Source organism: Nocardia sp. NPDC003726, assembly GCF_053586955.1.
Map to the genome: position 1 here is coordinate 1 of NZ_JBSFNF010000024.1, position 105,810 is coordinate 105,810.

The following is a 105,810-nucleotide window of genomic DNA, read 5'->3' on the forward strand; positions in this document are numbered from 1 at the left end:
AGGACGTGGCGGTCCACGCAGTTGTAGGCGACGTTGAGCTTGCCGCCGACGAACCACTTCGCCACCGGCGCTTCGCTCCAATCCAGCACCTGGGTGAACGGTTCGTCCCAGTGCAGCCGCCGGGCCTGCTCGGCCCAGAACGCGTCGCGATCGGCCGCCGCCCGCTCGTAGAGCGCCGCGCTCGCGTTCGCCTGGGCGGCGAACTCCGCGGTCGGCGGGTACGAGTCCCGGTGGTCGGCGCTGGTTTCAGTCATCTCGTCTCTTCTTTCCACGTAGCCTGAGCGCACGATTCGACGCAGCCAAGTTCGACAGTAATAAACTGTGACCCATACCGCGTGGGGTGTGCCGACCGGGTTCCGCCGCCGCGCGTCGGTTCGAGAAGGTCGCCTCGACGAAGGCGATATTCCGGCCGCGGGGACGTTTCCGCACCGAACTCGAGGTGTTTCGGCAGTGTTGCCGGATCGGTAACAAGTGCGACGAACTCGGATCAATCAGGTGACAGTGCCCGCGCCGGTGGCTACTCTGCCAACCACACAGGGGGATCGTGTCGGCGTGCGCTGACGGGCCTCCCGCGGGTGCCGATCGGCTCCCCCCTTCTCGCACCGGGAGGACGCGTTGAGATTCCACAGAGCGATGGCGCTGACGGCGGCAGTCGTGCTGGCCACGACCCTCGGGCTGTCCGCATGTTCCTCGGGCGACGGGGCCGACGCCGACATCGTCACCGTCAACGGCGGTGAGCCGCAGAATCCGTTGGTGCCCACCAACACCAACGAGAACATGGGCGGGCGCGTGGTCGACCGGCTGTTCGCGGGCTTGAAGTACTACGACGCCGACGGTAAAGCACACGACGAGATGGCGGAGTCGATCCAGACCACGGATCGGAAGAACTACCGGGTGACCATCAAACCCGGCTGGAAGTTCACCGACGGCACGCCCGTGACGGCGAAGTCGTTCGTCGATGCCTGGAACTACGGCGCACTCGGCGGCAACGCGCAGTTGCAGAGCTACGTGTTCGGTCCCATCGTCGGTTTCGACGAGGTGTCCGCGGAAAAGCCGACGGCACAGACGATGTCGGGTCTGAAGGTGATCGACGACCGGACCTTCACCATCGAACTGAAGGCGCCATCGATCGATTTCGAAACCGAACTCGGGTACGCGCCGTTCTATCCGCTGCCGGAGGCGGCGTTCAAGGACATGAAAGCGTTCGGGGAGAACCCGATCGGCAACGGGCCCTACAAATTCGCCAGGCCCGGGGCGTGGGAGCACAACGTCAAGATCGACCTGGTGCCCAACCCGGACTATCCCGGCGGTCGTCCGGCGAAGAACAAAGGGCTGCGATTCGTGATGTATCAGTCCTTCGACACCGCCTACGCGGATCTGCAGGCGGGCAACCTGGACGCGCTCGACACCGTGCCCGACAGCGCGCTCACCTCCTACGAACAGGATCTCGGCGACCGCGCGATCACCAAGCCCACCGCCCAGAACCAGCACATCGGCATCCAATCCAACGTCGCGCACTTCGCAGGCCAGGAAGGGCTGCTGCGGCGCAGGGCGATCTCGATGGCGATCAACCGGGAACAGATCGCGCAGAACATCTTCCACGGCACCCGGATCCCCGCGCGCGATTTCACCGCGAGCACGCTGCCCGGCTTCGACCCGAACCTGCCCGGCTCCGAGGTGCTGAAGTACAACCCCGACGAGGCCGAGAAGGTCTGGGCGCAGGCCGACGCGATCGCGCCGTGGTCGGGCCGCTACGAGATCGCCTACAACTCCGACGGCGGCCACCAGGCCTGGGTGGAGGCGGTGGCCAACAGCGTCAAGAACACCCTCGGCATCGACGCTATCGGCGTGCCGTACCCGACGTTCAAGAACATCCGCGACGAGGTCAACGCGCACACCATCAACAAAGCCTTCCGCTACGGCTGGCAGGGTGATTACCCGACCATGCTGCAGTTCCTCACCTCGCAGTACTACAGCTACTCCGACACCAACAACGTCGACTACAAGAGCCAGGAATTCGACCGCCTGCTCGACGCCGCCCTGGCCGCGCCGAGCCAGGACGAGTCCTACAAGATCATCGCGCAGGCCCAGGCCCTGCTGATCAAGGATCTGGCCGACATCCCGGTGTTCGACTACGTGGCCGCCGCGGGTCGCTCCGACCGGGTGCGCAAAGCCGAACTCGCCTGGAACGGTCTGTTCGACTTCGAGAACATCGAGAAGTAGCCGCCGGCCGCCTGGCGTCCGCCGGACGCTCGGCGGTCCTGTTCAGGAGGCGAAATGGCCTGGTATGTCGGGCGGCGTCTGCTTCAGATGATCCCCGTGTTCCTCGGTGCGACCCTGCTCGTCTACGCCTTGGTGTTCCTCGTGCCGGGCGACCCGATTCACGCGCTGGCCGGGGACAAGCCCATGACGCCCGCGGTGGAGGCGCAACTGCGGGCTCGCTACCACCTCGACCAGCCCTTCCTCGTGCAGTACCTGCTGTATCTGAAGGGCATCGTGACGCTGGACTTCGGCACGGCGTTCTCCGGCCGGCCGGTGCGCGACGAACTCGCGCGCGCGTTCCCGATCACGCTGAAACTGGCGTTCATGGCGGTGCTGATCGAGTCCGTGTTCGGCGTGCTGTTCGGGCTGGTCGCCGGGCTGCGCAAAGGCAAGCTGTTCGACTCGGCGATGCTCGTGGTCAGCCTGGTCGTGATCGCCGTTCCGGTCTTCGTGGTCGGCTTCCTCGCGCAGTTCCTGCTGGGTGTGAAGTGGGGGATCGCGCCCGTGACCGTCTCCGGGAAGGCGACCGTCGGCGAACTGCTGGTGCCCGCGTTCGTGCTCGGCTCGCTGTCGTTCGCCTACGTCCTGCGCTTGACCCGGAATTCCGTGGCGGAGAACATGTCCGCCGACTACGTGCGCACCGCGACCGCCAAAGGTCTGGGCAGGCCACGGGTGGTGATCGTGCACATCCTGCGTAACTCGATGATTCCGGTGGTCACGTTCGTCGGCGCCGATCTGGGCGCACTGATGGGCGGCGCGATCGTCACCGAGGGCATCTTCAACATCCCCGGCGTGGGCGGCACGCTCTACCAGGCCATCACCAGGGGCGAGCCCCCGACCGTCGTCTCCTTCGTCACGGTGCTGATCGTCATCTTCCTGCTCACCAACCTGATCGTCGACCTGCTCTACGCCGCACTCGATCCGAGGATCCGCTATGCCTGACCCCACCGAGGGCCCGCGCCGCGGCCAGGAGCACTTCGTCGCGCCGCCCGACGAGGTCGAGGTGCTGGCCACCGACGCCGTCCTGGATGCCGGAGCGCCGTCGGGGCTCTGGCGCGACGCGTGGCGACAGCTGCGGCGCAACCCCATCTTCGTCGTCGCGGCCGTACTGATCGTGTTCGTGCTGATCGTGGTGATCTGGCCGGGACTGTTCACCGATCAGGACCCCCGGTACTGCAACGGCGACTTCAGCATGGACCCGCGCAGCGCGGGCCACCCGTTCGGATTCGACAAGCAAGGATGCGACATCTACGCCCGCACCCTCTACGGAGCCAGGGCTTCCGTGCTCGCCGGAGTCGGCGCGACCTTGCTGTTCGTGCTGATCGGGGGAACGCTCGGGGCGCTGGCGGGCTTCTACGGCGGGCCGCTGGACTCGGTCGTCTCCCGGATCGCGGAGATCTTCTACGCGATTCCGTTGATGCTGGCCGCGATCGTGATCATGCAGCTGCTGGACGCCCGCACGGTTTGGACCGTGATCGTCATCCTCGCCTTGTTCACTTGGCCGCAGGCGGCGCGGATCGCCCGCGGCGCTGTGATCCAAGCGAAGAACAGCGACTACGTCACGGCGGCGAAAGCATTGGGCGTCTCCAGAATCCAGACGCTCTTGCGCCACGTGCTGCCCAACGCGGCGGGGCCGCTGATCGTGGTGACCACACTGTGGCTGGGCGTTTTCATCGTCACCGAGGCCACGCTGTCGTATCTCGGCGTCGGTCTGCCGCGCACCGTGGTGTCCTGGGGCGCGGACATCGCCACCGGGCAGAAGGAGATCCGCACCTCGCCCATCCTGTTCTATCCGGCGACGGCGCTGGCGCTGACCGTGCTGAGCTTCATCATGCTGGGTGACGCCGTGCGCGACGCCCTCGATCCGAAAGCGAGGAAGCGATGAGCGAGGGCGACCGGCCGCTGCTGGAGATCACCGATCTGAACGTGAGCTTCACCGCCGACGGCAAGCCCGCGCCCGCGGTCCGGGGTGTGAGCCTGTCGGTCTATCCGGGGCAGACCGTGGCCATCGTCGGTGAGTCGGGTTCGGGGAAGTCGACCACCGCCCACGCGATCATCGATCTGCTGCCCGGCACGGGCCGGATCACCTCCGGCTCGATCAGGTTCGACGGCAAGGAACTCACGGCGGCCTCGAAACGAGAGATTGTCGCGGTCCGTGGCAGCGGCATCGGCCTGGTCCCGCAGGACCCGATGTCGAACCTGAATCCGGTGTGGAAGATCGGCTTCCAGATTCGCGAGACGCTGGAGGCCAACGGCATCGCGAAGGGGAAAGCCGCCGAGCGGCGAGCGGTGGAGCTGCTCGCGGAAGCGGGCATGCCCGACGCCGAACGACGCGTGCACCAATATCCGCACGAGTTCTCCGGCGGCATGCGCCAGCGCGCGCTGATCGCCATCGGCCTGTCCTGCCGGCCCAAACTGCTCATCGCCGACGAGCCGACCTCGGCGCTCGACGTGACCGTGCAGCGGCAGATCCTCGACCATCTCGAACGGCTCACCGCCGAACTCGGCACCGCGGTGCTGCTGATCACCCACGACCTGGGCTTGGCGGCGGAGCGGGCCGAGCACCTGGTGGTGATGTATCGCGGCCGCGTCGTGGAGTCCGGGCCCGCCTTGCGGATTCTGCGTGATCCCCAGCATCTGTACACCAAGCGGTTGGTGAGTTCGGCGCCGTCGCTGGCCGCGCGACGGCGGTCGGCGGTGCGGCGCCGGGCCGAGATCCACGCGCAGGCCGTGCAGGTCGCCGCGGAAACGGACGACGTGCTGGTAGCCGAGCGCCTGAGGAAAACGTTCCGCGTTCGCGATCGCGCGCCGTGGAAGTCGACCGAGTTCGTCGCGGTGGACGATGTGTCGTTCCGGCTGCGGCGCGGATCGACCACGGCGATCGTCGGCGAATCCGGTTCGGGCAAGACGACGGTGGCGCAGATGGTGCTCGGACTGCTCGCACCCACCTCCGGCACGGTCACGTTCGACGGCAAAGACGTGGCCACCCTGGACCGGCAGAGCGCCTTTGCGTTCCGGCGGCGAGTGCAGCCGATCTTCCAGGACCCCTACGGCTCTCTCGACCCGATGTACACGATCTACCGGACCATCGAGGAGCCGTTGCGCACCCATCGGATCGGAACCGCCGAGGAACGCGAGGCGACCGTGCGGGAACTGCTCGACAAGGTCGCGCTGCCCGCCGGGGTGCTGCGGCGCTACCCCAGCGAGTTGTCCGGAGGGCAGCGTCAGCGCGTCGCGGTCGCGCGGGCGCTCGCCCTGCGGCCCGAGGTGGTGGTGTGCGACGAGGCGGTGTCCGCGCTCGACGTGCTGGTGCAGGCCCAGATCCTGGGGCTGCTCAACGAGCTGCAGGCCGAGCTCGGGCTGGCGTACCTGTTCATCACGCACGATCTGGCCGTGGTGCGGCAGATCGCCGACGACGTGCTCGTCATGCGGCGCGGCGAGGTGGTCGAGGCGGCGACGACCGACGAAGTGTTCGACCGTCCCCAGCAGGAATACACCCGCAAGCTGCTCGACGCGATTCCGGGACGCGATCTGCTGGCCGGATAGCGGGCCGGGCGCGCGGATCGGTCCGCGCGTGCGCAAGTAGCCTCGTATGCCGTGACCGATCCGCTACAGCCTCTCGTCGATCTCCCCGGTGTCCGGGACGCGGCCGACCGTGCCCGCGACGCGCTCGCCGAGGTGCACCGGCACAAAGCGAACCGGCGTGGGTGGCCGACCACGGCGGCCGAGGCCGCGGTGCGCGCGGCCAGATCCTCGGCGGCCATCGACGGCGGCAGCACGGACATTCCCGCCGACGGCCGCGTGGCCGATCCGATCCTGGCCGGCTCGCTGCGCGTCGGGCAGGCGTTGGACGCAGACGCGCTGCGGAATCTGGTGAGCACCTGGGAACGGGCTCCGTTGCAGGCGCTGGCGCGGCTGCATCTGCTGGCCGCGGCCGATCTGGTGCGGCAGGAGGAGTCGCTCGGCAGGCCGCGCGGCGACGCGGGTGTGGCGCAGCGGCTGGATCTGCTGGCGCAGACGGTGGTCGGTTCGCGAGCGCCCGCGCCGGTGCTCGCCGCCGTGGTACACGGCGAGCTACTGGCGTTGCGACCGTTCGGAACGGCCGACGGCGTGGTGGCGCGGGCGGCGTCCCGGCTGGTCGCGGTGTCGAGTGGGCTGGACCCGCACAGCCTCGGCGTGCCGGAGGTGTTCTGGTTGCGCAGGCGGCAGGCGTACCTCGACGCGGCCGCGGGGTTCGGGACCGGGGACCCGGAGGCCGTCGGCGGCTGGGTGATCTTCTGCTGCGGGGCGTTCGAGGACGGCGCCCGCGAGGCCACATCGATCGCCGACTCGGCGGCGGGATAACCCCCCGAACACATCAAAGCGGGCGGCGTTGTCTGTGACCTCACCGCCCGCTAGCACGGACTACCCGGTTACCAAGCGTGCTAGGTGGGTTGTGTTCTGCGGCCTCGGCGACAATCCGAACATCGGCCGGTTCATCCCCGCAACCTGTGCGAGGCCTTCGCCGTCGACTATCCGAATTTCGCAGGCCCACAACGCTTCTGCCCTTGTCGCGGCGCGCTCCGCGTGGGTGCCTGGTGCCCGTGCTGGGAAGAACAGTCGGGAGACAGTACCTTCTCTTCCGGTGCTGCCTTGGCCTTCCGCCCTTCCGTAGTTACCTTTCTACACTGTGACTGCACTCACATCAAGTGGTCGCAAAACATTGAATAATCGGCGTGTTTGTCGGCGTTTCGTGGTTAAATGCCTGGTCCGCCGCACCGCCTGTTCAGGCGGCGAAGCCCCCGCAATCGTCCAGCGACCGCGTCTCGGGCGGGACGCTCCCGCGTCCGGATCTCAGCGCTTGCGGCGCAACATCCGGTAGCTGATCGCTCCGGCGAGCACGGCGCTCACGCCGACCGCTGCCGTGGCCGCGAGCGTCGTCGAGGACGGCGCCTGGAAGCGCGACCACAGTGACACCGGGTTGGAGAAGGTCAGGACCGGCCAGCCGCGCACGGTCGCCTCGCGGCGCAGATTGCGATCCGGGTTGACCGCGGTGGGATGCCCCACCGCGCCGAGCAGCGGCAGGTCGGTGATCGAGTCGGAGTAGGCGTAGCAGCGGGACAGGTCGTACCCCTCGCTGGCGGCGAGTTTCTCGATCGCGGTGACCTTGCCTTCGCCGTAGCAGTAGAACTCCACCTCGCCGGTGTACTTTCCGTCCGCCACGACCATCCGGGTGGCGGCGGTATGGGAAGCGCCGAGCGCTTCGGCGATCGGACCGACGATCTCCTCGCCGGAGGCCGAGACGATCACCACGTCGTGCCCCCGGATCTTGTGGTCGGCGATCAAGTCGGCCGCCTCGGCGTAGATCAGCGGATCGACCAGCTCGTGCAGCGTCTCGGCCACAATGGATTTCACCTGTTCGACGTCCCAGCCCGCGCACATGCTGGTCAGGTGGGCGCGCATCCGTTCCATCTGGTCGTGGTCGGCGCCGGAGAGCAGGAACAGGAAGTGGGCGTAACTGCTCTCCAGGACGGCGCGGCGATTCAGCAGCCCCTGTGCGTAGAACGGCTTGCTGAACACGAACGTGCTGGATTTCGCGATCACGGTCTTGTCGAGATCGAAGAAGGCCGCGACGCGTCCGCCGGTAGTGGCTGGCTTGTCCACTCGATCAGGATAGGCGGCGGTATGGCATCCGCTCGGCCGGGCGTCGGCCGTGGTGCGGCTTCGGGAGCGGTCGCGCCCGGTGGTGGACCGGCCGCACGCGGGAGAGGAATGGCAGCCACAACGTTCGGCGCGCGTGCTTCCCCTGTGGCGCCAGGCGTGGCCCGGTGAACGGGCGGATCCGCCCCGCCGCGCCTCTTCTGTGGCCGCGCTGCCCTTCGATCGGCGACGGATAGGCGGCGGCCGGACCGCGACGCCGCCGGTCGGCACGAGTGGCGCGTGCGGTGGCGCGGCTGCGGACGGCGCGGCGCCGAGGTTTGCCCCGCAGACGCCGAAGCCACGACGGCCACAAAGATGTCCGTCGGCAGACTTGCGTTGTGGCCGGGGCTTGGGTGTAGTATTGCTGGCACCTGGACATGGTCCAGGCGCGTTCAGCCCGACCCCCCGGGGCTGAACCCGACGGCCCCAGCCTCCTCCCCCCCCGGCTGGGGCCGTCCTCTATTTCAGGGACAGTGTGGCAGGGCGCCGAGTCGGCTTGGTTGTCCACAACCCCGGAGTTGTCCACATTCGGCACATCGCCCCTTCTGTCCCTCTCCGCGTTCAGCGACGCTGACCTGCATGAACCTCGACGCATCGGAGCCGGGCGGCCCTGCGCCCGCCCTCGTGCTCATCGATGACGACCGCCTGCGCGACGAAGTCCGGCGTATCGCGGCGGCCGCCGAACGGCCGCTCGACGAGCGGTCCCGGCCCGTCGGCCGACATGCCTGGACAGGCGCCCCGCTGGTGATCCTGGACACCGACGCGGCGCGCGAAGCGGCGGCCGCGGGCTACCTGCGCCGTGCCGGCGTCGTAGTGGTAACCGACGGTGAACCAGGGTTGCTCGACTGGCAGGCCGCTGCCGCGGTCGGCGCGGAGCGGGCTATCGCACTGCCCGGCGCGGCGGTGGGGCTTATCGAGATGTTTGCTGAGTATGGCGAGCTGCGTGCGGGTGACGGCGTGGTGGTCGCCGTGGTCGGCGCGGGCGGCGGGGCGGGAGCGTCCATCCTCGCCGCCGCGGTCGCGTTGCGCGCCGCCGCGGAGGGGTTCCGGCGCGAGACCTTGCTGGTCGATGGCGCACCCTTCGCCGGCGGCCTCGACCTGCTGCTCGGTATCGAGAACGCGGCTGGCCTGCGCTGGCCCGACCTGGTGGTGGAGGACGGCCGCGTGTCCGCGACCGCGCTGCACGGCGCCCTGCCCGTCGTGGCGCAGGGACTCGCGGTGCTGTCCTGCGGGCGCTGCGGTGCGGGACGATTGCCACGGGAGCTCGGCGCGCCCGCGGTTCGCGCTGTCATCGAAGCAGGCCGTGCCGCAGGCGATTTCGTAGTTTGCGATGTTTCCGGTGAGCGCGGACCGCATGCCGACCAGATGCTCGACTCGGCGGACCTCGTGGTTCTGGTCGTCCCGGCGCGGCTGCGGGCGGTCGCCGCCGCCGAAGCGGTGTCCGCCCATATCGCGCGGCGAAACCCGAACCAGGGCCTGATCGTTCGCGGCCCTGCGCCCGGCGGCCTGCGCGCAGCCGAGGTCGCCGAAGTGCTCGATCTCCCGCTGCTCGCCGCCGTCCGCGCCCAGACCGGTCTCGCGCACCGGCTGGAGCGCGGCGGGATGTCGGTGAGCCGCCGTGGGCCGCTGCGCGACGCCGCCGACGCCGTGCTCGGCGTACTGAGCGCACCACCGGGGCAGAGGCGCTGAGGAGGGGGAGATGAGCGCGATACTGACCAGCGAACTGCTGGACCGGGTACGGGAGCGCCTGGCGGGCGAGACGGGCGACCCGGATCCGGCGCAGGTGGCCGCGGCGATCCGGGCCGAAGCGGGCGGGGTGCTCGGCGACACCGACCTGCTGCGTGCCCTGCGGCTGTTGCAGACCGAACTCACCGGCGCGGGCGTACTCGAGCCGCTGCTGCACGATCCCCATGTCGCCGACGTCCTGGTGACGGGTCCGGACGCGGTGTGGATCGATCGCGGGCATGGACTGGAGAAGACCTCGATCACCTTCTCCGACGAGGCCGCGGTCCGGCGGCTGGCCCAGCGCCTGGCCCTGTCGGCGGGACGACGACTCGACGACGCGCAACCGTGGGTGGACGGCAGGCTGACCGGAACCGGTGCGGTATCGGGTGATTCGTTCGGCGTCCGCCTGCATGCCGTCCTCGCGCCCGTCTCGCATGGCGGCACCTGCCTGTCGTTGCGCGTACTCCGTCCGGCCACCCAGGGGCTCGATGCGCTCGCCGCGGCTGGTTCGGTGCCCGCCGACGCGAAACGACTGCTGGAACGGATAGTCCGGGCGAGGCTGGCGTTTCTCGTCGTCGGCGGCACCGGCGCGGGGAAGACGACGCTGCTGTCCGGCCTGCTCGCCACGGTGGACCCGGCCGAGCGGATCGTCTGCGTCGAGGACGCGGCGGAACTCGCGCCACCGCATCCGCACGTGGTCCGGCTGGTGGCCAGGACCGCGAACGTCGAAGGCGTCGGCGAGGTCAGCGTGCGTGACTTGGTCCGGCAAGCGCTGCGCATGCGGCCGGACCGGATCGTGGTCGGCGAGGTCAGGGGCGCCGAGGTGGTCGACTTGCTGACCGCGTTGAACACCGGACACGACGGCGGGGCGGGCACCGTGCACGCCAACTCGCCACAGGAAGTCCCCGCCCGGCTCGAGGCTCTCGCCGCTCTCGGCGGCATGGATCGAGCGGCTCTGCACAGTCAACTCGCCGCGGCGGTGCAGGTCGTCCTGCACGTGCACCGCCGATCCGACGGCTCGCGCGGGCTGCGCGAGGTCGGGCTCGTGCACCGCACCGGCGATGGGAGCGTGCGGATCACGCCCGCCTGGCATGCCACCGGTGCGGCCCCCGCCGCAGCGGACCTGTCCACGCTGCTCGCGGAACGGCTGGACCGGTGAGCGGCGCGGTGTTGTGTCTGGCGCTGGCGTTGGTCATGGTCCCCGCGCCCCGGTCGCACCGGCGGTTCGGGCAGTTGTTCACCGGGCGGGCCGAGTATCGAATGCCGGGCAAAGCCATGATTTTTCGCGTTTGTGCCGGCGCGGGCGTCGTGAGTGTGCTCATCCTCTTCGGCGCAGGCCCTTTCCTCGCGGCCGGCCTGGTCGCCGGAACGGCCGAGTTCCGAACGCGCCGGGCGGCAGGCGAGCGGCGCAGGAAGGCCGAGCAAGGCCACCTGCTCGATGCCTTGGAGGCGGTGATCGCGGAGTTGCGGGTGGGGGCGCATCCGAGCGCCGCCGCCGAGACCGCCGCACGCGAGGGATGGGGCGAGTCGGCCCGCGCGTTCACCGTCGGCGCCGCCCGCAGCCGACTCGGTGGCTCGGCGGCGGAGGGTCTGCGCAGGCCGGGTTCGCCGATCGCCGTGGAACTTTCCCGAGTCGCCGGGGCGTGGCAGGTGGCCGAGCGGCACGGCTTGGCCCTGGCCGAGTTGCTGTCGGCGGCGCGGACCGATCTCGCGGGGCGTCTTCGATTCCATGGCCGCACCACCGCGGCGCTGGCCGGCGCACGGGCCACCGCGGCGGTCTTGGCGGGCTTGCCGCTGCTCGGCATCGCCCTCGGCCACCTGATGGGCGCCGCGCCGCTGCACGTTCTGTTCGCCTCGTCCGCAGGGGCGGTGCTGTTGCCGCTCGGCGCAGGCATGGCTTGCGCCGGCTTGCTGTGGACCGACGCCATCACTCGAAAGGTGTTGCTATGAGGTTATTTCCGATGGCGGTCCGAGGACGGTCGGAACAGTTTCCGCACACGAGGCCGGTTTCGGTCGGCGAGGAAGGGCGGTTTGCGGGCACGCCGGTTCCAAGGGTTGTGTCTGCCGTATCCGCGCGTGGTGCGGCGCGGCGAAGTCGTCGTCCGGGGGAGGCTCTTGGACTGCGGCGAATGCTGGTCCGCAGCGTCGGTCGGCTCTTCGGCGGTCGCCTGCGTGCCGCCGCCCTCGCGCTGGGAAGCCCGGCACGTGCAGGCGCAGGCGTGCCGGAGGCGTGCGGTGTGCCGTCACGCGGCCCGACGGCGGGGCGCGTACGAGGTCGTCGCACAACAGGATCGCTGAGGAAGGCTGACGATGGCGTTCACACCTGGGGCGGCACTGTCATTGCTGCTGGTGGCAGCCGCGCTCGCGACGGTGCCAGGACGGGTTGCCGTGAGCAGGCGATTGCGAGCTCTCGGCCGGACACACAAGGCGCCGGCCGATGCGCCGCGCCGTGCGAATCAGGCGCCCGATCCGCTGGCTGTCGCCTCGGTTCTCGACCTGCTTGCCGCCTGTCTGCGTGCCGGGCTGCCGATGGCGGGCGCGGCGCGCGCAGTGGCGCCCGAAGCACCGGAACCGCTCGGCGAAGCACTGCGGCGGGCCGCGGACCTGCTCGCGTTGGGCGCCGATGCGGCCGTGGCCTGGCAACAGGTGGCGCGGGATGCGGATGGACGTCCCGGGGCCAAGGAGATCGAGTCGCTGGCCCGGATGGCGCGCCGTTCGGCGCGGTCCGGGTCGTCGCTGGCGGCAGCGGTGACCGAGCTGGCCGAGCAGCGCAGAGCCGCGGTCGAGGACTTCGCCGCCGCGAAGGCGGAGCGTGCGGGCGTCCTCATCGGCGGCCCGCTGGGACTGTGCTTCCTCCCGGCCTTCGTCTGCCTCGGCATAGTGCCGGTGGTGATCGGCTTGGCGGGCCAGGTGCTCGATGGTGGCCTGCTGTAACCGCGCCCCAGGCTCTGACCGTGCCGCCCATGGTGTGGAGGCGTTCGCGCGGGCCCATCGCGCAGATTCGAGGGCCGGCGGTCGGACGACCCTCGCGCGGGGCCATCCCTCGGATCGCATCGGGAGAAGGGCGCACGGGCGGGCCCACGTTCGTCAGGACAGCGGGCCACGCCCCGGCGCTGCCGCTGCTCGGCGCGCGCTTGCGGTCCGTTGCGGACCGAAGCGATCGAGACCGTGTTCGGGCGGCCGCGCGCACTGCATCGGAGAAGGCGTGCTCGTGCGGATCGGCCGCACGGGCCGGAAAGGAGGAATCGGGTGCGTATCCAGGGGGTCGCGAAGTCCGTGGGCCGCAAGATGCGGGCTGTATATATGAGCCTGCGCGCGCGAACGCTACGGGCGATGGTCGCGGAGGACGGCATGAGCACGGCGGAGTACGCGATCGGCACGATCGCGGCGGCGGCGTTCGGCGCCGTGCTGTACGGGGTGGTGACGGGCGACAGCATCGTCAACGCGCTGACGAAGATCATCGACCGGGCGCTGAACACAGCGGTGTAGCCGTTGCCGCACCGAGGCTCGGGGACGATCGGGGAGGGGTGACGATCGAGGCGGCGCTCGCCCTGATCTCGGTCGTCGCCACCGTAGTGCTCTGCCTCGGGGCTCTGCTGGCGGCGTCGGCGCAGGTCCGCTGTGTCGACGCCGCCCGCGAGGCCGCCCGCCTGAGCGCACGGGGCGATCACGCAAACGCCCGTCCAGCGGCCGAGCGCATCGCCCCGCCATCGGCCGGCATCACCGTCCGCATCGAGGGCGCTCGCGCGATTGCCGTGGTTTCCGCACGCACCCCGCTTCTGCCGCTGCTCACCCTGCGCGCGGAGGCGGTCGCGACCCTCGAGCCCGGAGCCACCGAATGAGGGGGTGTGCGTTCTCCGCGCTGCGGCGCGACGAGCAGGGGTTGGCCACCGTGTTCGCATGCTCGGCGCTGGTGGCCCTGATCGGGGTGACGCTGTTGATCGCGCAGGTGGGAGCCGTGGTCGTGGCGCGGCATCGGGCGCAGGCGGCCGCCGATCTGGCGGCGCTGACCGCGGCGGGCGCCTTGGTCGATGGCGTCGAAGCCGCATGTGATGAGGCGGACCGGGTGGCGCGGCGGATGGGCACGCGAATCCGTGTTTGCGAGGCGGCGCAGTGGGACGCCACCGTGGCGGTGGAAAGGAATGTACCAATAGGTCTGTATGGCGATCGGATCGTTCGGGCGAGCGCGCGGGCCGGACCGGTTGAAGAGTGAAGGAGTTCGATACACGGTAGGCTCCGCGTCGCTTCCAGTAGCGGAAATCGGAAATTTACCGGCCGGTTTATCAGCGGGCTCGCGGAATTACCCGCGCGAGCCGGATATGGAAAACGAAGGAATGCGCATGTCCGCAATCGGGGTGGTGGCAATAGTCTAGTTAACATGAATCTATTCCTTTTTATTCGTCAGGGGTGAAGCGGTGTCATTCCACTGGGAGGTATCCCAGCCTTCCCAGCGTGCGCGCTGGCAAGGTCGACAATTGGTCACATGTCCGGCTCTGCGTCGTCACGAATCGAGCGGGACGTCCGCACCGGCGGACAGTTCGGCGAGCACGGCGGTGAGCAGGCGTTCCGCTGCCGCCTTGTCCAGCGGGTGGTTCCCGTTGCCGCACTTGGGTGACTGGACGCAAGACGGGCAGCCCGCCGCGCAGCCGCACGACTCGATGGCCGACAGGGTGGCCGTGAGCCACTGCCGCAGTCGGGCGAAGCCGCGCTCGGCGAATCCCGCTCCACCGGCTTGGCCGTCGTAGACGAAGACGGTGGGCAGGCCGGTATCCGGATGTTCGGCGGTGGATACACCGCCGATGTCCCACCGGTCACAGGTGGCCACCAGGGGCAACAGGCCGATGGCCGCGTGCTCGGCCGCGTGCAGCGCTCCGGGGACATCCTGGGGTTCGATCCCCGCAAGCGCCAGCAGTTCGGGTGTCACCGTGTACATGACCGCCCTGGTAGGCAGGGTCTGCGGCGGCAGGTCGAGTTCGACCAGGTCGAGTACTTCGCCGGTGATCAGCGTGCGCAGATAGCCGATCACCTGGCTGGTGACCCGTACCCGCGCCAAGCCGGCCGTCACGTGACCGTGGGCGCGTCGCTCGGTGACCGCGTCGATGACGATCGAGGTCACCTGGCGCGCACTGGTGGTCCACCCGGGCTCCGCGGCGTGCACGAAGGCGACGCCGTCGTCGAGATCCAGCTCGTCGACCACGTACGTCTCGCCCTGGTGCAGGTGCACGGCGCCCGGGTGCAGCGTCGCCCCCGCCCGGCGCGCATCGGCGGTGCCGAGCAGCCTGCCGGTCTCGCCGTCCACGATGGCCACCGGGGCGCCGATCCCACCTCGGACGTCCACCGCGTCGTGCGGCTGCGTCTCCGCGGTCACGTACCAGCGTGCGCTTTCTCCCGCTCCACGCCGCCTGATCAGCCCTTTCGCGGTCAATTGCGCCAGCACTTCGCGCGCGCCGAGCTCGTCCACCTCCGCGTCGGTCAGCGGCAGCTCCAGTGCGGCGCACAGCAGTTGCGGACCCAGCACGTAGGGATTGCGCGGATCGGTGATGGTGGCCTCGACGGGCTTGCCGAGCAGCGCTTCCGGGTGGTGAACCAGGTAGGTGTCCAACGGATCGTCCCGCGCCACCAGCAGCACCAGCGACCCCTGCGTGCGTCGTCCGGCCCGCCCGGCCTGCTGCCAGAACGACGCGACCGTTCCGGGAAAACCCGAGATGACCACGGCATCCAGTCCCGCGATGTCGACGCCGAGTTCCAGCGCGCTGGTGGTCGCGGCGCCCAGCAGCGATCCCTCCGACAGGGCCGCTTCCAGCTCACGCCGATCCTCCGCGAGATAACCCGCCCGGTAGGACGCCACACGCACGGCCAGATCCGGATCGACCTCGTCCAGAAGTCGCTTGGCCTCCATCGCGGTCAGCTCGGCGGCCCGGCGGGAGCGCACGAAAGTCAAGGTCCGCGCGCCTTCGGCCACCAGGTCCGCCATGATCCGCGCCGCCTCCGCGGTGGCGGGTCTGCGCACCGGGGCGCCGTTCTCGCCGGTCATGGTGGTGAGCAACGGTGGCTCCCAGAGGGCGATCGTCCGCGGCCCCCGCGGTGATCCGTCCCGGGTGACCGCGGTGCAGGGCGCGCCGATCAGGCGCGACGCGGCCGCCGCCGGTTCGGCGGAGGTCGCCGAGCAGAGCACGAACACCGGGTCGGCGCCGTACCGTGCGGCGATCCGCCGCAGCCTGCGCAGCACCAGCGCGACGTGCGAGCCGAACACACCGCGATAGGCGTGGCATTCGTCCACCACCACATAACGCAGCCTGCGCAGCACCCGCGCCCAACGCTGGTGCGACCGAAGTATGCCCAGGTGGAGCATGTCCGGATTGGTGAAAACCCAGCGCGCGTTGGCGCGTACCCACTGCCGGATCTCGGCGGGCGTATCGCCGTCGTAGGTGGCCGGATGGACATCGCGCAACGGGCCTTCGTGGGTCAGCGCGCCGACCGCGCGCAGCTGATCAGCCCCGAGCGCCTTCGTCGGCGACAGATACAACGCGGTGGCCTTCGGGTCCGCTTGCAGCGTGGTGAGCACCGGAAGCTGGTAACCGAGCGATTTGCCGGAGGCGGTCCCCGTGCTCACGACGACGTGCCGCCCGTGGAACGCTTCCACGGCGGTCTCCACCTGATGGCGCCACGGCGCGGCGACGCCCGTCTCGCGCAATGCCGCGATCACTTCCGGCGAGGCCCACGTGGGCCACGCGGAGTGCTCGGCGGCGCGCGCGGGCAACTCGGCCACGTGGGTCAGCCGTGGGTCGCCGTCGGGCCCCCCGGCTAGGACACGATTCAGCAACGATGCCCCGTAGCCGAGCTCGGTTCCCGGCCGCCCGCGCAGCGCGGAGTCTCGTGGATTCACGCCGCGAACCCCGCAACACGCTCGGCGAGTGTGAAACGTGTGCGTCCGGGACCCGCCACCTGCCATTTCGATACCCAATAGCGACCTGGGTCACAGCTTCTTTGCCGAACGTCCACTCGGTTATCACCAGGCAAACGAACCCCAAGTCTGGATTCCGCCATTGTGTCCCTCACCTGCGCATTCGCAAGATCAACTTTTTTGCAAATTGTCGGTAACTCGACTGTTGAATTGCCCGAAGACATGGTTCACTGGTTCCTGGTCGCAAGCTTCTGTGTTCGAGGGACGGATCCAAAGTCCAAACCGTCAGCAGGATCGATGTTGCGAACGGTGTGCTTGGTGCTTTCCTGCAGGGGGAACCAACAGTACAGCGGTCACAACGGACCCGGTGGACGAACCCAGTTGTCCGCCGTTCCGGTAAGAAAAGAGAAGGAACAGAATGGCACAGGGAACTGTGAAGTGGTTCAACGCGGAGAAGGGGTTCGGCTTCATCGCGCCGGAGGACGGCTCCGCTGACGTCTTCGTCCACTACTCCGAGATCCAGGGTTCGGGTTTCCGCACCCTCGAGGAGAACCAGAAGGTCGAGTTCGAGGTCGGCCAGGGCACCAAGGGCCCGCAGGCCACCGGAGTGCGTGCGCTCAGCTGAGCGGCGCAAGGATCCACAGCTCGTCCCTCACCACCGGCAACGGGGTGAGGGACGAGCTATATCTGGGGTAGTCACGGCCCGTGTGCGCCGGCGGAACGGTCCGCCGAGCATGCCGCGGCGCAGGTGTGGCGAAACGGCAAGGCATACTGATTCGAACTCACGGGCGTACGCTCGGTGGTTCGAGTCGCAAGCACTCGACCACACGCGGCGTCACGGTATAAACGTGTCTGGTGCGACGTTCAGCCGTCGCAGCCGCTCGCCCCAGCCGCGCGCAGCGGGAAACTACGCAGCGCGGGTCGATCAGGAAAGGTGTATTCGCCGGTGGCAACACGAGACCTCGGTGCAGCCGACCAGGGTCGTCCCCTGCGTCGTCTCGTGATCGTCGAGTCCCCGACCAAGGCCCGCAAGATCGCGCCATACCTCGGTCGTAACTACACGGTCGAGGCGTCGGTCGGCCATATCCGGGATCTGCCGCGCGGCGCGGCCGATGTCCCGGCCAAGTACAAAGGCCAGTCCTGGGCGCGCCTCGGCGTCGACGTGGACAACGACTTCGAACCCATCTACGTCGTGAGCCCGGACAAGAAGGCCAAGGTCACCGAGCTGAAGAGTCTGTTGAAGGACGCCGACGAGCTCTACCTGGCCACCGACCCCGACCGGGAGGGCGAGGCGATCGCCTGGCACCTGCTGGAAACGCTCAAACCCAAGGTCCCGGTCCGGCGGATGGTGTTCCACGAGATCACCGAGCCCGCCATCCGGGCGGCCGCCGCGGACACCCGCGACCTCGACAACGATCTGGTCGACGCACAGGAGACCCGCCGCATCCTGGACCGGCTCTACGGCTACGAGGTCAGTCCCGTGCTGTGGAAGAAGGTCATGCCGCGGCTGTCGGCAGGCCGCGTGCAGTCGGTGGCCACCCGGGTGATCGTGCAGCGCGAACGTGAGCGGATGTCGTTCCGCTCGGCCGAGTACTGGGACATCGCCGCCAAGCTGGACGCGGGCAACGGCGAGGGGAGCGACGCCACCAACCCGAGAACCTTCGGCGCGCGACTGGTCACCGTCGACGGCGCGCGGGTCGCCACCGGACGCGATTTCGGTTCGGACGGCAGGCTGAAGTCCACCAACGGCGTCGTCGTACTGGACGAAGGCTACGCGCGGCGCCTGGCCGAGGCGCTGGACGGCGTCGATCTGGTGGTCTCATCGGCGGAGGCCAAGCCGTACACCCGCAAGCCCTATCCGCCGTTCATGACCTCCACGTTGCAGCAGGAGGCCGGACGCAAACTCCGTTTCACCTCCGAGCGGACCATGCGGGTCGCGCAGCGACTGTACGAGAACGGCTACATCACCTATATGCGTACCGACTCGACGACGCTGTCGGAGTCGGCCATCGCCGCGGCGCGCGCGCAGGCGACTCAGCTCTACGGCTCGGAGTACGTGCACCCGACCGCGCGGCAATACAACCGCAAGGTGAAGAACGCCCAGGAGGCACACGAGGCGATCCGCCCGGCGGGCGACACCTTCGCCACCCCAGGCGAACTGCACGCGCGGTTGGACAACGACGAGTTCCGCCTCTACGAACTCATCTGGCAGCGCACGGTCGCCTCCCAGATGGCCGACGCCAGGGGCACCACGCTCACGCTGCGCATCACCGGCGTCGCGGGCACCGGCGAGGAGTGCGTGTTCTCCGCCTCCGGCCGCACCATCACCTTCCCCGGCTTCCTGAAGGCCTATGTGGAGAGCGTCGACGAGGAGGCGGGCGGGCAGTCCGACGACGCGGAGTCCAGGCTTCCCGCGCTGGAGGAAGGCCAGGCCGTCACCGCGGTCGAGCTGAATCCCGATGGGCACAGCACGAATCCGCCCGCGCGCTACACCGAGGCTTCGCTGATCAAGACGCTCGAAGAACTCGGCATCGGCCGTCCGTCGACGTATTCGTCGATCATCAAGACGATCCTCGACCGCGGCTACGTCTACAAGCGCGGCAGCGCGCTGGTGCCGTCATGGGTGGCGTTCGCCGTGATCGGCCTGCTGGAAGAGCATTTCGGCCGGCTGGTCGATTTCGACTTCACCGCCGCCATGGAGGACGACCTCGACGCCATCGCCGGTGGGCGCGAGCAGCGCGGAAACTGGTTGTCCAGCTTCTACTTCGGCGGCGAGCACGGCGTCGAGGGTTCGGTCGCGCGGTCCGGCGGTCTGAAGAAGATGGTGGGGGACCGGCTCGACGACATCGACGCCCGCGAGATCAACTCCATCAAGCTGTTCACCGACGCCGCCGGGCGCGACGTGGTCGTCCGGGTCGGCAAGTACGGGCCCTACCTGGAGCGGATGGTCACCGATCCCGATGACCCCGAAGGCAATGCGGTGTCGCAGCGGGCCAACCTCCCGGACGATCTTCCGCCGGACGAGCTGACGCCCGAGGTCGCCGAGAAACTGTTCGCGACGCCGCAAGAAGGTCGCTCGCTCGGCGTCGATCCGGAGTCGGGGCACGAAATCGTCGCCAAGGAGGGGCGTTTCGGTCCCTACGTCACCGAGGTGCTGCCCGAACCCCAGGCCCAGGAGGGCCAGGAGCCCGCCAAGAAGACCGCGAAGAAGGCCGCGGCGCCCAAGCCGCGCACCGGTTCGCTGTTCAAGTCCATGGATCTGGCCACCGTCACGCTCGACGACGCGCTCAAGCTGCTGTCGCTGCCGCGCGTGGTGGGTACCGACCCGGCCAGTGGCGAGGAGATCACGGCGCAGAACGGACGTTACGGGCCTTACCTGAAGAAGGGCACCGACTCGCGTTCGCTGAACACCGAGGATCAGATCTTCACCGTCACGCTGGAAGAGGCGCTGAAGATCTACTCCGAGCCGAAGCGCCGTGGACGGCAGGCATCGAGCGCCGCTCCGCTGCGGGAACTCGGCAACGACTCGGCCACCGGCAAGCCGATGGTGATCAAGGACGGCCGCTTCGGTCCGTACGTCACCGACGGCGAGACCAACGCGACGCTGCGCAAGGGCGACGAGATCGAATCGATCACCCCGGAGCGGGCCATGGAGCTGCTCGCCGACCGGCGGGCGCGCGGGCCGGTGAAGAAGACCGCGAAGAAAGCCGCGGCGAAGAAGGCGCCCGCCAAGAAGACCGCCGCGAAGAAGACCGCCGCCAAGAAGGCGACCGCCACCAAGACGGTCGCGAAGAAGACCACCGCGCAGAAGGCGGCGGCGAAGAAGGCCGGCGTCGGAAAGTCGTGAGTTCGCGGCTCGTGGCCGTAGCCTGAGCGCCATGAGTACCGAACAGGAGCGCGAGGATCTGATCGCGATGCTCGCCGACCAGCGCGAGCTCTTCCGGATCACGCTGCGCGGCATCGATGACGAGCAGGCGCGGCGGCGGACCACGGTGAGCGAGCTGACCCTGGGCGGATTGCTGCACCACCTGGTCAGCTGCGAACGGCACTGGACGTCGGTGATCGTGCGGCGCGACGAGAACGCGGAGCTGGATGTCTCGCAATTCGCCGCCGAATACGTCATGGCGGATGACGAGACCGTGGCCGGACTGCTGGCCACGTGGGACGAGGTCGCCGCGGCGACGGCGGAGCTGATCCGTTCGGTGGACAGTCTCGACACCTCGATCCCCACCCCGACAACGCCGTGGACTCCGGAGCGGATCTGGCAGTCGGTGCGCTACACGGTGCTGCACATCCTGCGGGAGATCGCGCATCACTCCGGGCACGCCGACATCATCCGTGAGGAATTGGACGGGGCGAACAGCACGCGGCAGCGGGCTTCCTAGTCCCGCGTCTACGCCGAGTACTGCCGCGGCATCCTCGGGCTGACAGGCAGCCCGGGCTGCCGTGCGCCGCGCCGAGACCGGGCGTCTGCGGGGAGTGGTCGCCAGCGCGGGCGAGTAAGTCCGGCTACAGCCGCTCGCGTCGTTCCGTCATCGATTCCCCGATTCGAACCGAGCCTGTCGGTGCATCGGCGCGAACCGCCGCATATGTGGCCGAGCGTGTGCTCGGCTCGGGCGGGCATGGACCTGCTGGGTCACCTTGGTCGTCGCCGCGGCGTGCGGCGGCGCGCTGACCCTCACGCTGGTGCCGCGGCTGCTGCGCGAGTCGGCAACCGGCGCGGAAACCGCGGAGTCCCCTGACGTCGCGTCCGTCCACAGCGGCGGCCTCGACGCCACGCCACCGGAACACAGCGGGAAACGCGCTTCGTCCCGGCACGACAGCGTGCCGATCGGGGCCGGCGCGGAGTCCACCGCGCGGCCGCAGGGCCGCGACCAGGTTTCCCGCGCCCATGCCCCGACCCACCTCGAAGGCAGGCCGAGCCGTCGAGGACGGGCATGCGGATGTCCATCAGCACCACGTCGGGACGCAGGCAGCGGGTCATCCGCACGGCCTGCTCGCCGTTGTCCGCCTCTGGCCCGCCGATCTCGATGATCAGTGGCGGGCCGCGCACCATCACTGCCGAGCTGCGCGTGCTGGCGACCCGGCGGGCGCACAAGCGGGCCCTGGAGATGTCGGCCGGGGCGGCTAGGGTGTACGCCGTGGCGGGAGTCTTCGATCGGTTGGTCGGCCAGGAGGCGGTCGAGTCCGAGCTGACGGCTGCCGCCGTCGCGGCCCGCGCCGGTGTGGTCGAGGGCGCGATGACGCATTCGTGGTTGTTCACCGGCCCGCCCGGGTCGGGCAGATCCGTCGCCGCGCTGTGTTTCGCGGCGGCGCTGCAGTGCACCGACCCGGCCACGCCGGGGTGCGGCAGGTGTCACGCCTGCACCACGACCATGGCCGGCACGCACGGCGACGTCCGCCGGGTGGTGCCCGAGGGGCTGAGCATCAGTACCAAGGAGATGCGCGAGATCGTGCAGGTCGCCTCGCGCAGGCCGAGCACCGGGCGCTGGCAGGTGGTGGTCATCGAGGATGCCGACCGCTTGACCGAGGCGGCGGGCAATGTGCTGCTCAAGGTGGTCGAGGAGCCGCCGGACCGGACGGTCTTCCTGCTCTGCGCGCCCTCGGTCGACCCCGAGGACATCTCGATCACGCTGCGCTCCCGCTGCAGGCATGTGCACCTGGTGACGCCGTCGGTGGCCGCCATCGCGCGGGTGCTGCGGGAGCGTGACAACCTCGACGAGAAGACCGCGGCATGGGCCGCGTCCATCAGCGGCGGGCATGTCGGCCGTGCCCGCAGGCTCGCCACCGACGAGGAGGCGCGAGCCCGCAGGCAGCGTGCCCTGGCCTTGGTCACGGCCGTCGGAAAGCCCGGTGCGGCCTACGCCGCCGCCGACGAGCTGGTGCGCGCGGCCGACGACGAGGCCAAGCAGATGAGCGCGGTCCGCGACGAACGTGAGCGCGAGGAACTCGCCACCGCGCTCGGCGCGGGCGGCACCGGCAAGGGCGCGGCCAGCGCCACCCGCGGCTCCGCGGGCGTGCTCAAGGACCTCGAGCGGCGGCAGAAATCCCGCGCCACCCGCACCGGCCGCGACGCCCTCGATCGCGCCCTGATCGACGTCGCGGGCGTCTATCGCGACGCGCTCGCGGTGCGGTTCGGGGCCACCCGGCTCGGCTCCGGCGTAGCGCTCACCCACCCCGACCTGACCGACGAGATCCACGATCTGGCCGACCGCATGCGCCCGGAGGGCCTGCTGAAGTCCATCGAGGCCGTTCTCGCCTGTCGCACCGCGCTCGACCAGAACGTCAAACCCCGTTTCGCCCTCGCCGCCATGGCCGCCGCCCTCATCGCAGCCCGCGCACAATGACCGTGACCACCCGTTTTCGCGATCGGGCGGAAGAGACGATAGACTGCCCTGGCCGAAAGGCACGCCGCCTTAGCTCAGTCGGTAGAGCGCTTCACTCGTAATGAAAAGGTCGGGGGTTCGATTCCCCCAGGCGGCTCAATCAAACAGCCAGGTCACGGTGGTTCCGGCCGCCTGGTACGGACCTGGTGTCTGCACCGTGGTCATCAACCGCGACGTACCTTCCGACGAGCCGGAAAGTGCACAGGGCCGCTGCACCTGCTTGCCGCGTCGTCTACAGGCTGCTTTTACTCCCGCGATCCCGACGGTAAGCGCCGTCAGTCCTCGGAGACGTTCAACGCGTAGGCCGGTGGCCCAAGGGTGGGCCGAGTTCGTCGGCAAGGTCGACGTCGCGGAGGCGCTGAAGATGCGTCAAGCCAGACGCGCCACCGGTTTCGATGATTGCTTCGTACCCGTGGTGACCTCGCCTATGCCTACGGTGGGGCAGTTCGGCGGGACCATCGGGCTCGCGCGCGGATATACACGCCGGACCCCGCGCCGGTCCACCGGGACCCGGTTCGCGGGGTGCCGTCGTCTTCCTTACGCGGTGACGCCCAGCCCCAGCGCGATCGCGACCGGAATCAAGTACAGCATCGGAAACGCCACGGTCTTGTACGAGCGGGCCCGCAGCACAGTGATCACCGCGCCTGCGAAGTAAAGGATCAGGCCGATGGCCGCGGCGACTCCGACCGCGGGAACGAAGAGGCCGACGAGCAACCCGAGCGCTCCGGCGGCCTTGGCCAATCCCAATGGGGTCCACCACGATTGCGGCACACCGTATTCCACCAGCGGGTCCACGACGAACGCTGCCCGCCGCAGCAGCGAGAATGCCGAGAAGCCGACCCAGGCGGCAGCGGCGATGGTGACGACGACATATGCGGTGCTCATGGCGATTTCCCGGTTTCTCGGTGGTTCGGATGGGTTCACCTCGATGACGACACAGCGCGTCGGGGTGTGACATCGAGCGGTCGATGATCTCGCCGATTCGCCCGCTGACATCGGCGGCCGCCGCCGGGAGGGTGCTCGCCAGTTCGAAGTGCTCGAGCACTGAGTTCAGGTCACCATCGAAGTCGGCGACGACGCCTGGGCGGCGTTCGCACTGACACACGAGGTCCGGAACAAGCCCGAGCACGGACGACGCTGGAACCTATCCGTCGCTCGCTGAGCAGGGTTCGTCGCTCACTCTTTCCGCACATCGGCGAGGGCATCCTGCACGGAGGCCGCAGACCGTTGCCGCCGCTGACCGTGTATCCCGCGCATGCGCGGTCCTCGATTTCCGAACGGGTCCACGCTGAAAACCGGGCGCATAGCGTGGTCGGACACGCCCGCAGGCCCGCATTGCTCGGCGATGCAGTTCAGATGGGCCGGAATCCGGCGCCTATGTCGTTGCGGGCGTCGATGTCGGTGAGGATGGCGTTGATGTCGGTTCCCACTTCGGGTCCGAGACAACCCATGCCCAAGTAGGCGTTGACCATTCCGACCAGGGTCGAACCGATCACCACCGGCGCGCCGGAGTCGCCTTTGAGCACGCACATCTGGGTCCAGGTGTCCCGGCTGTCGCCCATCATGTCGCCCCAGGCGACACCGCAGGTTTGGCCGGTGGTCCGGCCCTTCTTGCAGACGATGTCGGGGAACTGCGCGGGAGCGCCGAGATTCTCGATGCGAAACCCACCGACGTCCCGGGCCGGAGCCACTCGCGTGGCGTCGAAGTCGATGACGGCGTAGTCCAGTTCGTGATCGGCGTAGACGAACCGTCCGAGCACCCCGTAGCTGGGATAGGTGACGGACGTGACGCGCGCTCCCGGTTCACCGCAATGGCCCGCCGTCAGACCTACCAATCGGCCTGCCGCGTCGTAGCCGATGGTGGTGAGCGTGCATTCGGCTTCGTCGTCGATCACGATGCCGGACCCACCGCCGATCGGCGGCGGCGGTAACTGCGGAACACCGGCCGCGGTGCCTGCGCCGACCGAGACGGGGCCGCAAGCCAGTGCCGCCGCGGCGATAACCTTCATCCACGCACCAGCCATCGTTCCTCCCATCGGGTCGAGCCCAGTTCCGGCGACACGACTCCAGCCGTGCCCGACGAACTCGGCACCGCATTGTCATCGATCGCGGAACCCCTTCGGCAACAGGGGGTTCCGCGCGTTGCTTGTTCGGGCTACCCATACCTGCGCGAGGGAAACGGGGCGTCGGCCATACTGCCTCAGCGGTCGGCAGATTCCGCTGTGTCGTAGGGCCTAGGCCGCCGGCGAACCGGCTGGCGACCGGAAGGCGTCGGTGCACCCCCTCGGCGCACTTGACGGAAGCAATCGCCGGTCGGGTCGGTGCGGCGATATCACGAGTAAGGAAGAATCTTCGACGTCGCCGAGATCGCCGCGGCCAGCAACGCTGTGGCCGCGGCTGCGGTGCCGGCGGAGCCGGTGAGAGCGGTGATGCCAAAGGAGAGAACCAAGCAGGTGAACAGGGCCAGGACTGCGGTTCCCCACTCCGCCCCTGCGATTCGGGTTGGTCGGTTTCGCATCGCTGTCATAACGGTCAGCTACCCGCCAGCATTCAAATGAAACCGTCACCGGACACCACCTCGACGACGCGGGGGCCGGCGGACGTGAGGTCGGCGTGTTCGTCGGGTCACCACGGCGAGTCGATCCCGCCGGGCGGCGTCGGGGCGGAGAATCGTCCTCAGCGGTTATCGCTCGAGTTGCGACAGGCTGAACGCGGTGAGGAATCCGGCCACCGTGATCAGTCCGACCCACAGATGGGCGTGTTCGAATGCTTCGGGGATCATGGTGTCGGCGATCATGGACAGGATCGCGCCACCGGCCAGGGCGGTGATCGCGGCGAGCACGGCAGGCTGGGCGCCGCCGAGCAGTCCGTAGCCCGACATCGCGGCCACCGCGCTGATGATCGCGATCCCGCCCCAGAGGGTGAACACATAGCGCCGGGAACGGCCTCCTCGGCGCATTCCCGCCGCGCTGGACAGGCCTTCGGGGATGTTGCTGATGAACACCGCGGCTACGGTCACCATGCTGACGGCTCCGCCGCCGAGCAGGCTGGTGCCGATGACGATGGACTCAGGGACGCCATCGAGCAGCGCGCCCAAGGCGATGGCGGTGCCGGAGCCGGATTGTTCGGATTCGCTGGGCTGCTGATCTCCGGAGCGTTTGCGGTGCCGGGCGCCGCGGCGCGCCAAAGCTAGGTTCGCCAGGGTGTAGCTCACCGCCCCGGTCACCGCGCCGAGTGCCGTTGGTGCCAGCCCTGCGCGTTCGTGAGCTTCGGCGATCAGTTCGAACGACACCGCCGACAGGAGCACTCCGCTACCGAAACCCATGATGCTGGCGATGATCTTCGTCGGGATGCGCGCGAAATAGCCGACCAAAGCTCCTGCCAGCAAGGCGGATCCGGCCAGAAGCCCCCAGCCACCCGCAGCCCACAACCCTGACACCGAAGATCCCTCTCCTCCTCCGCCGAACGTCCAACCGATGCCGACGATCGCGCTGATTCCTCTTCGGAGCTACCCGCACCGGCGAGACGGAAACGAGATGTCGATCCAGCTCGTGTGTACACGGCAGCCCGATGAACGAGAACTCGGGGAGGGGCCACATTCCGAGGAAGTTGAATTCGGCACAGCGAAGCCACTTCTCGGCGTCATGGACCGAACCATGATGGGCAGTGTCGGGCTGGGACAGCCAGCTCGCCGATCTGATGGCGTTGCGGTTCGGCCACTTCGCGTCCGCTGTTCGAGGGTGGGCGCATGCTCCTGGTCCGGAGTCTCGGTTTTGCCGGTGAAGCCTCGAGGGCAGTGTCCGGCGGCCGGCCGGTGTGACGCCGAGCAGGTAGCGGCTCGCGGTGCGACGGGCCCGGCGTCCTCCGCTGTCGACGGAGGCTCCGCGTCGATGTCACTCACCAGGGCAACCCCGGGGTGAGCGCGCGCGTGGGTTTTCTGCGAAGGTGTCTGTGTGGAGTTATTGAGCAGGAACCATGTGAGCGTGCGCGGCAAGATCGGCGCGCCGGTGGTCGTGCTCGCCCACGGCTTCGGGTGTGACCAGCACATGTGGCGGCTGGTCGTGCCGGTTCTCGAGCGCGACTTCACCGTCGTCCTGTTCGACCACGTGGGCGCGGGCCGCTCGGATCTCTCGGCGTGGACCCCGTCGCGGTATTCCAGCATGGACGGCTACGTGGAGGATGTGCTGGCGCTGCTTCGCGGGCTGGAGTTGGGGCCGGTGGTCTTCGTGGGGCACTCGGTCAGCGCGACGATGGGCGTGCTCGCCGCCGCACGCGAGCCCGCGGCATTCGCCGGACTGGTCCTGGTGACGCCCTCGCCGTGCTTCATCGATGATCCGGTGACCGGGTACCGGGGCGGTTTCAGCGCCGCCGACATCGAGGAACTCCTGGAAGCGCTCGATGCGAACTATCTGGGCTGGTCGGGTGCGATGGCGCCGGTCATCATGGGCAACCCGGACCGTCCGGAGCTGGCCGAAGAACTCACCAACAGTTTCTGTCGCACCGACCCGGAGATCGCGCGCGTGTTCGCCCGGGTCACGTTCCTCTCCGACAACCGGGACGATCTGGACGATGTGGGCGTACCCACGCTGATCCTGCAATGCTCCGCCGACGCCATCGCCCCGCCCGAAGTCGGGACGTTCGTGCACGAACGGATCCGGGGCAGCCGGCTGGTCACGCTCACCGCGACCGGACACTGCCCCCAGCTCAGTTCTCCCGCCGAGACCGCCGCCGCCATCGCCGCCTTCGCCGCCGAAACCGGATGACGGGCGAGGCGGGCGACCGAGAGGGCGGCAGTGCTCTCGGAGCGGGGACGGACGACGACGCGGTGTTCGCCGCGTTACTGGAGGACAGCGCCGAGGACCTCTACGAGAACGCCCCCTGCGGATACCTCTCCACCTCGCTGGACGGCCGCATCGCCAAAGTGAACGCCACGCTCCTGGACTGGCTCGGCTGGCGGCGCGACGAACTGGTCGGCCGCAAACACTTCTCCGACCTGCTCACCGTGGGTGGTCGCCTCTATCACGAAACCCATTTCGCCCCGCTGCTCCGGATGCAGGGCGACATTCGCGGCATCGCCCTCGAGATGAAGACCGCCGACGGTGGCCGACTACCCGTCCTGGTGAGTTCGCACGTCAAAACCGGCGGAGAGGGGCAACCGCTACTGATCCGCACCACCGTCTTCGACGCCCGCGAGCGCCGGGCCTACGAGACGGAGCTGCTGCGGGCACGGCGCGAAGCCGAGCAGGAGCGCGAACGCCTGCAGCGTCTGAACGCCACTTTGCAGACCACTCTGCTGCCACCCGACCTGCCCGAAGTTCCCGGCCTCGAGGTCGCCGCGTACTACCACATCGCCTCCGTCGACGAGGTGGGCGGCGACTTCTACGATCTGTTCCCCATTAGTGCCGACACCTGGGGAATGTTCCTAGGCGACGTCTGCGGCAAGGGAGCCCCCGCCGCAGCACTCACTTCACTGGCCCGGTACACACTGCGCACGGCCACCGCATACACCCATGACCCGGCCGCGGTGCTCGACATGCTCAACGCCACGCTCACCGAGCGACACCACGGGCACAGGCCCCGCTTCTGCACGATCATCTTCGGGCTCATCCGGCCCACACTCGATCGCGAGGGTTGTGACATCACCTTGGCCGGCGGCGGGCACCCGCCCGCGCTGCTCCTGCGTGCCGACGGCGACGTGGAGGAGATGCACACGTGGGGTGGCCAGCTGATCGGGGCCATCCCGCATGCCCACATCGTCACCAGGAGTTTCCGGCTCGAAGCCGGGGACACGCTGCTGCTCTACACGGACGGACTCACCGAAGCTCGCGTCACGGAGAACGGCGGTCGTTACGGCGACCGAGCCCTCGCCGACTTCGCTCGCGCGCTGGCGCCCGTCACGGCCTCCGGCTGCATCGAAGCGATCCGGGAATTGCTCGACTCCTTCGGGCCGGGAGTGGAGGACGACACCGCCCTCCTGGCCCTCCACGCGCTACCTCAGCCCCGGGGCGCCGCGCGCTGAGACGCGGCTGGCGGAGAGGCCGTGCCAGAATGACGGGCCAGCCATCACCGACCGAAGGAGTTTTCTCGGGTGGAACTGCCCGTCGAACTCGTCGAGGCCCTCGACCGGGCATGCGCGGGCGTTCCCCAGCGGCAGCTCGCCGCCTCGGTCGAACGGCTGATCGCGCGGTACCGGGACCCACGCCCGGCAGCGTCGCCGATTCTCGCCTCGACCGCAGACGTCACCGCCTACGCCGCCTATCGCATGCCTGCCACGTGGGCAGCGGTGCGCAGCGCGCTGGAGCGGTTCGCCGACCGAGCGCCCGGCTTCCGACCCGGGACGATGCTCGACATCGGCGGGGGCACCGGCGCGGCGTTGTGGGCAGCGGCCGATCTGTTCCCCTCCTTGGCGGAGGTGACCATTCTCGATCAGGTGGAGGAAGCGCTGCGGCTGGGGCACGAACTCGCGGCCGGCGCTACCACCGCGGCGATGCGCTCCGCCGCGTGGCGGCGCACCTCGTTCGCCGCTCGGGAACCGTTCGGCGCGGCCGACCTCGTCACCATCTCCTACGTGCTGAGCGAACTTTCCGCGGCAGACCAAGCCGACCTGGTGGCTCGGTCGGCCGAGGGGGCGGACGTGGTCGCGATCATCGAGCCTGGAACTCCGGACGGCCACCGCAGAATCCTCGCCGCCCGCGACATCTTGATCGAGGCCGAGCTGACTGTCGTGGCCCCCTGTCCGCATCAGCACGTGTGCCCGCTGGCCGAGGGGACGGACTGGTGCCATTTCAGCACGCGCATCAACCGCACCTCCCTGCACCGGCGGTTGAAGGGCGGCGAACTCGGCCATGAGGACGAGAAGTTCTGCTATGTGATCGCGTCCCGGACCGCGCACGCCCCCGCCCCGGGCCGCATCCTGCGGCATCCGGTCAAACGCAAGGGCTTGGTCACGCTGCAGGTCTGCACGGCCGACGACGGCATGCGGCAAGCTCTCGTCTCCAAGCGACACGGCGCGGCGTATCGCGGGGCAAGAGACGTGGCTTGGGGCGACGCCTGGCCGATATCCCCCCGCGCGGCGGATCGACCGCCAGCGCCCGAAGGAATCGATCAGTCGAAACACCGGTAACCGGGGAATAGAAATTCTCCGAACTGGCCGCTCGGACAAGCGGAATTTTGAATTTCCGCCCATGAAAAAATTGGCGGCGATAATTCGGATCGCCGAAAGACGCGGCACACTTTTCCTTCCCACCGCTTCCTCCCCGACTCCTTGGCGAACGACACGCCGACTCCCACGGCTGGTGGTTCTCGAGAAGCTTTCTGGACCGAACGGTATGGCGGCCATCGGCGCTTTTCAATAGGAGAGTTCGAACCGAGGACGCCAGCGCAGGTCAACGGTCCGAAAATGCTGTCCGGACCGGACAACCGCCCCGCCGTACGACCACGCTCACCAGCGAGGATGCGCTTGATGTTCCGCATGACGTGATCCGGTCCGGCATCGTGCCCGGTGTCACCGCGCTCCGCTCGCGTGCCGGGCCGCGAGCTCGATGCGCAGGCTCGTCCGCGGCACCATGTCCGGACCGGACGACTTTCCATCGCAACTGGCCTGCGAGAACTCGATAATTCCGGCAGCCGTCATTGAACCACGATCCCGCGCGTGCCATTCTTCCCAGGTACCGATCGATCCTCCTTTCAGAATTGGACTGGTTCACACTATGCGAGATATTGCCACCGCTTGGTTCCTTCGGCTCACCCGAGCGCGGGTCGCTCGGGCTTACCTGTACTACACGTGCGATCAATGGCCGCCCGTTCACTGATCGGGAAGGGGGGCTCCGTCGGAGATCTCGCCGCATTCCGGCGCGATCCGCTGTCCTGGCTCCGGCAGGCTCAGCGCACCGGCGGAGACGGCGCCCGGCTCGCCAGCGGGGTCATCGCGGTGTTCGAACCGGACACTGTGCACCGCGTGCTCGCGGAAACGAACACTAACTTCGTCATCGATTCGGGTGGCATCGCCGGAGCACGAGGCCGCGCGGCGCGACTGGCCCGGCTTCCCGCTTGGATGACGGTCCGGCGTGAATTGTGGCGCGGCTTCCGGGCTGACATCGTCGACGCCCACATCGCGCGATCGCCCCACTGGCTCCCCGCGGATCTGGCCGGCCTCGGAACCGAATTGGTCGGAACATGCCGCGATCTCTGCGGCCGGGGGATCGCCGACTTCTGCTTCGGCGGCGATGCGGAAACACAGTCGTTGATCGACGACATACACACTGCCGCCACGAATCTCTTCGCCAGCTCCTATGACACCATCGATCGCGCCGAGGCCCGGGTGCGCTGGCTGCCCAGACCCGCTGCGGCCGCGGCGGATTCGGCCAACCGGGAACTGATGGCGCTGCTGGCCGAATGTATCGGATCGCGTGCGCACTCGCCGCGACCCGCCGCGCCGCGCGACCTGCTCGATGTCCTGCTGCACGACGCCGAACCGAGGTCGAAGGCTCAGATCCTCGCGGTGCTGCGGATGGCGATGTTCGCCGCGCCCGGCGTTCCCGGCGTCGCCCTGTCGTGGCTGCTGCTTCGTCTGGGCACCCACGCGGACATCCGAGCGCGGGTCACCGACGAGCTGGGACGCAGCCGGTTGACCGCCGCGGGCTTGCCGACCGAAGCCGCCTACACACTCTCGGTGATCCGGGAGACACTGCGCCTGCACCCTCCGCAGTGGATTCTTTCGCGCACCGCCGTTCGCCCCACGGAGGTGGCGGGTTTTCGGATGAAACCCGGTCACGAGGTGGTTATGTGCCCATATCTGCTGCACCGAGATCATCGGTACTGGACCGAGCCGGACCACTTCGACCCCGATCGTTGGTCCAGCGGAGCCGCTGGCCAGCGCAGGCACGTCTATCTCCCGTTCGGCTCGGGCACGCGCGTGTGCCCCGGATCCCATCTCGGCACCATCGAGATGGTCCTCGCCGCGCGGCACGTCACCGCCGCCGGAGCCCTCCGGTTACCCCAACTCGCCCAGACCACATCAGAATTCGCCACATTGCTGCAGCCCGGCGGCATCCCGGTGAACCAGCGAAGCCGCAGGCAGGAGTCGAGCGAACTGTCCGATCTGACAGAGCGCGGGCACGTCTCACGATCTGTTGCTAGAACTTTCGGAAGAAGAAGGGAACCGACGAGGCTGCTGCCTCGTCCAAAGCTGTAAGACACCAAATTCGGGCACGGGGGCGGAACCGAGTGCCTGTACGAGCGGAACGGGGGCGGTGTTGACCGTGAGGCCAGCAGTTCACTTCAGTGGTGGGAACAATGCGCACTTCGCGCGCGAGGAGTTCGCGCGCAGATTCGCGGCGCTCTACGACGCGGCGGACAGCCCATCACTGCGTAGCGTCGCGATGCGGGCCCAGCGGCGTGCTCAGCAATCCAAGGGCGCGGCACGGCCGGTAACGGTCTCGGCGCAGCGGATCAGCGATTGGAAGGCCGGACGCAACGTTCCAGCGCGATTCGAGACGCTGGCTCCCGTCCTCGTAGAACTCGGCGAGCGCGTGCGGCGTCGTACGGGCGCATCCATCGAATTGCTGAGTATGCCGAGCTGGCGAGCGCTGTGGTCGATGGCCCGATCGCCGGTCGTCGAACAGACCGGGACACCCGAGACCGTCCCGTATCCGGGCCTCGACCCGTATCGGTCCTCGGTCACACCTCTTGCGGGGCGGGCTCGTGCCGTCGAGCAATTGGTCGGACTGGTGCAGGGGCCCGGCAGGTACCTCGCACTCGTCGGCGCCTCCGGGGTCGGCAAAACGTCACTGCTGCGGGCGGGACTGCTGCCCGCGCTGCAGTCGACGGCGCCGAATCGGCAAGCCGTGCTGCTGAGTCCCGGTGCGAATCCGATCCGGTCACTGATCGAAGCATCCGACCATGGGAACGTCGACCGCGTTTACGACGCCCTGCTCGAGCGAATGAAACCGAGCCGAAATGGCCGCCCCCTCATCATCATTGATCAGTTCGAGGACCTGTTCACCGATCGCTCGGATCCGCAGCAGGTGTCTCATTTCCTCGCCGTACTGCACAAGATCTCCGAGATGGCGCAGATTCTGCTGGTGATCCGCGCCGACGCCGTCGCGGCCTGCACCGGCGATCCGGTCCTGGCCGAGGCGATCGAGCACAACAGCCTCACCTTGGATTCGCTCGGCCCGCAGGACATCGCCTCGGCGATCACCGACCCGGCACGCGCCCACGGCGTCACCGTCCAGCCGGGTGTGGCGGAATTGCTGCAGTCAACGCTGATCGACCGGCTTCCGCCGCACCACGCGCACCCGGGATTCGCCGAGCCCGGCGCCGTGCCGCTGCTCTCGATGACCTTGCGCGCACTCTGGTCGACCCGCGAGAAGAACACGTTGACCGTGGCAGGGCTCGCCCGGATCGGCGGCGTGGCGGGCATCGTGGAACGCATGGCCGAAACGGCCTGGGACATGCTTTCCGATCAGGAGAAGACCGACTCCCGGCAACTGCTGCTCCACCTGGTCACGGTCCACACCGACGGCAGCGTTGTGCGCCGCTTCCTACCGCACATGGAGCTGGACCGGGTCGCCGCCAGGACGCCGTCCGGCTCCCGGCTCCTCGCACGATTGACCCGAGCCCGGATTCTCACCGTCGACGACCGATCCACCCATCTCGCGCACAATCTGCTCCTCACCTGGCGCAGGCTGAGCACCTGGATCTCCGACGAGAAGGCCGCGCTGATCTGGCGCAGGCGGACCGAATTCGACGCCGCCGAATGGGAATCCTCCGGTCGCGATCCGGCGCTCCTGTACCGCGGTGGCCGCCTGGTGACCGCGCTGCGCCACGCGGACCCGACCTTGGCCATCTCGGCAACCGAGTTCCTCGACGAGTCGATCAGGTTCGAACGAGACTCCGCCGCGACCATCGTGGCGTATCTCCGGGGAAGGGGCCGACATGACACCCCGGCAACAGGCCTCGATTTCCGGCTCGACAACACGCACTCTTCTATGACCGCGTGACCGCTTCGATGCGGCCCCCCGGCCGCGGAACAAGGCGGTCTGCTCAGCCCATAGCGGGCTTTCGACCCGGACGATGCCGATAGTCCCGCCCGTGAGCGGAAACTGCTGACATCTGGGCGGGATCACTGTTGGATGGCAAGCCGGCGACCTGCTCGGCTCCGACGATGGATGTGGTCGGGGCCGTCAGCGCAGCGTGACGCGCAGGAGAGGCTGGGGGTGCGACCTTGGCCGCCGATCCCCTGACGCCTGAATACGCCATGTCGCTCAACGAGTTCCGCGTGGTGTCAGCAGTGGGAAGACTGATGCCGGGCTTTAATGCGCCGCCAGTTAGTGGCACAATTCACAACGATCCAATAGCTACGTAAATCGGGCGTAACCATGTTCCGCTCAGGCCGTTGAGGAGCGATACCAGTGCGGATGTCGAGACGCGATTCCCGCTCACGACCGCGCTGTGCTGGGGCTTTCGCGTTCCGGGCGCCGGGTTCGGCCCACTGGTCGAGGTCACCCTGGGGCGAGGTGATCCCCGCGCGGCGTTCGGGCAGGGGCGTCCCGCAGGCCCCGCGGCGGTCCGGCCTTCTTCTGAAATCGAGGTGATCCGTCAAGTGCTGGAAACACAAACCAAGGTCGTGCGAAGTCTGGTGCCCGCCCGGATGGACCGGCTTCCGTGGACCAAGTTCCACTGGCTCATCGTCGTCGGGCTCGGCGTCTCCTGGATCCTTGACGGAATCGAGATCCAGATCGTCAGCAGCATGGGCGGGCCGCTGCAAGACGTCGAGGCGCTGCATCTGACGTCCGGGCAGGTCGGTGCGATGGCTTCGTGGTATCTGGCCGGTCAGGTCGTCGGCGCCTTGGTGTTCGGCAGGCTCACCGACCGGCTCGGTCGCAAGAAACTGTTCATCCTGACCCTGGCGATCTATCTGATCGGCAGCGGGTTGGCCGGTTTCTCGTGGAACGCGTGGTCGTTGTATCTGTTCCGCTTCATCGCGGGCACCGGAATCGGTGGCGAATACACGGCGATCAATTCCGCGATCGACGAGATCATGCCGTCCAGGTATCGGGGCAGGGTGGACATCGCGATCAACGGCACCTATTGGGGTGGCGCGGCATTGGGAGCGGCGGCGAGCCTGATCCTGTTCAACGAGAATTTCATCCCGACCGGCTGGGGATGGCGGATCGGATTCTTCATCGGGCCCGTCCTCGGCTTCATCATCATCTTCCTGCGCAGGCACATCCCGGAGAGCCCGCGCTGGCTGCTCACGCACGGGCGGGCCGAGGAAGCGGAGCGGACCGTCGATGAGATCGAAGCGCAGGTGCGCAGCCAGGGAATCGAGCTCCCTCCGGTCGACGAGAGCAAAGCCCTGGACATCGTGGACGCGGATCGGCTGTCCTACCTGCAGATGGCCAGGATCTTCTTCGGCCGGTACCCATCGCGTTCCTTCCTCGGCTTCACGATGATGGCCACGCAGGCATTTCTCTACAACGCCATATTCTTCACCGTCGGCTTGGTGCTGATCAATTTCTACGACGTGCCGTCCGATCACACGGGATACTATTTCTTCCCGTTCGCCGTCGGTAATCTGATCGGTCCTTTGGTGCTCGGCCCGCTCTTCGACAGCATCGGCCGCAGGAAGATGATCTGCGCTACCTATCTCGGCTCGGGTTTCCTGCTCTTCATTTCCGCTTGGGCATTCAACGCAGGCATCCTGAACGCCGTCACCCAGACTCTCTTCTGGTGCGTCATCTTCTTCTTCGCCTCCGCGGGGGCATCGTCTGCCTACCTCACGGTGAGCGAGATCTTCCCGCTCGAATTGCGCGGTCAAGCCATCTCGTTCTTCTTCGCCATCGCGCAGGGCGCGGGCGGGGTCGTCGCACCGTTCCTCTTCGGCCACCTGGTCGGTGGCGCCGACAACCCGAGTCCCGACCGGTTCCCGCTCACGGTGGGATACCTCATCGGCGCCGGGTTCATGATCTTCGGTGGTCTGGTCGCCTGGTTCTTCGGAGTGAACGCCGAAGGTCAGTCCTTGGAAGACATCGCGGATCCGCTGTCGGTGGCGAAAACGGAGGCGACGACTCCCGGCTTGGCCGTCGACGCCGAGGCGGGCGGCGACACCTCGACGGCTCCGGAGACAGCCACTCGCCGGCAACCGGCCGCACGGCAGCCCGCTGCCGTGGTCAGCGAGCCGTTGTCGGACGGCGCACCATGTACCGATTCGATCAAGGGGGACTAGCGAGATGGTGCAGCCAACTCCTTGGCGAGCGAGTCGTGACCGGCAGCAACAGGCAGCCTCGACGAGCCGCTCGCCGGGCGATACTCGAAAACGCCGGGTCGACGTCGCCAAACTTCGGGCGCGGCTGCCGAAACTCCGGGCCAGGATGCCGCGACTGCGAGCCAAGGCGCCGCAATTCCGGGCAGCGCTGCGACCGCTGGCTCTACTGCTCCGGGACAACTGGGGCTATCTGGGCGCCGCGGCTGGGAGCGTCGTCACGTTCACCCTCCTGTTCAAGCCGTGGCTCGCCACCGGAGGACCGGACGGCACGATCTGGAGCAATGCCTTCGGGCAAACCCATATCACCACTACGCTCGTCGGCCTCTGGTCGAAGAACCCGCCTGCTCACTCCAACCTGAGCGGCAAGTGGGCCGTTCTCGCCACAATCGCGATCTTCTTGACCGTCCTGGCCGCGCTGGCCAATCTCTGGGCGCGCACCGAGGCGCTGGCTCGTTTGACGACCGGCTCGGCGGTGGCGGTCGCGCTTTTCATCGCTTTCACGCTGATCTATCTCAACGGGGCTGGACCGGAGTTGCGCTCCATGATCGGCTCCGGCCCGCCCACCGACCTCGGCACTCAGGTCGGCTACGTGATCCGATGGGCTTCGGGCAACGGGCAATATCCGCTGCCAGGGCTTCGAAAGGTCGAGTTCTCGACCGCGAAACTCACCGGCACCGCGCTGCTGGCGGGAGCGACGGCGATGTTCTCGGCCGTCGCGGCTGTCGCGCAGTGGGTCCGGAGCATGAAGGCGCGCCGCGCCGCCGGCTGAGAGACGATCCGCATCGCGTCGCGGCCTGAGTACATGGGTCGCCACGTGCGGGGGCCGGCGGCGTCAGACGGCCGAGGGGCCCGGCGCCGCTGGCCCGGATCCGGGTGGGAGCACGTCGTAGCGCCGGGCGCATGGTCTACGTCACGACGAAGACTCCCTTTCCGGGGACGTGGGGCGCGTCCGTCGCGATCAGAACCTCCACGCGCCCCAGACCGGAGGGAATGGACACCGGCACCCAGGCGCCTGCGACGTTCTCCTCGGCCGGTGTGTTGTCATCGAGCCGGATCGGCGGCAGGGTGCCGAACACCCCGGTGTCGGAGTTACGCCAAGAGACCGTGACCGTGACGCCACAGGAGCCGCCGGGCCGGTCGGGCGCGAAGACGAATTCCGGGCGGATCCACAGCGTGGGGTCGCCGGAGTAGTTGCGGTCGGGGTCGTAGTAGGCGGCGATCATGCCGATGCCCGCGCCGCCCCCGGCACAGAGCGTTCGTGCCGGGGGGACACCGAGGGGGAGCGCGGATACCGCCGGGGCGGTCGCACCGAGTGCGCCGATGGACAGGGCCAAGACCGCCACACGATGCCGAACATTCACCCGCTGCTCCCTTCGTCGGACCGAAACTGTCTGTCTGCTGTGTCGACATGAGTTCGCGGAGTGTTAACGGGAGCCTATGTGGGGTGCGTTGAGTAGCCGTGATCCGGCACCGGAGTGCCCGGCAATTCAAGACAAGCGACCGCCGGTTGGAGATTGTGGCGGGGCGGGCCGATCGTGGTTCGGAAACGCTGCTCCTCGACCGGGGCCTCAGCCCCGCCCAGGAGCAGCGTTCGCCGGGGTCAGCCCGCGGCCGCGGAGTGCAGGTGTGCGCTCTCGGCGATGGCGGCCAGTTCCGCGTTGAAGCGATCGGCGGCTTCGATATTGCCCAAGTGCCCCGTGGGCCAGACGTGGTAGGCGGCCAGGTGACCGGTTTCCGCGAGCGCATCGGCGATGCGGCGGGACATGCGTTCGGGCAGCAAGCGGTCGTGGGCGCCCGCGATCACCGTGGTGGGCACGGTGAGAGCGGCGGCGGCTTCGGCGAGATCCATGTCGGCGAGTGCGGCGGCGTGCCTGCCGCGGGTGAGCGGCCTGCACGAGCGCACGATGCCGAGCGCGAACTCCACTTGGTCCGCGGTCGCGTGCGGGGTCATCACGCGGGCTTTGAGCAGCGCGCTGGTCGGCCAGCCGCCCGGCAGCGGGACCGGGGCGGTCAGCAGTGTCTCCGCGACGATCATCGGCATCCGCACGCTGGCGCCGAACAGGGTGAGGGGGCGATCCGCCAACGTCAACGGCTTGTTGAGCAGGGGAAGCAGATCCGTGTCGTAGCGGATGTTGCCCGACGTGCTGTTCAACAGGACGGCGGCCGCGGCCTGCTTGCGGACCTGCTCCGGATAGCGAGCCGCCCACGCCTGCACGGTGATACCGCCCATGCTGTGGCCGACCAGCACGGCACGCTGTCCTGGACGCAGCGTGGCAGCCAGCACGGCCGAGAGATCGTCGGCCAGCGACTCTTTGCTGGGCAGGGTCTTGCCCGGCTCGCTCGCGCCGTGGCCGCGCTGGTCGTAGCAGACCACCCGGTACCGGTCGGCGAACGCGTTGATCTGCGGGTTCCAGTACTCGATGCTGCAGCTCCAGCCGTGGATCAGCACGATGACATCGCCCTTGGCCGGACCGTACGCGTGCACCCGCAGGCGAGCGCCGTCTTTGGTGGTGACCGGAATGACCGCGTGGCGGGCGGTGGGCGCGTTCAACGACGCGGTCCGGAAGGTGCGGGACCGCAGTCCGGCGCGGTAGTCGGCGGTCAGCGCACCGTTATACGCGTCCGCCAGCGTCTTCATCGACTTCACCAGCATCAGGCACTCCTTTGTGTCCATCGTCACCGTACAGTGCAAGCAACGGTGCTTGCTAGTGTTAGCGCTGCACGCCGGTGTTCGTGGTCTATATCGGGGAGTACCCCCGGATTCGTACGGCAAAAGATCATTTCGGCAGAAAAAGTCGTACGTGCTTTTTCCGAGGTTGTCGGGCCTCGATGCCAAGATCGCGGCATGGCCGCCATCGAGTTCGCCGCTCCGATACCCGTCGTGCGCAGGTTCGACGTCGCGCGGACCTATGCGTTTTACCAGGACTACCTGGGCTTCGCCGTGGACTGGGAGCACCGGTTCGGCGCCGAGTTCCCCCTCTACGCGCAGGTCTCCCCGGACCGAGGCGACGCTTCATCTCAGCGAGCACCACGGGGACGGCACCCCGGGCAGCGTCGTGTGGATCGGAGTCGGCGCCGTAGCGGCGCATGTCACCGCCCGGTTACCGTTGACTGGTGGACATCGCGCATCCTGCCTCCGCCCCGGTGACGGACCCGGGAACCGAGCCGAAGACCGGGTGGCGCGGGGCGGCGCTCCCGCTGCTGGTGGCGGGCGTCGGCGTGGGTGTCGGCCTGCTGCTGCACGTGCGCGACCCGCACGTCGAAGGCTCCTACGGCACCTGTCCGGTCTACGCCCTGACCGGCTGGTATTGCCCCGGCTGCGGTGGGATGCGCGCCGTGCACAACCTCACCGACGGGCATGTCATCGATGCCCTGCACAGCAACTTGCTCGCGCTGCCGCTGGTTCTCGCCTTCGCGGTCTGGGTGCTGGACTGGACGGCGCAAGCGTGGCGCGGCCGGAAGATGCGGCTGCCGTCGATCAGCCGGACCACCATGTGGACATTCTTCGCGTTGCTGGCGATCTACACCGTCGTACGCAATACGCCGTGGGGAACCCTGTTCACACCCGTGTAACACGCGCATGGGCGGGCAGCCCCCAGGTATGAACGATTCGCTGAAGACCCGGGTGCGGGAGAAGTTGCTGCGCCAGCTCATCGAGGATCCGCGGGACGCCGAGCGCGACGACCCACGCCAGATCGCCGTGGCGACCGACCTGGACGCGCTGGCCAACGTGCCGGAGGACCATCCACTGGTCGAGGAACTCGCCGCGCGATACCTGGTGTTCTGATCAGGCCGTCGACGCGCCGCCGTGGGGCGGCAGCTGCGGTAGTCGCTCGGCGAGCAGCCAGCTGTCCCAGAGTGGGCGCAGTGACACCAGGCTGTAGTGCCCGGCCAGGTCGGTGAATTCCTCCGTGGTCACCGACGAGTGACGGTAGCGAATGGTCCATTCCCGGAGCAGGTCGAAGAAGGCCGAGTCGCCAAGTTCCAGGCGTAGCGCGTGCAGGGTGAGCGCACCCCGCTTGTAGACGCGATCGTCGAACATGCGTTGCGGTCCCGGATCGCCGATGACGATGTCCTGGGGTTCGCGGGCCAGGTTGTGCCGCGCGGCGCGGGCCAGCTGGTCGGCGGTGGGCCCGCCCGCCGCCTCCGACCAGATCCATTCCGCGTAGCAGGCGAAGCCTTCGTGCAGCCAGATGTCCCGCCACTGCCGGATGGTCAGGCTGTTGCCGAACCACTGGTGCGCCAGCTCGTGTGCGACCAGCCGTTCCGCGCCGCGGCGGCCGTCGCAGTGATTGGCGCCGAAGATGGAGATGCCTTGGGCTTCGATCGGAATCTCCAGCTCGTCGTCGGTCACGACCACGGTGTAGTCCGCGAACGGGTAGGGACCGAATTTTTCGCTGAAGACCTCGAGCATCCTCGGCTGACGAGCGAAGTCGTGGTCGAAGGCGGCGCGCAGCCGCGGCGGCAGGATCGCGTGCATCGGCACCGGGGCGTGCGAAGAACCGACGCGGTGCTTGCGATAGTGACCGATCTGGATCGTGGCCAGGTAGCTCGACATCGGCTCGGCCTGCTCGTACACCCAGGTGGTCTGACTGGACTTGGTCTGCTTGCGCAGCAGGGTCCCGTTGGCCACCGCGTAGTACGGCGAATCGGTGGTGATCGAGATCCGGTAGCTGGCTTTTGAACTCGGGTGGTCGTCGCAGGGGAACCAGGACGCCGCGCCATTGGGCTGGCTTGCCACGATCGCGCCTTCGGTGAGTTCTTCCCAGCCCACCTCGCCCCATGGCCCGCGCACCGGTTTCGGTGTGCCGCCGTACTGCACCACGAGCGCGAGCACGCCGCCGGCCGGAATCCGCTGTGCCGGGGTGACGACCAACTTGCCGTGCTGATGGGCGAATTTCGCGGCCTTGATCCCGTTGACCGACACTTTCGACACGCTCAGTGCCTGTCCGAGGTCGAGCGCGAACCGGGTGCGCGCCTCGGTGGTCACGGCGGTGACGGCGGCGCGTCCGGTGAGCCGGTTGGCGGACACCCGATAGGTCAGCTCCAGCTCGTACCGGGAAACCCGGTACCCCCGGTTGCCGTTCTGCGGGAGGTACTCGTCGATGGGGGCTTCGTAGAACTTGCCCGCCATCAGCGCGCCCCGGGGTCGCCCGTGAACCAAGGCGCGATCGGGTTGCCCCACCAGCGCGTCGAGGCCGGCACCGCGTCACCGCGCATCACCAGGGAAGCCGGGCCGATGGTCGCGCCGTCGCCGAGCGTCGACGCGGGCAGGGCCACGCAGTGCGGGCCGAGGGTGGCGCCCGCGCCCAGGGTGACGGTGTCCATGGCCATGATCCGGTCGTGGAACAGGTGGGTCTGCACCACACAGCCGCGTTCCACGGTCGCGCCGTCGCCGAGAGTCACCAGGTCCGCCTCCGGTAGCCAGTAGGACTCGCACCATACCCCGCGCCCGATCCGGGCGCCGAGGCCCCGAAGCCAGAGATTCAGGACGGGCGTCCCGGTCGCGGCGCGCGCGAACCACGGCGCGGCAACCGTTTCCACGAAGGTGTCGGCGACCTCGTTGCGCCAGACGAACGAACTCCACAGCGGATGCTCCTCGGCGCGGATACGCCCCACCAGCAACCATTTGGCGGCCACCGAGCTCGCCCCCGCCACGGCGCCGGCCGCGAGCAGCACCAGCCCGCTGAGCAGCCCGGCGGCCAGGTGGCCGAAGGTCTGCGCGAGCCAGGCGAGGGCGCACAGCACGCCGAGACCGATCGCGAAGGTCACCAGAACGGGGATCAAGCGGCAGGTCTCGACGAAGCCGCGGGCGACGCGCAGGCGGGCGGGCGGATCGAAGGTGCGCGCGGTGTCGGCGTTCTCCGCGGCGCGGCGCAGCCGGACCGGCGGGCTGCCCAGCCAGGACGAACCCGGCTTCGCTTTGGACGGCGCCGCCGACAGCACCGCGACCAACCCGTTCTTCGGCACCCGCCGCCCGGGGGCGGTCATGCCGGAGTTGCCGAGGAAGGCGCGCTTGCCGACCTTCGCCGCGCCGATGTGCAGCCAGCCGCCGCCGAGTTCGTAACCGGCGATCATGGTGTCGTCGGCCAGGAACGCGCCGTCCGCGACGGTGGTGAACTTCGGCAGCAGCAGCACCGTGGACGCCTCGACGCTCTTGCCGACCTTCGCGCCGAGCAAACGCAGCCACACCGGGGTGAGCAGGCTGGCGTACAGCGGGAACAGGAAGGTGCGCGCGGAATCGAGCAGGCGCTCGGTGGCCCATGCCTGCCAGCCGACCCGGCTGCGCACCGGGTGGTAGCCCTCGGTCAGGCCGATGCTCAGCAGCCGGACCGCGACGACGGTCGCCGCGGCGTAGACCCCCAGGCTCAGCAGGGTCGCGAGGGGCAGGACGGCGAACCCACGCGCGACACCGTCCGCGAGCGTGCGGGTGTCGCGAACGAACCAGGCGAGGATCGCGCCACCGGCTCCGATGCCGAGAATCGGCATGGCGGCCAACGCCATCGACGTGATGCCGAACACGCCGACCCAGCGCCGGGCCCGAGCGGGCGTGTGCGCGGGCCAGCGGTGCTGCGCCTTGCCCACCTTCACCGCGGGCGAACCGGCCCACTCCTGTTCCGCCTTCACCTTGCCCGCCACCGCGGAGCCGGGCGCCACCTCGGCGTTCCTGCCGATCTTCGTGCCGGGCAAGAGGATCGAACGGGAACCGACCACCGCGCCGGGGCCGACGACGATCGGGCCGAGATGCACCACGTCGCCGTCGATCCAGTAGCCGGACAGATCGACCTCCGGCTCGACGCTGCAGCCGTCGCCGAGTTCGAGCATCCCTGTCACCGGCGGGAGGCTGTGCAGATCGACGCCCTTGCCGATCTTCGCGCCGAGCGCGCGGGCGAACGGCACCATCCACGGGGCGCCGGACAGGCTCTCCGCGCCGCTGGCCTCGGACAGCCGCACGGCCGCCCACAACCGCAGATGCACCGAACCGCCGCGCGGATAGCGCCCCGGCCGGACCCCGCGCAGCAACAGCCGCGCGCCCGCCACGCAGATCGCCATGCGGCCGAGCGGCGAGATGAACAGCAGGAACGCGACCAGCGTCCACCACCAGGACAGCCGAGGCAGCCACGGCAGCGAGCCGGACCAGGCCGCGATATTGCCGACGATCGCCAGCCAGGTGAACCACTGCAGTCCGGTGAGCGTGGTGAGCGGAATGGTGGCGAGCACCTGCGCGGCTTGCGCGAGCCACGGCGTCGGCCGCACCGTCCGGTCGGCGACGGCCACGGCGGGCGTGGTCTGCTCCAGCAGTTCGGCGAGCGCGCCGAGGCGGGGGTGATCGTAGACATCGGCGACGGCGATCTGCGGATACCGTTCGCGCAGTGCGGTGACCAACTGCGCCGCCGCGAGCGAGCCACCGCCCAGGTCGAAGAAATCCGCGTCGAGATCGCCGACCTCGGCGCCGAGGATGGCATCCCAGAGCCCCGCGATCCACAGGGCCGTGCCGGTCAGCTCGTTGTCGTCGTCGTCATCGGCGGCGTTGGGCAGCGGCCATGGCAGCGCGTCGCGGTCGACTTTGCCGGAGGTGCGGGTGGGCAACTCCGCGACCACGGCGAGCCGGGGTACCAGCGGCGCCGGAAGCCGGCCGGCGAGGACGGCGCGCGCGGCCTTGGCATCGAAATCCGGTCCCGGCCCGGTCAGATAGCCGACCAGAAGTTTGTTGCCCGCTTTGGTGGTCCGGATGGCCGCCGCGGCGCCGGTGACGCCGGGCAGGTGCTGCAGAGCGTTGTCGATCTCGCCGAGCTCGATGCGCCGCCCACCCAGCTTGATCTGATCGTCGGCGCGGCCGAGGAAGACCAGACCGGCGCTGTCGTTGCGCACCAGGTCGCCGCTGCGGTACGCGCGCTCCCAGCCGACGGACGGCAGTGGGGCGTACTTCTCGGCGTCCTTGACCGGGTCCAGGTAGCGGGCGAGTCCGACGCCGCCGATCACCAATTCGCCGGATTCCCCCTCGGCCACCGGGTTACCCGCCGCGTCCACGACGACCAGGTCCCAGCCGTTGAGCGGCAATCCGATTCGGATCGGCCATCGGCCGTCCAAGCGCGCGGCGCACGCGACGACGGTGGCTTCGGTGGGGCCGTAGGTGTTCCACACCTCGCGCGTCGCGTCGCCGTTGCCGGCGAGCCGCTCGGCCAGTTCCGGCGGGACGGCCTCACCGCCGAAGATGAGCAGGCGCACCGCCTCCAGCGCCTCGACCGGCCAGGTCGCCGCCAGCGTGGGCACGGTCGAGACGACGGTGATCCGCCGCCGCACCAGCCAGGGGCCGAGATCGGCGCCGGTGCGCACCAGCTCGCGCGGCGCGGGCACCAGGCAGGCTCCGTTGCGCCAGGCCAGCCACATCTCCTCGCAGGACGCGTCGAAGGCGACCGACAGACCGGCGAGCACGCGGTCGCCGGGACCGATCGGGGCGTCCTGGAGGAACAACTCGGCTTCCGCGTCGACGAAGGCGGCCGCGTTGCGGTGGGTGACGGCAACGCCTTTCGGCGTTCCGGTGGAGCCGGAGGTGAAGATGATCCAGGCGTCGTCTCCGGGAGCGGGCAGCGTCGACCAGGTTTCCGGGCGCTCCCGCTCCGCCGCGCGGATGCCCGCGGCCGTGGTCTCGATGCCGTCCGCGGTCACGATCGCGGTGACCTGCGCCTCGCCGAATACCAGCTGGGCGCGCTCGTCGGGATCGTCGGCGTCGACCGGCACGTAGGCGGCGCCGGAGTACAGGACGGCGAGAATGGTCACGTAGAGCTCGCGTGTGCCCGACGGGATGCGCACGCCGACCCGGTCGCCCGGCCGCACACCCGCGGTGGCGAGACGGGCCATGGTCTTCTCGATCTCGACGACCAGCTCCAGGTAGGACAGCACCACCTGGCCGTCATCGATGGCAGGGGCCTCGGGATGAGCGAGCGCCGTCGCGGTCAGGATGTCGACCAGCGTCCTGGCCTCCGGCGCGCGGTCGCCGCGTGACAGCGGGCGCGCCCGCGCGTCGACGTCTGTCTCGAGCATGGTGCTCCGCGCACCTCCCATCGACTTGCCCACACTTTCGCGTTGTTTGTGTCATAGCTGGGTTACCAAAGGGCAAACGCCGCGCTGGCCAATCGTCCACGGTACCCGGGCTTGTCGTCGTCCGTTGTTCACCTGACCCGACGACGGACCGACCGGCGCGGTGCCCGTTGTTGCAGGTGGGATCGACATTCGCCGTCGCGGCGCGGCAATCGCTGGTCGGCGGGACGCCGTGCGGTTCGCCGGAAGATCGCTGTTTCGGGGATGTGATTCCGCTCATCGAAAGCGGAGGCCGCGATGAACACCAAGGGCCTATGCTCGGCTCCGGCCGGGCCGAGGAGGGGCGCGGCCGGTGCGGAACGGCATTCGCATTCGACTCGCGCCGGCCCGCTCCAGGCTTGCCGGTAACCGCTGAGCGAACCGCCTCGGGATGCTGCCGCCGGTGGCCTGCGTCAGTTGCCGAGCGACGTGCGGAAACCCGAGGCGGACACGGCTCGCGTGTTGTCGTGGGGGTGCTTGTAATGGCTCGCGTGCGGTGGTTATCTCCACGCGGTGCTCGTGAGGACTCGGGGTCGAGCGTGGTTGACAGCGCCGGGGCGCTTCTGCCACCCTCGGGTCAGGTCATGAGTGCCAGCGCGAAGCCCCGGCTTGCTGGCCGGCAACCCTCCTCCGCGGTGGGGTGCTCCGGGTGACGACCCGGCCGCCGCCCGACCGGGCGCGGCAAGCGCGGACTCGACGAATCATTCGATTGCGGGTCCCTGAGCCGACGGGATTTCACGTGATGACTACGACTGTCGACAACACCTGTGCCGCTCTCGCCCGGGTCTCCGGCGACGAACTGCGTGTGCCGCTCGTGCAAGGCGGGACGGCCACCTACGCCAACTTCGACTACGCGGCGAGCGCGCCGGCCTTGACCCAGGTCACCGACCGGGTGCAGCAACTGCTGCCGTACTACGCGAGCGTGCACCGCGGCGCAGGCTACGCCTCGCGGATCTCCACCGAGTGCTACGAGGCCGCCCGCGGGTCGGTCGCCCGGTTCCTCGACGCCGCCGACGACCAGGTGGTGGTGTTCACCCGCAACACCACCGATTCGCTGAACCTGCTCGCGTCCTGCGTCCCCGGCGACACGGTGGTGCTCGACATCGAGCACCACGCCAATTTCCTGCCCTGGACCAGGCGGGGCAGGCGCGTCGTGCGGGCGGCCGACACGGTCGAGGAGACCATCGGCAGGCTGGTGGCCGAACTGTGCAGCAGGCCCGCCGCATTGCTCGCGGTGACCGGCGCGTCGAACGTGACCGGGGAGGTGCTGCCGCTGGAGCGGCTGGCCACCGTCGCGCATCAGTGCGGCGCCCGGATCCTGGTGGACGCGGCGCAGTTGGCTCCGCATCGGCGAATCAGCCTGCGCGCCCGCGGGATAGACTACGTGGCTTTCTCCGGGCACAAGCTCTACGCGCCGTTCGGCGCGGGTGTGCTGGTGGGCAGGCGGGATTGGCTCGACGCGGCCCGGCCCTACCTCGCGGGCGGCGGCGCGGTGCGCGAGGTGAGCGCCGACGCGGCCGAGTGGGCGCCCGCTCCGCAGCGGCACGAAGCCGGCTCGCCGAACGTGCTCGGCGCCGCCGCGCTGGCCGCCGCCTGTGACGCGCTCTGTGCCATCGAAGCCGAAACCCTTGCCGCGCATGAACACCGGCTCGCCGACCGTCTCCGCGACGGCTTGGCCGCCATTCCCGGCGTCCAGCTGTTGCGCATCTGGGCCGACAGTCCCGACTCCGTCGGCATCGTCGCCTTCACCCTGGACGATTTCGTCCCCGGCCAGGTCGCCGCGTATCTCTCCGCCGAACACGGTATCGGCGTACGCGACGGACGCTTCTGCGCCCACCCGCTGCTCACCAGGCTCGGCTTGGACGGCGCGCTGCGCGCCAGCATCGGCCTCGGCACCACTTCGACCGATGTGGACCGTCTGATCGATGCGATCGCCACCTTGGTCGAAACCGGCCCTGCCTGGAACTACACCGCCGAGAACGGCGTGTGGAACCCCACCCCGGAAACCCGCCCGTTCAGCTCGACCGCCCCCACCGGCGCGGCCCCCTGCCTCGTCGGCTGAAGCCGCGCTTGTCCGTCGTTTCGTCGAAAAGGGCGCTTCAGCTGCCACACGTTATAGCATTCATGCTATGGGTTGGGGTATCGTGGAGTTGGAACCGGAGATACGCGATTGGGTGGAAAGGCTCCCCACGGTCGCATTCGCCCGGGGGGCGTTCTACATCGATTTGCTCGAAGACAAGGGACCGCTGCTCGGCGAGCCGTATACCCGGCAGCTAGACGGTAAGCTGCGGGAACTGCGGTTCTTTTTGGACAGTTTCGCGGTCCGGCTCACCTACTGGATTGCGCCTGGGCGTCGGATCGTGATGCTGACCGTGTTCGTCAAGACGAGGATGCGGGAGCATGCCGAGGTCGAGCGAGCGCGACGAGCGCTCGACCGCTGCATCGCGGAGCGGCATACGGCCGAGGAGGATGAGATCAATGGCTGAGCGTGGCGATTGGGCGGAAATCAGGAACCGCCGGATGAAGGAACGCGGCGCCGCGGAAGCATATGAGGCGGCTCGGTTGGCTTATGAACTGGGGCGGACAATTCGGCGGATGCGCGAGGAACGAGGCTGGAGCCAGACCGGACTGGCCGACGCCGCAGGTATGACTCAGTCCGCGGTCGCCCGGTTCGAGGCTGGTGGAACGGTGCCCAGCCTTCCTGTGCTGGAGCGGCTGGCCCGTGCGCTTGACGCCGAGCTGGTGGTGCAGGTGCGACCGAGAGTGGCGTAGCGGAACTCCGGGTCAGTCGCCGAGGGGGGTCGGCCGGTAGTAGCGCCCGTTGTAGTACAGCAGGGGCGCGGCGGACGGCTTCTCGTCGGTGTTGTCGTGGACTCGGGTGACCAACCCGACGACGAAGGTGTGGTCGCCGATGGGGATCAGTTGGTGCACCGTGGCGCGCAGCCAGATGGGGGTGCCGTGCAGGACCGGTTCGCCGGTGTCGAGGGCGGTCCACAGGGATCGGTCGGTGAAGCGTTCCTGCGCGGTGCGGGAGAACCGCTGGGCCAAGTGCTGCTGGTGTTCGCCGAGGAAATGGATGACGACGGACTCGGCGTCCAGCATCCCGGACAGGCTGGATGAGGTGTGCGCGATGTTGAACGAGACCAGGGGCGGGTCCAGCGACAGCGAGGCGAACGAAGTCGCGGTGAAGCCGACCGGTCCCTGCGGCGATTGCAGCGTGACGACCGTGACGCCGGCCGGATAGTGGCGCATGGACGCGCGATATTGCTCCGCGGTGATGCCGCTCAGATCGTCCGGAACCCGTAGTTCCGTTTCCGGCTGTGGTGCGTCGGTCACACCACGAAACTACGCCCGGTTTCCCGGCCGACGGCGGTGGCATATGTCGCATCCGGCCGATGACTGTGCTGCCCCGGCCGCGCGACCCGCGCTTTTCGGGACGCTCGCACCGGTCAGTCGACGTCGATCGGCAGCCCCGCGGTGATGCGCAGCAATTCCGGGAACGACGTGCGGAAGACGGTGTTCGGATGCCCGCCCGCGGCCCACAGCTCGCGATGGTGGGCCAGCGCGTTGTCCACCCAGGTGGGCAGGTTGGTCGGATGGCCGACCGGTGCGACCCCGCCGATGGGCTGGCCGGTCACCTCGCGCACCATGCTCGCGGGGGCGCGGGTCAGCGTTCCGTCCAGGCGCGCGCCGGTCTTCGCCAGATCGACCTGGTGCGCCCCCGAGACCAGCAGCAGCACCGGATCGTCGTCGAGCAGGAACACCAGTGACTTCGTGATCGCCCCCACGTCGACGCCCAGTGCCCGCGCGGCGTCGGCGGCGGTGTGGGTCGGCTCCGGCTGGGCGACGATGAGACCGTGATGGCCACGGGAGATGAGGGTGTCGGCGACCCGGCAGGCGACCGGTGGCAATGACGACCTGCGCATCCCACCAGGGTAGAGCGATAGCGGGCGAGACGCCGGGCGAGTCGCGCTGTCGGCTCAGTATTCCGGGTAGCCCTCGGCCGGGCCGAGCATCCGGGCGATCCGCACGCGGGTGATCCGCGCCAGCTCGGTCACGTCGCGCGCCGAGACCGGCTCGTGGGCAACTCCTTCGAAGGCGCGGTCGACATCCTGCTGCGAGAGCGCGAGCAGTTCGACATCGGCCTTGTTCAGCAACGCGTTGCGATCGGGATAGGGACGGGCGTCGGCCAGTGTCGCCGCCCACGTGACATTGCAGCAGCACTCGTACAGCGCGTGCACCGCGCGGCCGCGGGGCAGTTCGTTGAAGCGGTCGAGACCGATCCCGCGATGCATCAGCACGATGTCCTCCGAAGCCGGTGAATGAGGTTTGCTGACCTGCTCATGATCCGCTGTTCTCGCCCCCGGCACCCAGTACACCATCGCGAATTTGCACAGGCTTTACACGCGCCGAGTTCCGCTTTCCGAGTCGTGCGGCACCGGGTCGGGACACGGGTCCGGATTTGTCTCGATACGCTGTACAAATGACAGATTGGCAGGCTTTCACCGTCGAAACCAAGGATCACGTCGCGCAGGTGACGTTGATCGGGCCCGGCAAGGGCAACGCGATGGGTCCCGACTTCTGGCGCGAGCTGCCGGAGGTGTTCCGTGCGCTCGACGCCGATCCGGACGTGCGCGCGATCGTGCTGACCGGCTCCGGCAAACACTTCTCCTACGGTCTGGACCTGCCCGCCATGAGCGGCACGTTCGGCCCGTTGCTGGCCGATCGCGCGCTGGCCGCGCCGCGCACCGACTTCCTCGTCGACGTGCGCAGGTTGCAGGCCGCGATCACGGCCGTGGCCGACTGCCGCAAGCCGGTGATCGCGGCGGTGTCCGGCTGGTGCATCGGCGGTGGGCTGGACCTCATCGCGGCGGCCGACATCCGCTATGCCAGTGCGGAGGCGAAGTTCAGTCTGCGGGAGGCGAAGGTCGCGATCGTCGCCGACGTCGGCTCGCTGCAGCGGCTGCCCGGCATCATCGGTGAGGGCCACCTGCGCGAACTCGCCTACACCGCAAAGGACATCGACGCCGCGCGCGCGGAGAAGATCGGCCTGGTCAACGACGTCTTCCCGGACCAAGATGCGGTGCTGGACGCGGCGCACGCCACCGCGCGCGAGATCGCCGCCAACCCGCCGCTGGTGGTGCAGGGCGTCAAAGACGTGCTCGAGCAGCGGCGCAAGGACGAGATCGCCGCAGGCCTGCGTTACGTCTCCGCGTGGAACGCCGCGTTCCTGCCGTCGGAGGACCTCACCGAGGCGGTGAAGGCCGTCTTCGAGAAGCGCGCGCCCGAATTCCGCGGCCAGTGACGCCGGCGGCGCGCTCGCACCCCGGGCGGGCGCGCCGGGCCGGACCCCAAGGGTGGGTATCAAGGGTGGGCAAGGTGATTCGCCTCAGGGTTGCGTTGCCCTCACCCTAGGGGTGGCTGTGCGAGGTGCCGATCGCCCATATCGTTTGAGGCGTCGAAAATTTCATCTCGCATTCAGGAGCAAGAACAATGCGTATCAAGTCCTTCTTCGCCGCTGGTCTGCTGGCCACCGCCGCCGTCGCCGGGGTGTCGACGGCCGCATCGGCCTCGGCCGCACCGGTTTACCAGGAGGTCGCCTACGGCGGCACCTACGTCGGAACGTACGCCACGCTGAGCGCGTGCCGGGCCGACGGCGAGTCGCCGAGCACCGGCGGCTACTACTGGGAGTGCATCGAGACCTGGGACGGCTACGACCTGTACATCTACTACTGAGCCACCTGTCACAGAGAAGGGGCATCCGGAATCCGGATGTCCCTTTTCGCTTTTCGTGACGCCGGACGGCAGAGCGGGGAGCCGGTACCCACCGGACTCCCCGCTTTCGTTGTGCCCGAAGGGCTTCAGTGCCCGCCCTGGTCCTTCAGCCGCTGGATGGACGCCTCCACCTCGGCCTCGGCCTCGGCCCGCCCGACCCACTCCGAGCCCTTGACGTACTTGCCCGGCTCCAGATCCTTGTAGCGCTCGAAGAAGTGCTTGATCGCGGCCAGTTCGAACTCGGGGACGTCCTTCAGATCCTGGATGTGATCCCAGCGCGGATCACCCGCGGGCACGCACAGGATCTTGTCGTCGCCGCCGGCCTCGTCGGTCATCTTGTACATGGCGACCGGCCGAGCCTCGACGATCACGCCGGGGAACACCGAATCGGGCAGCAGGACCAGCGCGTCCAGCGGGTCGCCGTCCTCGCCGAGGGTGTTCTCGATGTAGCCGTAGTCGGCGGGATAGACCATGGACGTGTACAGGAACCGGTCGAGCCGGACCCGGCCGGTCTCGTGATCGACCTCGTACTTGTTCCGGGAACCCTTGGGGATCTCGATGGTGACGTCGAACTCCACGCCATCTCCTTCGTGCATCGGTGCCGAGTACGGACGACTCGGCTTCTTTTCGGCGACTGCCGACTCGGCCGCTGCGGAGTGCGCCGACTCGCCAGGTTGTTCAGGGGAACGGTTGCGCAACGAGGATAGTGTGGTCGGCGGGGACATGGGTGCGGCAGGCGGCTGCTGCGGGAATCGGTCAGGAGAGCGGCGGCGACGTGTTTGGTGGGAACGAGAACATCGGTGGGCTGGCCGCCCGGCGGCGCCGCAACAGATGGCTGTTGATCTCTGCCGTGCTGGTCGTGCTGGCCGTGGCCGCCGCGGTGACACTGCTGGCGGTGCGTCCGTGGACCGACGAGTTCCGCCACGGTGGCCTGACCATCGCCGCCCCGCCCGCGCCGGTCGAGCCGTCCCCGCAGGTGGGCCCGGCGCGGCCCGCCGGTTCCGCGCCGAGTCCCGCCGGGGTCGCCGCCGCGCTGGCTCCGGTGATCGCCAATCCGGACCTCGGCGCGTTCGCGGGTCAGGTGACCGATGCCGACAGCGGGACGGTGCTGTGGAGCGGCGACGCGAACCGGCCGATGATCCCCTCGTCCACCGCGAAGATCCTCACCACCGCGGCGGCCCTGCTCACGCTGCCCGCCGAGCACCGGGTGACCACGAAGGTGGTCGCCGGCGCGGCGCCGAACGAACTGGTGCTGGTCGGCGGCGGCGATCCGACGCTCACCGCGCAGCCGGACGGCAAGGGCTACTACCCGAACGGACCGCGGCTGTCCGAGCTGGTCACTCAGATCAAGGCCGCGGGCCGCGCGGTGGACACGATCGTCGTCGACCTCTCCGCCTACGCCGGCCCGGCCATGGCGCAGGGCTGGGACCCGATCGACATCCCCGAGGGTTCCATCGCCCCGATCGAGCCGGTGATGATCGACGGCGGCCGGTTGCAACCGCTCGTCGAGTACTCGCCGCGCACCGCGACGCCAGCCCTGGACGCGGGACGGCGGCTGGCCACCGAACTCGGCCTCGACCCGGCGCGGGTCAAGGCGGGCGTCGCGCCTGCGGGCGCGGCCGAGGTCGCCTCCGTGCGTTCGGCGCCGCTGCGCGACCGGCTGCGCGACATGATGGTCCACTCCGACAACGTGTTGGCCGAGGCGATCGGACGGGAGATCGCGACGGCCACCGGCGGCGAGGCCTCGTTCAGCGGCGGGGTCACCGCGGTGCGCACGGCGCTGAGCAAGGCCGGTTTCGATCTGTCCGGCCTGGATATGCACGACAGCAGCGGGCTTTCGGTGGACGACCGGATTCCCGCGCGTTTGCTCGACCGGGTGGTCGCGACCGCGGCCGGACCCACCGCCGCCACGGCGGTGCAGCAGACGGGCGCAAAGGCGAAGCCGGAGAACGACCGGCTGGCGGCCACTTTGGCGCCGATGCTGGACGACCTGCCGGTCGCGGGCGCGACGGGCTCGCTGACCAGCCGCTACGTCACCCGGGACCGTCAGGCCGCGGGCTGGGTGCGAGCCAAGACCGGAACTCTGTCGGTCTCCAGCGCGTTGGTCGGATATGTGCTGGACGCCGATGGGCGGGTGCTGACCTTCGCGCTGATGTCGAACGATCGACCGCCGGAGGTGAGCAGGCCCGCGTTGGACGCGATCGCAGGCACGCTGCGAAACTGTGGATGCTCGTGACGGGTGGTTGATCATGACCCAGCAAGGTTCCGAGACAGCCGGACTCGGCTCCGCCGATACGGTCGAGCGGCGCAAGCTCCGCTCGGGCCTGTCGGGCGTGGTCGATTGGCGCCTGGCCGCGCGGACCGGCTCCGCTCTGGTGCCCGCGGGTCCGCGCACGTCGCGGTACTCGGCCGAGCAGGTGGTCGCCGAACTCGCCGATTCCTCCGTGCGGGCCGAGGCGCCGGTGCGCGAGGTCAGCGGGTTGCTGGACGACCGGCCGGTCCCGGCGGCCAGGATCGTCGACCGGCCGGGGTGGATCACGGCCGCCGCCGACTCGATGGCCCAGCTCACCGGTGCGGGCGAGGCGCAGGCCGACCGCAAGTTCCTCGCGGGCAAACCCGCCGGGGTGCAGGCGGGCGCCATGCTCGCCTTCCTGTCCACCGCGATCCTCGGCCAATACGACCCGTTCACGGGCGCGGATGGCACCTTGCTGCTGGTCGCGCCGAACATCGTGGCGGTCGAGCGTGCGCTCGGGGTGTCGCCGAGCGATTTCCGGTTGTGGGTGTGCCTGCACGAGGTCACCCATAGGGTGCAGTTCTCTTCCGCGCCCTGGCTCGGCGAATACATGCGCGCGAACGTCGAGGTGCTCGGCGAGGTCGGTGACGAGCCGATGAGCGAGATGCTGTCCCGGCTGGTGGAAGAGGTGCGCGACCGTCGTCGCGGCGGCGCTCCCGATGACCCGGCCGCACGCGGCGTCGTCGGCCTGCTGCGTGCCACTCAGGCTCCGCCGCAGCGTGCGGCGCTCGACCGGCTGCTGATGCTCGGCACCCTGCTGGAAGGGCACGCCGATCACGTCATGGACGCGGTCGGCCCCGCGGTTGTCCCGTCGGTGGAGCAGATCCGCAGCGCGTTCGACCAGCGGCGCAGGCGTCCGGCCAACCCGGTGCAGCGGCTGCTGCGCGCCCTGCTCGGCGTGGACGCGAAGGTCGCCCAGTACGTGCGCGGCAAGAAGTTCGTCGACGAGGTGGTCGGCGCCGTCGGGATGACCCGGTTCAACACGGTGTGGACCGAGGCCGACACGCTGCCACGCACCGATGAGATCGAGCATCCGCAGCGCTGGATCGAGCGCGTGCTGGCCTGAGCGAGCGCGCCGGTGCCCGGCCGGCGGCGACTCGCCGCGCGCGGCAGGCCGGTAGGCTGCGCCCATGGGGCGTGCGCCAGGAACGACACCCGGGCGCTTCGGGTCGGAGAGCGGGCCATCCGGTTCCGGGCGGCCGTCTGGAACCGTCCGGCGATTACCCGAGACCGCTGCCGTGCTCGCCGTCCGCAGGGCGGTCCGGGATTGGCTGAGCAGGTTCGGGCCGCGCGAGTCCGACGAGCGAGCCGTCGCGGTGGCGTTGTCCGGCGGCGCGGATTCGCTGGCGCTCACCGCGGCGGCGGTGGTCGAGACGGACGCGGTGGACGCTCTGGTGGTGGACCATCGCCTGCAACCCGGTTCGGGCGCCGTCGCGGCCGAGGCCGCGGCACAGGCCCTCGCCCTCGGTTGCCGGTCCGCGCGCGTGCTCGCGGTCGAGGTCGGCACCGAGGGCGGTGTGGAAGCCGCCGCGCGCCGGGCCCGTTACGCCGCACTGGACTCCGCGCGCCACGGCCTTGCGGTGCTGCTCGGGCACACCCTCGACGACCAAGCCGAAACGGTGCTGCTCGGCCTCGCGCGCGGCTCGGGCAGCCGCTCGATCCAAGGGATGTCCGCCTGCGCCGAACCGTGGGGGCGGCCGTTGCTCGGCGTGCGCAGGGAAACCACCCGGCGCATGTGTGCCGATCTCGGCGTGACACCGCATGACGATCCGCACAACGCGGCGCCGGAGTTCACCAGGGTCAGGCTGCGCACCGAGGCGTTGCCGCTGTTGGAGGAGATCCTCGGCGGCGGGGTGGCCCCGGCGCTGGCGCGCACGGCCGAGCAGCTGCGGGAGGACGGCGCGGTCCTGGACGCGCTCGCCGCCGAACTGCGGCACACCGCGAGTGATGGCCGCACGCTGCTGATCGAGACCCTTGCCACTGCGCCCGCCGCCCTGCGTAAACGGGCAATTCGGGCATGGTTGCTCGACAACGGGGCGAAAGCCCTGACCACCAAGCATTTACAGGCAGTCGACGAACTGGTGACGGCTTGGCGCGGGCAGGGCGGCGTCGCGGTCGGCGGCGGTACCGCGGGTAGCAGGTTGGTCGCCGGGCGCGAACATGGCAGGCTGGCACTGCGGCTGGACGAGGACGGCATCGGACCGATGACGCAGACCGAACCGGCCGGACGGGCTCACCACCACGGAAGGGAATCCAGCTGACGTGTACGGGGATGACATCGCGTCGGTGCTGATCACCGCCGACCAGATCGCCGCCAAGACCCAGGAGCTGGCCGAACTCATCGCCAAGCGGTATCCGCCGGACGCTCCCGAGGGCGATCTGCTGCTGGTCGGCGTGCTCAAGGGCGCGATCTTCTTCATGACCGACCTGGCCAAGGCCCTGCCGATCCCGACCCAGATGGAGTTCATGGCCGTCTCGTCCTACGGGTCGTCGACCTCGTCCTCCGGCGTGGTGCGCATCATGAAGGACCTGGACAAGGACATCGCGGGCCGCAACGTGCTGATCGTCGAGGACATCATCGACTCCGGGCTCACGCTGTCGTGGCTCAAGCGCAACCTGTCCACCCGCAACCCGGCTTCGCTCGAGGTGGTCACCCTGCTGCGCAAGCCCGACGCGCTGCGCACGCCCGTCGAGGTCGCGCACGTCGGCTTCGACATCCCGAACGAATTCGTCGTCGGCTACGGTCTCGACTACGCGGAGCGCTACCGCGACCTGCCCTACATCGGCACCCTGAACCCCAAGGTCTACGGCGGCTGAGCGTCAGCCGGGCAGAATGCCGAAAATCGTTGCGGGTCCGCCGGAACCGCCGCGGTAGAGCGGTCCGCCCACCAGCACCCACGCCCCGGTGGCGGGCAGCGCGGCCAAGTTCGCCAAACATTCCAAGCTGATCCGGTGCTCGCCGTAAAGGAGCTTCGACACCGCGTAGGTCTCGTCGGTCCCCACGTCGGGGCCGAACGTGTCGATGCCGAGCGCGCCGCGGCGGCCGAGCCTGCCGCTGCCCAGCAGCCATTCCACCGTCGGCACCGCGAAACCCGGTTGCCTGCCCGCTGATCCGCCCGTGCCGATGAACTCGGGTGTGCCCCACTTGGCGTCCCATCCGGTCCAGGCGATCACCGCGGCGCCGTCCGGGATCCGGCCGTGTTCGGCTTCCCATCGCTCCAGATCCTCGACCGTGATCGCGTAGTCGCGATCGCCCGCGCAGCGGTGCCGCAGATCGATCTTCACCGCGGGCAGCAGCAGGTCGTCGAGGTCGAGTTCGTCGGCGGCCAGCCCGTCCGCGCGGAAGTGGATCGGCGCGCCCCAATGCGTTCCGGTGTGTTCGCCCTGCTGGATATAGCGCAGGAGGTAGCCGTCGTCCGCGATCGTGGCCACGATGTCGGTGCGGAATTCCGGATCGTCCGGATACAGCGGCGTGGTGACCGGATCGTGGACGTGCGACAGGTTCACCAGCCGTCCGAGCGGGCGGGGTGCGGTCATCGCGTCCGCTGGGGAATCGCTCTGGCCAGAGCGAGCAGATCCGCTTCCAGGAGCCGGAACAGTCGATAGGTCAGCACGAAGGCCAGGATGCCACCCACGCTCAGCACACGCACCGGAACGATCACCAGCTCCAGGTCGGCGGCCTCGACGAAGGTCGCGCTGGCCACGCCGAGCAGCGGCACCGACGCCGCAACACCCAGGTAGAAACTGCCGCGCCTGGCCAGCGCGCGCAGCTGGCGTTCGTCGTCGGGACCGATGCCGCCGCGCACCAGAAGCTGTGGATAGATCGCTCGCACCGAGTAGACCATGATCGGAAAAAACGGGTAGGCCAGCGCGATCGCCGCGCACACCACCTGCGCGGCGAAGAAGTGCAAGAAGGTGCCGCGCGGCAGGTCGACGCCCGAGAAGGCCAGCCCCAGCGGCCAGACGATGCCCGCGACCAGCCAGAAGCCGAACGGTATCCACACCGCCCAGTCGCCCATCAGCAAGGTGTCGCGGCGGGCTTGGGCGAGTGTGCGCGCGGAGTACCCCTCGCCACGGCCGAGGCGATGGGAGATGGCGAGCGGACGCCGGGTCATGAACACCAGCAGCAGCGCGGCGACCGGGAACGCGATGAGGTTGTTGATCAACCCGACCGCCGCGAACTTCTCCTGGTCGGCGACCGACATCCGGTCGATGATCAGGGTCTGGTTCAGCTGGATGTTGTAGAAGCTGGCCAGCAGGTTCGGCACGCCGACGCACAGCGCCGCGACCGGGAGCAGCCACCCGCGGGCACGGTGGGCGAGGCTGCGTGGCGGGGGATCGACCAGGTCGCGCGCGCGGCTGTCCAGGCACAGGTCGAGTTGTCCCGCGAGTTCGGCGCCGCCGCGCCAGCGCCGCTGCGGGTCTTCGTGCAGGCAGTCCAGCAGCACGCGGCGCAGCGCGGCCGGGGTGCCCTCCGGCAGGCGTGCGAGCGCGGCGGCCGGGACGCCGCCGCGGCGCACCGCGAGCATCCGCGCATACGTCTCGGCGTCCGGGCCGTTCTCGTCCAGTGGCGGATCATCGAACGGGGTTGCGCCCGTGAGCATTTCCCATAGCAGCACTCCGAGGGAGTAGACGTCGCTGGCGTCGCCGGGGGCGGGTGCGTCGGGGACGAGATAGCGGGTCAGCTGCTCCGGGGAGCGGTAGACCAGCGCGTCGGTCGCGCCGGGGCCGGGCGGCGCGATGCGGCCCGTCGTCTCACCGAGGGCGAAGTCGGCGAGTTTGGGAATACCCTCCGCGGTGAACAGCACGTTCGCCGGTTTGATGTCGTGGTGCAGCACGCCGTGGTGCGCCGCGTAATCCAGCGCGTCGGCCAGCCGCCTGCCCACCCACGCCACGGTCTCCGGCCAGTCCAGCCGCGCGATCTCGGCACGCACGCTGGAATCCGCCGGGCGGATCTCGCCCTTGGCCTCCATGGCGGTGTCCACCGCGCGTAGTAACAGAGCGCCGCCGTCGGTCACGGGGCCGCGACGGCGTTGCTCGAGCAGGCCGACCGCCGTGCCGCCGGGGAGATATTGCATGTAGACCAGGCGTGGGAGCACCGCCGTCCGGGATTCCGGCGCGACGGGCGGTCCCGAGGCCGCGGCCGCCGTGCCGTCCGGCGCGGCGGCGACGGTCGCGTCCGGATCGCTCGAACGCTCGGTCGCCGCGTCCGGATAGGCCGGCACCGTTGCGGCTCCGCGGAGGTCGGCCGAGCGTCCGGAATCGGGAAGCAGAAGGCGGCCCGGGTGAATCGGAGCGAGCGTGGGTGGATCGCCGACCACCACGGTGTCGTCGTCCTTCGATTCCGGTGCGTCCGTCGCATCGCCTGCGGAGGAGGGCTGGGTGACGGTCGGAGAGCGCCCGTCGCCGTCGCGGGTGCGCGGTTCGTCATCGCCGGGGTGGCTCGCTGTCCGGGGTGGGTGTGCCGTGATGGTTTCGTCGTCACCCGGGCGACCCGCCCTCCGGGGTGGGTGTGCCGTGATGGTTTCGTCGTCGCCGGGGCGGCTCGTCGTCCGGGGTGGGTGTGCCGTGATGGTTTCGTCGTCGCCGGGGCGGCTCGTCGTTCGGGGTGGGTGTGCCGTGATGGTTTCGTCGTCGCCGGGGCGGCTCGTCGTTCGGGGTGGGTGTGCCGCAATCGTTTCGTCGTCGCCGGGGCGGCTCGTCGTCCGGGGTGGGTGCGCCGCAATCGTTTCGTCGTCACCGGGGCGGCTCGTCCGGCTGGGTGGGACGGCCGCGAGGGTGGCGTCGAGCTCGAAGGGTTCAGCGGTTGTGGTGCCGAGGTCCGGGTGCGGCGCGGTGATCGTGCCCTGCACCGCGTTGTGGCGGCCGTGCGCGGAACCGCCGACCGTGAGGGCCTGTGCGGCGTCGGCGCTGAGCACGCGCTGGTCGAAGACCCGCACGATGTGGGCGTGATCGAGCTGGGCCATCGTGTGGGCCGCGCCCGCCCGCCCCGCCGAGAACCGGACGGCGACCAGCCGTTGCATGGAATGCTGTCTGGCCAGGAAGACGCGGCCGAGCAGCCCGGCGCCCAGGTCCGTGAGCAGGTCGAAGTCATCGATCCGCAGGCCGGGGGCGAGGTCGGCCAGCGCGGCGACGGCCTCGCTGGACTCGGCCTCCGGTTGGTCGTCGCCCGCGAGATCGGCGAGGCGTTCGCCGACCGCGCCGGCCAGTTCCGGGTACTCGGCCAGGAAGTCATCCAGCGGCAGCGGTCCGCGCCCGCGGCGCGCCAGGAATTCCTCGCACAGCAGATCGACCAACTCAGGGCTGGTTGCCACTTCGGGGAATTCCTCGCGATAGTCGGCGATCCGTTTACCGGGCCCGCCGTACTGCCACCGCCGTCGCAGATCCACCCGGATCAGCTCGACCAGGACAGCCAGGCGAACCTGCGTGCCGTCGGGCACGTAGTCGCGGATCTGCGGCGGCAATCGATCACCATGGAGGCTGCGCTGCCAGTCGGCGGAGAACCGGGCGACGGCATCGGTGCGGGTCAAGCTCACGTGCTGGTCTCCGCGGCGGTCGTGGCGGCTCGGGCCGACCGGCCATCGGCGGCGCCCGTCTCGGCGGAATCCGGATCGACCACCCGCTCCAGCGCCCGCAGATCCGCTTCCAGCGCGCGGAACAGCAGATAGGTGCCCACGAAGGCGAGTATGCCGCCGACGCACAGCAGCCGGACCGCGACGATGACCGACGGGATATCGGACGGGGGCAGGAAGGTCACTCCGGCGACCGCGAGCAGCGGCACCGAGGCCGCCACCGCGAGGTAGCCGTTGCAGCGCCGGTCCAGGCCGCGCAGCCACACCGCGTCCTCGGGACTGATGTCACCGTGGCGGAGGAACAGCGGGTAGACGCATCGCACCATGTAGAAGGTCAGCAGGAAGAAGGGATAGGCCACCGCGATCGCGCCGCACACCACCAGCGAAGAGAAGAAGTGCACGACCGAGCGCGTCGATATCTCTCCGGTGGACACTTGCAGCGCGATCAGGAAGCACGGTGCGGCCAGCACCCACAGCGAGAAGGCCACCGCGACCGCCCGGTCGCCCATCAGCAGCGCGTCGCGTCTGGCACGTCGTAGCGTTGCGGGGTCGTATCGTCGCCCTTTGCGCAGGCCGCGGGGCACGATCAGCACGTATCTCGCCAGATACAGCACGAGCGCGATGCCGACCGGGAAGAAGATCGCGTTCACGATGCCGGTGATGATGAGGAAGGTCTGCTGGGCGTCCGCGGTCATCCGGTCGATGATCAGATGCTGGTTGTGTTGGATGTTGTACAGCGAGGCGAGCACGTTCGGCAGCGCCATCGCCACCAGCGCCACCGGCACGATGTACGGCCGCAGCCGCCGCCGCCAGCTGTTCGGCGCGGGGTCGACCAACTCCCGCGCACGCGCGTCCAGGCACATCTCCAGCTGCCTGGCCAGGATGGCGCCGTTGGACCAGCGATCGGCTCGCTCGGGAGCGAGACAGGTCAGCAGGATGCGGCACAAGGCGGCGGGACAGTCGGCCGGAACCCGCGACAGCGCGACGTCGTCCACGCCCGAGCTGCGTCGCTCCAGCATGGCCTCCAATGTGGTGTCGTCGCTTCGATCGCCTGCGCCGGCCGTCCGGTCGTCGAACGGTTTCGCTCCGGTGAGCAGCTCCCACAGCACCACGCCGAGGGAATAGATGTCGGCGCGGGTGTCCAGGTCGGCGGCGCTGCGGCCGAAGCCGGGGTGGCAGGCCTCCAGCTGTTCCGGCGACATGTAGGCCAGTGAGCCGCCGAAGTAGGCCACCGGGCTGGTGCCCTCCACGTTGCGGCTGAAGCTGATGTTGAAGTCGGCGAGTTTCGGCACGCCCTCGGCGGTGAGCAGGACGTTGGCCGGTTTGACGTCGCGGTGCAGCACGCCGTGCGATGAGGCGTAGTCCAGCGCCTCGGCCAGCCTGCGGCCCAGCCAGGCCACCGTCTCCGGCCAGCTCAGCGCCGCGATCTCGGCGCGCACGCTGGAATCGGTCGGACGGATCTCGCCCTTCTCCTCCATGGCCGCGTCGACGGCGTCCAGCAGGAGCCGGCCGCTGCGCTCAGCAGGCGGGGTCGCGCGCACCCAGCGCAGCACCCCCAGCAGTGTGCCTCCGGGGAGGAACTGCATGTAGAGCAGCCGCAGCCGGCGCGCTGCGCCCTCGGTGTCCTCCAGCAGCCGCTGGTCGAAAACCCGCACGATGTAGTCGTGGTCGAGTTGGGCCAGCGTCTGCGGCTCGGTGCCGTGGTCGGAGGAGATCTTGACCGCGACCAGTCGCTGCAGCGAGCGCTGCCGGGCGAGGAAGACCCGGGCGAACGCGCCGCTGCCCAGACCGGTCAGCAGATCGAAGTCATCGATCCGCTGACCGATCTCGATCCGGTCGAGCGGGTCGGAGCGGCCCGGCCCGGTCCCGATCGTCGTGGGCGCGGCGGTGGCCGTACCCGTCAGGTCGGCGGCGGTCGTTCTGGTCACCTCGGAACCACGAGCAGACTCGGCGGTTCGGTTCAATGCGGTGTCGGCGAGAACCGGGTCACCGTCCGCGACGACGGTCCGGGTCGAATCCTCCTGGGTCGCGCGGCGGGTGCTCTGATCGATCTCCTCGGCGTTCAACAACTCGCGCAGTTCCGCCGCTTGCCGCGGGTATTCGCGCAGGCATTCGCGCGGATCGACTCGCTCGCCGCTCTGGCGGCGGATGACGAACTCCTCGTACACCAGACCGGCCGGAATATCGTCGGAGGCGAGCTCGGAGAATTCGGCGCAGTAATCGGTCAGGCGCATGCGCGCGGCCGGATCGGGCGCGGCGCCCGAATTCCTTCCGCGGCGAAGCCAGCGATGGCGCAGGTCGACGCGGATCAGCTCGAGCAACGCCTCACGGCGCAGGGTGCTGGCGTCGGGCAGATATTCGGCGATCGCCGGTGGGCGGCGCGTGGATTCCCATGCCGCGGCGAACGCCGACACCGCCTCGGATTCGGCGTGCGACAGGTCGCCACTCCTCGGCCGGGTGGAAACACCCGTGTCGGGGTCGGACCTTCTCTCAGAGTTCGCACTCATGCTCGGACCTAGTGGCTCGGCGGACACCGCGGAATCCGCACCGGTTGTTGTCCGATGTGCCGAAAATTTCCGCCACACCCAACACCATCATCCCCCGCGCCGTATTCGAAATGATAACTTGCGGCTCGACAGTGGATCACCCGATTTCGACAACGACCGGACGGGGGATGACCAGCACATGTCCGACGAGGCCGCAATCATGGCGGACGGCTCGATCTCGGCGGGAAACTCCGCCCCGCCCCTGACATTCTCGAATGCGAAGACCGGCGTCACCCGACCGCTGGGAGCCGCCGACGTGCTTCCCGCGGAAGCCGGGGCCGCGCTCGAACGCGGCCCGGCCGCGACGATCGCCGCGTGCGTGCGCGACGGCCTGCTGCATCCGGGCCAAGTGGCGGCGGATGCCGGGACGCGGATCGCGGCGGCGGACCGGAAACTCGACGCCTTCAGCGTCCTGCGCGACGAGCAGGTGACGGTCGAATCGGTCGGCCTGATGGAGCGTGACGACCTGGACGTGCTGCCGCTGGCCGGTGTCCCGGTCGTGGTCGAACACGGCGTTCCCCTCGCGGGCGAGCCGGTGCCGTGGGGGCCGGTGGCCGCCGCGGATGATCCGGTGGTGGCCAGGTTGCGTGCGGCGGGCGCGGTGGTCATGGGCCTCGTCGCGGCCCCGGAGCTGAGTCGATGGGTGACCAGCGCGGGCGCCGAGCGCGTCATCCGCAATCCGTGGAATCCCGCGCGCAACGCCGGAAGCGCGGCCGGCGCGGCGGTCGCGGCCGGGCTGGTTCCGGTGGCGCACGGCTGCGACGGTTTGGGGGCGGTGCGGGTGGCAGCCGCGTGCTGCGGTGTCTTCGGGATCAAGCCGGGGCAGTACACGGTCCCCGGGACGGGCCCGTGGTCGAGTCTGGTCGAAAACGGTGTCCTGGCGACGAGCGTGGACGATGCCGCGCTGGCGCTGTCGGTCCTGGCGGCGCGACCGGGCCTAGCCGAGGTGGATCCACCCGGCCGACTACGCATCGGGCTGGCGGTGGATCCACCTTCCAGCCTGCTGCGCGTCGACCGGCACTGGACGGCGGCGGCCCGCACGGCGGCCTCGGTGGCCGCGGCGGTGGGGCATTCGGTGCGACCGACCGCGCTACCGTACGGAAACGCGCTGCTCGCGGCCTCGCTGCGCTGGCTGGCCCTCGGTGCCCGCGACGCTCGAGCACTGCCAGAGCCCGACCGACTATCGCGGACAGTCCGGCAGCGCCTGGCTCTGGGCCGGACCGTGCATCGGTTACGGCTCGCGCGTCCCGCCCAGATCGACCGGGTGGAGGCGCGACTACTGGAGTTCTTCGAGCACTACGACGTGGTGATCACACCCACGCTCGCCGCCCCGCCGCCGCCGGCGCGGGCCTGGCACTTCCGCGACCGCCCCGCCACTCTGCTCACCAGCGCGCGGTTCGCCCCCTTCACTCCGCTGTGGAATCTGGTCGGCTGGCCCGCCGTCTCCATCCCCATGGGCATGCATCCCGGATCGGGTACGCCGGTCGCGGCTCAACTCGCGGGACCACCCGGCAGCGAATCCACTCTGCTCCGGCTGTCGGCGCAATTGGAGACCCGCCGCCCCTGGCAGCGCACCGCCCCCGAGGCCCGGCCGGGCCGGTTCAGACGCTGACCGGCTGCTGCTGCGCGGCGAACCCGCCCTCGACGGCCCGTCCGGCGAACTCCAGGATGGTCGGCCGGTTGTCGTCGGCCCGCCAGGCCACGGCGAGCTCGCACGGCGCCAGTCCCGACACCGGACGCGCGGTCAACCCGGGCCAGCGGTACATCGGCACGTTGTTCTCCGCGAGCAGGCACACGCCGAGGCCGAGGCTCACCGCTTCCAGCTTGTCCTCGGCGGTCGCGGCTTCGGCGCCGATCTTCGGCGGACGGCCGCCGCGTCCGTCGTTGCCCAGCCAGAAGTCGCGCACGGCGCCTGCTTCGGTGGGCAGCGCGACGAACGGCTCGTCGAGCAGATCGGTGAACTCGATGGTCTCCGAGACGGCCAGCGGGTGGTTCTCCGGCAGCAGCACCCAGCGCGGTTCGGTGCGCAGCACCTGCCACCGGTACCGGCTCTGGTCCGGCAGCGGAAGCCAGACCAGAGCCAGGTCGGCCTGACGGCCTGCGAGCCCGCTGGACGGATCGGTCCACGACGCCGCGTGCAGCGCGAGACGATGTCCGCTCGCGCTCTCCAGATCGCTGAGCAGACCGCGACCGAGCGTGGATTGGATGCCGACGCGCAGCACCTCGCCCGCCTCCTGCAGCGAGACGTTGGTGACCTCCCACAGCTCCAGGATCTTGCGGGCGCCTTCGAGCAGCTCCTTGCCCGCGACGGTCAGCGCGACGCTGCGCTGGTTGCGGTCGAACAGGACCACGTCGAGCTGGCGTTCCAGCTGACGGATCTGACGCGACAGGGTGGGTTGAGCGATGTGCAGCCGCTGAGCGGCGTTGGTGAAATGCAGTTCCTCAGCGACGGCGACGAAATACCGCAGGTCGCGCAAGTGCGGGTCCATAGCCCCTTGCTATCAGAATCAGTCCGGAATTTCCAGCCTTATCAGGCCGGAAAGTTCGGATACGGGCACCGAAACAGTCGGCAGGTTTGTTAGGAACAGCATATTGCCTGTGATGGTGCCGCGCACCAAGCGGTTGGCGAATTTTCGGCATGCTCTGCGCATTTGCCGTCGCGCTCCCGGATTTGGGCGCTTGACCAGCATGAATGGGGGTTCGCCCGAAGTCTCCGTGGCGGATTGAGGGACGCCTTCGTGGGCATCGAGTGCGGGCTGAGAATTTGCCGCTGACCGGCTATGCGAAGTAAGCGGCAGGTCGCGTGATTTTGCTCACAAGGAACTTCGCGTGTGTCGGGCCCCATGTGGCCCGAACGCGGCGAGGCGCCGTGGCCGAGACGAATCCCGGCCGCGGCGCCCCGGCTCCGCGTCGCGCTCACACGCCGCGAGCGCGCTCCTCGTAGGCCTTGCGCTTCTCGGCGTCGACGTCGTCGAGAAAGGCGCGGCCGGACCCGAGCGCGCGGCCGATGCCGTCCCCGAGCGCTTCCGGCAGCAGGCCGACGAACTGGGAGATGAACCCGGCCACCGCGGTCACCCTGACCTTCGACTTCGGCGTGACGATCAGCTTCGCGACCGCGTCGGCGATCTCCTCCGGCTCGGCGGCGCGCATCAGCTTGGGCGCGGTGACGCCCGATCCGAGCTCGGTGTTGGTCAGCGTCGGCAGCACCGAGGAGAAGCGCACGCCGGTGCCGCGGTACTCCTCGCGCAGCGTGTCGGTGAATCCCAGCACCGCGTGCTTGCTGGCGTTGTAGGTGGCCAGGCCGGGGATGTGCGCCTCGCCCGCCAGCGAGGCGATGTTGATGATGTGCCCGCCGCCGCGCGGCAGCATCCGGCGCAGCGCCAGCTTGGATCCCAGGATCACGCCGTAGACGTTGATGTCCAAAATCCGGCGGGTCAGCGGGTCCGGCTCGTCCACCAGTTTGCCGGTCGGCATGATGCCCGCGTTGTTGATCAGCACGTCGATCGGGCCGAGGGTGCGCTCCACCTCGTCGAGGAAGCTGTCGAAGGAATCGTGATCGGTCACGTCGAGCTTGCCGTAGAACTCGAAACCGCGCGCCGTGCCCGACTCCTTGACCGTGGTCTCGTCGATGTCGCCGATCGCGATCTGCGCGCCGAGGGCCTGCAGCGTGGTCGCGGTGGCGAGTCCGATGCCGCGGGCGCCGCCGGTGATCACCACGACCTTGCCGCGGATCTGCTTCGCATCGGTCACTTGTCGTCCCCCTTCAGCTTCAGCAGGGCGGGCAGGTCGAGCCGGCGCAGGCCGCGAGCGCCCGCGGCGCGCATGGCGCCGAGCGCGAACAGCAGCTTCGGCATCGAGTACGGGTACCAGAACAGTTCCTTCTGCTGCGTCGGCAGGATCGGTGTGGTGATCGCCTGCTGACGGCAGTACTTGCGCACGCCGTTCGCGCCGCCCCAGCGCGCGCCGACGCCGGACAGGCCCCAGCCGCCCATGGGCAGCGCGTAGCTGAACAGGTTGGCGAAGACGTCGTTGATATTGACCGCGCCCGCGTTCAGCTGCCGGGCGATCCGCTCGCCCCGCTCCTTGTCGCCGGTCCATACCGAGGCCGAGAGGCCGTACACCGAGTCGTTGGCCAGCCGGATCGCCTCCGACTCGTCGGCCACTTTCATCACCGGCAGCGTGGGACCGAAGGTCTCCTCGGTGATGCAGGACATGGTGTGGTCGACGTCCACCAGAACGGTCGGCTCGAAGGCGGTGCCGAATCCGGCCCGCTTGCCGCCGGTGAGCACCTTCGCGCCCGCCGCGACGGCCTCGTCGACATGGCGCTGCACGATGGCCGCCTGGTTCTCGTTGGCCAGCGCGCCGACGTCGTGCTTCGACTCGCGCCCGTCGAGACCCTGGCGCAGCGCCTTGACGTTGGCCGTGAGCTTGGCGACGAACTCGTCGTAGACCGGCGCTTCGACGTACACCCGCTCCACCGAGATGCAGACCTGGCCGGAGTTGAACATGCCGCCGAAGGCGATGCCGTGCGCGGCGCGATCGAGGTCGGCGTCGGCCAGGACGATGGCCGGGTCCTTGCCGCCGAGTTCCAGGCTGTAGGGCACCATCCGCTCCACGCAGGCGGCGGCGATCTTGCGGCCGGTCGCGGTGGAGCCGGTGAACTGGATGTAGTCGGCGTTGCCCACCACGGCCGCTCCGGTCGCGCCCGCGCCGGTGACCACCGCGAAGACCGGCGGCGCGCCGATCTCGGCCCAGCCCTTGGCCAGTTCGATCGCCGAGAGCGGGGTGACCTCGGACGGCTTGAGAATCACGGCGGCGCCCGCGGCGAGCGCGGGGAACACGTCCATCACCGGCATGGCCAGCGGGAAATTCCACGGCGTGATGACGCCGACCACCGGATAGGGCCGATAGACCGTGGTCAGTCGCTTGACCCTGGCCAGCGGGCTGTGCGGCGACGGGTGGTCGTCGGCGAGGAACTTGGCCGCGCGGCGGGCGTAGTAGCCGATCAGATCGGTCGCGAAACCCGGATCGATCAGGGCGTCGACCCTTGGCTTCGCGGTCTCCGACTGCAGCACGGTGGCCAGGCGATCGGTGTTGTCGATCAGCCAGTCCTGGAATTTCAGCAGCCAGACCTTGCGTCCTTCGGGGCCGATCGCCTCCCACTCCGGCTGGTACAGCCGCAGTTCGCGGACCTTGGCCGCGACCGCGTCGGCGGTCTCGTCCGGCACCGTGCCGACGACCTCGCCCGTGCCGGGATTGCGCACCTCGATGACGGCGGGGCCGTCGCTCTTCGCGGTCGTTTCGCGTGCCTGCGCCTGCTCGGCCGCTGGCGCTGGTTCGGTGTTGGTCACTGCTGTTCTCCCACTGACGTTGTGTTGAACCGCGGTCTGCGACTGCTGTGAGGCAGGCCACTGAACTATGATCGTGACACAATCCGAACAGAGTTTCTTGGCCCGAATTGTCAAGGAAAACGTGCGATTTTGTTTCTTCGAGACAAAATCGCCGAGCCGAAGGAGAGGGCGATGACGATGGGGCCTTCGCCGGGCGTCTCGGTCGGTCCGAACCCCGGTCCCGACGAAGTGCGCGACTGGCTCGCCGAGTACGTCTATGAGACGACGCGCGCGGAGGTGCTGGAGCGCATCGTCACCCGGCTGGACGACGTGATCATCGCGCGCATCCCCGAACTCGCCGATCGCGATATGCGGCGCGACCTCGCGGCCAGCACCAGGGCGCACGCCAGGATCGTGCTCAGCCGACTGGCCACCGACACCTTCGAGTACTCGCTGCCGGAGGAAGCGCACGCGTTCGCGCGCAGCGTGGCGCGGCGCGGGTTCGAGCTGCGGTTGCTGCTGCGGGTCTATCACGTGGGCATGGAAGCGGTACTGGACTACATGACCGAGGTGGTCGAGCAGCGGCGGACCACGCCCGAACTCGAGCGCGTGCTGCTGCTGCGGTTGTTCGAGCGGGCCACCAAGTGGATCAGCACCTCGGTCGAACTGCTCACCGACACCTATATGGAGGAGCGCGAGCAGGTGCTGCGCGCCGCGCTCAACCGGCGCGCCGAGACCGTCCGCGCCCTGCTCGACGGCGACGACGTGGACGTCGATCAGGCCTCGGTGCGGCTCGGCTATCGACTTTCCCAGCAACACCTGGCCTTCGTGTTGTGGACCGACGAGCCGACCGGAGAGCCCGCAGGCGCGGAGGCGGAGGCGACCGGACTGCTGGACCGGGTCGCGGCGCGACTGGCCGCGGCGCTGGGCAGCGCCAGGGTGCTCACCGTCCCCTCCGGCGCCAGCGCGATGTGGGCGTGGGCCGGATCGGACGACGGGGAACACGGCGCGGGACTCGCGGCGCCCGGCGAAGTGGAACGGCTGGCCGCCGCGCAGGTCGAGGCGCCGGTGCGGGTGGCGTTCGGTGTGCCGGCCGGGGGGATCGCCGGTTTTCGCCGCAGTCATCGCGAGGCGGTCGCCGCGCGGCAGGTCGCCGAGCGCGCGCCCGCGGGCGGGCGGCGGGTCACCGGGTATCGAACGGTGGAGATCGCCTATCTGGCCGGGGCGGACGAAGCGGCCATGCGGGGACTGGTCGAGCGGGAGCTGGGCGCGCTGGCGGGCCGGGACGCGAACGCCGCACGGTTGCGCGAGACGCTGCACGCCTATCTGCGCAGCCAGCGCAGCCCGGAGGCCACGGCGAAGGTGCTCGGGGTACACAAGAACACGGTCCGCTACCGCGTGCAGCGGATCGAACAGCTACTGGGATATCCGATCGAAGAGCGCGGGCTCCCGCTGGAGATCGCGCTGGTGTGCGTCGCCGTCTACGGCGCCGACGCCCTGCCTTGAACCGCTCGGCGCCTACTCTCCTGCCGCGGCCTCCCGCGCGGCGATGCGGCGCAGCGGCGGTTCGGTGGTCGGCGCCACCCTGCGGTCGGGTAACTCGGCGAGCAAGGTGGTGGTCGCCTTCGCGATGGCCGCGACGGCCTTGTCGACGGCCGGTTTGGTGGTCGAGCTCAGGCCGGACACGCCACCGACCTTGCGCACGTACTGCAGTGCGGCGGCATAGATTTCCTGCTCGGTTGCGGCAGGTTCCAGACCACGCAGGACGGTGATGTTTCTACACATGCGAGCACACTAGCCCCACATCACGACATGCGTCAGGGCAAGAAGCAACCGAGGCCGAAATCGATTCGCCCGGCGGACGCGCCCGCGGGGACGAATGTGCGCCCATCCGTGAATCCCACGCGTGCGGCGCGCGGCATGGGGAACAATCGGGGCATGTCTTCGCGCGGTGTACCCACCTTGACGACCTTTCCGTACGCGGAGCTGGACGAGCGGGAGGAAGACCATTGGTCCGGCGCCGCGGTTTCCGACGACGAATTGCGTGCGCTGGCCCTCGGCGCGTTCTACTCGGCGCGCTGGGACGCGTTCCACGACGCGCTGCTGCTCGGCCCCGAACGCGCGCATCCGCTCGGTGACCGGCGTGAACTGGCCATCGACACGCTCACCGGCGCGTGGGGCATCACCGACGGGACCGAGGCGCAGGCCTCGATGGAGCAATTGCTGGACGGCATGCACGCCCCGCTCTACGCGCTGGTGCATCCGCTGGTGACGGCGTCCATCAACGCCAGCGAGCGCGATCGCTTCGGTGAGCGCGCCGATCGGCACCGGGCGTTCCTGCGCCAGGTCGGCGCGTTCCGCGGGATGGACAATCCGGAGGCGCTGGTCCGCGACTACGACATCTGGTCGCAGGCGATCAAAATCGGATTCACCGATCATCTGGCCCGGCCGCTGCCGAGCGACATCCACGCCTGGGATCTGGCCAGGGTGGTGGCGGTGGCCAGGATGGCCTACACAGCCGGGTACCTCGACGCCGACGTGGCCTGGAGCTATCTGGCGCGCGCCCTGCCGCTGGCGCAGAGCAAGTACCGCAACTGGCGCCAGTTCGGCGACGCCTATCTCACCGGCTGGACCTACTGGCAGGCCTGCGAGGACCTGGCCGAGCTGAAGAACGGCGGCGTCGACCGCCGCAAGGAGTTGCTGCGGCTGTGGCTGCGTCCGACCAGCCCGTGGCGACGGATCGCGCTGAACTCAGCTCCCGTCGGGGAGTGAGCGCAGGATCCCGCGGCCGTAGCGCTGGAACTGCGCGTCGTCCACCATGCCGAGGGAGTGCCGCTCGACCAGCAGCTCCCATTCCGAATACAACTGCGCCACACCGGGGTCGGCCGACCCGGCGGCGCCGTCGGCGGACTCCCGGCGCACCGCGAAGTTCACCGCGCAGCTGACCCGTTCGGTGTCGGCGCGGTCCGCGCCGGAGAAATGCAGCGTCCGGCTCCCGTCGTGCACCTCCATACCGACGGCGCCGCGCCCAGGACCGATCTCACCGCGCCCTGCGGTGGGGGTATCGGTGACGCGCGCCCATAAGACCACGGGAATCGGGAGTTCGTGCGCGTACCGGCCCTCGCCCATGGCGATGAACAGCAGGCGGGTGGTGGTCGCCGCGAGCAGGCCGGAGCCGTTGCCCGCGGGCGGGTGCGCGACCGCGACAGCGGTCTCCAGGACGTACTCCTCCGGCGTCACGTAACGATGCAGAGCCGCTATCGCCTGCTTCGCCTCGCGGCGCGGTGACATCCTGCGCGTGGCCCGTTCCACGTCCGCGCGGGTGGGACCGCCGCGGCCCCAGACGGGGGCGGGCGGGCGCAGGTCCGGCGCCGCCACGTCGATGCGCTGGGTGGCCAGGATGTGCGCGTTGATGCGATCGACGATCTCGGTGGCCGCGGGCACGTCGTGCTCGGCGATGATGACCGGGAGGGGGGTGCGGTCCGCGGGGACGCCGGTGAGCACGGGCGTGGGGTAGCGCAGATAGATCTCGATGACGACCGCGTCGTCCGCGCGCCGGTTCAGCCGGACTTTCAGCAGGTCGGAAACCGGGACATCGAGCACGCGCTCGCCGTCGGATCCGGGTCGCAAGACGATCAACCTGCCGCGGCCGTGACGCAGTATCGCTGTTGGTGTCCGTAACTCGACTATGTCCATACCCCCTGCGCTCGTGTCTGGTCTGCGGCGCTCCCGGGGCCCTTCGTGGTGTGCGAGCTACCGCCTGGGTGGCCCGTCGCTCGCGCCGCGATGTTGTGTCGTCGCTCACGATAGGCCGAACATGCCATGATTGTTGCCACTTGGAGGAAGCCGAACCGGAGACATCGGGAACCACCGTCGGTCTCCGGCCGTTTACCTCTTTAACTGCACCTGCAGCCGAACTGCGCGATGTATCGAGTAGACCGTACGCGGTAACGTGGCTTGTCCGCATCCGAACCCCCGCGGAACCGGACGCGCCAGACGCATCGCTAGGCAAGAACCGGAGACACCGGAAAGGACTGGCCGCCCCGGCCGACGCTCTATGAACCGCAAGACTGTGTTTCGCACCCTGGCCATAGTCTCGGGCATTCTGCTCGTGATCTATGCGTTCAGCTACTTCGGCAACGACACGCGGGGCTGGAAGAGCGTCGATACATCGGTTGCCCTCAGCCAGCTCGAGAACAAGAGCAACGTCCAGAACGTCCAGATCGATGATCGCGAGCAGCAGCTGCGCATCGAGCTGAAGGACGGCAACGACGCCACCGGCGGACAGACCAGGATCATCGCGAAGTATCCGGGCGGCAGCGAGACCTCCGCGCAGATCTTCTCGGCCGTGAAGAACTCCGGCGCGCCCTACAACACCGTGGTCAAGCAGGAGAGCTGGTTCACCCAGATCCTGCTGTTCGTGCTGCCGATGGTGATCCTGCTCGGCCTGTTCATCTTCGTGATGGCCCGCATGCAGGGCGGCGGCCGCGGCGGCATGATGGGCTTCGGCAAGTCGAAGGCCAAGCAGCTGTCCAAGGACATGCCCAAGACCACGTTCGCCGACGTGGCCGGAGCCGACGAGGCGGTCGAGGAACTCTACGAGATCAAGGACTTCCTGCAGAACCCGGTCCGCTACCAGGCCCTCGGCGCCAAGATCCCCAAGGGCGTCCTGCTCTACGGCCCGCCGGGCACCGGTAAGACCCTGCTGGCCCGCGCCGTCGCGGGCGAGGCCGGTGTGCCGTTCTTCACCATCTCCGGTTCGGACTTCGTGGAGATGTTCGTCGGCGTCGGCGCCTCCCGTGTGCGCGACCTGTTCGAGCAGGCCAAGCAGAACAGCCCGTGCATCATCTTCGTCGACGAGATCGACGCGGTCGGCCGCCAGCGCGGCGCCGGCCTCGGCGGCGGTCACGACGAGCGCGAGCAGACCCTCAACCAGCTGCTGGTGGAGATGGACGGCTTCGGCGACCGCACCGGCATCATCCTGATCGCCGCGACCAACCGCCCGGACATCCTCGACCCGGCGCTGCTGCGTCCCGGCCGGTTCGACCGGCAGATCCCGGTCGGCAACCCCGACCTCGCCGGTCGCCGCGCCATCCTGCGCGTGCATTCGCAGGGCAAGCCGATCTCGCCGGACGCCGATCTGGACGGCCTGGCCAAGCGCACCGTCGGCATGTCCGGCGCCGACCTGGCCAACGTGATCAACGAGGCCGCGCTGCTCACCGCCCGCGAGAACGGCGCGGTAATCACCGGCGAATCGCTGGAGGAGTCGGTCGATCGCGTGATCGGCGGCCCGCGCCGCAAGAGCCGGATCATCAGCGAGCACGAGAAGAAGATCACCGCCTATCACGAGGGCGGGCACACCTTGGCCGCCTGGGCGATGCCGGACATCGAGCCGGTCTACAAGGTCACCATCCTGGCGCGCGGCCGCACCGGCGGCCACGCGATGACCGTGCCCGAGGACGACAAGGGCCTGATGACCCGCTCGGAGATGATCGCCCGCCTGGTCATGGCGATGGGTGGCCGCGCGGCCGAGGAACTGGTGTTCCACGAGCCGACCACCGGCGCGTCCTCCGATATCGACCAGGCCACCAAGATCGCGCGCGCGATGGTCACCGAGTACGGCATGAGCGCACGGCTGGGCGCGGTCCGTTACGGCCAGGAGCAGGGCGACCCGTTCCTCGGCCGCTCGATGGGCATGGGTTCGGACTATTCGCACGAGGTGGCGGGCGCGATCGACGAGGAGGTGCGCAACCTGATCGAGGCCGCGCACACCGAGGCGTGGGCCATCCTGAACGAGTACCGCGACGTGCTCGACGACCTGGCCACCGCGCTGCTGGAGCGCGAGACGCTGCACCGCAAGGATCTCGAGCAGATCCTCGCCTCGGTGCAGAAGCGCCCCAGGATCACCGCGTTCAACGATTTCGGCGAGCGCGTCCCCTCGGACAAGCCGCCGGTGAAGACGCCGGGCGAGCTGGCCGCCGAGCGCGGCGAATCCTGGCCGCCGGAGCCGGTGGTGAAGCCGGTGGCCGCCTCCGCCCAGCGCGAGCCGCAGCCCGCCAACGGGTACCCGCCGCATGGCAGCGGTTACGGCGCTCCGCCGCAGTACTCCCGCCCGTCCGCGCCCGGCTACCCGCTGCCGGAGGCTCCGGCCTATCCGCGGCAGGGCACGCACGGGTCGCGCCCGGACTACGGCGCTCCGGCGGGTTGGTCGGCTCCCGGCTGGCCGCCGCGCGACGAGCCGCAGCAGGGTCAGCCCGGCTGGGGCGACCAGCAGCCCAGGCACGGCTACCAGCAGTGGGGTCCGCAGGGTTCGCCCGAAGGCGGCTACGAGCGGGACGGCTACGGCGACCGCGGCGGCTATGACGAGCCGCGCAGGGCGAATCCGAACGGCGAGGGCGACGGCGATTGGGATGGACCGAACGGTCGTCACTGATCAGTGACGATTAGGCTCGACCATCTGGGGTGCCGAGAGATTGCCGGCGCCCGGGGAGTTTGGAGGTGTCCTCGATTGTCGGCCAAGGAGCATGGCGGTGGTCACACCCTCGCCGAAGCGGAACACGACGGTGTCGACATCGGCGTGCCGGAGCCTGGCCTCGTGGCACTGGAAACGGGCAGATCGTTCGATCAGGCGCGGGCCGAAGCGGCGGTACGGGAGTTGCTGATCGCCGTCGGCGAGGACCCGGACCGGCCAGGACTGCTCGACACGCCCGCCCGGGTCGCGCGCGCCTACCGAGAAACCTTCGCCGGGCTCTACGTGGAACCGGATTCGGTGCTCAACACCACCTTCGACGAGGGGCATCAGGAACTGGTGCTGGTCAGGGACATTCCGATGTACTCCACCTGTGAACACCATCTGGTGTCCTTCCACGGGGTCGCCCATGTGGGTTACATCCCCGGCCCGCACGGTCGGGTCACCGGCCTGTCCAAACTCGCCCGTCTGGTCGACCTGTACGCCAAGCGTCCGCAGGTGCAGGAGCGGCTCACCAGCCAGATCGCCGACGCGGTGATGCGCAAGCTGGACCCGCGCGGCGCGATCGTCGTGGTCGAGGCCGAGCATCTGTGCATGGCGATGCGCGGCATCCGCAAGCCGGGCGCGAGCACGACCACCTCCGCGGTGCGCGGACTGCTGCAGTCCAACGCCGCCTCGCGCGCCGAGGCGCTCGATCTGATCCTGCGGAAGTGAGCGGGCCCCCGGTGTCCCCACCGAGGCGCATCGACAGCCTCGGCGCCCGCGACGGGCGCTCCTGTGTGGTGATGGGCGTGGTGAACGTCACCAGCGATTCGTTCTCCGACGGCGGGCGATACCTCGATCCCGAGCTGGCTGTCGCGCACGGCATTCGGCTGCACGCCGCGGGCGCGGACATCATCGACGTCGGCGGCGAGTCGACCAGGCCGGGCGCGGTTCGCATCGACGCGGCGACCGAGACCGCGCGGGTGACGCCGGTCATCCGCGGACTGGTCGCAGCGGGCGTGCCGACCAGCGTGGACACCATGCGCGCCGCCGTCGCCGAAGCGGCGATCGAAGCCGGGGTGTCGGTGGTCAACGACGTCTCCGGCGGCCGCGCCGACGCCGACATGGTGCGCGTGGTGGCCGCCGCGGGCGTTCCGTGGATCCTCATGCACTGGCGGGCGGGCGCCGACTACCGGCACACCGGACCGGCCGACCACTACGACGACGTGGTCGCGGAGGTGGTCGCCGAGTTGGACGCGCAGGTGGACTCGGCCGTCGCCGCGGGCGTCGAGCCGTCGCGGCTGCTCCTCGACCCCGGCCTGGGCTTCGCGAAGAACGCCGAGCACAACTGGGCCCTGCTCGCAGCGCTGCCGGAATTGGTCGCGCGCGGGCTTCCGGTCCTGATCGGCGCCTCCCGCAAGCGGTTTCTCGGTGCGCTGCTGGCCGACGAAGCGGGTTTGCGTCCACCGGACGGCCGGGAGACGGCCACAGCGACCATCTCGGCGCTGGCCGCGTTGCACGGCGCGTGGGGGGTGCGGGTGCACGACGTGCGCGCCTCGCTGGACGCCATCGCGGTCACCGACGCGTGGCAGAATGCCGCACGGCAGCGCGCCGCACAGCACGACACCGCCCGATCCAGTGCGCAAGGAGCTCAACGATGAGCCGGTCCCCGGTCAACGCCGAAGACGATGCACCGCCGCGTGATCCGGCGCTGCGGCGCGGCGCCGACCGCATCGAGTTGCGCGGCCTGCGCGCCTATGGGCACCACGGCGTGTTCGAGCACGAGCGCCGCGACGGCCAGGAGTTCCTGGTCGACCTGACGGTCTGGCTGGACTTCGCCGCGGCCGCGGCATCCGACGATCTGGCGGCCACCGTGGATTACGGCGCGCTGGCCGAGCGGGCGGTGCGCATCGTCCAGGGGCCGCCGCGCGATCTCATCGAGACGGTGGTGTCGGAGATCGCCGACGACGTGATGACCGATCCGCGGATCAAGTCGGTCGAGGTGGTGTTGCACAAGCCGTCCGCGCCGATCCCGCACACGTTCGCCGATGTGCGGGTGATCACCTCGCGCCACCGGGGGGAGCCCGCCGAATGAGCGAGCGCAACTGCGGCGCGGCTTTTTTCACCGTGCCGGGCGTCGCGGAGGCGCGCCGATGACCCGCGCCGTGCTGTCCATCGGTTCGAATCTGGGTGACCGGCTCGCGCACCTGCGCAGCGTGCTGGACGGGTTCGGCCATCGCGTGCTGGCGGTCTCCGCCGTGTACGCCACCCCGCCTTGGGGTGGCGTACCGCAAGGGGACTATCTCAATGCCGCTGTGCTGGTCGAGGATCCGGCTTTCGGCTGCGCCGACTGGCTGCGTCGCGGCCAGGAGCTGGAACAGGCCGCGGGGCGGGTTCGCGAAGTGCGCTGGGGTGCACGCACTCTCGACGTGGACGTGGTGTGGTGCGCCGAACTGCGCGACGGCCGGCCGGTCGCGTGCCGCAGTTCCGACCCGGATCTGATACTCCCGCACCCGCAGGCGCATCGGCGCGCCTTCGTGCTGGTGCCGTGGCTGGACGTGGCGCCGGACGCGGTGCTGGAGGTCGACGGCGCACCGCACGCCGTCGCGGATCTGCTGGCCCGGCTCGATCCGGCCGAGCGCGCCGGGGTGCGGCGCACCGAGTTCTCGCTGACGGGCGCGGCGTCGTGAAACTGAAGCCGACTCGCATTCTGGACCTCGTGGCGAACGTGTTGATCGCCGCGATCGTCGCGTGGATCGCCACCAGGGCGGCCTATGACAACTTTCCGCCGATCTCGGTCTTCGCCGGCGCCTCGCTGTATCCGGTGGCCGCGATCGAGGCTGTGCTCGCCTTCGTCATCCGAGCGCGCGTCAACGATCATCAGATCGGCGACGGACGCCACCAGCTGCATCCGATCACCGCGGCCCGCGCCGTCGCGCTGGCCAAGGCGTCGGCGCAGGTCGGTTCGATCGCCGCTGGTATCTGGCTCGGCTTCCTGTGCTGGGTCTTCCCGCAGCGCGGCACGCTGCGCGCGGCCGCGGCCGACAGTCCCGGTGCGATCGTCGGGATGCTGGCGGGTGTCGCTTTGGTTGCTGCGGCCCTCTGGCTGGAGTACTGCTGCCGGGCGCCGGAGGATCCTACCGATGATGCGGCAACTACATAGCTAGCCTGGCGAACGGAATCACAAAACCGGAATCTGGGCGTGGCTCGAGCAATTGGCTACCCTGGCTGGCATGGTTTCACCCTCCCGTAGCAGCACTTCCCGTGGACGGCGGGACGACGCGGGAAAATTCTTCGTCGGCGTCCTGATCGTGCTCGGTCTGGTTGCCAGTATTTTCCTGATCTTCAGCAATAGCGTCGAGTTCGTACGGGTAGGTCTGGTCGCGGCCCTGTGGGCCGCGGCGATCGGGGCTCTGGCTGCGACGAAGTACCGCAAAGAGGCGACGATCGATAAGGCGAAGGTCCGCGATCTGCAGACCGTCTACGAGTTGCAGCTGGAGCGGGAGGTCACCGCGCGCCGCGAGTACGAACTCGGCGTGGAGGCGCGGGTACGCGAGGAAGTGGGCGCCGACGCGGCCGAACTCGCGGCCTTGCGAGCGGAACTGACCGTGCTGCGCCAGAGCCTGCAGCGGCTGTTCGACGGCGATCTGCCGATGGATCGCCCCGCGTTGCGCGCCGACGCGACCAGGATCCAGGAGCTGACCAGCTCGGGCGGGGAATCGGGGAACAATAGCTCCGCGAATGCCGGGATGTGGTCGCTGTTCGCCGACCAGCAACCGCGCAGCAGTATGACGCCGATCTTCGAGCCCGATCATCCGCAGCCGCCGGTCTTCGCCAGTCCGTTCGACGATCCGGTCACCGCGGAGACCGCGGTCGTCTCCATCGACGACGACGCCGAGCAGCCCGATGCGCAGCAGGCACGGTACGCCGAGCCGCGCGGCTGGGCCGACGCCTTCACCGAGACCGTGGACGAGCCGCTGGACGAGCCCGCGACCCAGCCGGCCGCGCGGCCGACGCCGGAACCGGCCCCTCGGCCGGCCTCGACGCCCATGGGCACGCCGAGCGCGCGCAGGCGCAGGCGGGCCGAGAGCGACGACGAGACGTCCTCGCGCCGTCTCTCGGTCGCGGAGATCATGGCCAACCTGCAATCCGAGGAGCGCGAGCGCCGGTGATCCTGGCCGAGCCCGGCCCGGGTACTGCGGCCTAGATCACGCGCGCACCCCGTGGCGGCGGCGAAGCGGCTCTGGATATCCTCTTGGCGTACCGTCCGGTACCCGCATGGCGGGACTGGAACGACATCGAGAGGACAACGTTGACCTCGAGAAGCGTGAATTCCGACAACGCTGATTCGGGCTACGACCCCGCGCCCGCACGCCTGACGGTGGGAATCGTCTCGGCGGGACGCGTGGGCTCGGCATTGGGCGTCGCGCTGGAGCGCGCCGGACACGTCGTGTTCGGCGTCTGCGCGATCTCCGACGCGTCGGTGCGCCGTGCCAGGACCCGGCTGCCCGATTCGGAGATCCTGCCGATCGAGCAGGTGGCCGCCCGCAGCGAGCTGCTGCTGCTGGCCGTGCCCGACACCGAGCTTCCCGGCCTGGTTCGTGGTCTGGCCGGTGCCGGAGTGGTCCGGCCTGGCACCATCGTCGCCCACACGTCCGGCGCGAACGGCGTCGGCGTACTCGCGCCGCTGGCCGAGGCCGGCGCGCTCGCGCTCGCCATCCATCCGGCGATGACCTTCACCGGACACGACGAGGACGTGGCCCGCCTCGGCAACGCGTGCTTCGGCATCACCGCCGCCGACGAGGTCGGCTATGCCATCGCGCAATCGCTGGTGATCGAGATGGGCGGCGAGCCGGTCCGGGTCAGGGAGGAGAACCGGCCGCTGTATCACGCCGCGCTGGCGCACGGCAGCAATCACCTGGTCACGGTGATCGTCGACGCGGTGGCCGCGTTGCGCGCCGCGCTGACCGGCCCCGGCTTGCTGGGACAGCAGCTGGTCGACGAGCAACCGAACGGTCTGGCCGAGCGTCTGCTCGCGCCCTTGGCGTCGGCGGCGCTGGACAACGCGCTGCGCCGCGGCCAGTCCGCGCTGACCGGCCCGGTCGCGCGTGGCGACGCGGACGCGGTGGCGGCGCATCTGACCGCGCTGGCGTCGGTCGATGCCCGGTTGGCCGAGGCGTATCGCGCGCTGTCGCTGCGCACCGCGGAACGCGCAGGCACCGCACCCGCCGTCATCGAACTGCTGGAAGGACGCTGATGTTCGACCCGAAATTGCGCGGCGCGTACCGGCCCGGCGCGCTGACCGTGCACCACGATCCCGCCGTGCTCGGCGCGGTGTCCGCCGCGCTGCGCGGCGTCGGCCGCACCGTCGCGCTGGTGCCGACCATGGGCGCGCTGCACGAGGGGCACTTGGAGATCGTGCGGCTGGCCAAGCGGACCAACCAGGTGGTCATCGTGTCGATCTTCGTCAACCCGCTGCAGTTCGGGGCGAACGAGGATCTGGACAAGTACCCGCGCACGCTGGACGCCGACGTCGAGCTGCTGCGCGCGGAGGGTGTCGAGCTGGTGTTCGCGCCCAGCGTGTCGGACATGTATCCGGACGGCCCGCGCACCACGGTGCATCCGGGCCCGCTCGGCGCGGAGCTGGAAGGGGCCAGCCGCCCGACCCACTTCGCGGGCATGCTGACCGTGGTCGCCAAACTGCTGCAGATCGCGCGGCCGACCGAGGCGTTCTTCGGCGAGAAGGACTACCAGCAGCTCACCTTGATCCGGCAGATGGTCCGCGACCTGAATTTCGACGTGAAGATCACCCCGGTGGTGACCGTCCGCGAGCCCGACGGCCTGGCCATGTCCTCACGCAACCGCTATCTCGACCCGGTGCAGCGCGAAGCGGCGCTCGCTTTGTCGGCCGCGCTGTCGGCGGGCAAGCACGCGGGCGGCCTCGGCGGCGATGCGGTGCTCGCCGCCGCCAACCAGGTGCTCGACGCCGCGACCGGTGTGGAGGTCGACTACTTGGAGCTGCGCTCGGCCACCCTCGGCCCCGCCCCGGCCACCGGCAACGCCAGATTATTGATCGCGGCCAGGGTCGGCGCGACCCGGTTGATCGACAACATCGCCGTCACGCTCGGCGCTCCGATCGACGGCCACCCCAACGTCTCCGGTTCGCGGCCCGCCGTGGACTCCCAGCCCGTACCGGCGGTGTCCGATCCCGCCCCGATTCCTCCCGCGAACTAGAAAGGCCGACGCGATGCTGCGCACCATGATGAAGTCGAAGATCCACCGTGCCACCGTGACGCACGCCGACTTGCACTACGTCGGCTCGGTCACCGTCGACCAGGATCTGCTCGACGCCGCCGATCTGCTGGAAGGCGAGCAGGTCTGCATCGTCGACATCGACAACGGCGCCCGCCTGGAGACCTACGTCATCGCCGGGGAGCGGGGTTCGGGGGTGATCGGGATCAACGGCGCCGCGGCTCACCTGGTGCACCCCGGCGACCTCGTCATCCTGATCGCCTACGGCCAGATGAACGAGCAGGAGATCGCGGAATACGACCCCAAGGTCGTGTTCGTCGACGAGCGCAACCGCCCGGTCGAACTCGGTTCGGATCCGGCGCACGCGCCGGAGGGTTCCGGCCTGACCTCGCCGCGCTCGCTGTCGTTCGTCTGAGCAGCGGCGAGCCGGACATGTTGCTGACCATCGATGTCCGCAATACGAGTATCGAACTCGGCTTGTTCTCCGGTTCCGGAGCCCATTCGAAACTCGTGCGCCACTGGCGGATGCACACCAATCCGCTGCTGACCGCCGACGAATTCGCCATGCAGGTGCGCGGGCTGGTCGGCGCGCAACTGGACGAGGTGATCGGCGTCTCGGCGCTTTCCACGGTGCCGCCCGTGCTGCGCGAACTGCGCGGCATGCTCGGCCAATACTGGGGGCATGTTCCGCACGTGCTGGTGGAACCCGGTGTGCGCACGGGCATTCCGCTGCTGGTGGACAATCCGAAAGAAGTCGGCGCCGACCGCATCGTCAATTGCCTGGCCGCTTACCAGCGGTATTCCGGGCCTGCGATCGTCGTCGATTTCGGCACGGCGATCTGTGTGGATCTGGTGTCGAAGAAGGGCGAGTTCCTGGGCGGGATCATCGCCCCCGGCGTGGAGATCTCCACGGAAGCCCTGGTAGAGCGCAGTGCGCTGCGGCGGGCGGAGTTGACCAGGCCGCGGTCGGTGCTGGGGAAGAACAGCATGGAATGCATGCAGTCCGGCGCGGTATTCGGTTTCGCCGGACTGGTGGACGGCCTGATCGATCGGATTCGCGACGAGTTCGACGCCTTCGCAGGCGACGACGTCGCGGTGGTGGCGACCGGCGCGACCGCGCCGTTGATCGTCCCCGAGTCGGAAACGATCGACGACCACGACCCGCATCTCACGTTGACCGGCCTGCGGCTCGTATACGAACGCAACCAGCGGCGCAAGGGAAATGTCTGATATGCGCGGTGTTGGATTTGTCGCAGGCCAGGTACTTGTCGGCACCGCGTCGCATGCTGTTAAACTCCTTGTCGTGACCTTCCACGTGAGCACCCAGGAGTGTTGTCGAGGCTGACTCGCCTCGACCGATCGAGGCTGACTTCCCGCCCTCGACCGTTACCTTCCTCCTGGAGATTCGCTCATGCGTTCTTCTGTCCTTTCCCTTTCTTCCGCGCGTACCGCGCTGTCGGCTACCCCGCCGGTGGAACGCTCGGTGGCCCCCGCCCTGCCCACCCGGTTGCGCCCGGCCGACCTGCTGCGGCTGACCGACGAAGGCGCCGAGGATGTGCTGGCCGGACGCTATGACCATCTCCTTCCCGCTGGTGGGATATGGCCGCAGGACGAGCGCTGGGCGACCAGACTGCTCTCCGACGACGAGGTCGACGTCTGGCTGATCAGCTGGACGCCGGGCAAGTCGACCGAGCTGCACGACCATGCCGGGTCGCTCGGCGCGCTCACCGTGCTCAGCGGCGCGCTGTCCGAATACCGTTGGAACGGAACGGAACTGCGTTGCCGTACGCTCGCGGCGGGTGATCAGGCGTCCTTCCCGATCGGCTGGGTGCACGACGTGATGCGGGCACCCGGCGTCGTCGAATCCGCGGGCCCGCCCGATCCGACGCTCAGCGTGCACGCTTATTCCCCGCCGCTCACCGCCATGTCGTATTACGAGGTGACCGGCCACGGCACCCTGCGGCGCACTCGAACCGTCCTCACCGACCAGCCCGAAGGTGACATGTGATGACCCGTTTGACCATCGATCAGATGCTCGAGAACGCACGGGCCCGACTCGACCGGATCTACGCCTTCGAATTGCCGGAAGCCATCGAGCGCGGCGCCATTCTGGTGGATATCCGCCCCCAGGCGCAACGCGGCCGGGAGGGCACCTTGCCCGGCGCCTTGGTGATCGAACGCAATGTCCTGGAATGGCGGCTGGACCCGACCAGCTCGGCCCGCTTGGCGCTGGCCGCCGATCACGACGTGGAATGGATCATCGTCTGCTCCGAGGGCTATACCTCCAGCTTGGCCGCCGCCGCGCTGCAACAACTCGGGCTGCACCGGGCGACCGATCTGGTCGGCGGTTACCAGGCGTTGAAGGCCGCCGGGCTGTTGAACGTCGCCGTCGGGGCGCCGCACTTCGTGCGTGAGGCCGAAGCGCTCGCCTCGCTGTAATTACCCGTCAACACTTCCATCTCGAAATAGCCGGTCGCGCAGCTGTTTTCGCACACACGGTGATGCGCACCGGCTATTTCGCGTCTCCGGGACGTCGGCTCCGACCGCTCGGGCGGGGCCCCGCATCGATACCGTTTCGTTACTCCGGGTCGGAGTCCGGGCGGCGCGCAAAACGATTTCCGGTGCACGCTAGGGTTGTTCGATGTGAGCACCCCGAACTCTGCATCTTCCAGCGCGTCGACATCGGATTCGCGGCCCGCCGTGGCGCAGGCCGCCGACGATGCCCCGGAGCAGATACGGATTCGCCGGGAGAAGCGGGAGCGGCTGCTCGCGGCCGGTGGCGAGGCGTATCCCGTCGTCGTGCCGCGCACGCATACCCTGGCGGAAATTCGGGCCGCATATCCGGACCTGGCAGCCGACACCGCCACCGGGCAAGAGGTCGGCGTCGCCGGACGCGTCATATTCCTGCGTAATACCGGCAAGTTGTGTTTCGCGACACTGCAGGAAGGCGACGGCACCAAGCTGCAGGCGATGATCAGTCTGAACGGGGTCGGCGCGGACGCTCTCGCCGCCTGGAAGGCGGACGTCGATCTCGGTGACTTCGTTTTCGTGCACGGCGAGGTCATCTCCTCGCGAACCGGGGAACTGAGCGTCATGGCCGATTCCTGGTTCATGGCGGCGAAGGCCCTGCGGCCCCTGCCGGTGGCGCACAAGGAGATGAACGAGGAGTCGCGGGTCCGGCAGCGCTATGTCGACCTGATCGTGCGTCCTGAGGCCAGGGAGATGGCCCGTACCCGCATCGCCGTGGTGCGCGCGCTGCGCAACGCGCTCGAGCGCAGGGGCTTCCTCGAGGTGGAGACGCCGATGCTGCAGACGCTGCACGGCGGCGCGGCGGCCCGGCCGTTCGTCACCCATTCCAACGCCCTGGACATGGACCTCTACCTGCGCATCGCGCCCGAGTTGTTCCTCAAGCGCTGCGTGGTCGGCGGCCTGGAGCGGGTGTTCGAGATCAACCGGAACTTCCGGAACGAGGGCGCGGACTCCACGCATTCCCCCGAGTTCGCCATGCTGGAGACCTACCAGGCCTACGGCACCTATGACGACTCGGCGGTGATGATCCGGGAATTGGTGCAGGAAGTGGCGCAGGAGGCGTTCGGCACGCAGGTGGTGACCTTGGCCGACGGCACCGAATACGATCTGCGCGGCGAGTGGGCCACCGTCGAGATGTATCCTTCGCTGTCGGACGCGCTGGGTGTGCAGGTCACCCCGGAAACGTCGGTCGACGAATTGCGCGCACTCGCGGATCGGGTCGGTCTGGAAATTCCGGAGGGCAAGGGCTACGGCCACGGGAAACTCGTCGAGGAACTCTGGGAACACCAGTATGGCGACAAGCTGTACGCACCGACTTTCGTGCGCGACTTCCCGGTGGAGACATCCCCGTTGACCAGGCAGCATCGCAGCACCGCCGGCGTCACGGAGAAGTGGGACCTCTATGTGCGCGGCTTCGAGTTGGCCACGGGCTATTCGGAGTTGGTCGACCCGGTGATCCAGCGCGAGCGGTTCGTCGACCAGGCTCGGCTGGCCGCGCAGGGCGACGACGAGGCGATGGTGCTGGACGAGGACTTCCTCGCCGCGATGGAGCACGGCATGCCGCCGACGACCGGAACCGGTATGGGAATCGATCGGTTGTTGATGGCGCTCACGGGTTTGGGAATCCGAGAAACGATACTGTTCCCAATTGTGCGTCCGGTCACCAGGTGACCACTGGATTGCAAAGCAGCGGCTCCGTCTTGGAATTTCCGGAATTCGAGGTATTCTTGCCTCGGGTAATCGGCCTAGTATGCGGGTCGCACGATTTCGAGAGGACGTTCATCTCATGGCAAAGAAGGTCACCGTTAGCCTGATCGACGATGTCGACGGTGAGTCCATCGCAGACGAGACCATCGAGTTTGCGATCGACGGTGTGTCGTACGAGATCGACCTGTCGTCGGCAAATGCGGCGAAGCTGCGCGACGGTTTGGAGGAGTGGGTTTCGAATGCGCGCCGGGTCAGCGGCCGGCGCCGGGTCAAGGCCGCCGCGGCCGCCACGGGCACTCCGAAGAGCCGGGTCTCGATCGATCGGGAACAAAGCGCCGCAATTCGTGAGTGGGCGCGTCGTAATGGACACAAGGTGTCCGCGCGTGGCCGCATCTCCGCCGACATCACCGACGCGTACAACAAGGCCGCGAAGGGATAGTTCTTTTTCCCGGCCGCCGTCCCGGCGAATCGTGCGACGTCGGGGCGGCGGTCTTGTTTGTGATAGGGCTTCGATATAGCAGCGAGACCGGATGGCACGGTGGCCCGTCACGGCGGAGGAATCGATCTTGCTCGCGGTACCCCGACGCGGCACCATGGAAACGTGCGACGGTCACTGGCGGTATGGAGAGGCGAGGTATCGGCGCAGTGACAGGATTCGTCGGATCATTTTTGCGGTTCACCGATGACGCAGGCCGGCAGCAGGAGTTCACGCTCACGCCCGACCGCGGCCGCGTCACCATCGGCCGCTCCCCGCATGCCGATCTCGCCCTGAGCTGGGACGCCGAGGTCTCCCGGCTGCACGCCGCGGTCGAATACCTGGGCGCGCACTGGACCATCGTGGACGACGGCCTCTCCCGCAACGGCACGTTCGTCAACGGGGACCGGCTGGTCGGACGCCGCAGGCTGATGGCGGGCGACGTCATCCGGGTCGGTACCTCGCGGGTGTCGTTTCACGACTTCGGCGGCGTCTCCGACGACATCACCCGCACGTCCACCGGCTCGATACCCACCGCGCGGTCGCTCACCGAAACGCAGCGCTCGGTCCTGATCGCGCTCTGCCGCCCGTACAAGCACGGCGCCGGTTTCGCCACGCCGGCCTCCAATCAGCAGATCGCCGAGGAGCTGTTCCTCAGCGTGGACGCGATCAAGACCCACCTGCGCGCGTTGTTCGCCAAGTTCGGGGTCGAGGATCTGCCGCAGAACCAGAAGCGGGTGCGGCTGGCTGGACTGGCCATGCAGAGTGGGCTCATTTCCGATCGGGACCTGTGAGACCTCCACCGTAGACGCTCGCTCATCCGGTCGAGCTTCTCGACCATGGAGAGTCGGCGCGACGACGGCTTGACTCGGAGCATGCAGCCGGAACGACTCCGGCGGGTTTCCGAGCAGGAGGAAGTCATGACCGCCACACGTCTCGCCGCGCTGGTGCTCGCCACACTGGCGACGGGCCTGATCGCAGGCCTTTTCTACGCGTACGCCAACTCGGTGATGCCCGCGCTGGCCCGCACCGGCGATCGCGCGATGGTCGACGTGATGCAGAAGATCAACGTCGTGATCATCAATCCCTGGTTCATGATCGGCTTCCTCGGCACGGTCGGGTTCACCGTCTTGGCCGCGGCGCTGCATCTGGGCCGCGAGCAGCGGAGCACGCTGATCTGGATCGGCGTCGCGCTCGTCCTCAACGTGATCGCCTTCGCCGTGACCTCCGGGCTGAACGTCCCGCTCAACGACCAGCTGGCCGCCGCGGGCGACCCGGCGTCGCTCACCGATCCGGCCGCCGTGCGCGCCGATTTCGAATCCGCCTGGGTGCGTTGGAACATCGTGCGCGGCGTCTGCCACACGCTGGCCTTCCTGGCGCTGTGCGGCGCCCTGTTCGTCGCCGGCGTCCAGCAGGGGAAGGCCTCCGTCGCGGCCGGGACAGGCCAGGTGAACGTGGCGTCGCACCCCTCCGGCGCGTCGGCCCTCGGTCAGAGCTAGTTTCCGCAACGACCCGCCGGAATCTGCGCCGTCCGGTCCACTCCGTGCGGTAGCTTCCCGGAAGACGAGACCGGACCGGGAGGCTATCGTGCGGCGTGTCCCAGGCTTTTCGTTGTTCATCGTTCTGCTCGCCATGGTGTGCGCCGCCGCGGGTGCTGCGCACGCGCAGGATCGATATCCGGTCGAGTTCAACTTCTTCGCGGGCATTCCCGCCGAACTCGCCAATCCGGGCGGCTCACTGCCCGGCACCAACGACTGGTCCTGCCGGCCCAGCTCCGAGCATCCGAACCCGGTGGTTCTCGTGCACGGCACCGGCGGTGGCGCACAGACGAATTGGGGCGTGTACGCGCCGTTGCTGGCCAACGAGGGCTACTGCGTGTACGCGGCCACGTTCGGCGCCTACAACCTGCCGTGGCCCGCGTCGGCCATCGGCGGCATGCTCCCGATCGAGCAGAGCGCGGCTCAGCTGGCCGGTTTCGTGGAGCGGGTGCGCGCCGCGACCGGCGCGCGGAAGGTCGATCTGATCAGCCACTCCCAGGGCAACTTCATCGGCAACTACTTCGTCAAACGGCTCGCGGGCGCGGGCAAGGTGGACAAGATGGTCGGCCTGGCCCCGCCGTGGCAGGGCTCGAACGCCTACGGGATGGCCGACCTGAACGCGTTCGGCACGCGCCTCGGCCTCGGCCCGCTGTTCGACGCCGTGGCCGGATCGCCGTGCAACGCCTGCCGTCAGGTGCTGCAAGGGTCGGAATTCGTGCGCGCGCTCAACGCGGACGGCGTCTACCACCCCGACGTGACCTACACCAATATCGCGACGGTGCTGGACGAGCTGGTGGTTCCGTACACCTCCGGCTTGGTGACCGGCCCCCATGTGACCAACATCGTGGTTCAGGACGGCTGCGCGACGGACTACTCTGGGCATACGGGCATAGCGGGCAGCAAGAGGGCCGCGACCTACGTGCTCAACGCGCTCGATCCCGCTCATCAACGCCCGGTGCCCTGCGGTTTCGTCGACCCGTACACGGGGTAGGCGGCCGAGGTCGTACGTGTGCGGCGCTGATCCGGTCGGCGGACGGTTTGTTCGCTGAGGGCAAAACCCGGCCGGAAACGAATCCCGCGACGCCCACGTTATGAGTGAATGACCGTGCTGTCGCCGGTCGGCAATAGGGTGGACCGGCGGCGGTGGCATCCCCCGCCAACTAGAGTGGAGGCGGGGGCCGCAACCCCCGGGCTTCATGGCAGGCTGACGCCCACGGTTGTTGTACACAGCACACTGCGGCGTCTGTTGCCAGAATGTCGGAGCAGGAGAGTGAGGGAGCGATGTTCGAGAGGTTCACCGACCGCGCGAGGCGTGTCGTTGTCCTGGCCCAGGAAGAGGCCCGGATGCTCAACCACAACTACATCGGCACCGAGCACATCCTGCTGGGGCTGATTCACGAGGGTGAGGGCGTCGCGGCCAAGTCGCTGGAGTCGCTCGGCATTTCGCTGGAAGGCGTGCGCAGCCAGGTGGAGGAGATCATCGGCCAGGGCCAGCAGGCCCCGTCCGGTCACATCCCGTTCACCCCGCGCGCCAAGAAGGTGCTGGAGCTGAGCCTTCGCGAAGCGCTGCAGCTCGGTCACAACTACATCGGCACCGAGCACATCCTGCTCGGCCTCATTCGTGAGGGCGAGGGCGTGGCGGCGCAGGTGCTGGTGAAGCTGGGCGCCGATCTCAATCGTGTGCGCCAGCAGGTCATCCAGCTGCTGTCCGGGTACCAGGGCAAGGAGCCGGTCGAGTCCGGCTCGCGCGGCGAGGCGGGCACCCCGTCCACTTCGCTCGTGCTCGACCAGTTCGGTCGCAACCTGACCCAGGCCGCGCTCGAGGGCAAGCTCGATCCGGTCATCGGCCGCTCGAAGGAGATCGAGCGGGTCATGCAGGTGCTCAGCCGCCGCACCAAGAACAATCCGGTGCTGATCGGCGAGCCCGGCGTCGGCAAGACCGCCGTCGTCGAGGGGCTCGCGCAGGCCATCGTCAACGGCGAGGTCCCCGAGACGCTGAAGGACAAGCAGCTCTACACCCTCGATCTGGGCTCCCTGGTCGCGGGCAGCCGCTACCGCGGTGACTTCGAAGAGCGCCTGAAGAAGGTGCTCAAGGAGATCAACACCCGCGGCGACATCATCCTGTTCATCGACGAGCTGCACACGCTGGTCGGTGCGGGCGCCGCCGAGGGCGCCATCGACGCGGCCTCGATCCTGAAGCCGAAGCTGGCCCGCGGCGAGCTGCAGACCATCGGCGCGACCACCCTCGACGAGTACCGCAAGTACATCGAGAAGGACGCCGCCCTGGAACGCCGGTTCCAGCCGGTGCAGGTGGGCGAGCCGACTGTCGAGCACACCATCAACATCCTCAAGGGTCTGCGCGACCGCTACGAGGCGCACCACCGGGTCTCCATCACCGACGGCGCGCTGGTGGCCGCGGCCACCCTGGCCGACCGCTACATCAACGACCGGTTCCTGCCGGACAAGGCGATCGACCTGATCGACGAGGCGGGCGCGCGGATGCGCATCCGTCGCATGACCGCTCCGCCGGACCTGCGCGAGTTCGACGACAAGATCGCCGAGGCCCGCCGGGAGAAGGAGTCCGCGATCGACGCGCAGGACTTCGAGAAGGCCGCGCGGCTGCGCGACAAGGAGAAGCAGCTCGTCGCCAAGCGGGCCGAGCGGGAGAAGCAGTGGCGTTCCGGTGACCTGGACGTCGTGGCCGAGGTCGACGACGAGCAGATCGCCGAGGTGCTGGCGAACTGGACCGGTATCCCGGTGTTCAAGCTCACCGAGGAGGAGACCACCCGTCTGCTCCGCATGGAGGACGAGCTGCACAAGCGGATCATCGGCCAGGAGGACGCGGTCAAGGCGGTCTCCAAGGCCATCCGCCGCACCCGTGCCGGCCTGAAGGACCCGAAGCGTCCGTCCGGCTCGTTCATCTTCGCCGGCCCGTCCGGCGTCGGTAAGACCGAGCTGTCCAAGGCGCTGGCGAACTTCCTGTTCGGCGACGACGACGCGCTCATCCAGATCGACATGGGCGAGTTCCACGACCGCTTCACCGCTTCGCGGCTGTTCGGCGCCCCTCCGGGCTACGTCGGCTACGAAGAGGGCGGCCAGCTCACCGAGAAGGTGCGCCGCAAGCCGTTCTCGGTCGTGCTGTTCGACGAGATCGAGAAGGCCCACCAGGAGATCTACAACACCCTGTTGCAGGTCCTGGAGGACGGTCGCCTGACCGACGGCCAGGGCCGGACCGTGGACTTCAAGAACACGGTGCTGATCTTCACCTCGAACCTCGGCACCTCGGACATCTCGAAGGCCGTCGGTCTTGGCTTCTCGCAGTCCAACAACGAGGGCTCGAACTACGAGCGGATGAAGCTCAAGGTCAACGACGAGCTGAAGAAGCACTTCCGGCCGGAGTTCCTCAACCGCATCGATGACGTGATCGTCTTCCACCAGCTCACCAACGAGCAGATCGTCGAGATGGTGGACCTGATGATCGGCCGCGTCGCCACGCAGCTGAAGAACAAGGACATGGCGATCGAGCTCACTCCGAACGCCAAGAACCTGCTGGCCAAGCGTGGCTTCGACCCCGTGCTCGGTGCCAGGCCGCTGCGCCGCACCATCCAGCGCGAGATCGAGGACCAGCTGTCGGAGAAGATCCTTTTCGGCGAGATCGGCCCCGGCCAGACCATCGAGGTCGACGTCGAGGGCTGGGACGGCGAGGGCTCCGGCGAGGACGCCAAGTTCACCTTCACCGGTAAGGCGAAGCTGACCAAGGCCGCGAGCGAGGAGAAGCCCGAAGTCGTGCTGACCGGCGCGACGGAAGGCTCCACCGAGGCCGCCTCGGGCGAGTAAGTCGCAACCGAAAAGCCCGTGCCCATCGTGGGCACGGGCTTTTTCGTGTTCTCGAGGTCGGGCGAACTCAGGAGCGGTCGGCGAGGTAGGCGAGGATCGGTGCGAAGTCGGCGGCGAGTTCGCCGGGCACGATCACCTCGTCGATACCGTACTTCTCCCGGCGGCGCTCGAGGATCTCGGCGGCGGCGGACGGTTCCGCGGGGATCATCCCCGCCGCGCCCGCGTCTGTGAGGGCGTCGGCGGTCAGGCCCAGCTTCGTCGCGGTCCAAATGGGCAGCCGCCCGCCGATGCCCACCACTTGGTGGGTGAAGCGCAGGGCGCGGTTGGTGGCGGCCCGTGCGGTGCGGACCAGCTCGGCCAGCTCCGCCTCGGTGGCACTGGGCCCTGCGGCCAACAGGATGCGGTCGGCGGCTTCGGCCGCGGTCGCCAGCATCCTGGGGCCGTTGGCGGCGACCACGACCGGCGGGGCGGGGTCCACCTCAGCGCGGACCGCGGCGATGGTGGCGACCAGGTGCGCGCGTCGCTGCGCGGGGGAACCCCAGGACGCGCCGAGCCACTGCGCGTCGGCGGCGGCGTCCGGCCGTCCCGAGCCGATCCCGAGTTCGAAACGCCCGTCCGACAGCAGTTGCAGGGCCGCCGTCTCGCGGACCGTGGCGGCGGGGGTGCGCAGCGGTGCGGCGAGGACGTTCGGGCGCAGCCGGATCGTGGTGGTCACGGCGGCCGCCGCGGCGAGGGCCGGGAACGGGGAAGGGGTGAACCGGGTGTCCGGCAGCAGAATGGTCCGGTAGCCCTGCTGCTCGGCCGCGGTCGCCGCGCGCGCCCAGTCGGTTCCCGAACGCGGTGTGAGAACGATGCCGAAGGTCATGCTCATAGTGGGATCTCCCGATCGTGAAGGCCGGTCAGCGCTTGCTGCCGCGCCGGGATTCGCTCAGGACGGCGAGCCTGCTGCGGTACTGGTCCTCGGTGATCTCCCCGCGGGCGAACGCGGTGCGCAGCGCGCCGATGCCGCTGCCGTGCCCGGTGAATCGCCTCCGGGCCAGGAGCAGCACCGCGATGACGGTCAGCCAGAACAGCAGCGGGAAAATCCAGAAGAACGGCCAGGGCTGCCACTCGCCGTCGTAGTGATCGGCCAGAAAACTCACCGCTTCGGGTCGAGTGAAAATATTCATGACGAAAGACTGCGCTCGAGGGCGGGCTGGGGGCATCGGTCGCGCGTCGGCACTCGGAATACGCCTGGAGACGTACCCGCGGAGTGTGAAATGTCCGCCCGCAGTGATTTACCAGTTATTTGCTGGACGTGACTCCCGGAGAAATATCTTGTTCGCTGAAAAATTGCTGTCTGCCGAAATGGAGTGCGGGAAGACCGTGCGGGACTGTGCTGCCGTGCCGCGCGAGGAAGGCATATTCGGCACTGGGCTACGACTGTGCGCTGGTCCTGGCCCTGGTGACGCGACGAAGCAGCCGAAGAAATGGGTGGACCACTCGTGCTGGCGGGGGTCCGACCGCGAACCGCGGAATACGACGTGGGTTTGCTCGCAGCTGGTCGCCGACCTGGAGTCTCTATTCGGAGGGCAGTGCGCTGGATCGTTCGCTTCGGTTCTTCTGGCAGTGCGCACCTGCGGCCGGGCGGCTCACTGCCAGCCGGGGCGGACCAGTCCGGATTCGTAAGCCATGACCACGAGCTGGGTGCGGTCCCTGGCCTGCAGTTTGGTGAGAATCCGGCTGACATGGGTGCGGGCGGTCGCGGGGCTCAGGTAGAGGCGTTCGGCGATCTCGGCATTCGTGAGTCCCTCGGCGACCAGCGTCATCACCTCGCGTTCGCGGTCGGTCAGCTCGGCGAGGGTGGACGGCGGCGGCGTTTTCGCGCGCGCGGAGAATTCCGCGATCAGCGTGCGGGTCACGCCGGGGGACAGCAGCGCGTCGCCGGCGGTGACCACGCGGACGGCGCGAACCAGATCGGCCGGTTCGGTGTGTTTGACCAGGAAGCCGGCCGCGCCGGAGCGCAGCGCCTCGAAGACGTACTCGTCGAGCTCGAAGGTGGTCAGCACGACCACGCGCACCTCGGTCAACGAAGGGTCCTCGGCGATCATGCGGGTGGCGGCCAAGCCGTCGAGGACGGGCATGCGGATGTCCATCAGCACCACGTCGGGACGCAGGCCGCGGGTCATCCGCACGGCCTGCTCGCCGTTGTCCGCCTCGCCGACCACGTCGATGCCGTCCTGGGCGTCCAGCAGCGCCACGAAACCGCCGCGCACCAACGCCTGATCGTCGGCCACGAGCACCCGGATGCCGCCGGAGGGAACCGAATCGTCGTGGTGCTGCATCGGGTCTCCTGTCGTGGGCCGACTCATCCCGTCAGGGCTGGGTGTGTCCGGCCGAGGTGCTCGGTCGTTCGGCCGTATCGGCGCGCAGGCCCGACATGTCGGATTCGGTCTCGCTGGGGCTGGTAGTCGCCGAGCGCGATGTTCCCGCACCCTGCCTCGCAGATTTCGATTCCGCGGAGCCTTGCCTCGGAGCTTCCGATTCCGGGGAACTCTTCCTCGTCGCGTCCGATGTCGCGTCGCCCTGCTCGGTCTTTCGTGCTGTCGCGAGGGCGCGTCGCGGTGTGCTCGGCTCGGCGTTCTGGTCCGGCGCTTGTGACACCGCGTTGTTCCGGTCCGGCGCCCCGCTCGGGGCCGCCGACCCCGGTGCCGAACGGTCCCCGGCCGCGCCGGGTTCGGGTGTACGCGTCGGTAGCCGGGCCGCGACCCGGAATCCGCCGCTGGGCCGTGGGCCCGCGGTGAGCGCGCCGCCGAGGGCGTGGGTGCGCTCCCGCATGCCGATGATGCCGTTGCCGCCGCCGTTGCCGGAGCGCGACGGGGCACTGGTCGGGCGGCTGTTGTCGACGGTGATGTCGACCGAGTCCGGGGTGTAGCGCACGGTCACGGCGGCGTCGGCGCCTGGCGCGTGCCGCAGCACGTTGGTCAGCGACTCCTGGATGATGCGCGCCGCCGCCACGTCGATGACGCTGGGCAACTGCTGCGGAGTGCCGAGCACTCGGGTGGTGACCGTCAGTCCGGTGGTGCGCGGACGCTGCAACAGCTCGTCCAAGTCGCCGATGCTCGGCGCGGGTGCGCGCGGGGCTGGCGGCGGCTCGGCCTCGGTCGCGCCACCGGTCTCCTCGGCGTTCGCGTCGGCTGTGGACGATTGCTCGGCGGGCGTCGCGGATTCGCTTCCGGAGCGAATCGTGTGCAGGAGCGCGTGCACTTCGGCCAGGGCGTCGCGACTGGCGTTCTTGATCGCCGTGAGCGCTGTCTCCGCCTGCTCGGGGCGTTTGTCGAGCAGTTCCAGCGCCACCGAGGACTGCACGTTGATCATCGACAGGCTGTGGGCCAGCACGTCGTGCAGTTCGCGGGCGATGGCGAGACGCTCTTCGCTGGCCCGCCGCTCGCGCTGCGCTTGCTCGTCCCTGCGCGCGGCCTCGGCGCGCTGCCCGCGCGCGACGAGCACGGCCTTGCGCTGGCGGATGCCCTCGGCCACCAGCAGCAGCACGGCCAGCCACGCCATCAGCGCGAACACCTGCCACAGGTTCGCGGGGCGGTCGAGCAGTGCGGGCAGCGGCCAGACCAGCGTCAGATACCCGAGCGGGACGAGAGGGTAGGTCCACCAACGCGGTCCGCTGCTGGCGGCGGTCAGGAATGCGACGACCAGCGAGACGAAGATCGGGCCGTACCCGTAGCCGTGCAGGAAGAACGCCACGCACACGGCGAGGACGACGATCAGCACGGGCAGCGGTTGCGCGCGCCGCCAGATCAGCGCCACCGGGCCGGCCAGCAACAACAGGTAGCCGAGCACGTCCAGGGAGTGCACTCCGGTCTGCCGCATGTTCGCGAAAGTGCCTCCGACCAACTGAACCGCGGCGACGACGAGCGCGACGCCCCAATCCCAGCCGACCGAACTCCGATCTGTCATCCCTGCCACCCGCACCCACGTAGCCTATGCGGCCCGGCTGGGATTCGACGTCCGCCTTGCAACGTATTTCGCGTGAATTGCGCCGATTCGGATGTCGGCGGACGGTCGCGGCGGCATCCCGGCCGAGCCGTCGTTCCAGCTACGTATGCCGATAGTCGCCCGGCGACGGATGTCCGCGCCGGGCCTGCGGCGGATTCTCGATGCATGGCAGATTCGATCGTGGTCACCCGAGGGTTGACCAAACGCTACGGGGAGCACACCGCCGTCGACGACGTGAACATGAGCGTCGCGTCCGGCGAGATCTACGGCTTCCTCGGCCCGAACGGCGCGGGCAAGACCACCACCCTGCGCATGCTGGCCGGGTTGATCCGCCCGAGCGAGGGCGCGGTCACGATCGCTGGGCATCGGCCCGGCGACCCCGCCGTGGTGCGCCGGATCGGCGTTCTCATCGAGGGTCCCGGCTTCTATCCCTACCTCTCCGGCCGGGACAACCTGCGCGTGCTCGCCGAATATCGCGGGCTCGGGCGGAGGGAGGTCGAAGACGCGCTCGAGCGAGTCGGGCTGGCCGGCCGCGGCGAGGACAAGTACCGCACCTACTCGCTGGGTATGAAACAGCGTCTCGGCGTCGGCGCGGCATTGCTGGGCAACCCCGACCTGCTCATTCTGGACGAGCCGACCAATGGCCTCGATCCAGCGGGGATGGCCGACATGCGAGAGCTGATCACCGCTGTGGCCGCTGAGGGCCGCACTGTGCTGTTGTCGAGCCACCTGCTCAGCGAAGTCCAGGCGATCTGCGACCGGGTCGGGGTGATCTCGCAGGGCAGGCTGCGCACCGAGGCGACCGTCGCGCAGCTGCGCGGCAACTCGTCGCTGCTGCTGCGCGCCGAGCCGGTGGAGGTGGCCCTGCCCGCGGTGCGACGGCTGGCGGGTGCGCGCTCGGCGTTGCTGACCGCGAAAGGCATCCGGATCGAGTCGGACACCGTGACCGCGCCCGCCGTGGCGCGCGCGGTCGTGGCGTCGGGGGCGGATCTGCTGGAACTGCGGGTCGAGGAGAAGTCCTTGGAGGAAGTGTTCTTCGAGATGACTGGATGGGAGACCGCGCGATGACCGGCACGGCGATCCGCGACCTGATCGCGAGCACGAAGGCCGAGATGCTGCGGCTGCGCAAGTGGCCCGCGTTCTGGATCATTCTCGGCACATGGATTCTGCTGAACCTCACGTTCGCCTATCTGTTCAACTATCTGGCCTACACCTCCGGGGAATCCAGCCGGATGTCCAACGGCTTGCCGCGCGATGTGCTGCTGCAACAGATGCTGCCCGCCGCGGTGCCCGAAGTGTTCACCCAAGGTATGGCCATGTTCGGCGGTGCGCTGATGCTCATTCTCGGCGCGCTGACCGTGGGCAGCGGATACGGTTGGGGCACCTGGAAAACGGCGTTCACTCAGGGGCCTTCGCGAGTACAGGCGGTCGCCGCGGTGGTGGTGAGCCTCGCGGCCGTGGTGGTGGCGCTGGTGTGCGCGGCGTTCGCCGCCGACATCGCGCTCGCCGCGCTGATCGCGGCGTCGCAGTCGCAGGCACTCACCGCGCCCGCGTTGGATCGGTCGCTGCTCGGCATCCTGACCGGCGTCGCCATTCTCGGTATGTGGACGCTGGCGGGGGCGCTGATCGGCGCCATCGCTCGCGGACCCGCGCTCGCGGTGGGGCTCGGCCTGGTCTGGGTGCTGGTGGTGGAGAACCTGTTGCGCGGCGTCGCCGGGATCTTCGCGCCGATCGAAGTGGTCACCGATCATCTGCCCGGCACGGCGGCCGGGTCGCTGGCGGGCGCGATGCGCACCGTGGACGGTCCCGCCACGCCCGGTGTGCTGCAGGTCCTTTCGCGGACGGAATCGCTGGTGGTGCTGGCCGCCTATCTGGCGCTGTTCGCGGTCGGCACGATTTGGCTGATGCGCGGACGCGATCTGGTGTGAACCACGAGGGGTGGCGAAACCGGTGGTGGATGTCGTCCACCGCCGGTTTCGTCGTTCATGGACTCACCCGAGGCCCGAGAACGGCTTCGGCGATGGCGCGCAGCGCATCGGTGATCTGTCCTGAGGTCAGCCCGCGCTCACGTTGCTGTCGGTAGACCTCCGCTGCCAGCGGTGCGAGCAGCGGGTCGACCAGCGCGTCCGGTTCGCGAATTCCCGCCGCGGCCAACAGTCCTCGCACATGCGCGTACCAGAAGCCGTAGGCGCCGGTCGCGAAGCGGGCTCCGCCGATTTCGGCGCCCAGCACCAGATGGGCGTGTGTATCGAGTAATTCGACCATCGCGGCGTAGAACGCGGCCAGCCGCTGTGCGGCCGGAGCTCCTGGACCCAGCGGCGGGGGGCCGGAAAGCAGTTTCTGTTGCAGCGCTCGCTCGTGTTCGTCCAGCAGCGAAACCGCCACCGAGGCGGTGTCCGGATAACGCCGGTAGAGGGTGCCGCGGCCGACGCCCGCGGCCTTCGCGATGTCGTCCATCGTCACCGTGCGCGGATCCCGGGTGGCGAACAACTCCGCGGCGGCGGCGAGCACTTTCGCCCGGTTGCGTGCGGCGTCCGCGCGTTCCGGCGCAGGCGCCGACCGGCCCGGCCCTTGACCGGTGAGCAGGTCGGATCGCGGTTCCATGCCGTGACTGTAGCCGATTCCGGGTTAAGTGGACAATATGTCCACATCGGTCGTATGGTTGTCCCGTCCGCAGAAATGGACATTCCGTCCGGTTATTCGGAGGTTCGATCATGAGCACCTTGTTGCACCTCGACGCCAGCGCTCGGCCGCGGTCGATCAGTCGGGAATTGAGCGCCGCTTTCGCGGAGGCGTGGCGCGTACGGCACCCGGACGGCCGCTATCTCTACCGTGACCTCGCCGCGCAGCCGGTGCCGTTTATCGGAGAGGCGTGGACCCAACTGTGCGACGCCGTGCTCGCGCTGCCGAGCACGGATCCCGAACGGCTCGGTGGATTGGCGCGCACTCCCGAACAGGCTGCCGCGTGGGAGGTCGTCGAGCCGCTGCTGGCCGAGCTGCTCGCGGCGGACGTGATCCTGATCGGCACCCCCATGTACAACTACTCGATCCCGGCCTCGCTCAAGGCATGGCTGGACCAGGTGACCTTTCCGCGAATGTCGCTGGGACACCGGCGGTTCGTCGTGACGAGCGCGCGAGGCGGCGCTTATTCGCCCGGCGCTCCCAAAGCGGCCTATGACTATCAGGAACGCTTTTTGCGCGACTTCTTCGCGGGCCATTTCGCGGTTTCCGACACCGTTTTCGTGCACGCGGAGTACGCCAACTCGCGCCAAGACCCGGCACTGGCACACTTGCGTGCCGAGCACGACAGGTCCCACGCTCGCGCTCTGGCGACCGCGAGTGACCTGGCCAGGGAGTACTGACATGAACTGGGTGGTCCTCGCCGCCGCCGGACTGGTGGAGATCGTCTGGTCGCAGAGCATCAAACCGACCGAGAATTTCACCAGGCTCGTCCCGACCCTGATCTGCTTCGTTCTCGGTGTCACCGCCGTGTACCTGCTGTCGCGGGCCATGCAGACGTTGCCGGTCGGCACCGCCTACGCGGTGTTCACCGGCATCGGCGCGCTCGGCGCGATCACGCTCGGCATCGTCGTCCACAAGGACCCGATCGGTGCGGGACGGTTGCTGGCCCTCGCTTTGATCCTCGGCGGCATCGTGCTGGCTCGGATCACGAATCCCGAGTAGAACAACGGATTCGTCTGGCGCGCCGCGCTTTACCGCGCCGATCGCGCGGCGTGGGTGCGCGGTGCGCCGAGGCGAACCCGATCGGCGAACCGGTGCGCCGGGGCGAGCCGGCCGGGGTAGGTTCGTGCTGAATCGTCAAACGATCATCGGCGAAAGGACCGTGATGCCCACACGTACCGCGCGTACTGCCTGGACCGGCACCCTGCAGGAGGGTTCGGGACAGGTCGAACTGGCCAGTTCAGGGGTCGGTAAGTACGACGTGTCGTTCCCCAAGCGTTCCGCCGAGGAGGCCGACGGCACCACCAGCCCGGAGGAGCTGATCGCGGCCGCGCACTCGTCCTGCTACGCGATGGCGCTCTCGGCGCAGATCGGCAACGCGGGCGGCACCCCGGAGAGCCTGGACGTCACCGCCGACGTGACCCTCGGCCCCGATCCGGCGGGCGGCTTCCGGATCACCGGCATCGAGCTGACCGTCCGCGGCCGCGTCTCCGGGATCGACGCCGACGCCTTCCAGGCCGCCGCCGAGGCCGCCAAGGCGGGCTGCCCCGTCAGCAAGGCCCTCGCCGGCGTCGACCACATCACCCTCGACGCCGCTCTCGCGTAGTTCGGCCACCGGTTTCGTGTCCCCACAGTGCGGGGGCACGAAACCGGTACGGAGTCAGCGTCCGCGGAAGTAGCGACGGGCGGGGCGGGTGTAGAGAGCCGGGATGGCGATCAGGACGGCTACGACGTGAACGGTACGAAGCGTCGCGAGCAGCAAGCCGACGGGTGGGGTGTCCCGGAACAGATCGCGGAATTCGTTCGCGGACATCGCCGCGGCGAGCGGCTCGATGATCAGGGACAGCAGACCGAGCACGCCGATGCCGACGGTGATCAGCAGGCGGGCCCAGCGGTCGCCGCGAGTCATACGCACCGCGACGGCCAGCACCAGCAGATAGATCGCGATGCGCAGGCCCAACCCGGTCGCCAGGCTCGTCGGGTCGGCCGTCGAGAAATCGCGGGCGGCCCGCGCGATCGCCTCGGCGCTACCCGCGACCAACGCGACGACCAGAGCGTTGAACGCGACGCGCACCGCGCGCGGCGGTCCGGAAGGGGCTGCGCCCCGCGATGCGGGCCGGACGGAAAAGGCAGTGCCGGTCATGGGGCCGACACTGCCTCACTGCTTCCGAACGCGAATCACCCTGCGGTAGCGGGCGCTACCGATACCGGAGTATCGGTGCGTGTGGCGAACTCGGTGAGCGCGGCGAAGCCGAGCGCCAGGCAGGCCCACAGAGTCGCGGTCTCGGCCAGCGAGGCCACCCGGAACTGCCACAGCAGGGTGGCCGGGAAGTCCGCGCTCACCTCGTTCACGCCGGGCAGCAGGACGTAGCCGAGCGCGGTGACCAGCATGAACGCCGCGACGCCGCCGATCAGCCGGAACGTGGGCAGCTGGGTGCGCAGCGCGGTGAACGCCGCCACCGCCGCACCGACCGCGACGATGCCCAGCACAACGGCGGCCAGCCACAGCAGAGTGCGCTCGTTGATGGTGTCGGGGTCGCCGACCGCGGGCGGGTTGGCCGGGTACTTGAAGAACGGCACCGCGACGATCGCGGCCCAACCGGCCACACCGAGCGTCAGCGCGAGCCGCGGCCCGGACAGCGTGGTGTAGCGCCGCGCGAAGTGCGCGACCGAGGCGTAGATGGCGCCGAGCGCGAGACCGGCCAGGCCGAGGGCGAGAAACTGCCCGAACTTCTGGCCGCCGCGGCTCACCAGCGCTTCTTCCTCGTCACCGTGGGAATGGCCGCCGGGCGATTCGGCGTGCTCGCCGTGGGAGTGCCCGTCCGGCGATTCGGCGTGTGAGCTGTGCGCTTCCTCGATGGCGATGGCCGCGTCGACTTTGGGTTCGCCGACGAAATAACCGACTGTGGCGGCCAGCAGTCCGGCGATCAGACCGGCCAGCAGGCCGCGCAGCAGCAGGGTTCGAAGCGAACCGATCAGTGGCACGGAAGCCCCAGCAGGTGACGTCCGTCGTGCATCAGCTCATGCAGGTACATCCCGCTGCGCGAGATGACGCCCTGATCGAAGCCGACCAGGTACAGCGTGAGCAGTGCGAGAAGAACGACACCGACCGTGACGAGCACGGTGGCCAGGGAATCGGTTGCCCGGCTGGGTGAATGCGCGATGGCCATTCGAGTCCTCCTTGGGATACGCGTCCCTTAGGGTGGTGGCGCGACGGTGCCGGTGTCTGGCTTTCCGGCACCGGACTCGGTGCGTGGAACACAGTGGCGCGACCGCTCCGGAATCTCACCGGAATTACCGCGTCACCCTCGCGTTTGTCCCTCGAACTGTGACACCCGCACACCCTCGGCGTCAACCGGGTCCGGCACGGGCGTACCACGGCGTCGGGCGAGTCGCCGGGCAGGCTGGCCTGCCCGGCGGTGCGGCGCGCAGTCAGTTCGCGGGTTTGGCGTCCACGTCGAGCACGACCTCGAACTCGAGCAGCGACGCACCCGTCGAGACCGGCTTCTGACGCTCGCCCGCATGCGCCTCGCGCGCGGGCCCGTCCCGCCAAGCCGCGAAGGACTCTTCCGAGTCCCACTGGGTGACAACGAAATACCGCTTCTCTCCGGCCACCGGGCGCAACAGCTGGAAGCCGAGGAAGCCGGGGGAGTTCTCGACCGCGTGCGCGCGGTGGGCGAACCGCTTCTCCAACTCGGGGCCCGCGCCCTCGGGAACCTCGATCGCGTTGATCTTCACAACAGCCATGTGTCCAAGCTAGCGGCTGCCGCCGAGCAGATGCTCGGTGCCTCGTATTGTCGAACCGATGTTGCACGACGAAGGCGGAGCAGGCGCGCCGATCCTGCTGCTGCACGGACTGATGGGCAGCGCGCGCACGTGGCGCGATCAGCTGGGCTGGCTGCGCGAGCACGGCCACGTCTACACCTTCGACGCCGCCGGGCACGGCAGGCCGGCGCCCGCGGAGCTGACGACCGAGGCCTTCGTCGCCGACCTCGCCGCCCGCACCGCCGCGATCGAAGAGCCGATGGTCGTGATCGGGCATTCGATGGGGGCGCTGCACGGCTGGGTATTCGCGGCGACCCACCCCGACCGGGTACGCGCGCTGGTGATCGAGGACATCGCGCCGGACTTCACCGGCCGCACCGCCGCGCACTGGGCGGCGATGATCGAGGCGTGGCCGCAACCGTTCCCCGACGAGGAGGCCATGCTGTCGTTCTTCGGGCCGGTCGCCGGGCGCTACTTCTCGAACGCCTTCGAACACGGGCCGGAGGGATACCGGCTGCACGGCTCGGTCGCCACCTTCCGCGATATCTCCGAGGAGTGGGGGACACGCGATTTCTGGCAGCAATGGCATGCGGTGCGGGTGCCCGCGCTGCTGCTGGAGGGCGAGCACAGCATCACACCGCCGGGGCAGATGCGGCAGATGGCCGCCGCCCATCCGCACGCCGAACACGTGTTGGTGCCGGGCGCGGGCCATCTCGTGCACGACGATCAGCCCGACCGCTACCGAGCGGAAGTCGAGCGCTTCCTACGGCGAGTGCTCGCCAGCTAGCGGCACGGAATCATCGCGGCGTTCGTCAGTTGTCGAATCCGGTGGCCCCGCCTTCGCCCGCCAACGCGAACAGGCCGTCGGGCGTCTGCTCGATCAAGCCGTCCACCAGCAGCGAGTCCAACGCGCGGTCGCGCTGGCCCGGGTCGCGGGTCCAGGCCAGATCCAAGCGGACCCGCTCCACCGGCCCGCTCGCGTGCCGCAGGACATCCAGCAGCCTGCCGCGCGCTTGGCGGTCGGTGCCCTCGTATTTCTGGGTGCGGCGGACCACCTCGCTCGCCGGCCGTCCCGCGGTGACCCACGCGCAACTCGGCAGCGGGCAGCGCGAGCAATCGGGGGTGCGGGCCGTGCATACGGTCGCGCCGAGTTCCATGAGGGCGGCGGAGAACACCGCGGCGCGGTCGATCCGCAGCGGCAGCAGCGCCTCGGTCTCGGGCAGATCCCGCGACGAGGGGTTACCCGCTTCCGCGCGCCCGTGCACCGCCCTGGCAACCACACGGCGGACGTTCGTGTCCACCACGGGAACGCGTTGTCCGTACGCGAAACAGGCGACGGCGCGCGCGGTGTACGCGCCGATGCCGGGCAGCCCGAGCAGAACCTCCACATCGGCGGGCACCTCGTCGCCGTGCTCGCTCGCCAGCACCCTCGCGCACTCGTGCAGCCGCAGCGCACGGCGCGGATAGCCGAGCTTGCCCCAGGCGCGCAGCACTTCCGCCTGCGACGAGGCGGCCATCGCCGAAGGCACCGGCCAGCGCGCCACCCATTCCCGCCAGATCGGTTCGACCCGGACCACCGGAGTTTGCTGGAGCATGATCTCGCTCATCAGGATCTGCCATGCGGTGACGCCGGGGCGGCGCCACGGCAGATCGCGCGCGGTCTCCGCGTACCAGTCCAGCAACGTGTCGGCGTCGATGCCGTTCGGTGCGCCGTTCCGCACTGTCCTCACCATCCCCGTACTACTGCTGCCAGGCGACATTTGCCCGCCCGTAACCGACCGAACTCGCTGGTAACCGTAACCGTCCTGCACAATGGTCGGTATGCCGGATTCCAACCCGATCAGTGCCTGGAAGTCCTTGCGCGAAGGAAACGACCGCTTCGTCAGCGGCGCGCTGCTGCATCCTAGCCAGGGTGCCGCCGACCGGGCCAAACTCGTCAGTGGCCAGCACCCGCACGCGATCCTGTTCGGCTGCGGCGACTCCAGGGTCGCCGCGGAGTTGATCTTCGACCAGGGTCTCGGCGACATGTTCGTCGTTCGTACCGCGGGCCATGTGGTCGACAGCTCGGTGCTCGGCTCGATCGAGTACGGCGTGCAGGTGCTCAACGTGCCGCTCATCGTAGTGCTCGGCCACGACAGCTGCGGCGCCGTCAAGGCCACCATCGACGCGCTCGACGGCGGCGAGGTGCCGGGCGGATTCATCCGCAGCGTGGTCGAGCGGGTCGCGCCGTCCATTCTGGTCGGCCGCCGCGAAGGCTTGTCCACCGTCGACGAGATGGAGGCCAGGCACGTGGTGGAGACCAGCCGCCTGCTCATGCAGCGGTCGATGATCATCTCGCAGCGGGTCGCGACCGGCGAGCTCGCCATCGCCTGCGTGACCTACAAGCTGGCCGAGGGCAAGGCGCAGTTGCACCGGGTCGTCGGCAACATCGGCGAGGTGGTCTGAGCCGCGGCACGCCCGCGCCGGGGTCGGCGTGCCGGCGGAATGTACTCGCCGCCCGCGGGCGCACGCGGCCGACACGCCGTGCCCCTGAGACGATGCGCCCGATGGTGCCCTTACCGTTGAGACGTGCTGGAACCGAATGGACCGCTGCCACCGGAGATCTATTGGCGTCGACGCGTGTTCGCCATCGGAATCCTGGTGGTCGCCCTGGCGCTGGTGATCTGGGTCGTGCTCGCGGTCGTACGCGGCGGCGACTCGCCCGGTGACGCCGCGGCCGGCGGGACCAGCTCGGCCGTGACCAAGTCCGCCGACGCGGCGGCCAAGCCCTCGGCCGAGTCCGGCGCGCCCAAGTCCTCCGCGGCGGCCACCACCCTCGCGGCCGGACCGTGCCCGGACCAATCGCTGGCGATCAAGGTGACCGTCGAGCAGCCCACCTACAAAACGGGTGAGCAGCCGGTGTTCGGGATCGTCATCACCAACATCTCGGCGGTGGCGTGCACCCGTGACATGGGTTCCGGCCTCCAGCAGGTCTCGGTGCACACGCTCGACGGCCAGCGGCGTCTGTGGTCGAGCACCGACTGCTATCCCGATGGTCAGCCCGACGTCCGCACGATGGGCCGCGGTGAGCAGGCGGCGTTCACTGTCACCTGGTCGGGCACCACGTCCCAGCCGAACTGCGCGGGCGAACGCGTCCAAGTCCCACCGGGGCCCTACAGCGTCGTGGCGCAGCTGGGTTCGGTACGCAGCATGGCCGAGCCGTTCAACATCGCTTGAGAGGGGAGGGGTCAGCTGGCGGCCTCCTCAGGGGCGGCGCGTAGTTTGCGCAGGCCCGCTATGCGGATGGCGGAGCGCAGGTCGGTGACCTCGTGGATCTTCATGGTGCTTTTCACCGGGGCCAGGCCGGGGGGCACCAGGGCAGTGGTGAAGCCGAGGCGTTCGGCTTCGGCCAATCTGCGGTTGACGCCGGTCACCTTGCGGACTTCGCCCGCCAGTCCGACCTCTCCGAGGATCACCCAGCCAGGAGGAATCGGGACATCGGACTCGGCGCTGGCGATGGCGAGCGCGATGGCGAGGTCGGCCGACGGCTCGACCAAGCGCATACCGCCGACGGTCGCGGCGTACACATCGCTCTTGCCGAGGAACACCCGGCCGCGGCTCTGCAGGACGGCAAGCACCATGGCGACCCGGTTGTAGTCCAGGCCGCTGACCGCGCGGCGCGGTTGCGGAATCTCGGTCTTCACCGTCAGGCCCTGCACCTCGCCGACCAGCGGACGCTTGCCGTCCATCGCGACCGTCACCGCCGTGCCGGGCACGGAATCCGTCCGGTGGTGCAGGAACAGGCCGGACGGGTCGTCCACGCAGGCGATGCCGTCCTCGTGCAACTCGAAGCAGCCGACCTCGTCGGCGCTGCCGAAGCGGTTCTTGATGCCGCGCACCATGCGCAGCGTGGAGTTCTTGTCGCCTTCGAACTGGAGCACCACGTCGACCAGGTGCTCGAGCGTGCGCGGGCCCGCGACGTTGCCGTCCTTGGTGACGTGCCCGACCAGCAGCACCGCGATGCCGCTCGCCTTGGCCAGCGAAGTCAGGGCCGCGGTCACCTCGCGCACCTGGGTGACGCCGCCGATCACGCCGTCCACCTCAGGGGCGAGCATGGTCTGCACCGAGTCGACCACCAGCAGCGTCGGCCGCACCTGCTCGACGTGTCCGAGCACGATCGACAGGTCCGACTCCGCCGCCAGATAGACCCGGTCGTGCACCGCTCCGGTGCGATCGGCCCGCAACCGGACCTGCCCCGCCGACTCCTCGGCGGTGACGTACAGCGACTTCTCGTCCCGCTGGGCCGCCCAGCGATGCGCCACCTCGAGCAGCAGCGTCGACTTGCCCACTCCCGGCTCGCCGGACAGCAACACCACCGATCCCGGCACCACCCCGCCGCCGAGCACCCGGTCCAACTCGGTGACACCCGTCGGCCGCGCTTTGGTGATCTTGGAGTCGATCTGCGAGAGCGGCGCGGCCGCGGTGCTCGGCAACATCGCCTTGCGCCCCGGCGAACCGACCGCACCCGCCGCGGCGACTACCTCCTCAACGGTGCCCCAAGCCCCGCACTCAGGACACTTGCCCACCCATTTCGCGACCTCGTGCGAACAGGCGGAGCAGCGAAAGGTCGGCTTCGTCTTTGCCACACCGGCACCATACGCACCGGCTGTGTTTGATTTCCAGCGCCTGCGGCGCTGGGTGTTCGCGGCCCCTTATGGCTCGCGTGTGCGCGACCGCCGCTTGCTCCTTCGGGGCCAACGCGGGGGCCCGGCGCACGCGAGG

General features: G+C 69.1%; 97 protein-coding genes, 1 tRNA gene, 3 pseudogenes and 2 riboswitches. Of the genes and pseudogenes, 67 read left to right on the plus strand and 34 right to left on the minus strand.

Annotated features, from left to right (window positions below; all coding sequences use genetic code 11):
• Nucleotides 1-254, minus strand: a 254-nt coding sequence (locus ACWDMM_RS26390) for an acetyl-coenzyme A synthetase N-terminal domain-containing protein (protein WP_449940039.1), incomplete at its 3' end; no start/stop codon positions are given.
• Nucleotides 255-633: 379 nt separating this feature from the next.
• Here ACWDMM_RS26390 and ACWDMM_RS26395 point away from each other — a divergent pair.
• The 5 genes from ACWDMM_RS26395 to ACWDMM_RS26415 are packed head-to-tail and all read left to right on the plus strand — an operon-like array spanning nucleotide 634 to nucleotide 6,606.
• The gene (locus ACWDMM_RS26395) at nucleotides 634-2,223 is read left to right on the plus strand and encodes a peptide ABC transporter substrate-binding protein (RefSeq protein ID WP_195078384.1); all 1,590 of its coding nucleotides are present in this window, start codon (nucleotides 634-636) and stop codon (nucleotides 2,221-2,223) included.
• Nucleotides 2,224-2,277: 54 nt separating this feature from the next.
• Nucleotides 2,278-3,204, plus strand: a complete 927-nt coding sequence (locus ACWDMM_RS26400; protein WP_195077965.1) for an ABC transporter permease — start codon at nucleotides 2,278-2,280, stop codon at nucleotides 3,202-3,204.
• The gene (locus tag ACWDMM_RS26405; protein WP_195077966.1) at nucleotides 3,197-4,147 is read left to right on the plus strand and encodes an ABC transporter permease; all 951 of its coding nucleotides are present in this window, start codon (nucleotides 3,197-3,199) and stop codon (nucleotides 4,145-4,147) included. Before ACWDMM_RS26400 ends, ACWDMM_RS26405 begins: the two co-directional genes overlap by 8 nt.
• Complete coding sequence (locus tag ACWDMM_RS26410) at nucleotides 4,144-5,808, plus strand: ABC transporter ATP-binding protein (RefSeq protein ID WP_357110595.1); 1,665 nt, start codon at nucleotides 4,144-4,146, stop codon at nucleotides 5,806-5,808. The genes ACWDMM_RS26405 and ACWDMM_RS26410 overlap by 4 nt, the downstream gene beginning before the upstream one ends.
• Nucleotides 5,809-5,859: 51 nt before the next feature.
• Nucleotides 5,860-6,606 carry a Fic family protein gene (locus ACWDMM_RS26415; RefSeq protein WP_195077968.1) on the plus strand — a complete coding sequence of 249 codons (747 nt, stop codon included), beginning with the start codon at nucleotides 5,860-5,862 and terminating at the stop codon, nucleotides 6,604-6,606.
• Nucleotides 6,607-7,095: 489 nt separating this feature from the next.
• Here ACWDMM_RS26415 and ACWDMM_RS26420 read toward each other — a convergent pair whose 3' ends face one another.
• Nucleotides 7,096-7,905 carry an HAD family hydrolase gene (locus ACWDMM_RS26420; protein WP_195077969.1) on the minus strand — a complete coding sequence of 270 codons (810 nt, stop codon included), beginning with the start codon at nucleotides 7,903-7,905 and terminating at the stop codon, nucleotides 7,096-7,098.
• A 615-nt stretch (nucleotides 7,906-8,520) separates the two neighbouring features.
• Here ACWDMM_RS26420 and ssd point away from each other — a divergent pair.
• From ssd to ACWDMM_RS26455, 7 genes are all read left to right on the plus strand, one after another.
• A complete protein-coding gene (gene ssd, locus ACWDMM_RS26425) occupies nucleotides 8,521-9,630 on the plus strand; it encodes a septum site-determining protein Ssd (protein ID WP_195077970.1) in 1,110 nt (369 codons plus the stop codon).
• Nucleotides 9,631-9,640: 10 nt separating this feature from the next.
• The gene (locus tag ACWDMM_RS26430) at nucleotides 9,641-10,825 is read left to right on the plus strand and encodes a TadA family conjugal transfer-associated ATPase (RefSeq protein ID WP_195077971.1); all 1,185 of its coding nucleotides are present in this window, start codon (nucleotides 9,641-9,643) and stop codon (nucleotides 10,823-10,825) included.
• Nucleotides 10,822-11,616 carry a type II secretion system F family protein gene (locus tag ACWDMM_RS26435; protein WP_449940045.1) on the plus strand — a complete coding sequence of 265 codons (795 nt, stop codon included), beginning with the start codon at nucleotides 10,822-10,824 and terminating at the stop codon, nucleotides 11,614-11,616. Before ACWDMM_RS26430 ends, ACWDMM_RS26435 begins: the two co-directional genes overlap by 4 nt.
• A 360-nt stretch (nucleotides 11,617-11,976) precedes the next feature.
• On the plus strand, nucleotides 11,977-12,600 hold the full coding sequence (locus tag ACWDMM_RS26440) for a type II secretion system F family protein (protein ID WP_449940048.1): 624 nt from the start codon (nucleotides 11,977-11,979) through the stop codon (nucleotides 12,598-12,600).
• A gap of 354 nt (nucleotides 12,601-12,954) precedes the next feature.
• A complete protein-coding gene (locus tag ACWDMM_RS26445; RefSeq protein WP_323124586.1) occupies nucleotides 12,955-13,155 on the plus strand; it encodes a DUF4244 domain-containing protein in 201 nt (66 codons plus the stop codon).
• A gap of 38 nt (nucleotides 13,156-13,193) precedes the next feature.
• Entirely contained in the window at nucleotides 13,194-13,508 is a 315-nt protein-coding gene (locus ACWDMM_RS26450) for a TadE family type IV pilus minor pilin (RefSeq protein ID WP_195077974.1), read from the plus strand.
• Complete coding sequence (locus ACWDMM_RS26455; RefSeq protein WP_195077975.1) at nucleotides 13,505-13,879, plus strand: Rv3654c family TadE-like protein; 375 nt, start codon at nucleotides 13,505-13,507, stop codon at nucleotides 13,877-13,879. The genes ACWDMM_RS26450 and ACWDMM_RS26455 overlap by 4 nt, the downstream gene beginning before the upstream one ends.
• Nucleotides 13,880-14,167: 288 nt before the next feature.
• Here ACWDMM_RS26455 and ACWDMM_RS26460 read toward each other — a convergent pair whose 3' ends face one another.
• Nucleotides 14,168-16,552, minus strand: coding sequence for a DEAD/DEAH box helicase (locus tag ACWDMM_RS26460; RefSeq protein WP_435406592.1), 2,385 nt, complete (start codon nucleotides 16,550-16,552; stop codon nucleotides 14,168-14,170).
• Between the two features lie 436 nt (nucleotides 16,553-16,988).
• Here ACWDMM_RS26460 and ACWDMM_RS26465 point away from each other — a divergent pair, with 436 nt between their 5' ends.
• The 3 genes from ACWDMM_RS26465 to ACWDMM_RS26475 all read left to right on the plus strand — a co-directional run bounded on the left by ACWDMM_RS26465 (nucleotide 16,989) and on the right by ACWDMM_RS26475 (nucleotide 20,955).
• Nucleotides 16,989-17,195, plus strand: coding sequence for a cold-shock protein (locus ACWDMM_RS26465; RefSeq protein WP_011206895.1), 207 nt, complete (start codon nucleotides 16,989-16,991; stop codon nucleotides 17,193-17,195).
• Nucleotides 17,196-17,570: 375 nt separating this feature from the next.
• Complete coding sequence (topA, locus tag ACWDMM_RS26470) at nucleotides 17,571-20,417, plus strand: type I DNA topoisomerase (RefSeq protein ID WP_323124588.1); 2,847 nt, start codon at nucleotides 17,571-17,573, stop codon at nucleotides 20,415-20,417.
• Between the two features lie 31 nt (nucleotides 20,418-20,448).
• A complete protein-coding gene (locus ACWDMM_RS26475; RefSeq protein WP_195077978.1) occupies nucleotides 20,449-20,955 on the plus strand; it encodes a mycothiol transferase in 507 nt (168 codons plus the stop codon).
• A 521-nt stretch (nucleotides 20,956-21,476) separates the two neighbouring features.
• Here the strand turns inward: ACWDMM_RS26475 and ACWDMM_RS26480 are convergent.
• A pseudogene (locus ACWDMM_RS26480) lies at nucleotides 21,477-21,602 on the minus strand (response regulator); the annotation flags it as partial.
• 79 nt (nucleotides 21,603-21,681) lie between these two features.
• Between ACWDMM_RS26480 and ACWDMM_RS26485 the strand changes: the two are divergent.
• Nucleotides 21,682-22,917 carry a DNA polymerase III subunit delta' gene (locus ACWDMM_RS26485; protein ID WP_435406596.1) on the plus strand — a complete coding sequence of 412 codons (1,236 nt, stop codon included), beginning with the start codon at nucleotides 21,682-21,684 and terminating at the stop codon, nucleotides 22,915-22,917.
• A gap of 63 nt (nucleotides 22,918-22,980) precedes the next feature.
• Nucleotides 22,981-23,053: transfer RNA gene (locus ACWDMM_RS26490), tRNA-Thr, on the plus strand.
• Between the two features lie 440 nt (nucleotides 23,054-23,493).
• Here the strand turns inward: ACWDMM_RS26490 and ACWDMM_RS26495 are convergent.
• From ACWDMM_RS26495 to ACWDMM_RS26505, 3 genes are all read right to left on the minus strand, one after another.
• The gene (locus tag ACWDMM_RS26495; protein ID WP_195077979.1) at nucleotides 23,494-23,841 is read right to left on the minus strand and encodes a DoxX family protein; all 348 of its coding nucleotides are present in this window, start codon (nucleotides 23,839-23,841) and stop codon (nucleotides 23,494-23,496) included.
• A 467-nt stretch (nucleotides 23,842-24,308) separates the two neighbouring features.
• Nucleotides 24,309-24,980 carry a chymotrypsin family serine protease gene (locus tag ACWDMM_RS26500; protein WP_357110610.1) on the minus strand — a complete coding sequence of 224 codons (672 nt, stop codon included), beginning with the start codon at nucleotides 24,978-24,980 and terminating at the stop codon, nucleotides 24,309-24,311.
• Nucleotides 24,981-25,639: 659 nt separating this feature from the next.
• Nucleotides 25,640-26,395 (minus strand): ZIP family metal transporter, encoded by a 756-nt coding sequence (locus tag ACWDMM_RS26505; RefSeq protein ID WP_195077981.1) that lies wholly within the window; start codon nucleotides 26,393-26,395, stop codon nucleotides 25,640-25,642.
• A 514-nt stretch (nucleotides 26,396-26,909) separates the two neighbouring features.
• On the opposite strand from ACWDMM_RS26505, the gene ACWDMM_RS26510 reads away from it, so the two are divergent.
• The 7 genes from ACWDMM_RS26510 to ACWDMM_RS26540 all read left to right on the plus strand — a co-directional run bounded on the left by ACWDMM_RS26510 (nucleotide 26,910) and on the right by ACWDMM_RS26540 (nucleotide 36,995).
• Complete coding sequence (locus tag ACWDMM_RS26510; protein ID WP_449940052.1) at nucleotides 26,910-27,719, plus strand: alpha/beta fold hydrolase; 810 nt, start codon at nucleotides 26,910-26,912, stop codon at nucleotides 27,717-27,719.
• The gene (locus ACWDMM_RS26515; RefSeq protein WP_449940055.1) at nucleotides 27,716-28,975 is read left to right on the plus strand and encodes a PP2C family protein-serine/threonine phosphatase; all 1,260 of its coding nucleotides are present in this window, start codon (nucleotides 27,716-27,718) and stop codon (nucleotides 28,973-28,975) included. Before ACWDMM_RS26510 ends, ACWDMM_RS26515 begins: the two co-directional genes overlap by 4 nt.
• Before the next feature lie 69 nt (nucleotides 28,976-29,044).
• Nucleotides 29,045-30,079 carry a small ribosomal subunit Rsm22 family protein gene (locus tag ACWDMM_RS26520; RefSeq protein ID WP_195077984.1) on the plus strand — a complete coding sequence of 345 codons (1,035 nt, stop codon included), beginning with the start codon at nucleotides 29,045-29,047 and terminating at the stop codon, nucleotides 30,077-30,079.
• 669 nt (nucleotides 30,080-30,748) lie between these two features.
• Nucleotides 30,749-32,149 carry a cytochrome P450 gene (locus ACWDMM_RS26525; protein WP_449940058.1) on the plus strand — a complete coding sequence of 467 codons (1,401 nt, stop codon included), beginning with the start codon at nucleotides 30,749-30,751 and terminating at the stop codon, nucleotides 32,147-32,149.
• Nucleotides 32,150-32,216: 67 nt separating this feature from the next.
• Entirely contained in the window at nucleotides 32,217-33,959 is a 1,743-nt protein-coding gene (locus ACWDMM_RS26530) for an nSTAND1 domain-containing NTPase (protein WP_357208945.1), read from the plus strand.
• 602 nt (nucleotides 33,960-34,561) lie between these two features.
• Nucleotides 34,562-36,187, plus strand: coding sequence for an MFS transporter (locus tag ACWDMM_RS26535; RefSeq protein ID WP_449940061.1), 1,626 nt, complete (start codon nucleotides 34,562-34,564; stop codon nucleotides 36,185-36,187).
• Between the two features lie 145 nt (nucleotides 36,188-36,332).
• Nucleotides 36,333-36,995 carry a hypothetical protein gene (locus ACWDMM_RS26540; RefSeq protein WP_195077989.1) on the plus strand — a complete coding sequence of 221 codons (663 nt, stop codon included), beginning with the start codon at nucleotides 36,333-36,335 and terminating at the stop codon, nucleotides 36,993-36,995.
• Between the two features lie 136 nt (nucleotides 36,996-37,131).
• Here ACWDMM_RS26540 and ACWDMM_RS26545 read toward each other — a convergent pair whose 3' ends face one another.
• Together ACWDMM_RS26545 and ACWDMM_RS26550 are read right to left on the minus strand one after the other, a co-directional pair.
• Nucleotides 37,132-37,587 (minus strand): hypothetical protein, encoded by a 456-nt coding sequence (locus ACWDMM_RS26545; protein ID WP_195077990.1) that lies wholly within the window; start codon nucleotides 37,585-37,587, stop codon nucleotides 37,132-37,134.
• A 239-nt stretch (nucleotides 37,588-37,826) separates the two neighbouring features.
• On the minus strand, nucleotides 37,827-38,879 hold the full coding sequence (locus ACWDMM_RS26550) for an alpha/beta fold hydrolase (protein WP_357110632.1): 1,053 nt from the start codon (nucleotides 38,877-38,879) through the stop codon (nucleotides 37,827-37,829).
• Nucleotides 38,880-39,071: 192 nt separating this feature from the next.
• On the opposite strand from ACWDMM_RS26550, the pseudogene ACWDMM_RS26555 reads away from it, so the two are divergent.
• The 4 genes and pseudogenes from ACWDMM_RS26555 to ACWDMM_RS26570 all read left to right on the plus strand — a co-directional run.
• Nucleotides 39,072-39,152: pseudogene (locus ACWDMM_RS26555) on the plus strand (VOC family protein); the annotation flags it as partial.
• Nucleotides 39,136-39,267 (plus strand): annotated as a pseudogene (locus ACWDMM_RS26560) (hypothetical protein); the annotation flags it as partial. The pseudogenes ACWDMM_RS26555 and ACWDMM_RS26560, both read left to right, overlap by 17 nt.
• Nucleotides 39,268-39,340: 73 nt before the next feature.
• On the plus strand, nucleotides 39,341-39,799 hold the full coding sequence (locus tag ACWDMM_RS26565) for a DUF2752 domain-containing protein (protein WP_323124571.1): 459 nt from the start codon (nucleotides 39,341-39,343) through the stop codon (nucleotides 39,797-39,799).
• A gap of 28 nt (nucleotides 39,800-39,827) precedes the next feature.
• Nucleotides 39,828-40,013 (plus strand): hypothetical protein, encoded by a 186-nt coding sequence (locus ACWDMM_RS26570; RefSeq protein ID WP_195044543.1) that lies wholly within the window; start codon nucleotides 39,828-39,830, stop codon nucleotides 40,011-40,013.
• Here the strand turns inward: ACWDMM_RS26570 and ACWDMM_RS26575 are convergent, their stop codons facing one another.
• Both ACWDMM_RS26575 and ACWDMM_RS26580 read right to left on the minus strand, forming a co-directional pair.
• Nucleotides 40,014-41,360: a M1 family metallopeptidase gene (locus ACWDMM_RS26575; protein ID WP_357208949.1), complete on the minus strand. Its 1,347-nt coding sequence runs from the start codon at nucleotides 41,358-41,360 to the stop codon at nucleotides 40,014-40,016.
• Nucleotides 41,360-45,271: a Pls/PosA family non-ribosomal peptide synthetase gene (locus tag ACWDMM_RS26580; RefSeq protein WP_449940065.1), complete on the minus strand. Its 3,912-nt coding sequence runs from the start codon at nucleotides 45,269-45,271 to the stop codon at nucleotides 41,360-41,362. The genes ACWDMM_RS26575 and ACWDMM_RS26580 overlap by 1 nt, the downstream gene beginning before the upstream one ends.
• 616 nt (nucleotides 45,272-45,887) lie before the next feature.
• Nucleotides 45,888-46,001: riboswitch (SAM riboswitch) on the plus strand.
• Between the two features lie 48 nt (nucleotides 46,002-46,049).
• Here ACWDMM_RS26580 and ACWDMM_RS26585 point away from each other — a divergent pair.
• The 3 genes from ACWDMM_RS26585 to ACWDMM_RS26595 all read left to right on the plus strand — a co-directional run bounded on the left by ACWDMM_RS26585 (nucleotide 46,050) and on the right by ACWDMM_RS26595 (nucleotide 48,079).
• Nucleotides 46,050-47,369, plus strand: coding sequence for an aminotransferase class V-fold PLP-dependent enzyme (locus ACWDMM_RS26585; protein WP_449940067.1), 1,320 nt, complete (start codon nucleotides 46,050-46,052; stop codon nucleotides 47,367-47,369).
• Nucleotides 47,370-47,436: 67 nt separating this feature from the next.
• Nucleotides 47,437-47,793, plus strand: coding sequence for a type II toxin-antitoxin system RelE/ParE family toxin (locus tag ACWDMM_RS26590; protein WP_195077995.1), 357 nt, complete (start codon nucleotides 47,437-47,439; stop codon nucleotides 47,791-47,793).
• Complete coding sequence (locus ACWDMM_RS26595) at nucleotides 47,786-48,079, plus strand: helix-turn-helix domain-containing protein (RefSeq protein ID WP_195077996.1); 294 nt, start codon at nucleotides 47,786-47,788, stop codon at nucleotides 48,077-48,079. The genes ACWDMM_RS26590 and ACWDMM_RS26595 overlap by 8 nt, the downstream gene beginning before the upstream one ends.
• A 12-nt stretch (nucleotides 48,080-48,091) precedes the next feature.
• On the opposite strand, the gene ACWDMM_RS26600 is transcribed toward ACWDMM_RS26595, so the two are convergent.
• The 3 genes from ACWDMM_RS26600 to ACWDMM_RS26610 form a co-directional block, all read right to left on the minus strand.
• A complete protein-coding gene (locus ACWDMM_RS26600) occupies nucleotides 48,092-48,559 on the minus strand; it encodes a flavin reductase family protein (RefSeq protein WP_195078389.1) in 468 nt (155 codons plus the stop codon).
• A gap of 197 nt (nucleotides 48,560-48,756) precedes the next feature.
• A complete protein-coding gene (locus tag ACWDMM_RS26605; protein WP_449940069.1) occupies nucleotides 48,757-49,233 on the minus strand; it encodes a YbaK/EbsC family protein in 477 nt (158 codons plus the stop codon).
• 54 nt (nucleotides 49,234-49,287) lie between these two features.
• Nucleotides 49,288-49,602, minus strand: coding sequence for a 2-oxo-4-hydroxy-4-carboxy-5-ureidoimidazoline decarboxylase (locus ACWDMM_RS26610; protein ID WP_397071648.1), 315 nt, complete (start codon nucleotides 49,600-49,602; stop codon nucleotides 49,288-49,290).
• A 188-nt stretch (nucleotides 49,603-49,790) separates the two neighbouring features.
• Here ACWDMM_RS26610 and ACWDMM_RS26615 point away from each other — a divergent pair, with 188 nt between their 5' ends.
• Both ACWDMM_RS26615 and ACWDMM_RS26620 read left to right on the plus strand, forming a co-directional pair.
• Entirely contained in the window at nucleotides 49,791-50,612 is an 822-nt protein-coding gene (locus ACWDMM_RS26615) for a crotonase/enoyl-CoA hydratase family protein (protein ID WP_195077999.1), read from the plus strand.
• Nucleotides 50,613-50,800: 188 nt separating this feature from the next.
• Nucleotides 50,801-51,043, plus strand: coding sequence for a hypothetical protein (locus ACWDMM_RS26620; protein WP_067794586.1), 243 nt, complete (start codon nucleotides 50,801-50,803; stop codon nucleotides 51,041-51,043).
• Between the two features lie 125 nt (nucleotides 51,044-51,168).
• On the opposite strand, the gene ACWDMM_RS26625 is transcribed toward ACWDMM_RS26620, so the two are convergent.
• Complete coding sequence (locus ACWDMM_RS26625; RefSeq protein WP_195078000.1) at nucleotides 51,169-51,660, minus strand: inorganic diphosphatase; 492 nt, start codon at nucleotides 51,658-51,660, stop codon at nucleotides 51,169-51,171.
• Between the two features lie 218 nt (nucleotides 51,661-51,878).
• Here ACWDMM_RS26625 and dacB point away from each other — a divergent pair, with 218 nt between their 5' ends.
• The 4 genes from dacB (at nucleotide 51,879) to hpt (ending at nucleotide 56,192) form a co-directional block, all read left to right on the plus strand.
• Entirely contained in the window at nucleotides 51,879-53,318 is a 1,440-nt protein-coding gene (gene dacB / locus ACWDMM_RS26630; protein ID WP_195078390.1) for a D-alanyl-D-alanine carboxypeptidase/D-alanyl-D-alanine endopeptidase, read from the plus strand.
• A 13-nt stretch (nucleotides 53,319-53,331) separates the two neighbouring features.
• Nucleotides 53,332-54,441, plus strand: coding sequence for a zinc-dependent metalloprotease (locus ACWDMM_RS26635; RefSeq protein WP_195078001.1), 1,110 nt, complete (start codon nucleotides 53,332-53,334; stop codon nucleotides 54,439-54,441).
• Between the two features lie 172 nt (nucleotides 54,442-54,613).
• On the plus strand, nucleotides 54,614-55,636 hold the full coding sequence (tilS, locus tag ACWDMM_RS26640; protein ID WP_357110651.1) for a tRNA lysidine(34) synthetase TilS: 1,023 nt from the start codon (nucleotides 54,614-54,616) through the stop codon (nucleotides 55,634-55,636).
• Between the two features lies 1 nt (nucleotide 55,637).
• On the plus strand, nucleotides 55,638-56,192 hold the full coding sequence (gene hpt, locus ACWDMM_RS26645; RefSeq protein WP_195078003.1) for a hypoxanthine phosphoribosyltransferase: 555 nt from the start codon (nucleotides 55,638-55,640) through the stop codon (nucleotides 56,190-56,192).
• A 3-nt stretch (nucleotides 56,193-56,195) separates the two neighbouring features.
• Here the strand turns inward: hpt and ACWDMM_RS26650 are convergent, their stop codons facing one another.
• Genes ACWDMM_RS26650 through ACWDMM_RS26660 form a run of 3 tightly spaced genes read right to left on the minus strand, consistent with a single transcriptional unit; the run spans nucleotide 56,196 to nucleotide 62,454 of the window.
• Nucleotides 56,196-56,912, minus strand: a complete 717-nt coding sequence (locus ACWDMM_RS26650; protein WP_357208953.1) for a cyclase family protein — start codon at nucleotides 56,910-56,912, stop codon at nucleotides 56,196-56,198.
• Complete coding sequence (locus ACWDMM_RS26655) at nucleotides 56,909-59,911, minus strand: serine/threonine-protein kinase (protein WP_195078005.1); 3,003 nt, start codon at nucleotides 59,909-59,911, stop codon at nucleotides 56,909-56,911. The genes ACWDMM_RS26650 and ACWDMM_RS26655 overlap by 4 nt, the downstream gene beginning before the upstream one ends.
• Nucleotides 59,908-62,454, minus strand: coding sequence for a serine/threonine-protein kinase (locus tag ACWDMM_RS26660; RefSeq protein WP_195078006.1), 2,547 nt, complete (start codon nucleotides 62,452-62,454; stop codon nucleotides 59,908-59,910). The genes ACWDMM_RS26655 and ACWDMM_RS26660 overlap by 4 nt, the downstream gene beginning before the upstream one ends.
• A gap of 178 nt (nucleotides 62,455-62,632) precedes the next feature.
• Between ACWDMM_RS26660 and ACWDMM_RS26665 the strand changes: the two genes are divergently transcribed.
• Complete coding sequence (locus ACWDMM_RS26665; RefSeq protein ID WP_195078007.1) at nucleotides 62,633-64,105, plus strand: amidase family protein; 1,473 nt, start codon at nucleotides 62,633-62,635, stop codon at nucleotides 64,103-64,105.
• Here ACWDMM_RS26665 and ACWDMM_RS26670 read toward each other — a convergent pair.
• The 3 genes from ACWDMM_RS26670 to ACWDMM_RS26680 form a co-directional block, all read right to left on the minus strand.
• Nucleotides 64,095-64,982 (minus strand): LysR family transcriptional regulator, encoded by an 888-nt coding sequence (locus tag ACWDMM_RS26670; RefSeq protein WP_195078008.1) that lies wholly within the window; start codon nucleotides 64,980-64,982, stop codon nucleotides 64,095-64,097. The two genes, ACWDMM_RS26665 and ACWDMM_RS26670, sit on opposite strands and share 11 nt — an antisense overlap.
• A 427-nt stretch (nucleotides 64,983-65,409) precedes the next feature.
• Entirely contained in the window at nucleotides 65,410-66,243 is an 834-nt protein-coding gene (locus ACWDMM_RS26675) for an SDR family oxidoreductase (protein ID WP_195078009.1), read from the minus strand.
• Entirely contained in the window at nucleotides 66,240-67,844 is a 1,605-nt protein-coding gene (locus ACWDMM_RS26680; protein ID WP_195078010.1) for an aldehyde dehydrogenase family protein, read from the minus strand. Before ACWDMM_RS26680 ends, ACWDMM_RS26675 begins: the two co-directional genes overlap by 4 nt.
• Before the next feature lie 171 nt (nucleotides 67,845-68,015).
• Between ACWDMM_RS26680 and ACWDMM_RS26685 the strand changes: the two genes are divergently transcribed.
• Nucleotides 68,016-69,329 carry a PucR family transcriptional regulator gene (locus ACWDMM_RS26685; protein ID WP_449940074.1) on the plus strand — a complete coding sequence of 438 codons (1,314 nt, stop codon included), beginning with the start codon at nucleotides 68,016-68,018 and terminating at the stop codon, nucleotides 69,327-69,329.
• Nucleotides 69,330-69,341: 12 nt separating this feature from the next.
• On the opposite strand, the gene ACWDMM_RS26690 is transcribed toward ACWDMM_RS26685, so the two are convergent.
• The gene (locus tag ACWDMM_RS26690; protein ID WP_195078011.1) at nucleotides 69,342-69,608 is read right to left on the minus strand and encodes a DUF2277 domain-containing protein; all 267 of its coding nucleotides are present in this window, start codon (nucleotides 69,606-69,608) and stop codon (nucleotides 69,342-69,344) included.
• Between the two features lie 153 nt (nucleotides 69,609-69,761).
• On the opposite strand from ACWDMM_RS26690, the gene ACWDMM_RS26695 reads away from it, so the two are divergent.
• Entirely contained in the window at nucleotides 69,762-70,595 is an 834-nt protein-coding gene (locus tag ACWDMM_RS26695) for a DUF1266 domain-containing protein (RefSeq protein WP_195078012.1), read from the plus strand.
• On the opposite strand, the gene ACWDMM_RS26700 is transcribed toward ACWDMM_RS26695, so the two are convergent.
• On the minus strand, nucleotides 70,575-71,453 hold the full coding sequence (locus tag ACWDMM_RS26700; protein ID WP_323124576.1) for a hypothetical protein: 879 nt from the start codon (nucleotides 71,451-71,453) through the stop codon (nucleotides 70,575-70,577). The genes ACWDMM_RS26695 and ACWDMM_RS26700 overlap by 21 nt on opposite strands.
• Nucleotides 71,454-71,880: 427 nt before the next feature.
• On the opposite strand from ACWDMM_RS26700, the gene ftsH reads away from it, so the two are divergent.
• The 19 genes from ftsH to ACWDMM_RS26795 all read left to right on the plus strand — a co-directional run bounded on the left by ftsH (nucleotide 71,881) and on the right by ACWDMM_RS26795 (nucleotide 90,612).
• Nucleotides 71,881-74,256 (plus strand): ATP-dependent zinc metalloprotease FtsH, encoded by a 2,376-nt coding sequence (ftsH, locus tag ACWDMM_RS26705; RefSeq protein WP_449940077.1) that lies wholly within the window; start codon nucleotides 71,881-71,883, stop codon nucleotides 74,254-74,256.
• Nucleotides 74,257-74,394: 138 nt separating this feature from the next.
• The gene (gene folE / locus ACWDMM_RS26710) at nucleotides 74,395-75,006 is read left to right on the plus strand and encodes a GTP cyclohydrolase I FolE (RefSeq protein ID WP_323124589.1); all 612 of its coding nucleotides are present in this window, start codon (nucleotides 74,395-74,397) and stop codon (nucleotides 75,004-75,006) included.
• 71 nt (nucleotides 75,007-75,077) lie between these two features.
• On the plus strand, nucleotides 75,078-75,935 hold the full coding sequence (gene folP, locus ACWDMM_RS26715; protein ID WP_195078392.1) for a dihydropteroate synthase: 858 nt from the start codon (nucleotides 75,078-75,080) through the stop codon (nucleotides 75,933-75,935).
• Complete coding sequence (gene folB / locus ACWDMM_RS26720) at nucleotides 75,932-76,369, plus strand: dihydroneopterin aldolase (RefSeq protein ID WP_195078016.1); 438 nt, start codon at nucleotides 75,932-75,934, stop codon at nucleotides 76,367-76,369. Before folP ends, folB begins: the two co-directional genes overlap by 4 nt.
• A 58-nt stretch (nucleotides 76,370-76,427) precedes the next feature.
• On the plus strand, nucleotides 76,428-76,964 hold the full coding sequence (folK, locus tag ACWDMM_RS26725; RefSeq protein WP_357208963.1) for a 2-amino-4-hydroxy-6-hydroxymethyldihydropteridine diphosphokinase: 537 nt from the start codon (nucleotides 76,428-76,430) through the stop codon (nucleotides 76,962-76,964).
• A 2-nt stretch (nucleotides 76,965-76,966) separates the two neighbouring features.
• Nucleotides 76,967-77,437 (plus strand): DUF3180 domain-containing protein, encoded by a 471-nt coding sequence (locus ACWDMM_RS26730; protein WP_195078393.1) that lies wholly within the window; start codon nucleotides 76,967-76,969, stop codon nucleotides 77,435-77,437.
• A gap of 70 nt (nucleotides 77,438-77,507) precedes the next feature.
• Nucleotides 77,508-78,446 (plus strand): DUF6779 domain-containing protein, encoded by a 939-nt coding sequence (locus ACWDMM_RS26735; RefSeq protein ID WP_449940080.1) that lies wholly within the window; start codon nucleotides 77,508-77,510, stop codon nucleotides 78,444-78,446.
• Nucleotides 78,447-78,586: 140 nt separating this feature from the next.
• A complete protein-coding gene (locus ACWDMM_RS26740; protein ID WP_323124577.1) occupies nucleotides 78,587-79,531 on the plus strand; it encodes a Rossmann-like and DUF2520 domain-containing protein in 945 nt (314 codons plus the stop codon).
• Nucleotides 79,531-80,508: a pantoate--beta-alanine ligase gene (gene panC, locus ACWDMM_RS26745; RefSeq protein ID WP_449940084.1), complete on the plus strand. Its 978-nt coding sequence runs from the start codon at nucleotides 79,531-79,533 to the stop codon at nucleotides 80,506-80,508. Before ACWDMM_RS26740 ends, panC begins: the two co-directional genes overlap by 1 nt.
• 13 nt (nucleotides 80,509-80,521) lie before the next feature.
• Nucleotides 80,522-80,941 carry an aspartate 1-decarboxylase gene (panD, locus tag ACWDMM_RS26750; RefSeq protein ID WP_067794633.1) on the plus strand — a complete coding sequence of 140 codons (420 nt, stop codon included), beginning with the start codon at nucleotides 80,522-80,524 and terminating at the stop codon, nucleotides 80,939-80,941.
• 17 nt (nucleotides 80,942-80,958) lie between these two features.
• Nucleotides 80,959-81,756, plus strand: coding sequence for a type III pantothenate kinase (locus tag ACWDMM_RS26755; protein ID WP_357208969.1), 798 nt, complete (start codon nucleotides 80,959-80,961; stop codon nucleotides 81,754-81,756).
• A gap of 181 nt (nucleotides 81,757-81,937) precedes the next feature.
• Nucleotides 81,938-82,534 (plus strand): cysteine dioxygenase, encoded by a 597-nt coding sequence (locus ACWDMM_RS26760; RefSeq protein WP_195078021.1) that lies wholly within the window; start codon nucleotides 81,938-81,940, stop codon nucleotides 82,532-82,534.
• An 8-nt stretch (nucleotides 82,535-82,542) separates the two neighbouring features.
• Entirely contained in the window at nucleotides 82,543-82,965 is a 423-nt protein-coding gene (locus ACWDMM_RS26765; RefSeq protein WP_195078395.1) for a rhodanese-like domain-containing protein, read from the plus strand.
• A gap of 204 nt (nucleotides 82,966-83,169) precedes the next feature.
• Nucleotides 83,170-84,726 (plus strand): lysine--tRNA ligase, encoded by a 1,557-nt coding sequence (gene lysS / locus ACWDMM_RS26770; protein WP_397071604.1) that lies wholly within the window; start codon nucleotides 83,170-83,172, stop codon nucleotides 84,724-84,726.
• Between the two features lie 115 nt (nucleotides 84,727-84,841).
• Entirely contained in the window at nucleotides 84,842-85,201 is a 360-nt protein-coding gene (locus tag ACWDMM_RS26775; RefSeq protein WP_039794672.1) for a histone-like nucleoid-structuring protein Lsr2, read from the plus strand.
• Nucleotides 85,202-85,383: 182 nt separating this feature from the next.
• A complete protein-coding gene (locus ACWDMM_RS26780; protein WP_195044519.1) occupies nucleotides 85,384-86,031 on the plus strand; it encodes an FHA domain-containing protein in 648 nt (215 codons plus the stop codon).
• Between the two features lie 126 nt (nucleotides 86,032-86,157).
• Nucleotides 86,158-86,736, plus strand: coding sequence for an anthrone oxygenase family protein (locus ACWDMM_RS26785; protein WP_195078022.1), 579 nt, complete (start codon nucleotides 86,158-86,160; stop codon nucleotides 86,734-86,736).
• An 88-nt stretch (nucleotides 86,737-86,824) separates the two neighbouring features.
• Entirely contained in the window at nucleotides 86,825-87,766 is a 942-nt protein-coding gene (locus tag ACWDMM_RS26790) for an alpha/beta fold hydrolase (RefSeq protein ID WP_435406595.1), read from the plus strand.
• 290 nt (nucleotides 87,767-88,056) lie between these two features.
• Complete coding sequence (locus ACWDMM_RS26795) at nucleotides 88,057-90,612, plus strand: ATP-dependent Clp protease ATP-binding subunit (RefSeq protein WP_067794648.1); 2,556 nt, start codon at nucleotides 88,057-88,059, stop codon at nucleotides 90,610-90,612.
• Nucleotides 90,613-90,679: 67 nt separating this feature from the next.
• Here the strand turns inward: ACWDMM_RS26795 and ACWDMM_RS26800 are convergent, their stop codons facing one another.
• The 4 genes from ACWDMM_RS26800 to ACWDMM_RS26815 all read right to left on the minus strand — a co-directional run bounded on the left by ACWDMM_RS26800 (nucleotide 90,680) and on the right by ACWDMM_RS26815 (nucleotide 94,563).
• Complete coding sequence (locus tag ACWDMM_RS26800; protein WP_323124578.1) at nucleotides 90,680-91,483, minus strand: LLM class flavin-dependent oxidoreductase; 804 nt, start codon at nucleotides 91,481-91,483, stop codon at nucleotides 90,680-90,682.
• Nucleotides 91,484-91,511: 28 nt separating this feature from the next.
• Nucleotides 91,512-91,781 carry an SHOCT domain-containing protein gene (locus ACWDMM_RS26805; protein WP_323124579.1) on the minus strand — a complete coding sequence of 90 codons (270 nt, stop codon included), beginning with the start codon at nucleotides 91,779-91,781 and terminating at the stop codon, nucleotides 91,512-91,514.
• Nucleotides 91,782-92,243: 462 nt separating this feature from the next.
• Nucleotides 92,244-92,936, minus strand: coding sequence for a response regulator (locus ACWDMM_RS26810; protein ID WP_195078023.1), 693 nt, complete (start codon nucleotides 92,934-92,936; stop codon nucleotides 92,244-92,246).
• 31 nt (nucleotides 92,937-92,967) lie between these two features.
• Nucleotides 92,968-94,563, minus strand: a complete 1,596-nt coding sequence (locus ACWDMM_RS26815; protein ID WP_357110682.1) for a histidine kinase — start codon at nucleotides 94,561-94,563, stop codon at nucleotides 92,968-92,970.
• 204 nt (nucleotides 94,564-94,767) lie between these two features.
• On the opposite strand from ACWDMM_RS26815, the gene ACWDMM_RS26820 reads away from it, so the two are divergent.
• A complete protein-coding gene (locus ACWDMM_RS26820; protein ID WP_357110685.1) occupies nucleotides 94,768-95,670 on the plus strand; it encodes an ABC transporter ATP-binding protein in 903 nt (300 codons plus the stop codon).
• Nucleotides 95,667-96,530 carry an ABC transporter permease gene (locus ACWDMM_RS26825; protein ID WP_357208975.1) on the plus strand — a complete coding sequence of 288 codons (864 nt, stop codon included), beginning with the start codon at nucleotides 95,667-95,669 and terminating at the stop codon, nucleotides 96,528-96,530. Before ACWDMM_RS26820 ends, ACWDMM_RS26825 begins: the two co-directional genes overlap by 4 nt.
• A 55-nt stretch (nucleotides 96,531-96,585) precedes the next feature.
• Here the strand turns inward: ACWDMM_RS26825 and ACWDMM_RS26830 are convergent, their stop codons facing one another.
• Nucleotides 96,586-97,206 carry a TetR/AcrR family transcriptional regulator gene (locus ACWDMM_RS26830; protein WP_449940094.1) on the minus strand — a complete coding sequence of 207 codons (621 nt, stop codon included), beginning with the start codon at nucleotides 97,204-97,206 and terminating at the stop codon, nucleotides 96,586-96,588.
• Between the two features lie 110 nt (nucleotides 97,207-97,316).
• On the opposite strand from ACWDMM_RS26830, the gene ACWDMM_RS26835 reads away from it, so the two are divergent.
• From ACWDMM_RS26835 to ACWDMM_RS26845, 3 genes are all read left to right on the plus strand, one after another.
• A complete protein-coding gene (locus tag ACWDMM_RS26835) occupies nucleotides 97,317-97,964 on the plus strand; it encodes an FMN-dependent NADH-azoreductase (protein WP_357110692.1) in 648 nt (215 codons plus the stop codon).
• 1 nt (nucleotide 97,965) lies between these two features.
• Entirely contained in the window at nucleotides 97,966-98,286 is a 321-nt protein-coding gene (locus tag ACWDMM_RS26840; protein ID WP_195078029.1) for a DMT family transporter, read from the plus strand.
• A 163-nt stretch (nucleotides 98,287-98,449) separates the two neighbouring features.
• Nucleotides 98,450-98,890, plus strand: a complete 441-nt coding sequence (locus ACWDMM_RS26845) for an OsmC family peroxiredoxin (RefSeq protein ID WP_067794871.1) — start codon at nucleotides 98,450-98,452, stop codon at nucleotides 98,888-98,890.
• A gap of 54 nt (nucleotides 98,891-98,944) precedes the next feature.
• Here the strand turns inward: ACWDMM_RS26845 and ACWDMM_RS26850 are convergent, their stop codons facing one another.
• From ACWDMM_RS26850 to mhuD, 4 genes are all read right to left on the minus strand, one after another.
• Entirely contained in the window at nucleotides 98,945-99,427 is a 483-nt protein-coding gene (locus ACWDMM_RS26850) for a hypothetical protein (RefSeq protein ID WP_357110696.1), read from the minus strand.
• A 35-nt stretch (nucleotides 99,428-99,462) separates the two neighbouring features.
• The gene (locus tag ACWDMM_RS26855; protein ID WP_357110699.1) at nucleotides 99,463-100,269 is read right to left on the minus strand and encodes a CbtA family protein; all 807 of its coding nucleotides are present in this window, start codon (nucleotides 100,267-100,269) and stop codon (nucleotides 99,463-99,465) included.
• A complete protein-coding gene (locus ACWDMM_RS26860; protein ID WP_039794710.1) occupies nucleotides 100,260-100,454 on the minus strand; it encodes a CbtB domain-containing protein in 195 nt (64 codons plus the stop codon). The genes ACWDMM_RS26855 and ACWDMM_RS26860 overlap by 10 nt, the downstream gene beginning before the upstream one ends.
• A 30-nt stretch (nucleotides 100,455-100,484) precedes the next feature.
• Nucleotides 100,485-100,636: riboswitch (cobalamin riboswitch) on the minus strand.
• A gap of 80 nt (nucleotides 100,637-100,716) precedes the next feature.
• Nucleotides 100,717-101,031, minus strand: coding sequence for a mycobilin-forming heme oxygenase MhuD (gene mhuD / locus ACWDMM_RS26865; protein ID WP_039794711.1), 315 nt, complete (start codon nucleotides 101,029-101,031; stop codon nucleotides 100,717-100,719).
• 58 nt (nucleotides 101,032-101,089) lie between these two features.
• Here mhuD and ACWDMM_RS26870 point away from each other — a divergent pair, with 58 nt between their 5' ends.
• Nucleotides 101,090-101,836 carry an alpha/beta fold hydrolase gene (locus ACWDMM_RS26870; RefSeq protein WP_195078032.1) on the plus strand — a complete coding sequence of 249 codons (747 nt, stop codon included), beginning with the start codon at nucleotides 101,090-101,092 and terminating at the stop codon, nucleotides 101,834-101,836.
• Nucleotides 101,837-101,861: 25 nt separating this feature from the next.
• Here ACWDMM_RS26870 and ACWDMM_RS26875 read toward each other — a convergent pair whose 3' ends face one another.
• The gene (locus tag ACWDMM_RS26875; protein WP_357110704.1) at nucleotides 101,862-102,782 is read right to left on the minus strand and encodes an A/G-specific adenine glycosylase; all 921 of its coding nucleotides are present in this window, start codon (nucleotides 102,780-102,782) and stop codon (nucleotides 101,862-101,864) included.
• Between the two features lie 88 nt (nucleotides 102,783-102,870).
• Between ACWDMM_RS26875 and ACWDMM_RS26880 the strand changes: the two genes are divergently transcribed.
• Both ACWDMM_RS26880 and ACWDMM_RS26885 read left to right on the plus strand, forming a co-directional pair.
• Nucleotides 102,871-103,494, plus strand: a complete 624-nt coding sequence (locus ACWDMM_RS26880) for a carbonic anhydrase (RefSeq protein WP_195078033.1) — start codon at nucleotides 102,871-102,873, stop codon at nucleotides 103,492-103,494.
• Nucleotides 103,495-103,617: 123 nt separating this feature from the next.
• The gene (locus tag ACWDMM_RS26885; RefSeq protein WP_357110707.1) at nucleotides 103,618-104,265 is read left to right on the plus strand and encodes a hypothetical protein; all 648 of its coding nucleotides are present in this window, start codon (nucleotides 103,618-103,620) and stop codon (nucleotides 104,263-104,265) included.
• A gap of 11 nt (nucleotides 104,266-104,276) precedes the next feature.
• On the opposite strand, the gene radA is transcribed toward ACWDMM_RS26885, so the two are convergent.
• Nucleotides 104,277-105,674 carry a DNA repair protein RadA gene (gene radA / locus ACWDMM_RS26890; protein ID WP_195078035.1) on the minus strand — a complete coding sequence of 466 codons (1,398 nt, stop codon included), beginning with the start codon at nucleotides 105,672-105,674 and terminating at the stop codon, nucleotides 104,277-104,279.
• Nucleotides 105,675-105,810: the final 136 nt, after the last annotated feature.

What these genes read in the sequence shown, in the direction of transcription:
- ACWDMM_RS26395 (WP_195078384.1), top strand. Translation starts at nt 634, where the DNA reads ATGGCGCTGACGGCGGCAGTCGTGCTGGCCACGACCCTCGGGCTGTCC.
- ACWDMM_RS26400 (WP_195077965.1), top strand. Translation starts at nt 2,278, where the DNA reads ATGGCCTGGTATGTCGGGCGGCGTCTGCTTCAGATGATCCCCGTGTTC.
- ACWDMM_RS26405 (WP_195077966.1), top strand. Translation starts at nt 3,197, where the DNA reads ATGCCTGACCCCACCGAGGGCCCGCGCCGCGGCCAGGAGCACTTCGTC.
- ACWDMM_RS26410 (WP_357110595.1), top strand. Translation starts at nt 4,144, where the DNA reads ATGAGCGAGGGCGACCGGCCGCTGCTGGAGATCACCGATCTGAACGTG.
- ssd (WP_195077970.1), top strand. Translation starts at nt 8,521, where the DNA reads ATGAACCTCGACGCATCGGAGCCGGGCGGCCCTGCGCCCGCCCTCGTG.
- ACWDMM_RS26430 (WP_195077971.1), top strand. Translation starts at nt 9,641, where the DNA reads ATGAGCGCGATACTGACCAGCGAACTGCTGGACCGGGTACGGGAGCGC.
- ACWDMM_RS26440 (WP_449940048.1), top strand. Translation starts at nt 11,977, where the DNA reads ATGGCGTTCACACCTGGGGCGGCACTGTCATTGCTGCTGGTGGCAGCC.
- ACWDMM_RS26445 (WP_323124586.1), top strand. Translation starts at nt 12,955, where the DNA reads ATGCGGGCTGTATATATGAGCCTGCGCGCGCGAACGCTACGGGCGATG.
- ACWDMM_RS26455 (WP_195077975.1), top strand. Translation starts at nt 13,505, where the DNA reads ATGAGGGGGTGTGCGTTCTCCGCGCTGCGGCGCGACGAGCAGGGGTTG.
- ACWDMM_RS26465 (WP_011206895.1), top strand. Translation starts at nt 16,989, where the DNA reads ATGGCACAGGGAACTGTGAAGTGGTTCAACGCGGAGAAGGGGTTCGGC.
- ACWDMM_RS26475 (WP_195077978.1), top strand. Translation starts at nt 20,449, where the DNA reads ATGAGTACCGAACAGGAGCGCGAGGATCTGATCGCGATGCTCGCCGAC.
- ACWDMM_RS26485 (WP_435406596.1), top strand. Translation starts at nt 21,682, where the DNA reads ATGTCGGCCGGGGCGGCTAGGGTGTACGCCGTGGCGGGAGTCTTCGAT.
- ACWDMM_RS26495 (WP_195077979.1), bottom strand. Translation starts at nt 23,841, where the DNA reads ATGAGCACCGCATATGTCGTCGTCACCATCGCCGCTGCCGCCTGGGTC.
- ACWDMM_RS26500 (WP_357110610.1), bottom strand. Translation starts at nt 24,980, where the DNA reads ATGGCTGGTGCGTGGATGAAGGTTATCGCCGCGGCGGCACTGGCTTGC.
- ACWDMM_RS26515 (WP_449940055.1), top strand. Translation starts at nt 27,716, where the DNA reads ATGACGGGCGAGGCGGGCGACCGAGAGGGCGGCAGTGCTCTCGGAGCG.
- ACWDMM_RS26525 (WP_449940058.1), top strand. Translation starts at nt 30,749, where the DNA reads ATGGCCGCCCGTTCACTGATCGGGAAGGGGGGCTCCGTCGGAGATCTC.
- ACWDMM_RS26540 (WP_195077989.1), top strand. Translation starts at nt 36,333, where the DNA reads ATGCCGCGACTGCGAGCCAAGGCGCCGCAATTCCGGGCAGCGCTGCGA.
- ACWDMM_RS26550 (WP_357110632.1), bottom strand. Translation starts at nt 38,879, where the DNA reads ATGCTGGTGAAGTCGATGAAGACGCTGGCGGACGCGTATAACGGTGCG.
- ACWDMM_RS26570 (WP_195044543.1), top strand. Translation starts at nt 39,828, where the DNA reads ATGAACGATTCGCTGAAGACCCGGGTGCGGGAGAAGTTGCTGCGCCAG.
- ACWDMM_RS26575 (WP_357208949.1), bottom strand. Translation starts at nt 41,360, where the DNA reads ATGGCGGGCAAGTTCTACGAAGCCCCCATCGACGAGTACCTCCCGCAG.
- ACWDMM_RS26580 (WP_449940065.1), bottom strand. Translation starts at nt 45,271, where the DNA reads ATGCTCGAGACAGACGTCGACGCGCGGGCGCGCCCGCTGTCACGCGGC.
- ACWDMM_RS26585 (WP_449940067.1), top strand. Translation starts at nt 46,050, where the DNA reads ATGACTACGACTGTCGACAACACCTGTGCCGCTCTCGCCCGGGTCTCC.
- ACWDMM_RS26590 (WP_195077995.1), top strand. Translation starts at nt 47,437, where the DNA reads ATGGGTTGGGGTATCGTGGAGTTGGAACCGGAGATACGCGATTGGGTG.
- ACWDMM_RS26595 (WP_195077996.1), top strand. Translation starts at nt 47,786, where the DNA reads ATGGCTGAGCGTGGCGATTGGGCGGAAATCAGGAACCGCCGGATGAAG.
- ACWDMM_RS26600 (WP_195078389.1), bottom strand. Translation starts at nt 48,559, where the DNA reads ATGCGCCACTATCCGGCCGGCGTCACGGTCGTCACGCTGCAATCGCCG.
- ACWDMM_RS26605 (WP_449940069.1), bottom strand. Translation starts at nt 49,233, where the DNA reads ATGCGCAGGTCGTCATTGCCACCGGTCGCCTGCCGGGTCGCCGACACC.
- ACWDMM_RS26610 (WP_397071648.1), bottom strand. Translation starts at nt 49,602, where the DNA reads ATGCATCGCGGGATCGGTCTCGACCGCTTCAACGAACTGCCCCGCGGC.
- ACWDMM_RS26615 (WP_195077999.1), top strand. Translation starts at nt 49,791, where the DNA reads ATGACAGATTGGCAGGCTTTCACCGTCGAAACCAAGGATCACGTCGCG.
- ACWDMM_RS26620 (WP_067794586.1), top strand. Translation starts at nt 50,801, where the DNA reads ATGCGTATCAAGTCCTTCTTCGCCGCTGGTCTGCTGGCCACCGCCGCC.
- ACWDMM_RS26635 (WP_195078001.1), top strand. Translation starts at nt 53,332, where the DNA reads ATGACCCAGCAAGGTTCCGAGACAGCCGGACTCGGCTCCGCCGATACG.
- ACWDMM_RS26650 (WP_357208953.1), bottom strand. Translation starts at nt 56,912, where the DNA reads ATGACCGCACCCCGCCCGCTCGGACGGCTGGTGAACCTGTCGCACGTC.
- ACWDMM_RS26660 (WP_195078006.1), bottom strand. Translation starts at nt 62,454, where the DNA reads ATGAGTGCGAACTCTGAGAGAAGGTCCGACCCCGACACGGGTGTTTCC.
- ACWDMM_RS26665 (WP_195078007.1), top strand. Translation starts at nt 62,633, where the DNA reads ATGTCCGACGAGGCCGCAATCATGGCGGACGGCTCGATCTCGGCGGGA.
- ACWDMM_RS26670 (WP_195078008.1), bottom strand. Translation starts at nt 64,982, where the DNA reads ATGGACCCGCACTTGCGCGACCTGCGGTATTTCGTCGCCGTCGCTGAG.
- ACWDMM_RS26685 (WP_449940074.1), top strand. Translation starts at nt 68,016, where the DNA reads ATGACGATGGGGCCTTCGCCGGGCGTCTCGGTCGGTCCGAACCCCGGT.
- ACWDMM_RS26690 (WP_195078011.1), bottom strand. Translation starts at nt 69,608, where the DNA reads ATGTGTAGAAACATCACCGTCCTGCGTGGTCTGGAACCTGCCGCAACC.
- ACWDMM_RS26695 (WP_195078012.1), top strand. Translation starts at nt 69,762, where the DNA reads ATGTCTTCGCGCGGTGTACCCACCTTGACGACCTTTCCGTACGCGGAG.
- ftsH (WP_449940077.1), top strand. Translation starts at nt 71,881, where the DNA reads ATGAACCGCAAGACTGTGTTTCGCACCCTGGCCATAGTCTCGGGCATT.
- folP (WP_195078392.1), top strand. Translation starts at nt 75,078, where the DNA reads ATGGGCGTGGTGAACGTCACCAGCGATTCGTTCTCCGACGGCGGGCGA.
- folB (WP_195078016.1), top strand. Translation starts at nt 75,932, where the DNA reads ATGAGCCGGTCCCCGGTCAACGCCGAAGACGATGCACCGCCGCGTGAT.
- folK (WP_357208963.1), top strand. Translation starts at nt 76,428, where the DNA reads ATGACCCGCGCCGTGCTGTCCATCGGTTCGAATCTGGGTGACCGGCTC.
- ACWDMM_RS26735 (WP_449940080.1), top strand. Translation starts at nt 77,508, where the DNA reads ATGGTTTCACCCTCCCGTAGCAGCACTTCCCGTGGACGGCGGGACGAC.
- panC (WP_449940084.1), top strand. Translation starts at nt 79,531, where the DNA reads ATGTTCGACCCGAAATTGCGCGGCGCGTACCGGCCCGGCGCGCTGACC.
- panD (WP_067794633.1), top strand. Translation starts at nt 80,522, where the DNA reads ATGCTGCGCACCATGATGAAGTCGAAGATCCACCGTGCCACCGTGACG.
- ACWDMM_RS26755 (WP_357208969.1), top strand. Translation starts at nt 80,959, where the DNA reads ATGTTGCTGACCATCGATGTCCGCAATACGAGTATCGAACTCGGCTTG.
- ACWDMM_RS26760 (WP_195078021.1), top strand. Translation starts at nt 81,938, where the DNA reads ATGCGTTCTTCTGTCCTTTCCCTTTCTTCCGCGCGTACCGCGCTGTCG.
- ACWDMM_RS26775 (WP_039794672.1), top strand. Translation starts at nt 84,842, where the DNA reads ATGGCAAAGAAGGTCACCGTTAGCCTGATCGACGATGTCGACGGTGAG.
- ACWDMM_RS26780 (WP_195044519.1), top strand. Translation starts at nt 85,384, where the DNA reads ATGGAGAGGCGAGGTATCGGCGCAGTGACAGGATTCGTCGGATCATTT.
- ACWDMM_RS26785 (WP_195078022.1), top strand. Translation starts at nt 86,158, where the DNA reads ATGACCGCCACACGTCTCGCCGCGCTGGTGCTCGCCACACTGGCGACG.
- ACWDMM_RS26795 (WP_067794648.1), top strand. Translation starts at nt 88,057, where the DNA reads ATGTTCGAGAGGTTCACCGACCGCGCGAGGCGTGTCGTTGTCCTGGCC.
- ACWDMM_RS26800 (WP_323124578.1), bottom strand. Translation starts at nt 91,483, where the DNA reads ATGAGCATGACCTTCGGCATCGTTCTCACACCGCGTTCGGGAACCGAC.
- ACWDMM_RS26805 (WP_323124579.1), bottom strand. Translation starts at nt 91,781, where the DNA reads ATGAATATTTTCACTCGACCCGAAGCGGTGAGTTTTCTGGCCGATCAC.
- ACWDMM_RS26810 (WP_195078023.1), bottom strand. Translation starts at nt 92,936, where the DNA reads ATGCAGCACCACGACGATTCGGTTCCCTCCGGCGGCATCCGGGTGCTC.
- ACWDMM_RS26815 (WP_357110682.1), bottom strand. Translation starts at nt 94,563, where the DNA reads ATGACAGATCGGAGTTCGGTCGGCTGGGATTGGGGCGTCGCGCTCGTC.
- ACWDMM_RS26820 (WP_357110685.1), top strand. Translation starts at nt 94,768, where the DNA reads ATGGCAGATTCGATCGTGGTCACCCGAGGGTTGACCAAACGCTACGGG.
- ACWDMM_RS26825 (WP_357208975.1), top strand. Translation starts at nt 95,667, where the DNA reads ATGACCGGCACGGCGATCCGCGACCTGATCGCGAGCACGAAGGCCGAG.
- ACWDMM_RS26830 (WP_449940094.1), bottom strand. Translation starts at nt 97,206, where the DNA reads ATGGAACCGCGATCCGACCTGCTCACCGGTCAAGGGCCGGGCCGGTCG.
- ACWDMM_RS26835 (WP_357110692.1), top strand. Translation starts at nt 97,317, where the DNA reads ATGAGCACCTTGTTGCACCTCGACGCCAGCGCTCGGCCGCGGTCGATC.
- ACWDMM_RS26840 (WP_195078029.1), top strand. Translation starts at nt 97,966, where the DNA reads ATGAACTGGGTGGTCCTCGCCGCCGCCGGACTGGTGGAGATCGTCTGG.
- ACWDMM_RS26845 (WP_067794871.1), top strand. Translation starts at nt 98,450, where the DNA reads ATGCCCACACGTACCGCGCGTACTGCCTGGACCGGCACCCTGCAGGAG.
- ACWDMM_RS26850 (WP_357110696.1), bottom strand. Translation starts at nt 99,427, where the DNA reads ATGACCGGCACTGCCTTTTCCGTCCGGCCCGCATCGCGGGGCGCAGCC.
- ACWDMM_RS26860 (WP_039794710.1), bottom strand. Translation starts at nt 100,454, where the DNA reads ATGGCCATCGCGCATTCACCCAGCCGGGCAACCGATTCCCTGGCCACC.
- mhuD (WP_039794711.1), bottom strand. Translation starts at nt 101,031, where the DNA reads ATGGCTGTTGTGAAGATCAACGCGATCGAGGTTCCCGAGGGCGCGGGC.
- ACWDMM_RS26870 (WP_195078032.1), top strand. Translation starts at nt 101,090, where the DNA reads ATGTTGCACGACGAAGGCGGAGCAGGCGCGCCGATCCTGCTGCTGCAC.
- ACWDMM_RS26875 (WP_357110704.1), bottom strand. Translation starts at nt 102,782, where the DNA reads ATGGTGAGGACAGTGCGGAACGGCGCACCGAACGGCATCGACGCCGAC.
- ACWDMM_RS26880 (WP_195078033.1), top strand. Translation starts at nt 102,871, where the DNA reads ATGCCGGATTCCAACCCGATCAGTGCCTGGAAGTCCTTGCGCGAAGGA.